This window comes from Mycobacterium cajalii (assembly GCF_045809005.2).
In the GTDB taxonomy this organism is placed as follows: Bacteria; Actinomycetota; Actinomycetes; order Mycobacteriales; family Mycobacteriaceae; genus Mycobacterium.
On record NZ_CM141436.1, the window covers coordinates 4514081 to 4627442 of the forward strand.

Annotated in this window: 107 protein-coding genes, 1 tRNA gene and 2 pseudogenes (2 of these 110 cut by a window edge); 51 read left to right on the forward strand and 59 right to left on the reverse strand. The window is 69.1% G+C overall.

Features of this window, described 5'->3' with window-relative positions; all coding sequences use genetic code 11:
- From ACJ512_RS21345 to ACJ512_RS21355, 3 genes are all read right to left on the reverse strand, one after another.
- Positions 1-23 carry the beginning of a nuclear transport factor 2 family protein gene (locus ACJ512_RS21345; protein WP_407686099.1) on the reverse strand. 403 nt of this gene lie to the left of the window's left edge, so 23 of the gene's 426 nt are visible here — the first part of the coding sequence; it begins with the start codon at positions 21-23; its stop codon lies off the left edge, out of view.
- Positions 24-86: 63 nt separating this feature from the next.
- Positions 87-1652, reverse strand: coding sequence for an AMP-binding protein (locus tag ACJ512_RS21350; protein WP_407686098.1), 1566 nt, complete (start codon positions 1650-1652; stop codon positions 87-89).
- Positions 1652-2767, reverse strand: a complete 1116-nt coding sequence (locus tag ACJ512_RS21355; protein ID WP_407686097.1) for an aromatic ring-hydroxylating oxygenase subunit alpha — start codon at positions 2765-2767, stop codon at positions 1652-1654. The genes ACJ512_RS21350 and ACJ512_RS21355 overlap by 1 nt, the downstream gene beginning before the upstream one ends.
- Before the next feature lie 115 nt (positions 2768-2882).
- Between ACJ512_RS21355 and ACJ512_RS21360 the strand changes: the two genes are divergently transcribed.
- Positions 2883-4133 carry a cytochrome P450 gene (locus ACJ512_RS21360; RefSeq protein WP_407686096.1) on the forward strand — a complete coding sequence of 417 codons (1251 nt, stop codon included), beginning with the start codon at positions 2883-2885 and terminating at the stop codon, positions 4131-4133.
- 1 nt (position 4134) lies between these two features.
- Here ACJ512_RS21360 and ACJ512_RS21365 read toward each other — a convergent pair whose 3' ends face one another.
- Positions 4135-4326, reverse strand: coding sequence for a ferredoxin (locus tag ACJ512_RS21365; RefSeq protein ID WP_369737791.1), 192 nt, complete (start codon positions 4324-4326; stop codon positions 4135-4137).
- A 15-nt stretch (positions 4327-4341) separates the two neighbouring features.
- Complete coding sequence (locus ACJ512_RS21370; RefSeq protein WP_407686095.1) at positions 4342-6726, reverse strand: CaiB/BaiF CoA-transferase family protein; 2385 nt, start codon at positions 6724-6726, stop codon at positions 4342-4344.
- Positions 6727-6793: 67 nt separating this feature from the next.
- On the opposite strand from ACJ512_RS21370, the gene ACJ512_RS21375 reads away from it, so the two are divergent.
- From ACJ512_RS21375 to ACJ512_RS21415, 9 genes are all read left to right on the forward strand, one after another.
- Positions 6794-7627 carry a FadR/GntR family transcriptional regulator gene (locus ACJ512_RS21375; RefSeq protein WP_407686094.1) on the forward strand — a complete coding sequence of 278 codons (834 nt, stop codon included), beginning with the start codon at positions 6794-6796 and terminating at the stop codon, positions 7625-7627.
- 10 nt (positions 7628-7637) lie between these two features.
- Positions 7638-8366, forward strand: a complete 729-nt coding sequence (locus tag ACJ512_RS21380; RefSeq protein ID WP_407686093.1) for an SDR family oxidoreductase — start codon at positions 7638-7640, stop codon at positions 8364-8366.
- A gap of 29 nt (positions 8367-8395) precedes the next feature.
- Entirely contained in the window at positions 8396-9451 is a 1056-nt protein-coding gene (locus ACJ512_RS21385; RefSeq protein ID WP_407686092.1) for an acyl-CoA dehydrogenase family protein, read from the forward strand.
- On the forward strand, positions 9448-10542 hold the full coding sequence (locus ACJ512_RS21390) for an acyl-CoA dehydrogenase family protein (protein ID WP_407686091.1): 1095 nt from the start codon (positions 9448-9450) through the stop codon (positions 10540-10542). The genes ACJ512_RS21385 and ACJ512_RS21390 overlap by 4 nt, the downstream gene beginning before the upstream one ends.
- Before the next feature lie 5 nt (positions 10543-10547).
- Positions 10548-11696, forward strand: coding sequence for an acyl-CoA dehydrogenase family protein (locus tag ACJ512_RS21395; RefSeq protein WP_407686090.1), 1149 nt, complete (start codon positions 10548-10550; stop codon positions 11694-11696).
- On the forward strand, positions 11693-12628 hold the full coding sequence (locus ACJ512_RS21400) for an acyl-CoA dehydrogenase family protein (protein ID WP_407686089.1): 936 nt from the start codon (positions 11693-11695) through the stop codon (positions 12626-12628). Before ACJ512_RS21395 ends, ACJ512_RS21400 begins: the two co-directional genes overlap by 4 nt.
- Positions 12625-14130: a class I adenylate-forming enzyme family protein gene (locus ACJ512_RS21405; RefSeq protein WP_407686088.1), complete on the forward strand. Its 1506-nt coding sequence runs from the start codon at positions 12625-12627 to the stop codon at positions 14128-14130. The genes ACJ512_RS21400 and ACJ512_RS21405 overlap by 4 nt, the downstream gene beginning before the upstream one ends.
- A 132-nt stretch (positions 14131-14262) precedes the next feature.
- Positions 14263-15300, forward strand: coding sequence for a hotdog fold thioesterase (locus tag ACJ512_RS21410; protein WP_407686087.1), 1038 nt, complete (start codon positions 14263-14265; stop codon positions 15298-15300).
- 77 nt (positions 15301-15377) lie between these two features.
- Positions 15378-16586, forward strand: coding sequence for an amidohydrolase family protein (locus ACJ512_RS21415; protein ID WP_407686086.1), 1209 nt, complete (start codon positions 15378-15380; stop codon positions 16584-16586).
- Positions 16587-16597: 11 nt separating this feature from the next.
- On the opposite strand, the gene ACJ512_RS21420 is transcribed toward ACJ512_RS21415, so the two are convergent.
- The 3 genes from ACJ512_RS21420 to ACJ512_RS21430 all read right to left on the reverse strand — a co-directional run bounded on the left by ACJ512_RS21420 (position 16598) and on the right by ACJ512_RS21430 (position 18397).
- Complete coding sequence (locus tag ACJ512_RS21420; RefSeq protein ID WP_407686085.1) at positions 16598-17119, reverse strand: DUF421 domain-containing protein; 522 nt, start codon at positions 17117-17119, stop codon at positions 16598-16600.
- Between the two features lie 88 nt (positions 17120-17207).
- The gene (locus tag ACJ512_RS21425; RefSeq protein ID WP_407686123.1) at positions 17208-18041 is read right to left on the reverse strand and encodes a phosphatidylserine decarboxylase; all 834 of its coding nucleotides are present in this window, start codon (positions 18039-18041) and stop codon (positions 17208-17210) included.
- Entirely contained in the window at positions 18038-18397 is a 360-nt protein-coding gene (locus ACJ512_RS21430; protein ID WP_461479833.1) for a hypothetical protein, read from the reverse strand. The genes ACJ512_RS21425 and ACJ512_RS21430 overlap by 4 nt, the downstream gene beginning before the upstream one ends.
- A gap of 317 nt (positions 18398-18714) precedes the next feature.
- On the opposite strand from ACJ512_RS21430, the gene ACJ512_RS21435 reads away from it, so the two are divergent.
- The 5 genes from ACJ512_RS21435 (at position 18715) to ACJ512_RS21455 (ending at position 23908) form a co-directional block, all read left to right on the forward strand.
- Positions 18715-19941: an IS110 family RNA-guided transposase gene (locus tag ACJ512_RS21435; protein ID WP_461480091.1), complete on the forward strand. Its 1227-nt coding sequence runs from the start codon at positions 18715-18717 to the stop codon at positions 19939-19941.
- 234 nt (positions 19942-20175) lie between these two features.
- Entirely contained in the window at positions 20176-21120 is a 945-nt protein-coding gene (locus ACJ512_RS21440; RefSeq protein ID WP_407686363.1) for a nitrilase-related carbon-nitrogen hydrolase, read from the forward strand.
- Between the two features lie 154 nt (positions 21121-21274).
- Positions 21275-21406, forward strand: a complete 132-nt coding sequence (locus tag ACJ512_RS21445; protein WP_461479834.1) for a four-helix bundle copper-binding protein — start codon at positions 21275-21277, stop codon at positions 21404-21406.
- 87 nt (positions 21407-21493) lie between these two features.
- Entirely contained in the window at positions 21494-21823 is a 330-nt protein-coding gene (locus ACJ512_RS21450) for a four-helix bundle copper-binding protein (protein WP_461480148.1), read from the forward strand.
- 84 nt (positions 21824-21907) lie between these two features.
- Positions 21908-23908: a SpoIIE family protein phosphatase gene (locus ACJ512_RS21455; RefSeq protein WP_407686364.1), complete on the forward strand. Its 2001-nt coding sequence runs from the start codon at positions 21908-21910 to the stop codon at positions 23906-23908.
- Here ACJ512_RS21455 and ACJ512_RS21460 read toward each other — a convergent pair.
- Together ACJ512_RS21460 and ACJ512_RS21465 are read right to left on the reverse strand one after the other, a co-directional pair.
- Entirely contained in the window at positions 23905-25143 is a 1239-nt protein-coding gene (locus tag ACJ512_RS21460; RefSeq protein WP_407686365.1) for an acyl-CoA dehydrogenase family protein, read from the reverse strand. The two genes, ACJ512_RS21455 and ACJ512_RS21460, sit on opposite strands and share 4 nt — an antisense overlap.
- Positions 25140-26303 (reverse strand): acyl-CoA dehydrogenase family protein, encoded by a 1164-nt coding sequence (locus ACJ512_RS21465; RefSeq protein WP_407686366.1) that lies wholly within the window; start codon positions 26301-26303, stop codon positions 25140-25142. The genes ACJ512_RS21460 and ACJ512_RS21465 overlap by 4 nt, the downstream gene beginning before the upstream one ends.
- Positions 26304-26542: 239 nt before the next feature.
- On the opposite strand from ACJ512_RS21465, the gene ACJ512_RS21470 reads away from it, so the two are divergent.
- Positions 26543-27385 carry a hypothetical protein gene (locus ACJ512_RS21470; protein WP_407686402.1) on the forward strand — a complete coding sequence of 281 codons (843 nt, stop codon included), beginning with the start codon at positions 26543-26545 and terminating at the stop codon, positions 27383-27385.
- A 35-nt stretch (positions 27386-27420) separates the two neighbouring features.
- Positions 27421-28026: a hypothetical protein gene (locus ACJ512_RS21475; protein ID WP_407686403.1), complete on the forward strand. Its 606-nt coding sequence runs from the start codon at positions 27421-27423 to the stop codon at positions 28024-28026.
- 11 nt (positions 28027-28037) lie between these two features.
- On the opposite strand, the gene ACJ512_RS21480 is transcribed toward ACJ512_RS21475, so the two are convergent.
- Both ACJ512_RS21480 and ACJ512_RS21485 read right to left on the reverse strand, forming a co-directional pair.
- A complete protein-coding gene (locus ACJ512_RS21480) occupies positions 28038-28997 on the reverse strand; it encodes an alpha/beta hydrolase (RefSeq protein WP_407686367.1) in 960 nt (319 codons plus the stop codon).
- A gap of 23 nt (positions 28998-29020) precedes the next feature.
- Positions 29021-29260: an amidohydrolase family protein gene (locus tag ACJ512_RS21485; RefSeq protein WP_461479835.1), complete on the reverse strand. Its 240-nt coding sequence runs from the start codon at positions 29258-29260 to the stop codon at positions 29021-29023.
- A gap of 129 nt (positions 29261-29389) precedes the next feature.
- Here ACJ512_RS21485 and ACJ512_RS21490 point away from each other — a divergent pair, with 129 nt between their 5' ends.
- Both ACJ512_RS21490 and ACJ512_RS21495 read left to right on the forward strand, forming a co-directional pair.
- Positions 29390-30604 carry a cytochrome P450 gene (locus tag ACJ512_RS21490; protein ID WP_407686369.1) on the forward strand — a complete coding sequence of 405 codons (1215 nt, stop codon included), beginning with the start codon at positions 29390-29392 and terminating at the stop codon, positions 30602-30604.
- Positions 30605-30611: 7 nt separating this feature from the next.
- Positions 30612-31769 carry a Zn-dependent alcohol dehydrogenase gene (locus tag ACJ512_RS21495; protein WP_407686370.1) on the forward strand — a complete coding sequence of 386 codons (1158 nt, stop codon included), beginning with the start codon at positions 30612-30614 and terminating at the stop codon, positions 31767-31769.
- On the opposite strand, the gene ACJ512_RS21500 is transcribed toward ACJ512_RS21495, so the two are convergent.
- The 5 genes and pseudogenes from ACJ512_RS21500 to ACJ512_RS21520 all read right to left on the reverse strand — a co-directional run bounded on the left by ACJ512_RS21500 (position 31766) and on the right by ACJ512_RS21520 (position 35879).
- Entirely contained in the window at positions 31766-32440 is a 675-nt protein-coding gene (locus tag ACJ512_RS21500) for an SDR family NAD(P)-dependent oxidoreductase (RefSeq protein ID WP_407686371.1), read from the reverse strand. The genes ACJ512_RS21495 and ACJ512_RS21500 overlap by 4 nt on opposite strands.
- Positions 32441-32637: 197 nt before the next feature.
- Complete coding sequence (locus ACJ512_RS21505) at positions 32638-32886, reverse strand: dsRBD fold-containing protein (RefSeq protein WP_407686372.1); 249 nt, start codon at positions 32884-32886, stop codon at positions 32638-32640.
- Positions 32887-32996: 110 nt separating this feature from the next.
- Positions 32997-33628: pseudogene (locus ACJ512_RS21510) on the reverse strand (SDR family NAD(P)-dependent oxidoreductase).
- The gene (locus ACJ512_RS21515) at positions 33628-34848 is read right to left on the reverse strand and encodes a cytochrome P450 (RefSeq protein ID WP_407686404.1); all 1221 of its coding nucleotides are present in this window, start codon (positions 34846-34848) and stop codon (positions 33628-33630) included. The pseudogene ACJ512_RS21510 and the gene ACJ512_RS21515 overlap by 1 nt, the downstream one beginning before the upstream one ends.
- Positions 34849-34856: 8 nt before the next feature.
- Positions 34857-35879: an LLM class F420-dependent oxidoreductase gene (locus ACJ512_RS21520; RefSeq protein WP_407686373.1), complete on the reverse strand. Its 1023-nt coding sequence runs from the start codon at positions 35877-35879 to the stop codon at positions 34857-34859.
- Between the two features lie 100 nt (positions 35880-35979).
- Here ACJ512_RS21520 and ACJ512_RS21525 point away from each other — a divergent pair, with 100 nt between their 5' ends.
- Entirely contained in the window at positions 35980-37476 is a 1497-nt protein-coding gene (locus ACJ512_RS21525; RefSeq protein WP_407686374.1) for an acyl-CoA carboxylase subunit beta, read from the forward strand.
- 97 nt (positions 37477-37573) lie between these two features.
- Here ACJ512_RS21525 and ACJ512_RS21530 read toward each other — a convergent pair whose 3' ends face one another.
- The 4 genes from ACJ512_RS21530 to ACJ512_RS21545 are packed head-to-tail and all read right to left on the reverse strand — an operon-like array spanning position 37574 to position 41757.
- Positions 37574-38620, reverse strand: a complete 1047-nt coding sequence (locus ACJ512_RS21530) for a TIGR03857 family LLM class F420-dependent oxidoreductase (RefSeq protein WP_407686375.1) — start codon at positions 38618-38620, stop codon at positions 37574-37576.
- On the reverse strand, positions 38617-38991 hold the full coding sequence (locus tag ACJ512_RS21535; RefSeq protein WP_407686376.1) for a nuclear transport factor 2 family protein: 375 nt from the start codon (positions 38989-38991) through the stop codon (positions 38617-38619). Before ACJ512_RS21535 ends, ACJ512_RS21530 begins: the two co-directional genes overlap by 4 nt.
- Complete coding sequence (locus tag ACJ512_RS21540; protein ID WP_407686377.1) at positions 38991-40112, reverse strand: alpha/beta hydrolase; 1122 nt, start codon at positions 40110-40112, stop codon at positions 38991-38993. The genes ACJ512_RS21535 and ACJ512_RS21540 overlap by 1 nt, the downstream gene beginning before the upstream one ends.
- 10 nt (positions 40113-40122) lie before the next feature.
- Positions 40123-41757 (reverse strand): flavin-containing monooxygenase, encoded by a 1635-nt coding sequence (locus tag ACJ512_RS21545; RefSeq protein ID WP_407686378.1) that lies wholly within the window; start codon positions 41755-41757, stop codon positions 40123-40125.
- 84 nt (positions 41758-41841) lie between these two features.
- On the opposite strand from ACJ512_RS21545, the gene ACJ512_RS21550 reads away from it, so the two are divergent.
- The 7 genes from ACJ512_RS21550 to ACJ512_RS21580 all read left to right on the forward strand — a co-directional run bounded on the left by ACJ512_RS21550 (position 41842) and on the right by ACJ512_RS21580 (position 49706).
- Positions 41842-42834 (forward strand): Rieske 2Fe-2S domain-containing protein, encoded by a 993-nt coding sequence (locus ACJ512_RS21550; RefSeq protein ID WP_407686379.1) that lies wholly within the window; start codon positions 41842-41844, stop codon positions 42832-42834.
- Entirely contained in the window at positions 42831-43460 is a 630-nt protein-coding gene (locus ACJ512_RS21555; protein WP_407686380.1) for a cysteine hydrolase family protein, read from the forward strand. Before ACJ512_RS21550 ends, ACJ512_RS21555 begins: the two co-directional genes overlap by 4 nt.
- Positions 43457-44077: a PaaI family thioesterase gene (locus ACJ512_RS21560; protein WP_407686381.1), complete on the forward strand. Its 621-nt coding sequence runs from the start codon at positions 43457-43459 to the stop codon at positions 44075-44077. The genes ACJ512_RS21555 and ACJ512_RS21560 overlap by 4 nt, the downstream gene beginning before the upstream one ends.
- A gap of 116 nt (positions 44078-44193) precedes the next feature.
- Positions 44194-45819, forward strand: a complete 1626-nt coding sequence (locus tag ACJ512_RS21565) for an acyl-CoA synthetase (protein ID WP_407686382.1) — start codon at positions 44194-44196, stop codon at positions 45817-45819.
- Positions 45820-46099: 280 nt separating this feature from the next.
- A complete protein-coding gene (locus ACJ512_RS21570) occupies positions 46100-47308 on the forward strand; it encodes a cytochrome P450 (protein ID WP_407686383.1) in 1209 nt (402 codons plus the stop codon).
- A 22-nt stretch (positions 47309-47330) separates the two neighbouring features.
- Positions 47331-48542, forward strand: coding sequence for a CaiB/BaiF CoA transferase family protein (locus ACJ512_RS21575; RefSeq protein ID WP_407686405.1), 1212 nt, complete (start codon positions 47331-47333; stop codon positions 48540-48542).
- A gap of 18 nt (positions 48543-48560) precedes the next feature.
- Positions 48561-49706 (forward strand): thiolase family protein, encoded by a 1146-nt coding sequence (locus tag ACJ512_RS21580; protein ID WP_407686384.1) that lies wholly within the window; start codon positions 48561-48563, stop codon positions 49704-49706.
- A 66-nt stretch (positions 49707-49772) separates the two neighbouring features.
- On the opposite strand, the gene ACJ512_RS21585 is transcribed toward ACJ512_RS21580, so the two are convergent.
- Genes ACJ512_RS21585 through ACJ512_RS21610 form a run of 6 tightly spaced genes read right to left on the reverse strand, consistent with a single transcriptional unit; the run spans position 49773 to position 56562 of the window.
- Complete coding sequence (locus ACJ512_RS21585; protein WP_407686385.1) at positions 49773-50960, reverse strand: acyl-CoA dehydrogenase family protein; 1188 nt, start codon at positions 50958-50960, stop codon at positions 49773-49775.
- A gap of 1 nt (position 50961) precedes the next feature.
- Complete coding sequence (locus ACJ512_RS21590; RefSeq protein ID WP_407686386.1) at positions 50962-52008, reverse strand: acyl-CoA dehydrogenase family protein; 1047 nt, start codon at positions 52006-52008, stop codon at positions 50962-50964.
- A 2-nt stretch (positions 52009-52010) separates the two neighbouring features.
- On the reverse strand, positions 52011-52841 hold the full coding sequence (locus ACJ512_RS21595; protein WP_407686387.1) for an amidohydrolase family protein: 831 nt from the start codon (positions 52839-52841) through the stop codon (positions 52011-52013).
- A complete protein-coding gene (locus ACJ512_RS21600) occupies positions 52838-54475 on the reverse strand; it encodes an acyl-CoA synthetase (RefSeq protein WP_407686388.1) in 1638 nt (545 codons plus the stop codon). The genes ACJ512_RS21595 and ACJ512_RS21600 overlap by 4 nt, the downstream gene beginning before the upstream one ends.
- Before the next feature lie 12 nt (positions 54476-54487).
- Positions 54488-55690, reverse strand: a complete 1203-nt coding sequence (locus ACJ512_RS21605) for an amidohydrolase family protein (RefSeq protein WP_407686389.1) — start codon at positions 55688-55690, stop codon at positions 54488-54490.
- 2 nt (positions 55691-55692) lie between these two features.
- Positions 55693-56562: an enoyl-CoA hydratase gene (locus tag ACJ512_RS21610; RefSeq protein ID WP_407686390.1), complete on the reverse strand. Its 870-nt coding sequence runs from the start codon at positions 56560-56562 to the stop codon at positions 55693-55695.
- A 308-nt stretch (positions 56563-56870) separates the two neighbouring features.
- Between ACJ512_RS21610 and ACJ512_RS21615 the strand changes: the two genes are divergently transcribed.
- Together ACJ512_RS21615 and mbp1 are read left to right on the forward strand one after the other, a co-directional pair.
- Positions 56871-57134, forward strand: coding sequence for a hypothetical protein (locus ACJ512_RS21615; RefSeq protein ID WP_407686391.1), 264 nt, complete (start codon positions 56871-56873; stop codon positions 57132-57134).
- Between the two features lie 143 nt (positions 57135-57277).
- Positions 57278-57526, forward strand: a complete 249-nt coding sequence (gene mbp1, locus ACJ512_RS21620) for a microaggregate-binding protein 1 (protein WP_369737728.1) — start codon at positions 57278-57280, stop codon at positions 57524-57526.
- A gap of 50 nt (positions 57527-57576) precedes the next feature.
- Here mbp1 and ACJ512_RS21625 read toward each other — a convergent pair whose 3' ends face one another.
- Together ACJ512_RS21625 and ACJ512_RS21630 are read right to left on the reverse strand one after the other, a co-directional pair.
- A complete protein-coding gene (locus ACJ512_RS21625) occupies positions 57577-58584 on the reverse strand; it encodes a dihydrodipicolinate synthase family protein (protein WP_407686392.1) in 1008 nt (335 codons plus the stop codon).
- 34 nt (positions 58585-58618) lie between these two features.
- On the reverse strand, positions 58619-59416 hold the full coding sequence (locus ACJ512_RS21630) for an SDR family NAD(P)-dependent oxidoreductase (RefSeq protein WP_407686393.1): 798 nt from the start codon (positions 59414-59416) through the stop codon (positions 58619-58621).
- A 232-nt stretch (positions 59417-59648) separates the two neighbouring features.
- Between ACJ512_RS21630 and ACJ512_RS21635 the strand changes: the two genes are divergently transcribed.
- Positions 59649-60440 carry a TetR/AcrR family transcriptional regulator gene (locus tag ACJ512_RS21635; protein ID WP_407686394.1) on the forward strand — a complete coding sequence of 264 codons (792 nt, stop codon included), beginning with the start codon at positions 59649-59651 and terminating at the stop codon, positions 60438-60440.
- Positions 60441-60465: 25 nt separating this feature from the next.
- Here ACJ512_RS21635 and ACJ512_RS21640 read toward each other — a convergent pair whose 3' ends face one another.
- On the reverse strand, positions 60466-61341 hold the full coding sequence (locus ACJ512_RS21640; RefSeq protein ID WP_407686395.1) for an enoyl-CoA hydratase/isomerase family protein: 876 nt from the start codon (positions 61339-61341) through the stop codon (positions 60466-60468).
- Positions 61338-61997 carry a hotdog family protein gene (locus ACJ512_RS21645; protein ID WP_407686396.1) on the reverse strand — a complete coding sequence of 220 codons (660 nt, stop codon included), beginning with the start codon at positions 61995-61997 and terminating at the stop codon, positions 61338-61340. The genes ACJ512_RS21640 and ACJ512_RS21645 overlap by 4 nt, the downstream gene beginning before the upstream one ends.
- Positions 61998-62138: 141 nt before the next feature.
- Between ACJ512_RS21645 and ACJ512_RS21650 the strand changes: the two genes are divergently transcribed.
- From ACJ512_RS21650 to ACJ512_RS21675, 6 genes are read left to right on the forward strand one after another with little or no spacing between them, the layout of a single operon-like run.
- Positions 62139-62954 carry an enoyl-CoA hydratase/isomerase family protein gene (locus tag ACJ512_RS21650; RefSeq protein WP_407686406.1) on the forward strand — a complete coding sequence of 272 codons (816 nt, stop codon included), beginning with the start codon at positions 62139-62141 and terminating at the stop codon, positions 62952-62954.
- A gap of 21 nt (positions 62955-62975) precedes the next feature.
- Complete coding sequence (locus ACJ512_RS21655) at positions 62976-63788, forward strand: enoyl-CoA hydratase/isomerase family protein (protein ID WP_407686397.1); 813 nt, start codon at positions 62976-62978, stop codon at positions 63786-63788.
- Positions 63779-64582: an enoyl-CoA hydratase/isomerase family protein gene (locus tag ACJ512_RS21660; RefSeq protein ID WP_407686407.1), complete on the forward strand. Its 804-nt coding sequence runs from the start codon at positions 63779-63781 to the stop codon at positions 64580-64582. The genes ACJ512_RS21655 and ACJ512_RS21660 overlap by 10 nt, the downstream gene beginning before the upstream one ends.
- Complete coding sequence (locus ACJ512_RS21665; protein ID WP_407686398.1) at positions 64582-66057, forward strand: AMP-binding protein; 1476 nt, start codon at positions 64582-64584, stop codon at positions 66055-66057. The genes ACJ512_RS21660 and ACJ512_RS21665 overlap by 1 nt, the downstream gene beginning before the upstream one ends.
- Positions 66047-67654, forward strand: a complete 1608-nt coding sequence (locus tag ACJ512_RS21670) for a class I adenylate-forming enzyme family protein (RefSeq protein ID WP_407686399.1) — start codon at positions 66047-66049, stop codon at positions 67652-67654. The genes ACJ512_RS21665 and ACJ512_RS21670 overlap by 11 nt, the downstream gene beginning before the upstream one ends.
- The gene (locus ACJ512_RS21675) at positions 67647-69188 is read left to right on the forward strand and encodes a class I adenylate-forming enzyme family protein (RefSeq protein ID WP_407686400.1); all 1542 of its coding nucleotides are present in this window, start codon (positions 67647-67649) and stop codon (positions 69186-69188) included. Before ACJ512_RS21670 ends, ACJ512_RS21675 begins: the two co-directional genes overlap by 8 nt.
- Positions 69189-69297: 109 nt before the next feature.
- On the opposite strand, the gene ACJ512_RS21680 is transcribed toward ACJ512_RS21675, so the two are convergent.
- The gene (locus tag ACJ512_RS21680) at positions 69298-69951 is read right to left on the reverse strand and encodes a TetR/AcrR family transcriptional regulator (RefSeq protein WP_461479836.1); all 654 of its coding nucleotides are present in this window, start codon (positions 69949-69951) and stop codon (positions 69298-69300) included.
- Positions 69952-70080: 129 nt separating this feature from the next.
- Positions 70081-71856 carry an IS1634 family transposase gene (locus ACJ512_RS21685; protein ID WP_461479765.1) on the reverse strand — a complete coding sequence of 592 codons (1776 nt, stop codon included), beginning with the start codon at positions 71854-71856 and terminating at the stop codon, positions 70081-70083.
- A 182-nt stretch (positions 71857-72038) separates the two neighbouring features.
- On the opposite strand from ACJ512_RS21685, the gene ACJ512_RS21690 reads away from it, so the two are divergent.
- The 3 genes from ACJ512_RS21690 to ACJ512_RS21700 are packed head-to-tail and all read left to right on the forward strand — an operon-like array spanning position 72039 to position 73243.
- A complete protein-coding gene (locus tag ACJ512_RS21690; RefSeq protein ID WP_407688954.1) occupies positions 72039-72524 on the forward strand; it encodes a peroxiredoxin family protein in 486 nt (161 codons plus the stop codon).
- Between the two features lie 51 nt (positions 72525-72575).
- Positions 72576-73064, forward strand: coding sequence for a hypothetical protein (locus tag ACJ512_RS21695; protein ID WP_407688953.1), 489 nt, complete (start codon positions 72576-72578; stop codon positions 73062-73064).
- Complete coding sequence (locus ACJ512_RS21700) at positions 73061-73243, forward strand: hypothetical protein (RefSeq protein WP_407688952.1); 183 nt, start codon at positions 73061-73063, stop codon at positions 73241-73243. The genes ACJ512_RS21695 and ACJ512_RS21700 overlap by 4 nt, the downstream gene beginning before the upstream one ends.
- Before the next feature lie 110 nt (positions 73244-73353).
- On the opposite strand, the gene ACJ512_RS21705 is transcribed toward ACJ512_RS21700, so the two are convergent.
- The 6 genes from ACJ512_RS21705 to fabG all read right to left on the reverse strand — a co-directional run bounded on the left by ACJ512_RS21705 (position 73354) and on the right by fabG (position 78940).
- Positions 73354-73716, reverse strand: coding sequence for a hypothetical protein (locus ACJ512_RS21705; protein ID WP_407688951.1), 363 nt, complete (start codon positions 73714-73716; stop codon positions 73354-73356).
- A 75-nt stretch (positions 73717-73791) separates the two neighbouring features.
- The gene (locus ACJ512_RS21710; protein WP_407688950.1) at positions 73792-74484 is read right to left on the reverse strand and encodes a GntR family transcriptional regulator; all 693 of its coding nucleotides are present in this window, start codon (positions 74482-74484) and stop codon (positions 73792-73794) included.
- Between the two features lie 4 nt (positions 74485-74488).
- Entirely contained in the window at positions 74489-75682 is a 1194-nt protein-coding gene (locus tag ACJ512_RS21715; RefSeq protein WP_407688949.1) for an acyl-CoA dehydrogenase family protein, read from the reverse strand.
- A gap of 22 nt (positions 75683-75704) precedes the next feature.
- The gene (locus tag ACJ512_RS21720; RefSeq protein WP_407688948.1) at positions 75705-76901 is read right to left on the reverse strand and encodes a CoA transferase; all 1197 of its coding nucleotides are present in this window, start codon (positions 76899-76901) and stop codon (positions 75705-75707) included.
- Positions 76898-78115, reverse strand: coding sequence for an acetyl-CoA C-acetyltransferase (locus ACJ512_RS21725; protein ID WP_407688947.1), 1218 nt, complete (start codon positions 78113-78115; stop codon positions 76898-76900). The genes ACJ512_RS21720 and ACJ512_RS21725 overlap by 4 nt, the downstream gene beginning before the upstream one ends.
- A gap of 84 nt (positions 78116-78199) precedes the next feature.
- Positions 78200-78940, reverse strand: a complete 741-nt coding sequence (fabG, locus tag ACJ512_RS21730) for a 3-oxoacyl-ACP reductase FabG (RefSeq protein ID WP_407688946.1) — start codon at positions 78938-78940, stop codon at positions 78200-78202.
- 122 nt (positions 78941-79062) lie between these two features.
- On the opposite strand from fabG, the gene ACJ512_RS21735 reads away from it, so the two are divergent.
- Genes ACJ512_RS21735 through ACJ512_RS21745 form a run of 3 tightly spaced genes read left to right on the forward strand, consistent with a single transcriptional unit; the run spans position 79063 to position 81530 of the window.
- A complete protein-coding gene (locus ACJ512_RS21735) occupies positions 79063-80235 on the forward strand; it encodes an acyl-CoA dehydrogenase family protein (RefSeq protein ID WP_407688945.1) in 1173 nt (390 codons plus the stop codon).
- Positions 80232-81053, forward strand: a complete 822-nt coding sequence (locus ACJ512_RS21740; protein WP_407688944.1) for a mycofactocin-coupled SDR family oxidoreductase — start codon at positions 80232-80234, stop codon at positions 81051-81053. The genes ACJ512_RS21735 and ACJ512_RS21740 overlap by 4 nt, the downstream gene beginning before the upstream one ends.
- A 48-nt stretch (positions 81054-81101) precedes the next feature.
- Positions 81102-81530: a pyridoxamine 5'-phosphate oxidase family protein gene (locus ACJ512_RS21745; protein ID WP_407688943.1), complete on the forward strand. Its 429-nt coding sequence runs from the start codon at positions 81102-81104 to the stop codon at positions 81528-81530.
- Positions 81531-81534: 4 nt separating this feature from the next.
- Here ACJ512_RS21745 and ACJ512_RS21750 read toward each other — a convergent pair whose 3' ends face one another.
- The 6 genes and pseudogenes from ACJ512_RS21750 to ACJ512_RS21775 all read right to left on the reverse strand — a co-directional run bounded on the left by ACJ512_RS21750 (position 81535) and on the right by ACJ512_RS21775 (position 88799).
- On the reverse strand, positions 81535-82611 hold the full coding sequence (locus ACJ512_RS21750) for a phosphotransferase family protein (protein WP_407688942.1): 1077 nt from the start codon (positions 82609-82611) through the stop codon (positions 81535-81537).
- A gap of 87 nt (positions 82612-82698) precedes the next feature.
- Positions 82699-83562 (reverse strand): annotated as a pseudogene (locus ACJ512_RS21755) (siderophore-interacting protein); the annotation flags it as partial.
- A gap of 119 nt (positions 83563-83681) precedes the next feature.
- Positions 83682-84908, reverse strand: coding sequence for a fatty acid desaturase family protein (locus ACJ512_RS21760; RefSeq protein ID WP_407688941.1), 1227 nt, complete (start codon positions 84906-84908; stop codon positions 83682-83684).
- Between the two features lie 28 nt (positions 84909-84936).
- Complete coding sequence (locus tag ACJ512_RS21765; RefSeq protein WP_407688940.1) at positions 84937-86064, reverse strand: ferredoxin reductase; 1128 nt, start codon at positions 86062-86064, stop codon at positions 84937-84939.
- A 263-nt stretch (positions 86065-86327) separates the two neighbouring features.
- On the reverse strand, positions 86328-86675 hold the full coding sequence (locus ACJ512_RS21770; RefSeq protein WP_407688939.1) for a hypothetical protein: 348 nt from the start codon (positions 86673-86675) through the stop codon (positions 86328-86330).
- Positions 86676-87326: 651 nt separating this feature from the next.
- Positions 87327-88799, reverse strand: a complete 1473-nt coding sequence (locus ACJ512_RS21775) for an IS110 family RNA-guided transposase (protein WP_461479837.1) — start codon at positions 88797-88799, stop codon at positions 87327-87329.
- A 252-nt stretch (positions 88800-89051) separates the two neighbouring features.
- Between ACJ512_RS21775 and ACJ512_RS21780 the strand changes: the two genes are divergently transcribed.
- Positions 89052-90968 (forward strand): PE family protein, encoded by a 1917-nt coding sequence (locus tag ACJ512_RS21780; RefSeq protein WP_461479838.1) that lies wholly within the window; start codon positions 89052-89054, stop codon positions 90966-90968.
- A 36-nt stretch (positions 90969-91004) separates the two neighbouring features.
- Here the strand turns inward: ACJ512_RS21780 and ACJ512_RS21785 are convergent.
- Positions 91005-91088: transfer RNA gene (locus tag ACJ512_RS21785), tRNA-Leu, on the reverse strand.
- A gap of 142 nt (positions 91089-91230) precedes the next feature.
- On the opposite strand from ACJ512_RS21785, the gene ACJ512_RS21790 reads away from it, so the two are divergent.
- Positions 91231-91623 carry a hypothetical protein gene (locus ACJ512_RS21790; protein WP_407686078.1) on the forward strand — a complete coding sequence of 131 codons (393 nt, stop codon included), beginning with the start codon at positions 91231-91233 and terminating at the stop codon, positions 91621-91623.
- Positions 91620-91970 (forward strand): DUF3817 domain-containing protein, encoded by a 351-nt coding sequence (locus tag ACJ512_RS21795; protein WP_407686077.1) that lies wholly within the window; start codon positions 91620-91622, stop codon positions 91968-91970. The genes ACJ512_RS21790 and ACJ512_RS21795 overlap by 4 nt, the downstream gene beginning before the upstream one ends.
- Before the next feature lie 44 nt (positions 91971-92014).
- Here the strand turns inward: ACJ512_RS21795 and ACJ512_RS21800 are convergent, their stop codons facing one another.
- On the reverse strand, positions 92015-92638 hold the full coding sequence (locus ACJ512_RS21800) for a non-canonical purine NTP pyrophosphatase (RefSeq protein ID WP_407686076.1): 624 nt from the start codon (positions 92636-92638) through the stop codon (positions 92015-92017).
- 207 nt (positions 92639-92845) lie between these two features.
- Between ACJ512_RS21800 and ACJ512_RS21805 the strand changes: the two genes are divergently transcribed.
- Positions 92846-93946 carry a ferritin-like domain-containing protein gene (locus ACJ512_RS21805; protein WP_407686075.1) on the forward strand — a complete coding sequence of 367 codons (1101 nt, stop codon included), beginning with the start codon at positions 92846-92848 and terminating at the stop codon, positions 93944-93946.
- Positions 93947-93959: 13 nt separating this feature from the next.
- Here the strand turns inward: ACJ512_RS21805 and ACJ512_RS21810 are convergent, their stop codons facing one another.
- The 8 genes from ACJ512_RS21810 to clpS form a co-directional block, all read right to left on the reverse strand.
- Positions 93960-94559, reverse strand: a complete 600-nt coding sequence (locus ACJ512_RS21810; protein ID WP_407686074.1) for a DUF4395 family protein — start codon at positions 94557-94559, stop codon at positions 93960-93962.
- 74 nt (positions 94560-94633) lie between these two features.
- Positions 94634-95413: a ribonuclease PH gene (rph, locus tag ACJ512_RS21815; protein WP_407686073.1), complete on the reverse strand. Its 780-nt coding sequence runs from the start codon at positions 95411-95413 to the stop codon at positions 94634-94636.
- Positions 95414-95446: 33 nt separating this feature from the next.
- Complete coding sequence (locus ACJ512_RS21820; protein WP_407686072.1) at positions 95447-96229, reverse strand: cyclic nucleotide-degrading phosphodiesterase; 783 nt, start codon at positions 96227-96229, stop codon at positions 95447-95449.
- A 71-nt stretch (positions 96230-96300) separates the two neighbouring features.
- Positions 96301-97128 (reverse strand): glutamate racemase, encoded by an 828-nt coding sequence (gene murI / locus ACJ512_RS21825; protein WP_407686071.1) that lies wholly within the window; start codon positions 97126-97128, stop codon positions 96301-96303.
- Entirely contained in the window at positions 97125-97802 is a 678-nt protein-coding gene (locus ACJ512_RS21830; RefSeq protein WP_407686070.1) for a rhomboid family intramembrane serine protease, read from the reverse strand. Before ACJ512_RS21830 ends, murI begins: the two co-directional genes overlap by 4 nt.
- A gap of 4 nt (positions 97803-97806) precedes the next feature.
- A complete protein-coding gene (locus tag ACJ512_RS21835) occupies positions 97807-98841 on the reverse strand; it encodes a P1 family peptidase (RefSeq protein WP_407686084.1) in 1035 nt (344 codons plus the stop codon).
- An 11-nt stretch (positions 98842-98852) separates the two neighbouring features.
- A complete protein-coding gene (gene aosR / locus ACJ512_RS21840) occupies positions 98853-99440 on the reverse strand; it encodes an oxidative stress transcriptional regulator AosR (protein ID WP_407686069.1) in 588 nt (195 codons plus the stop codon).
- 16 nt (positions 99441-99456) lie between these two features.
- Complete coding sequence (gene clpS, locus ACJ512_RS21845; RefSeq protein WP_407686068.1) at positions 99457-99762, reverse strand: ATP-dependent Clp protease adapter ClpS; 306 nt, start codon at positions 99760-99762, stop codon at positions 99457-99459.
- Positions 99763-99829: 67 nt separating this feature from the next.
- Here clpS and ACJ512_RS21850 point away from each other — a divergent pair, with 67 nt between their 5' ends.
- Together ACJ512_RS21850 and ACJ512_RS21855 are read left to right on the forward strand one after the other, a co-directional pair.
- Complete coding sequence (locus tag ACJ512_RS21850) at positions 99830-101137, forward strand: nicotinate phosphoribosyltransferase (protein WP_407686067.1); 1308 nt, start codon at positions 99830-99832, stop codon at positions 101135-101137.
- A gap of 9 nt (positions 101138-101146) precedes the next feature.
- Complete coding sequence (locus tag ACJ512_RS21855) at positions 101147-103174, forward strand: ATP-dependent DNA helicase (RefSeq protein WP_407686066.1); 2028 nt, start codon at positions 101147-101149, stop codon at positions 103172-103174.
- Between the two features lie 10 nt (positions 103175-103184).
- Here ACJ512_RS21855 and glgP read toward each other — a convergent pair whose 3' ends face one another.
- Positions 103185-105767: an alpha-glucan family phosphorylase gene (gene glgP, locus ACJ512_RS21860; RefSeq protein ID WP_407686065.1), complete on the reverse strand. Its 2583-nt coding sequence runs from the start codon at positions 105765-105767 to the stop codon at positions 103185-103187.
- A 344-nt stretch (positions 105768-106111) separates the two neighbouring features.
- Here glgP and ACJ512_RS21865 point away from each other — a divergent pair, with 344 nt between their 5' ends.
- Both ACJ512_RS21865 and glgB read left to right on the forward strand, forming a co-directional pair.
- Positions 106112-108208: an alpha-1,4-glucan--maltose-1-phosphate maltosyltransferase gene (locus ACJ512_RS21865; RefSeq protein ID WP_407686083.1), complete on the forward strand. Its 2097-nt coding sequence runs from the start codon at positions 106112-106114 to the stop codon at positions 108206-108208.
- Positions 108209-108230: 22 nt separating this feature from the next.
- Positions 108231-110426 carry a 1,4-alpha-glucan branching protein GlgB gene (glgB, locus tag ACJ512_RS21870; RefSeq protein WP_407686064.1) on the forward strand — a complete coding sequence of 732 codons (2196 nt, stop codon included), beginning with the start codon at positions 108231-108233 and terminating at the stop codon, positions 110424-110426.
- Positions 110427-110505: 79 nt separating this feature from the next.
- Here the strand turns inward: glgB and ACJ512_RS21875 are convergent, their stop codons facing one another.
- The gene (locus tag ACJ512_RS21875; RefSeq protein ID WP_407686063.1) at positions 110506-111417 is read right to left on the reverse strand and encodes a tetratricopeptide repeat protein; all 912 of its coding nucleotides are present in this window, start codon (positions 111415-111417) and stop codon (positions 110506-110508) included.
- A 171-nt stretch (positions 111418-111588) separates the two neighbouring features.
- Entirely contained in the window at positions 111589-112770 is a 1182-nt protein-coding gene (locus tag ACJ512_RS21880) for an acetyl-CoA C-acetyltransferase (protein ID WP_407686062.1), read from the reverse strand.
- 78 nt (positions 112771-112848) lie between these two features.
- Here ACJ512_RS21880 and mce point away from each other — a divergent pair, with 78 nt between their 5' ends.
- Positions 112849-113316, forward strand: a complete 468-nt coding sequence (gene mce / locus ACJ512_RS21885; RefSeq protein WP_407686082.1) for a methylmalonyl-CoA epimerase — start codon at positions 112849-112851, stop codon at positions 113314-113316.
- A 9-nt stretch (positions 113317-113325) separates the two neighbouring features.
- Here the strand turns inward: mce and ACJ512_RS21890 are convergent, their stop codons facing one another.
- Positions 113326-113362, reverse strand: partial view of a hypothetical protein gene (locus ACJ512_RS21890; protein ID WP_407686061.1) — the end only. The gene runs 260 nt beyond the window's last position; the window shows 37 of its 297 coding nt (coding positions 261-297); its start codon lies beyond the right edge, outside the window; it ends in the stop codon at positions 113326-113328.

Genomic DNA, 113362 nt, shown 5'->3' on the forward strand with positions numbered 1-113362 from the left:
TGTTCCTGGTAGCTCATGGTCATCTTCGCTCTCCAGCCTCCTTGGGAACTACGGCCGATCCGCTGCTGACGCAACGGTAACGCAACTCAACGCCGGACGGTATAACCGTGCCTCTGGCGGTCCCACGCCCGCGCGGTCAACCCCCGCGCGCGCAACACGTCTTTGCGGATGCGGCCGATGCCGTTCTTCGGGAGTTCGGCCACCGTCTCGACGTATCGGGGCACGCAGAAATAGGGCATCCAGGCCGCGCAGAAGTCGAGCAGGTCGGCGCAATCCAGTGCGGCGCCGGGGCGCAACGTCACGACCACCAGGACGTCGTCCTCGCCGAGTTCGCTGGGCACCGCGACCGCCGCGGCTTCGGCCACCGCGGGATGGCGCGTGACGACGCCCTCCACCTCGACCGAGGACACGTTCTCGCCGCGTCTGCGCAGCGAATCCTTGACGCGGTCGACATAAGTCAGGTTCTCGTCGGGGCCGAGCCTGCCGAGGTCGCCGGTGCGGAACCATTCCGGGTGCGGCGCCAGCCGCGCATCCTCGCCCACGTAGCCCTCGCTCATCACGTGGGGGCGCCTGGGCCTGCAGGCGATCTCGCCGACGCTCCCGGTGGGCAGCGGATGGCCGGACGCGTCGACGATGCGGACCTCGAAGTCGGGGTTGGGCCGGCCCGACGTTCCCGGCACCCCGGCTTCGGCCAGCGCCTTGACCGCGATGGGGAAAGCCTCGGTCATCCCGTACATCGTGACAATGCGGCAGCCGTAACGCTTTTCGATGGCGCGGTAGGACTGCGCCTCGATCGGTGCGGCCGAGATGAACCGCAGCGGCAGTTGCGAGTCACGCGGACCCGGGGGCAGGTTCTGCAGCATGGTCACCATCGCGCCGGCACCGGCGAAGCCCACGGCGCCGTGGGCGCGCACCTCGTCCCATACCCGGGCCGGGTGAAAAGCGTCCGCCAGCACCGTCGTTGCGCCCACCAGCATGGGGGCCAGCACGCTGGGCGCCGCGCTCAGGTGGAACAGCGGCATCGCCGTCCACACCACCTCGCCGGGTACCAGTTCCCACGCCGACGCCACGGTGGCGGCCACGGAGAACAGGTAATGCCAGGTCGTGGCAACCGCTTTCGAGGGACCGGTGGTGCCCGAGGTGTAGAACAGACAGCCGATGTCCCCGATCGCGGCCGCGCCGTCCGCCGGCGGGCTCCCGGCACTCCGCTCCAGGTCGCCGGTCAGCGAATCGACTTGCAGCACAATGTCAATTCCGGTTCCCAACGCACCGGCGACCTCGTCGACGCGGGGGCGCCGCTCGGTGTCGGTGAGGATCACCCTGGCGCCCGACAACCGCAACGCGTGCAGCAGGAAGTCGCCCTTGTTGGCGGCGTTCACCGCGGCGCTGACCGCACCGATGCGCGCCGCACCCAGCCAGAAGTACACCCATTCCGGACAGGTGGCGGTGAACAGCGCCACGCAGTCCCCGCGCCCCACACCGAGGTCGGCCAGCATGTCGGCCGCCGCGCAGGATCGCCGCCGCATCTGGGCGAACGTCACGTCGGTGCCGGCGATGGTCATCATCACCCGCTCGGGGTACTGCTCGGCGCGCCGGTCCAGCACGGCGGGAACGCTGAAACGCCCGACCCCGAAGTCGGAGGGCCCTGGCATCAGGCTTTCGCGCCGGCCGGGTCGGGTTCCCCTTCGGCGGTGTAACCGAAGTCGGCGGGCGAGGGCTGCGGGCCCGGGTAGAAGCGGTGCGCCCAGCGGCGCAACGCGGCGTAGTCGTGCGCCTCCTCGGGGGCCAGGTTCGGCTTCTCGAGGTATTTCATGTTCTCCCAGGTGAAGAAGTCCTGTTTGATGACCTCTTGCTGCAGCGCCAGGAAGCGGGCCGCACGGCCCGTGGGCGCGTCGCCGGTGTCGCCGGGCTCGCGCACCGAGGCCTGGGTGTAGAAGTAGTCGGTGTAGTCCTCGTCGACCGGCGTCTGCCCGGTGACCTGCACGGTGGCCACCAGCTCGCTGGGGAACCGGACCACTCCCAGGCCCAGCGAGTAGTTGTCGTAGATGATCTTGGCGTCGACGGGTCCGTTCGGGGTCAGCCAGGTCTGCGCGCGCCCGCCGCCGAAATGGGCGTTGACGGTGGCGTGCAGGTGGTACCCGGATACCTCGAACGACGCGGTGGTGGCGGGGTTGGCGGCCTTGTGCACGTACTGCACGTGGTAGGGGTCGGCGGCGTTTTCGATGATCATCTGCGGGTGCACCTTGACCCGGTTGAGCATCTGGGTGTGCGGGTGCAGCGGGTAGTACTCGCCGGTTTCCAGTTCGGGCAGCACCGGCGGGGTCCAGTACGGTGCCCGCCCGTGCCGCTCGTGCCAGGCCAGCACGAAGCCGTACCACTCCATGCTCGGGTAGGTGCGGATGCGCACGTTGTTCTTGCAGCCGATCTTGCTGTAGGGGATGAGCGCGTTGGACCCGTCGCCGCGCCACTGCCAGCCGTGCCAGGGGCAGACGACGTGCTCGCCTTCCACGGTGCCGCCGACGCCCAGGTTGGCGCCGAGGTGCTGGCAGTAGGCGTCCAGCACGTGGACCCGGCCCGACTCGGTGCGGAACAGCACCAACTCCTCGCCGAAGTAGTGCGCGCGCTTGACCTGGCCGACGGCGAGATCGGAGGCGAAGGCGACGATGAACCACCCCGTGGGAAACCGGTAGGACGACAGCGCTATGCCGGCCTCGCCGAACTCGCGCTCCGACGGGTCCGGGGCCGATTCCGGGATCGTATGCGTCACGAGCACTCCGCTCGTCTGGGGCTGGGGCGGTTCGACGACTAGGGCTGTTTTTACTATTTTAAGCATTGAACGTCAACGAGCGGGCGGGAACGCTCCGGCCGGAACGAGGTTTCCCATGGCGGCTGTCGCAGTGGATCTCTCCGATTTCGCTTTGTGGCGCAATGGGTTTCCCGATGAAATTTTCACCGAACTGCGCCGCACCCAACCGCTTTTCCGGCACGAGCCGACCCCGGGCGTCGCTCGTGTGTTTTCCGGGACGGTCCAGCGCGGGTTCTGGGTGGCCACCAAACACCGGCACGCGGTGCGCCTGCACCGCGACGTCGACGCGTTCACCGCGACCGACGGCCCGTTGATCCAGCCGGTCGGGATGTTCGCGGCGTACCCCACGATCATCAACATGGACCCCCCGGAACTGAACAAGCGCCGCAAACTCATCTCGAACGCGTTCAACCCCCGCGCGATCGCCAAACTCGAGGACGGCATCCGGGCGCGTGCCGCGCGGATGATCGACGGCCTGCTCGCCGGCGGCGGCGGCGACTGGATCGCGGACGTCGCCGACGCCCTGCCGATGACGGTCATCGGCGACATCATCGGCATACCGGACGAGGACCGGCCACGGATCTTCGACTGCCTGGACCGCATCCTGCAGGCCAACTCGCCCGCGCAGCGGCCGAGCCGGCAGGACTACAGCGATCTGTACGCAACGATTTTCGGCTACGCGATGGAGCTCACCGCGGAAAAGCGCCGCAATCCGGCCGATGACATCTGGAGCACGCTGGCGACCGCGGTGATCACCGGCGAGGACGGCGAGCGATTCAGCCTCCCGCCCAACGAACTCGAGTTCTTCTTCTTCGTGCTGACGTTCGCGGGCAGCGACACCACGAAGAACGCGCTGGCGGGCGGGCTGCAGGCGTTCGTGGCGAATCCCGGGCAGATGGAGCGCTACCGCGCCGAGGAGGCGGTGCGCTCGACCGCCGTCGAGGAGGTGCTGCGCTGGACCTCACCGGTGGCGTACTGGACCCGCACCACCAAGGTCGACGTCGAAATGGACGGCCGGCACATACCCGCGGGCGAGCGGGTGGTGTCGATGCTGCGCTCGGCGAACCGCGACGAGGAGGTCTTCCCCGACCCGTTCACCTTCGACATCGGCCGCCGGCCCAACCCGCAGGTGGCCTTCGGCGGTGGCGGGCCGCATCACTGCCTGGGCGCCATGCTGGCGCGGGCGGAACTTCGCGCGGTCTGGGACGAGCTGCTGCTGCGCTGCGACGACATCGCCCTGGGTCCGGCCAAGGTGGCCTACCCGAATTTGACCACCAACATGTCGATCTACGACGAGATGCCGATCTCGCTGACCGAGCGCCGGTAGCTCAGTCGATCAGCCGCAGCGCCGCCTTGGGGCACTGGTCCACGGCGGCGCGCACGTCGATCTCCAGCCGCGGCGGCACCGGGCCGTCGGCGATCTGCACCACGTCGGCGTCACCGAGTTCGAACACCTCCGGGGCGAGCGACTCGCAGAAGCCGTTGGCCTCACACAGGGTCCCGTCGACGGTCACGCGCATCGGATGCCTCCTTCCTCACAGCCCCTTGGGTCGGGTCCCGATCACCCCGTTGCCTGCCAGGGTCTCCAGTTGTTCGTCGGTCAGCCCGCACCGCTCGCGCAGCACCTCCCCATTGTGCTCACCCAGCCGCGGCGGCGGACGCCGCAGCCACCTGTCCTGGCCGGCGAGCAAGGCGAACGGCGGGCAGGGATACAGGGCCGCACCGATGCTCGCATGCTCGAGCGGCTGGAAGAATCCCCGCGCCAGCAGTTGCGGGTTCTCGACCACCAACGACGGCGACACCACGGGCGCGGCGGGAATGCCCGCACCGGCCAGTCGCTCCACCGTTGCATCGCGCGGCTGCCCGGCGAACCACGCGCCCAGCCGGCGATCGATGTCGTCGGCGCTCTGCTGCCGGCCCGCGGCCGTGGACGTCGTTTCGTCGCACCAGTCCGGATGCCCCATCAGGTCGACCAGCGCACGCCACTGCCCGTCGTCGCGCACGGTGAGCGCGATCCATTCGTCGTCGTCCCCGGCGCAGCGGTAGATGTTCTGGATCGACTCGCCATGGCCGCGGTTGCCCCGCCGGCCCAGCGTGACGCCGAAGACCTCGTGTTCGATCGCCTGGATCGCGGTGGCGTTGAGCACCGTTTCGAGCATCGGCAGCTCGACCAGCTGGCCGGTGCCCGTCCGTTCGGCGAAGCCCAGCGCGGCCAGCACGGCGAAGGCGGCGTGCACGCCGGCCAGCGGGTCGCAGGCGCCGCGCGGCGTCACCGGGGGCGTCTCGGGCAGTCCGGTCACCCAGGCCAGTCCGGCGATCTGCTCCATGGTCGGGGCGAATCCGACCCGGTCGCGCCACGGGCCGTCCAGCCCGAACGCGGGCATCCGGGCGACGACGAGCTCGGGGTTGGCCTGCAGCAGCACGTCGGCGGTGAGGCCGAAGTGGTCCATCACCCGGGGCGAGAAGTTCTCGATCACGACGTCGGCTCCGGCGGCCATCGCACGGAACGCGGCACGTCCCTCGTCGGAGCCCAAATCCAGTGTGACCGAACGCTTGTTGGTGTTCATCGCGTGGAACACCCACCCGTACTCCCACCAGTCATCCACGTCGGTGCGCATCCCGCCCGAATACCGGATGCCGTCGGGACGCTGGATCGACTCCACCTTGACGACGTCGGCGCCGAACGCCGCCAGCAGATGGGTGGCGGCGGGACCGGCCCAGAACGCGGTCAGATCGATGATGCGCACGCCCTCCAGGGGCAACTCGTGCGACGCCGCGCCGGTGGTGGTTTCCCTTGGCGGCCAAGGCGCCTCGCCGTTGTCGGCGCCGGGAGCGGCGGTGGCACGCGGCGGCGCGGGCGCGCACACCGACATCAGCCACGGCGGACGGGGCTGGTGAAAGCCCGCCGGGTTGGACACGAACGCCCCGCGTTCCCGCACGTATTCGGTGTCGCGAATCGTCGAGCCGTTGCCCAGCGCCGCGATCGGCAGCCGGAACAGCTGCCCCAGCTCGACGACCTCCGCCACGGTCCGCTCGGCCAGCCACGGGCCGATCCGTTCGCGGATGAAGTCGCGGTATTCCCACCGGCCGATCTGAAAGCGCAGCTGCTCGATCTCCTCGAGCTCCGGACACCCGACCATCGCGACGAAGTCGAGCCACTGCTGGCCGGTGACCATGGTGATGCCGACGTAGCCGTCCTTGGCCGGTTCGATCGAGGGCACCTCCAGGGTGCGCCGGATCGGCGGCCGCCGCAGCAGCTGCGAGTGCAACCATTCGCTGCTCTGCATCGCCGTCATCGCCTCGAGCACGGACAGGTCGAGGTGCTCGCCGGGGCCGCCGCGCGCGACGCGGCGGCCCACGGCCAGCGCGCCGAACGCGGCGTACACGCCGCCCATGTACTCGCCCAGGTCGCCGCCGATCGAGATGGGCGGCCCGGCGGGGTCACCGCGGAACCCGGGCGAGCCCGCCCATGCCTGCAGCGTCAGCTCGCTGGCGGCGCGCCCGGCGTACGGCCCGTTCCAGCCGAAGTCCGAGATGGTGACGACGATCGCGTGCGGGGAGTCGGCCAGCAGCCGCCGCGGATCGATCCCCAGCGCCGCGGCCCGCGCCCGGTCGGCGGTGACGACCACGACGTCGGCGGCGGCCAGTTCGGCACGACAGCGTTCCGAATCCGGGGCGAAGGTCATGCTCTGCTTGCCCGCGTTGAGGTAACTGAACAACGGTGCATCACCCGCGCCGACCGGTGCGCAGCCGGCGGAGTAGCGTCGCAGCCAGTCCCCTTGTGGTGGCTCGATTTTGCGCACCTGCGCACCGGCGTCGGCCAGCAGCTTCCCGCAGTAGCCGCCGGCGATCCGGTCGCTGATCTCGACGACACGCAACTCGGGCAGCGGTGCCGGGCGGCAGTTGGACCCGCAGCTCACCCGGCTATTTATACCATTACTGCTAAAATAGCTAAGCCTGTGGAGTGGACTTGGCTGCGAGGATCGGATGACCGCCTTGGGAATTGCACCTGACTCCCGCCGCCGGCTGTCGGCGCCGCGGATCGCCGAGATCGTGGCCGACGAGTTGCGTCGCCAGATCGTCGACGGCGAGCTCGCCGACGGCGATCTGCTGCCGCGTCAAGAGGTGCTCGTCGAACAGTTCAACGTCAGCCTGGTGTCGCTGCGGGAAGCGCTGCGGATCCTGGAAACCGAGGGGCTGGTCTCCGTGCGCCGGGGCAACAGGGGCGGCGCCGTCGTGCACGCCCCGGCGAAAACCAGCGCGGCCTACATGCTGGGCCTGTTGCTGCAGAGCGAGTCCGTCGAGGTCGCCGACCTGGGCATGGCGCTGCAGGAACTCGAACCGGCCTGCGCCGCACTGGCGGCCCAGCGGCCGGACCGGGCCGACACCTTGGTCCCCGACCTCAAGCGCGTCAACGATGCCATGGCCGAGCACCTCGATGACGGCCGGCGGTTCACCGAAATCGGCCGCCAGTTCCACGATCTCATCGTCCGCGGCTGCGGGAACCACACCATCATCGCGGTCGTCGGCAGCCTGGAGACGCTGTGGACCGGCCACGAACGGCAGTGGGCCGACGAGAGTGCGGCGCGCGGCACCTACCCCTCGTTGGCCAAGCGCCGCGCGGTGCTGAACACCCACGTCAAACTGGCCGAGACGATCGCCGAGGGCGACGTCGACCGGGCCCGCCGCATCGCGGGCCGCCACCTCGCCGACACCCAGACCTACGTGCTGTCCGGGGCATCCGGTCAGCGGATCAATGCGCTTTCCCCGCAAGCGTTCTCCCGCTTGGAGTCCCGCCCGCGGGACTTGCGGCGCTCCTGAAGGCGGGCCCGTGAGAACCGCGCTGGTGACCGGCGGCAGCGGCGGGATCGGGAAGGAATGCGGGCGCAGGCTCCGCGAGCTCGGGTACGACGTCGTGCTGGTGGCCCGGCGCGAAGCCCCGCTGCGCGCGGCCGCCGCGGAGATCGGTGCGCGACACATCGCGGCGGACGCCTCGGATACCGATGGATTCGCCTCCGCGATCGCCGTTGTGAACCCGATCGACCTCGTGGTCCACGCGGCGGGCACCCTGGGCGGGACCTACGCGCGCAAGCAGACGTTCGCGCAGTGGCGCGACATCATGTCGGCGAACCTGGACTCGTGCTTCGTGGTGACCGCCGCGGTGCTGCCCCGGATGCGGGCCGGTTCGCGGCTGGTGTTCGTCTCGTCGTCGGCCGCGCACGAGCCGATGCCGGGCCGCACCGCCTACTCGGCATCCAAGGCCGGGATGAACGCGTTCGCCCGGGCCCTGGCGCTCGAGGTCGATCGGGACGGCATCGGCGTCCACCTCGTCACGCCGGGTCCGGTGGAAACCGAGATGCTCCAGGACGTTCCGTTCGAGATGCACGCGATCCAGGCGTCCGACGTCGCGGCGGCGGTCGCCTGGCTCGACACCGTCGACCCGTCGGTCGACCTGCCGGAGATCCGGCTCGGCGCGGTGCGGCGGGGCCCGTTCGCGCGGCCGCCGGTCGTCCCGACCGAGGCCCGGCGGCGCGCGGCCGCCGCAGACCCGTCCCCTTAGCTTGCTATCTTTAGTATGTTAGAGGTCTTATGGACGTCGGCCTGAACTCGGACCAGCTGTCGCTGCGCGATGCCGTGCGCGACGTCCTGCGCACCGAGTGCCCGACCGACGCCGCCCGCCAGGCCCTGACCGACCCGGATCGCTGGCGCAGCCTGTGGAAGACGGTCGTCGGGCTGGGCTGGACGGAGCTGGCGGCCGGCGACTACGGCCCCGTCGAGTTGGCGGTGGTCCTCGAGGAATGCGGCGCCGCGATCGCGCCGATCCCGTTGCTGAGCAGCGTCGGCCTGGCCGCGGGCGCGCTGCGCGGCACCGGCCTCGACTCCGTGCTCGCCGAGATCGCCGGCGGTGCCGTCGCGACCCTGGCGGTCCACTCCCCCGGCGCCCGGCTGCCCGGGGCCCCGATGGTGCTGCACGACGGACGCCTGCGCGGACGCGCGGTCGCGGTCCCCAACCTGCCGCGCGCCGAGTTGCTCGTCACGCTGGCCGCTGCCGGCGACGGGTTCGTGGCGGCCGTGGCGCGCTGCGGCGACGGGGTGACCGTAACGGCCGGCGATTCCACCGACCCCGCACAGCCCCTCGCCGACGTCGACGTCGACGCCGAGCCGCTGGCCACCGCGCCCGTCCACATCGAATCGGCCCTGGCCACACCGCTGGTGGCCGCGGCCGCCGACCTGGTCGGGGTGGCCGGCGCCGCGTTGCACCGCGCCGTCGAGCATGCCAAGACGCGCCGCCAGTTCGGCACGCCGATCGGCGCGTTCCAGGGGATCAAGCACGCGCTGGCCGACAACTACGTCGCCGTGGAACGGGCCCGCAGCCTCACCTACGCGGCGGCGGCCCGGCTCGGCGATCCAGACACCGGTCCCGCGGCTGCCTGGACCGCCGCGGCGCTGGCCAAGGCGGCGGCCGACGACGCGGCGGTCACCTGCGCGCGCACCGCGGTCCAGGTGCACGGCGCCCTGGGACAGACCTGGGAACACGACATCCACCTCTACGTCCGGCACGCCTGGCAGTGCGCGGCGATGCTCGGCGACAGTCGCGCCCTGTACCACGAGGTGGGCCGCCGTTTCGCGGGAGGCACGGAATGAGTGCGGTGGTCGAGGAATTCGGCGCCTGGCTGACGCGGTTTCTGCCCGGCGACTACTACGACAACTACCGCACCTACCGCTGGGACCTGGCGCTGCGACGTGACTACCAGCGCGCCGCCTTCGAGGCCGGATGGATACAGCCGACCTGGCCGCGCGAGCACGGCGGGCGCTCGCTGGGTCTGCGCGACGCGATGGAAGTCCGGCTGGAGGCGGCCCTGCGCTCGGCGCCCAAGCTGCCCAACATCGCCGGACCCAACGTCGCCGCACCCGGCATCCGCCAGTTCGGCACCGCCGAGCAGATCGACCGCCTGCTGGTTCCCCTGCTGCGCGGCGACGAATGGTGGGCGCTGGGCATGTCCGAGCCGGAGGCCGGATCCGATTTCGCCGGCCTGCGCACACGGGCCGAGCGGGACCGAGACCTGTTCCGGGTCACCGGTCACAAGATCTGGACCACGCAGGCACACGAGTCGCGGTGGTGCACCCTGTACGCCCGCACCGATCCGGAGGCGCCCAAACACCGCGGCATTTCCTGCCTCATCCTCGACCTGCATTCCCCCGGGGTGCGGATCGAACCCATCCGGATGGCGTCGATCTCCGACGAGACGTTCTGCGAGGTCTTCCTCGACGACGTCGAGGTGCCGGCCACCAACCTGCTGGGGCCGCTCAACGGCGGTTGGAACGTCGCGTTGTCCTCGTTACACCATGAGCGCCAGATGATCTGGATCATGAACTGGGTCGAGATCAAGCGCGGGCTCGAGGCGGCGCGGGGCGGGCGCGACCCGGACATCTACGCCGAACTCGGCGCGCTGCTCGCCGACGCCGAGGCGTTGCGCGCCACCGGGTACCGCGCCCTGAACAACGAGCTGGCCGGGCGCCCCAGTCCGGAGGCCGACATTTCCAAGCTGCTCGGATCGGTTACCTTGCAGCGGGTTTGGGAGCTGGCCGCGGCCGCCCACGGGCCCGGCTCGGCCGGTGAGCCCGACCTGCTGTTCGAGCGCCAGGACGCGCTGGCCGCCACCATCTACGGCGGAACCTCGGAGGTCCAGCGCAACATCATCGCCGAGCGGCTGCTCGGGCTGCCGAAGGGATAAAGAACATGGACTACGATCTGGGCGACGACGCCGAGCAGCTGCGACACCGGTTGCGCGGGTTGATATCCGAGCACATCCCGGCGGACTTTCTGGGCGCCTGCACCGACGACCCCCAGGATCTGGCCACCACGGAAGCGTTCTGCAAGCTGCTGGCCGCCGAAGGGCTGCTGGCCCTGGCCTGGCCCAAAGAGCATGGCGGCGGGGGCGGTTCGGTCTGGCAGCAGACGGTGTTGCGCGAAGAGATGTGGGCCCGACACGAACCGCGTGGTCCGCAGTACATGGGGATCAACTGGGTGGGCCCGGCCCTGATGCGGTACGGCACCGCCGAGCAGAAGGCCAAACACCTGTCGGCCATCGCGTCCGGCGACGTGATCTGGTGTCAGGGATTCTCCGAGCCGGAGGCCGGCTCGGACCTCGCGTCGCTGCGCACCCGCGCCGTGCCCGACGGGGACGGCTGGCGAATCACCGGCCAGAAGGTGTGGACGTCGTACGCGCAGATGGCGTCCTGGTGCGTGCTGGCCGCCTGCACCCACCCCGACGCCCCGAAGTCCAAGCGGCTCAGCCTGTTTCTGATCCCGATGGACCGGCCGGGTTTCACCGTCCGGCCCATCCCGTCGATGCTGGGGCCGCACCATCTCAACGAGATGTTCCTCGACGACGTCGCGGCGTCCCCCGAGGACGTCCTAGGCGAGCCCGGCGACGGCTGGCGGGTGATGCGCGAAGCGCTGGCGTTCGAGCGGGTCGGCATCGCGCGGTACGCGCGCTGCGAGTCGCTGCTGGACCGGCTGCGCACCCAGCTCGGCGACGAGTGGGACACGCTGCCCGAGACGATCCGCGCCCGCTGGGTGCGGGCGCTGGTCGACCTGCGGGTGGCCAGGCTGCTGGCGTATCGGGCCGTCTCGCTGCAGGACGACCCGGCGGCGGGCGCGGCGGCCAGCGCCGCGCGCATCGCCACCACCACCTGCGACCAGCAGGTCGCGGAATTGCTCTTCGACGCGCTCGGCCCGGCGGCCCTGGACAGCGGATCGTCTGCCCCGCTACACGGGGCGATCGAAGACCATTGGCGCTACGCGCAGGCGGCCACCGTCGCGTCGGGAACCATCGAAGTCCAGCGAATGCTGGTCGCGCGGGAAGTGTTGGGAGAACGCCGGTGAAAACCGCTCTGCCAGAAGATATCAGCGACTTCGCCGCGGTCGCGGCCAAGCGCCTGGGCCGGCTGGGCGGCCCACAGGCGGCGCTGCGCGCCGAGAGCGATCGGGGCGTTCGGGACGAGGCGCGGGTGGCCCTGAGCGAGGTCGGCGCCTTCGACCTCGACGTGCGATCGTCCTCCGACGACCTGCTGGCCGCCGCCGTGCTGTGCCGCGCCGCCGGCGCGACGGCCCTGCCCTACCCCGTCGTCGAAGAACTGCTCGCGATCGACGGCGCCCGGCTGGCCCTGGTCAATCCCGACGCGCCCCGCATCGACCACGGCGACCTGGCCGGCGGCTGGATCGCCGCCGACCTGGACGGCAACCGCTACCAGACCCACCCGTCGGCGCGCACGAGCGCCAAGCTGGGGCCGTTCCTGGTGCCGGCCTTACTGGACGCATCCGATGGCGCGGTGCCGGCGGCCGACGTCAACCTTCACCTCGTGCTGGGGTCATGGCGGATTCTGGGAGCGCTGCAGCAGGCGCTGCACATCGTGACCGAACACGTCCGCGCCCGCGTCCAGTTCGGCAAGCCGTTGGCGGACTTCCAGGCGGTCAGGTTCGCCGTGGCGGACGCCTCGGTCGCGGTACGCGGGCTCGAGGAGCTCGCGAAATACACGGCGTCCCGCGCCGAGATTCCCCGTGCACCAGCGCGTTCGGCCGACGCGCTGGTGCTGCGGCTCAAGGCCGCCGACACCGCACGGCAGGTGCTGCGCACCTCGCACCAGTTGCTCGGCGCACTGGGCTTCTGCGACGAGTCCGACATCAGCGTGCTCGACCGGCACACCCAGCCGCTGATCCGGTTGCCGCTGGGTGCCGACGCACTGGCGCTGCGCCTGATCGCCGACGTTCGCGACGGCCACCTCGAGACCCTGTTCACCGGGCCGGTATCGGCGTGAGTGACTCGGCCTTGCCGACCGCACCCGCGGCGGCCGCCAATCCCCTGGCAGACGGCATCCCGTTCGGGACCAAACTGCAGCAGCTGGCCGACCGGAAGCGCGACGAGAAGGCGGTGACGGTCGTCGGTCTCGACGGCACCGCGGAGTCGCTGACGTTCGGTGAGCTCGACGCCCTCGCCAACCAGTGGGGGCGGGCCCTGGCCGCCAGCGGCGCCGAGCCGGCTTCGCTCGTCGCGCTTGGGATCCCGAATTCGCTGCACCTGGTCCTCGCCGCGCTGGGGTGCTGGAAGATCGGCGCGGTTCCGGTCCCCATGCATTGGGACCTCCCCGAATGGGAGCGCGACCGGGTGCGGGAGGTGATCGCGCCCGCCGTGGTAGTCGACGAAAAAAGCCGGTGGGAATTGGACGCACGCGCTGCCGGGGAATCCGCAAACCCCTTGCCCCCGGCCGTCTCCCCCAACGTCAACGGAATCTGCAGCAGCGGGTCGACGGGCGTGCCGAAGGTGATCCTCAGCCTGGCACCGTCGCTGTGGACGCCCCAGCACGGCGAACCGTTCCTGTCGAACTGGACCTCGGTGGCCCAGCCGCAGACGATCATGGTGCCCGCGCCGATGTATCACACCAACGGCTTCGCCACCTTCTTCTTCCTGCTGGCCGGCGACCATCTGGTGGTCCTCGAGAAGTTCCACGCGGCACTGGCATTGGACGTGATCGAGCGCTTTCGCATCACCAATTTCACGGCTACCCCGACGATGCTGGCGCGCATCGCGGCCCGGCCCGACGTGAGGCAGCGCGACCTGTCCAGCATCGTGTTCATCCTGCAGGGCGCCGCGGTGATGCCGCCGTCGCTGATGCACACCTGGTTCGAGCTCCTGAGCCCCGAGCAGATCGTGTCGGCGTACGGCATGACCGAGAACCTGGGGCTCACCGCGTTGCGTGGCGACGAGTGGCTCGCCCATCCGGGCAGTGTCGGCCGCGGCTTCCGCGAGACGGAAATCCGCATCCTCGACGCCGGCCGGACGCCGCTGGGCCCCGGCGAACACGGCGAGATCTACCTGCGCGCCCCGATGAGCGCGGGATCGCGCTACCTCGGCGGGGCAGCGCCGCTGCCGTCGACCGACGACGGCTTCCGCTCCGCCGGCGACATCGGATACCTCGACGAGGACGGCTACCTGTACATCGTCGACCGCCGCGTCGACATGATCATCACCGGCGGCGCCAATGTCTTTCCCGCAGAGGTCGAGTCGGCGCTCGCGGGCCACCCCGGCATCGTCGACGTCGTGGTCATCGGGCTCGCCGACCCGCAGTGGGGCCGCCGCGTGCACGCGGTGATCCAGCCGGCCGACGGGGCGCCGCTGACCGAAGCGGAGGTGATCGAGTACGCCAAGAGCAGGCTCGCCCACTACAAGGCGCCCAAGACCGTCGAGTTCGTCGACGCGATCCCGCGCACCGCGGCGACCAAGGTCAACCGCTCGGCGATGATCGAGGCCCGGGGCGGGTAGGTCCGTTCAACTACCGGGATAGCAACACCGACGACGACGGCCCGTCGCCGTTTCGAGCAGATCCCTCCCCGCGCGCGGTAACCTCATTCTCATAGCGCAGGAACCGCTCGACGGAAGGGGACCGAGCAACTCATGACCGCCCCCGGCGAGGAAGCCGAAGTGACCCGCGGCGACCGCTTCATCAAGACGGCCGTTGCCATCCTGGGCGAAACGGGACGCACCGACTTCACCGTGCAGGAGGTCGTCACGCGCTCGCGGACCTCACTGCGGGCCTTCTACCAGCATTTCAGCAGTAAGGACGAACTGCTGCTCGCGCTGTTCGAGCGGACCATCGCGCAATCGGCGCAGACGTGGCGTGCCGAAACCGCCACGATGGACAGCACGGCGGCGCTGAAACTCGTCCTCGACCGCATCAGCCAGAAACCGGAGTCGACCACCCAGGACAGCCTCAACCGGGCGCTGACCCTCTACAACCAGCATCTGGCCGAGACCCGCCCGCGCGAGTACGCCCGGGTGCTTTCTCCCCTGCATCAACTGATCCGCGACATCGTGGGGCAGGGCATCACCGAGGGGGAGTTCAACCCGGGACTCGACGTCGGGGCGGCTGCCGCGATCGTGATGCAGACCGTGATGGGTGCGCAACGATTGCATTGGCTGGGCGCCGAACTGAACGGAACGCCGATCGACGCGGGCCAGCTGTACGACTTCTGCAGCCGCGCCCTGGGCATCCGGCACCACGAGGACGAGCCCGCCGCGCCGTCGCTGCGAGAACTGTTCGCGCAGGTCGGCATGCGGCCCGGCACCCGCGACGGCGAGTTCGCGATGACGATGCCGGTCAGCCCCCAGGTGGTCAACACCTCCGGGGCCCTACAGGGCGGCCTGATCGCCACCCTGGTGGACGTGGCGGGCGGTCAGTTCGGGTTGGACTTCCTGCAGCCGGGCACCACGATGACCACGGCCGACCTGTTCGTGCGCTACCTGCGGCCGATCCGCAGCGGCTCCGCGGTGGCGGTGCCGCGCATGTTGCGGACCGGCCGGCGGGCGATGGTCATGCAGGTCGACATCTACGGCGAGGGCCCGGACGACGGCGACGAACTCGCCGCGACCGCGACGGTGAACTTCGCAATCATCAACGGGGCAACACCGGCAGCGGGCCTGGGGGCCGAGTAGCAGCCGGTACACGCGATGGCGCAAAAGTGGTAACGTCATTACCGCACGATGAGAATCCTGACTTCAAGGAGATCGCCATGCCGTCTCGCGAGCTTCCCTTCCCCGTGTTCGACGCGGACAACCACATGTACGAGCCGCAGGAGGCGCTGACCAAGTTCCTGCCGGAGAAGCGCAAGAACGTCATCGACTACGTGCAGGTTCGCGGTCGCACCAAGATCGTCGTGCGCGGCCACATCAGCGACTACATCCCCAACCCGACGTTCGACGTGGTGGCGCGCCCCGGCGCGCAGGAGGAGTACTTCCGCAACGGCAGCGGCGGCAAAAGCTACCGCGAGATCCTGGGCGAGCCGATGAAGGCCATCCCCGCCTTCCGCGAGCCGGGCGCCCGGCTGGAGGTGATGGACGAACTCGGCATCGACTACGCCCTGATGTTCCCGACACTGGCCAGCCTGGTCGAGGAGCGCATGAAGGACGACCCGGAGATGACCCACGACGTCATCCACGCGCTCAACCAGTGGATGCACGAGCAGTGGTCGTTCAACTACAGGGACCGCATCTTCGCCACCCCGGTCATCACATTGCCGATCGTCGATCGCGCGCTCGAGGAACTCGAGTGGTGCCTCGAGCGCGGCGCCCGCACCGTGCTGGTCCGCCCGGCGCCGGTTCCGGGCTACCGCGGCAGCCGCTCCTTCGGCCTCGAGGAGTTCGACCCGTTCTGGCAGGCCTGCGTCCGCGCCGAGATCCCGGTCTCGATGCACGCCTCGGACAGCGGCTACTCCGAGCTGCTCAACATCTGGGAGCCCGGCGACGAGTTCCTGCCGTTCAAGCCGACCGCCTTCCGCAGCCTGGCCATGGGGCATCGGCCGGTCGAGGACGCGTTCGGCGCGCTGATCTGCCACGGCGCGCTGTCCCGCAACCCCGACCTGCGGATCCTGTCGATCGAGAACGGCGCCGACTGGGTCCCGCACCTGTTCAGGGGGCTCAAGAGCGTCTACAAGAAGATGCCGCAGGCATTCAGCGAGGACCCGATCGAGACCTTCAAGCGCTGCGTGTACGTCAGCCCGTTCTGGGAGGACCGCTTCACCGAGATCGTCAACATGGTGGGCACCGAGCGCGTGGTCTTCGGATCCGACTGGCCGCACCCCGAAGGGCTCAAGGACCCGATCTCCTTCGTCGACGAACTCAAGGACTTCAGCCCGGAGGACGTCGAGAGGATCATGGGCGGCAACCTGATGAAGCTGATGAAGGTTTCGGCGCCCGCCTCCAAGAAACCGGTGTCCGCCTGACCCGAAGCCTCTCAGGGGGCAGTTGCGCCCCGCTCGGTCGAGACGGCCGCTTCGGTGGCGGCACGGACAGAGACCACTCCCCGTGACTCCCACACCGCCAGGCTGACGTCCTCGGGGCTTTGGTGACCGTGTTCGCGCAGGATGGCGTCGAGGTCGGAACGGGTGATCCTGCAGCGTCGTAGATTCGCTTGCTGCAGTTGGCCATCGCGAATCAGGACGCGCACGGGCGGGTCGACGAGACGGCGTATCCAGGGGGTGAAACGCAGGCGCGCGACGACGTCATGGGCGGCGATCAAGGTCACCAGCGCGGCGGCCCCGGTGATCCATGAGGTACCGGCGGCCGTGGCGGTGCGACCGATGATGGCGCCGACCGCGACGCCCGTGACCCAGTCGAAGGGCGTCAACTCGGACATGGTCCGGCGTAGCGTGAACCGGAAAGCCGCTGCGGCAGTGGCGAACAACGCGGCCGCCTTCACGGCGGCATAAAGCGCGGGGCGCCACCCGTCGTACAGCTCGAGCAGTAGGCCGCTCATCGCAGCGCCGGATCAGGCGACCGCACCGCACATTTCGCCATACTGGCCTCCTTGCCTCGACGCCCCGACGGGATTGCGCCCGGGCCGGTCAGGACCCGAGGGGTCGGCAGCGGGCTATCGGAGTGCCGTAAAGGCGGTAGTGCTCGCCGGTGTCGATCTCCGGAGCGGCCCCCTCCTGGAAGAGGACGATGATGTCCGAGCCGCCGAACTGGAAGTAGCCGAACTCCTCGCCCTTGGCCATCCGGGTGTCCTCGGCGGCGGTGATCACCACCGAGGACACGTGCGCCATCCCGACCGGGATGACCGCGACGATACCGATGTCGCCCCCGTCGGAGTCGGCGGTGTCGACGGTGACCACACCCCGGTTCTGGACGAACTCGAAGCCTGTCGTCGCACTGTCGCTGGCGACGAACTCCTGGTTCTTCAGCCCGACGTGCATGCAGACCGTTCCGGCGTTCCGGAAGGACTCCTTGATCCGCCCCGACACGGGCAGATGGAAGCGGTGGTACGACGACGGCTTCAGCATGTAATGAACGAAGGTCCCACGCGCGAAGCTCTCGGCATAGCGACTGCCCTCGATCAGCTGCGTGATGTTGCCGTACTTGTGGGTGTTCTTGATGGTGATGGCCGGGACGTTGGAGTCGCCGTCGATGTCGTAGGCGTGCTGGAAGACGCAGTCGGCCGGCGACGTGACGATCGTGTTGCTGCCGGGCTCGGCGATCGGACGGAGCCCGCCGTTGAGCCGGCGACCGAAGAACTGGTTGAACGTCAGCCAGCCGCTCGGCTCGTTCGGCTTTCCCTCGACCAGCGACTCGTAGACCCGGTATTCGAGCGCATTGTCGATGAACGATTGCACGATCTCCGGACTGAACGATTCCGGGGTGTCCAGGAAACTGCCCCACTGCCGGGCGAATTCGGTCATCCAGTCCCGGAAGGCGCCGGAATCCTGGGGCGCGCCGCGCCCACCGTCCTGATCGACCAGGAAAAAGAAGTGCGAGATCCGGTCGCTGACCTCCTTGGCGTGCCGCTGGTCGGGGTCCATTCCCCCCACGCCTTCGCGTCGGACTGGCGCGGCAACCACCTGAGGAAGCCCTTCAGGTATTCCTCGTACTGACCGATGTCCTCGGGCCAGTCCAGCGCCTCGAAAAGGTCGGCGTTCAACTCGGCTTCGGCCGACTTCCGGGCGTTGACCAGCGACTGCTCGAGCAGCTCGGCCAGGCCCTCCTCTTTTCCGAGGACGTCTCGCAAACCGGTGATGATCGCATCCTGCTGGCTCACTGGACTACCTTCCTGAGGTCATCGCTTCTGGATGAAGCGTTGATGCACCCGAGGTGCCACCAGGTCACTGCCCTGCTCGCTTGACGCGGTTGATGTCCAGTATGAGATCTGCAGGCCCTGGTGGTTGCCCGGGGCGTGTCGACCGTCGATAGGGCTGAGCGCCAACGCCGCGTCTGGCTGCGAGCGCCGATCAGTGAGCGGACCGGCAACCACGTCCCGGCACCAGCGGCACCAGAAAAGATGGGTGCCTCCCCACTGGGACTAGCAGCGAGGAGGCTGACGTGAAGTCTGCCAGCAATACCCCGACCGATACCACCCTGCCGCAGGAGCCGCCGGGGGGTGTGACCGCCGGTCTGGACTGGGCCCGCGACGACCACGCGGTCAGCGTCGTCGATGACCGGGGCCGCGAACTCGACCGAGCCACGGTGCCCCATAGCGCGCCCGGACTGCGGGAACTCATCGCTTTCCTGCGCCGCCATGGAGTGGGTGAGGTCGCCATCGAACGTCCCGACGGGCCAGTCGTCGACGCCCTGCTGCTCGCCGGTCTGGCCGTGGTGGTGATCTCGCCGAATCAGGTCAAGAACCTGCGCGGCCGCTACGGCTCGGCCGGCAACAAGGACGACCGGTTCGACGCCTACGTGCTCGCCGACACCCTGCGCACCGACCGCGCCCGGCTGCGGGCGCTGATCCCCGATACCGACGCCACCGTCGCCCTGCGGCGCGCCTGCCGCGCCCGCAAGGACTTGGTCAATCACCGTGTGGCCGTTGCCAATCAGCTGCGCGCACACCTGCGCAACGTGCTGCCTGCCGCCGTCGGATTGTTCAAAGACATCGACTCCGCGATCAGCCTGGCGTTCCTGACCCGATTCGACACCCAGGACAAGATCGACTGGCTGACCCCCAAACGGCTCGGCGACTGGCTCGCCAAGCAGGGCTACTCCGGCAAGGTCGACCCCGCCGTGCTGCACCACCGCATCCTTGACGCTGCCCCCGGCGCAACCGGTTCTCACGGCAGCACCCAGGCCCACATCACCGCCAGCTACGTCGCACTGCTGGGCACCCTGGTCGCACAGATCAAAGCGCTCTCGACCCAGATCGAGGCACAACTGGACACCCACGCCGACGCCCACATCTTCACGTCCCTGCCCCGCGCCGGACGGGTCCGCGCCGCGCGCCTGCTTGCCGAAATCGGGGACTGCCGTGCTCGATTCCCCACCCCGGAGTCGCTGACCTGTCTGGCCGGCGCCGCGCCCTCTACGCGCCAGTCCGGCAAATCCCGCATTGTCGGATTCCGCTGGGCTTGCGACAAACAACTCCGTGACGCCGTCACCGACTTCGCCGCCGACACCCGACTGGTCAACCCCTGGGCCGCCGACCTCTACGACAGGGCCCGAACCCGCGGGCACGACCACCCCCACGCCGTACGCATCCTCGCCCGCGCCTGGCTGCACATCATCTGGCACTGCTGGCAAGACAACCTCGCCTACGCCCCCGACAAACACCGCGCACTCCAACGAATCCTCACCCAAGACGAGGCGGCTTGACATAGGGCTTCTCATATGGCCACTCCTCGTGGGTGCTCCGCGCTGACAGACGTTCAGTACGGCGGTTACCCGCAAAAGGCGAGGTGTTAACCGGGCCGGCCGACGGCGCGTCGAGGACCGGGCGATCGGGCAACTTCTGCGGTTGCGGCACCGGTGGGCGGGTACACGTTCAGGGATGACTATTCACGACGTATCGATTCGCCTGTCCCCGATCGACCCCACGGAGGTGCGCCAATGATCACCCTCACCGCCGACGCCCCCGAGTCGCTGACGCGTACGACGCCGTCGCAACGCCCGCCCCTGCGGGTCGGACTGGTCCAGCATCGCTGGCGCGCCGACCACGCCGAGCTCACCAGCGTCCTGGGCGACGGCATCGCGCGGGCCGCCGCCGCCGGCGCGCGCGTGGTATTCCTGCCCGAGTTGACCCTGATCCGGTACCCGGGCGACCTCGCCCCGCCGTCGCCTCCGGTCAGCGCCGCCGAAGACCTGCTCGCGGGACCGACGTTCGCGTTCGCCGCCGAATGCGCGCAGGCGAACGACGTGTTCGTGCAGGCTTCGCTGTACGAGAAGGCGGCGAACGAAGACGGCAAGGAAGACGGACTGGGTTACAACACAGCCATTTTGGTGTCCCCTGCCGGCGAACTCGTCGCCCGGGTGCGCAAGATGCACATCCCCGACTCCGAGTGTTACCGCGAGGCCGCATACTTTCGCCCCGGCCCTGCCGACGGGGACCCGTATCCGGTGCTGACGCCCGAGGGGCTCGACGCAAGGATCGGCCTGCCGACCTGCTGGGACGAATGGTTCCCGGAAGTGGCCCGGAGCTACTCGCTGCACGGCGCCGAAATGGTGGTCTATCCCAGCGCCATCGGGTCGGAGCCGGCCTTCCCCGACTTCAACAGCGAACCGTTGTGGCAGCATGTCATCGTCGGCAACGGCATCTCCAACGGCTTGTTCATGATCGTGGCTAACCGCACCGGCGACGAGGGCAAGCTCAAGTTCTACGGTTCGTCGTTCATCTCCGACCCGTACGGCCGGGTGCTGACTCAGGCGCCCCGCGACGAAGAGGCGATACTGATCGCCGACCTCGACCTCGACCAACGTCGCGACTGGCTGGACGCCTTCCCGTTTCTGCGCACCCGGCGTCCCGACAGCTACGGTGCGCTCGTCGGCCGGCATTAGCATTAGCCACCAGCCGGCCTCCCCAGTGCGAATTCGGTTGCCCGCCAGCGCCTGAGCGAGCCACGCAGTTTGGCCGTACCCGCGGCGGGTAGGCGGATTCGTAGCCCCGACTCGGGGGTTCGACCGAGGACAGCCGCACGAGGGGAGGAACGACATGAGCACTACGGGCAGCATGCTGAAGACACATCCGCGCGACCTGAACGGGATCGACCACGAGGTCGTGACGAAATGTATCGAGGCCTGCGTCGAGTGCGCACAGGCGTGCACGTCCTGCGACGACGCGTGATTGGGCCAGGAGTCGGTCCAGGACTTGGCCGAATGTATCCGCAGCAACGCCGACTGCGCCGACATCTGCGCGGCGACCGCCCGCATGATGACGCGCCACACCGGCCACGACGCCAGCCTGAAGCGCTCCGTGCTGGAGGCGTGCGCGGCCGCCTGCAAGGCCTGCGAAGACGTGTGCGAGGGACATGGCAGCCGCTACGAGCACTGCCGCGTCTGCGCCGAGGTGTGCCGGCGCTGCGAGAAGGCGTGCCGGGAGATGACGAAGTCGCTCGGCCGAGGCCGCGCACCGGGGATGGGCCCGCCGACGGTGTCGGCGGGCCCATCGCGTCGACGGCGGTCTGGCAGCCCTCACGCCGCCGTTATCGATCCGTGCCTCGGGCGTCGGGCACCGATTGATAGTGTGGTTGTCACTAATTGACGAATACGTCGACGCATTGGGCCTGGCGACTTCGCGTCTATCCGCAACCAGGCCGGTGGTAGGTTCCGCAGGAGGGACGGCCATATGGTGGCCGAAAACGACCGGGACAGACCCGTTGATGCGGCCGAGAACGTGCGCCGCGTCTTCGAAAACGTCCCCGTGATGCTGGTCGGGCTCGAGGGGCCCGATCACCGATTCGTGGCGGTCAACGCGGCATTCCGCGCATTCCATCCGGCTTTCGATCCCATCGGCCTGCCCGCGCGCGAGGTTTTTCCCGAGCTGGAAAGTCAGCGGATCTACCAGATGTTCGACCGGGTGTACACGACCGGTGAATCGCAATCGGGGAGGGAATGGCGGCTGCAGGCCGACTTCGACGGTTCGGGAGTCCACGAACGCTTCTTCGACTTTCTCGTCACGGCACGGCACGGCGACGACGGATCGATCGAGGGCGTACAACTGCTGTTCGACGACGTCACGAACCGGGTGCGGGCCCGCTCGGCCGCCGAGGCGCGGATGGAGGAGCTGTCCGAGCGCTACCGCAACGCACGTGACTCCGCGATCGTCATGCAGCAGGCTCTGCTGGCCCCGTCGGTACCCGTGGTCCCCGGCGCCGACATCGCCGCCCAGTACCTCGTCGCCGCGGAGGACACCGCGGCCGGCGGCGACTGGTTCGAGGCGATAGCCCTGGACGACCGGCTCGTCCTTGCCGTCGGCGACGTGGTGGGCCACGGCGTCGAGGCCGCGGCGGCGATGGCCCAGCTGCGCACCGCGCTGCGGATGCAGATCTTGGCGGGGCAGCCGATCCCCGAAGCGCTCGAGGCCGTCGACCGCTTCCATCGGTACGTGCCCGGCTCGAAGTCGGCCACGGTGTGCATCGGCTCCCTCGACTACAGCACCGGGGAGTTCCGGTACTGCACCGCCGGGCACCCGCCACCGCTGCTGGTGACCACCGACGCGAAGTCCCGGTATCTGGTGCCCTCGGGCGCGGGCCCGCTCGGCAGCGGCACCGGTTTTCCGGTGCGCACCGAAATCCTCGACGTGGGCGATGTGATCCTGCTCTTCACCGACGGTCTGATCGAGCGGCCGGGCCGGCCGTTGGGCGCCAGCACCGCCGAGTTCGCCGAGTTGGCGGCCGGTGTCGCCGCCGGCCACAGCGGCTTCGTCCTCGACAGCCCCGCACGGCCGATCGATCGGATCTGCTCGGAGTCACTGGAGTTGCTGCTGCGGTCGACCGGCTACAACGACGACGTCACGCTGCTGGCCGCGCAGCGGCGCACGCCGCCGCCGCCCCTGCGACTGACGCTGGACGCCACCCTGCACACCGCGCGCACGGTCCGCGCCCGCCTGCGCGCATGGTTGTCGGAGATCGGCGCCGACCCCGGCGAGGCATCCGACGTCGTGCACGCGATCTCGGAATTCGTGGAGAACGCCGTCGAGCACGGCTACGGCGCCACGGCTTCCGGGGAACCGGGAGAACGCAAGGAAATCGTCGTCGAGGCCGCGCTGGCCGGTGACGGCAACCTGCACGCCTCGGTGTCCGACCGTGGCAGGTGGAAGGACTACCGCGCGGGCGAGAAGGGCCGCGGGCGGGGGCTTGCCATGGCCGAGGCGTTGGTGTCGCAGGCGCAGATCAGCCACGGCGCCGGCGGGACGACCGCCAGTATCGTGCAGCGCATGTCCCGGCCTGCGGACTTTCTCGCCGACACGCTGATCAGCCGGGTTCCGCACCAGCGGGCAAACGAATCCGAGTTCGCCTCAGCGATCGGCGACGACGGCCGCATCGTCGTCAGCGGTGACGTCGACTCGGATACGGCGTCCATCCTTGACCGCCAGATTGCCGTCGAAAGCCGTTCGGGCATAGCACCTTTGACGATCGACCTGAGCGGGGTCACCCATCTGAGCTCGGCGGGCGTCAGCGCGCTGGCCGATGCCCGGGAGAGGGCCCGCAGACAGGGCGGCGAATGCGTGCTGGTGGCCGCGCCCGGCAGCCCGGCCCACCATGTGTTGTCGCTCGTCCAGATTCCCACGGTCAGCAGCTGTGCAGCCGACGTCTTCGCCGAGGAGTCCGAGTCGGACCGGGGCTAGCTTTCGCGCGGGCCGTGGCGGACTTCGTTGAACGGCACCCCGCGGTCGGCGGCGTATTCCCGCGGGAAGCCCAGCACCCGCTCACCGATGACGTTGCGGGCCATCTCCGTGGTGCCGCCGCCGATGGCGACGGTCTGCCGGGACAGGTAGCGCAGCCCCGTCTCCAGCCCGTCGCCGCGCTCCCCCACGACCCCGGCGGCCCCCGCGATCGCCAGCGCGGTGTCCACATCCAGGCTCACGGTTTCGGAATGGAACAGCCTGATCAGCGTTCCGGCCGCCGGCGGCAACGCGCCGTCCCTGACGCTGCGGTACACGTGCGCGATCAACTGCTCGGCGACGGCGCGGTGGACCAGGGCCCGGCCGGCCATTTCCTGCACGCGCTCGTCGCCGGCCCGGCCGGTCCTTTCCGTCAGGTCGAGGAAGTCGACGGGATTGGCGTTGCCCCCTTCGCTGCCGCTGCCGCTGGCGAACTCCGACCCCTGACCCACCGCCCGGCGCTCGTGATACAGCTGCCGCGACGCGACCGCCCAGCCGCCGTCGACCTCACCGACGACGGCGTCGCCACCGACGTCCACCCCGTCCAGGAACTCCTCGCAGAACTCGGTGGAACCGCTCAGCATGGTGATGCGGCGCAACGTGACACCCGGGTGGGCGATGGGCACCAGGAACATGGTCAGGCCTTCGTGTTTGGGCACGTCCCAGTTGGTGCGGGCCAGGCACAGGCCGTAGTCGGCGGCGAAGGCGCTGGTGCTCCACGTCTTGGCGCCGTTGATCACCCAGCGGTCGCCGTGACGTTCGGCGCGGGTGATGACACCGGCCAGATCGGATCCGCCGCTGGGTTCGCTCAGCAGCTGCACCAACACCTCGTCGCCGCGCAAAGCGGCGGCGATGTGCTGCTTCTTCTGCTCCTCGGTGCCGGTGTCGAGCAGCGTGGCGCAGCAGATGGTGAACGTCGGGGTGTTGAGGATCAACGGCATCTCGTAGCCGAGCGATTCCGCGTCGAAGGCCTTCTGGTACTCGTAGCCCAGCCCCAGGCCGCCGCATTCGCGGGGAAAGCAGATGCCGGCGAATCCGCCTTGGTAGAGCCGCCCCTGCAGCTCGCGCGCCCTGGCCCAGGCCCGCTCGTCGTCACGCGGGGCGGGCGGCGGGCAGTCCGGGTCGATCGTGGGCATGTGCTGCGCCAGCCACGCCCTGGCGCGCGCGGCGAACTCCGCGACGGATTCGGTCGGCGTCATTGCGCGGCGCGGGCCGTCTTGGCGTCCGCGTGCCACGCATACACCAGCTGATTGTGTTCCTCGGGAGTCCCGAACATGGCGCGGTACAACGTGACTCGCCGCAGGTACAGGTGCAGGTCGTGTTCCCAGGTGACGCCGATGCCGCCGTGCATCTGCACGCACGCCTGAACGATCTGGCCGGCCATCTCGCCGACGTAGGACTTGGCGATGCTGGCCGACAGCCCCGCCGTCGGCGCCTGGGCGGCGACGGCGGCAACCGCCGCGGAGGTGGTGGCCCGGCATGCTTCCAACCACAGCTTCATGTCGGCGAATTTGTGTTTGAGCGCCTGGTAGGACGCCAGGGGGCGGCCGAACGTGTGCCGGTCCAGCGCCCACTGGACGGTGAAGTCGAAGACCGTCTGCAGGGCGCCGACCACCTCCGCGCACTGCAGGACCTGGGCGATCTGGCTCTGCCGGCCGATCAGCGCGGTGCTCTCGTCCGCGGCGCCAACGGCCGCGGACCCCGCCACCAGGACACCGTCGAAATGCACCCGCGCGTACTGCTTGACCAGGTCCACCGACTGTTGGGGTTCGATGCGGACCCCCGGCGCGTCCGTCGGGACCAGGAACTGACGGATCCCCTCACCGCACCGCGCCACCACCAGCAGCAGAGCGCTCTGGGCGCCGGCCTCGACGCGGTCCTTGGTGCCGTCGATGCGGTAGCAAGAGCCGGTGTCGGAATAAGTTTCAGCGGCCGTCACCGACGGATCCAGTGGGGCCCATCCCCGGCCCGGCTCGGCAACCGCCCACGACGCGACCAACTCGCCCGACATCAGCGCGTCGATCGTGGCGGCATGCGCGTGGCGCTCGGCGCCCCCGGCAAGCCCGGCCAGCACGACACTGACCGGATACAACGGCCCGGGCGCCACCGTTTTGCCGAGTTGCTCGGCGACCATGGCCAGGTCCGCGAGGCCGCTGTCGGAGACGCTGCCACCGCCCAGGTCCTCGGGAACGAGCAGGCTCGTCCACCCGAGTTCGGCGGCGCGCCGCCACCAGGACGCGTCGAACGACACACCCGCGGCGTGCAGTTCACGGACGCGACTCAGCGGCGCTTCTTTTTGCAGAAAGGCTTGGGTCGTGGAGGTGAAGAGTATCTTTTCGGGAGAGTCGACAGCGGTCATGATGCCGGCAGGACCTTCCTTGGCAATTGATCGTCGCCGCAAAACATGCAGAGGAGAGACGCTGGGTGGGGGTGGTCATCCGCCTATTCGGTCCTCGTCGCAGTTCGCCGGCGACTCGATGTTAGCAACGGACAATACAGTAAGAGATACCGGAGTTCAGTCGATAATGATGGTGACGAGCGGCAGGCGCGATGACTGAGGCGGACGAACCGTTCGAGGCTTCTGCCGGGTCGGAGGCCATGTCGGAGGACATGGCGGAGGCCACGTCGAGGGCCGAGGCGATGGCCCTGGCCGAAGAGGCCGAAGCCGAGGCCGCCGAAGCCGAGGCGCTGGCCGCCGCGGCCCGCGCGCGCGCCCGCGCCGCCCGGTTGCGGCGCGAGGCGATGACGCTGGCCGAGGCCGCCGAGGACTACGGGGATGCGGCCGCCGCGGCCGCGGATGCGGACTACTACGAAGATTACGACGAGACGGACGAAGACTACGACGAGGAATACGACGAAGACTACGGCGAGGAGTACGAGGAAGCCGTCGGCGAGGACCACCCCGAGTCGGCCCCGGAACCGGCGGACCGGCCGGAGGCATGGCGACGCCGGTTGCCCTCGCCGACCGCGGCTTCCAAAGTCGCCGCGGTCCTGCTCATCATCGGCTTCGCCGCGTTCAGCACCTACGCGGTGCTCCACCATCGGGACGCCGTCCGCTACCAGCAACGCCAGGCCGCCTACGTCGACGGGGCCAAACAGGGCGTGACGAACATGATCTCGCTTGACTACACGAAGGCCCAGGAGGACGTCCAACGTGTAATCGACAGCGCCACGGGCGAATTCAAGGACGATTTCAAGAACCGGGCGAAAGATTTCATCGCGGTGGTCGAGCAGTCGAAGGCCGTCACCGAAGGAACCATCAACGGCGCCGCCGTCGAGTCGATGAAGGGGGCTTCGGCGGTGGTACTGGTGTCGGCGACCTCGCGGGTCACCAATTCCCCGCCCGGAAAGGACCAACCACCGCGAATGTGGCGGCTCAGGGTGACCATTGCCGATGTCGGCGGGCAGTACAAGATGTCGAAAGTTGAGTACGTACCGTGACCGACCATCTGCACGACGTCGCCGCCGATGCCGAGATCGACTCGCCCGAAACGGACTTCGCCGATCAGGCGGGTGAGCCGTTCGCGGGGGAAGAGGAAGCGGTCGACTCCACGCCCCAGCCGAGACGACCGCGTCTGGTCCGGACGCGCGCGGTGCTCAACTCGAAGGCCCTCTCCGTGGTCCTGATCGTGCTGCTGCTGATCTCGGGCGGCGCGGCGACCTGGCTCTACTTCAAGCAGTTCCGGCCCGACCAGCAGACCGATCCCGACGTCGGCCGCGCCGTGGCAGGCATCGCGTCCGACGGGACCGTCGCGTTGCTGTCCTACTCCTCGGACACCCTGGACCAGGACTTCGCCACCGCAAGGTCGTACCTGGGCGGGGACTTCCTGTCCTACTACAACGATTTCACCAAGCAGGTCGTGACTCCGGCGGCCAAACAGAAGTCGCTGAAAACCACGGCCCATGTGACCGGCGCCGCGGTGACCGAGCTGCAGCCCTATTCGGCCGTCGTCCTGGTCTTTGTCGATCAGACCACCAAGATCAAGGACAACCCGCAACCGTCGCTGGCACTCAGCAGCGCGCTCGTGCGCATGAGCCGGATCAACGGCAAGTGGCTGATCACCAAGTTCACCCCGGTGTAGGTCTGCGCCCGTTACATCGCGAACACGCGGCGCAGCGCCTGCGCGTGCAACGCCCGGTACTCCCGGGAGACGACCCAGTCCGGAACCACCGAGTCGAAACCGCTGAACGTCGCTGCGACGACGTGTAGTTCGGTATGGACGAAGGCATGCAGCAGCCGGTTCGCATAGTCGATGGCCTCGTCGCGGCACGGGTCGATTTCCGAGCAGCTGATGAACGTGGGCGGCAGGCCCTCCAGGTTCGCCCGATGGGCCGGAACGTGTTGACCGGTGGCGTTCGCGTGGCCGAGGTAGTGGCCCCAGGCCCGGCTCACGGCCGGCCCGTTGAGGCCCGGCGTGCGCTGGAACTCGCGCCGCGACGGCGTGGTGTCGGAGTCGAGCATGGGTTGGTGCAGGATCTGTACCCGGATCTCGGGACCCTCCTGGTCGAACATGCGCTGGGTCAGCCCGGCGACCAGCGCCGCGCCCGCATCGCGGCCCATCACCGCGATGCGGGCGGCGTCGGCGTCCAGCGCGGTGCAATTCTCGACGGCGTACCGCAAGGCCGCCTCGACGTCGTCGAGCGCCGCCGGGCACGGATTCTCCGGCGCCAGCCGGTAGTCCACCGACACCACCAGGCAGCCGGCCGCCCGGGCCAGCTCCACGCAATGGGCGTGGTCGGTGTCGAGGTTGCCGGTCACGAAGCCACCGCCGTGGGCGTACACCAGCAGGGGCGCCGGCGACCCGGTCGGTGCGCGGTACAGGCGAAGACCGAGCTTGCCGCCGCCCGGACCGGGAACGGTCTCCGACGCCACGGTGACGCCCGCGGTGTCGGCCGCTGCGGCCCGCCCGGCGGCCACCGAGTTGGCGCGTCCGCGTTCGGCGGGCAGTGTCTCGATCCGGAACTCGGCGACCCCCAGCTCGATCGCGGCATCGCGCAGCATCGGGTCGATACGGCTGAGGCCCTGCGGCCGAACCAGATTCGTTTGTGCCATACCCGCTCGGTCTCCCTCGGCCGTCATTCCCCGGGGAGCGCCTTGACGGTGGCCGGCAACCCGTAGAGGGCCGTCGCATTGCCACGCATGATCCGCTCCCGCTGGTCGGCGGGGAACCTGTTGATCGCATACGTGGGTGAGTCGTAGCTCCAGTGCGGGTAGTCGGTCGAAAACATGAGATTGTCTCCCAGGTCCATCATCTCCAGGTACTCGCGGAAGCCCGCCGTGTCGGCGTCCTCGAGCGGCTGAGTGGTGAACCGCACCTGCCGAATCACCGCCTCCCGCGACACCAGCGATTTCAATACTGGGCCCGCCCTGGCAGCCGGGACAAGCCGTTGGGCTTCGTTGCTATTTATACTATGTTAGCGATATTCCGTCAGTGAGGAGCGTTGATGACGCTGCGTACCGGCCCCGACGATCCGCCCGTCGCCCTCGATATCACCGGCGAAACAAGCCCTTATCCGTTCTTCGAGTACATGCGGCGCACGGATCCGGTCTGGCACGGCTCCCTGACCGACCAGTCCCAGCTGCCGGAGGAGCTTCGGCCCGACGACGAGTGGGTCTTGTTCGGCTACGACGGCGTGTCCCAGGCCTTCCGCGACGACCGGGTCTTCACCTCGGCCGGCTACGACAAGACGATCGGGCTGGTGATGGGCCATACCATCCTCGCGATGGGCGGCAAGGAACACCACGACCACCGCAACCTGGTGGCCAAGGCCTTCCGCGCCACCGCGCTGCAGCGCTGGGAGCCGTCGGTGATCGGCCCGGTCTGCGACCGACTGGTCGACGAGATCAAGGCGGACGGCGAGGCCGACCTGGTGCAGGCGCTCACCTTCGAGTTCCCGACCCGGATCATCGCCAGGCTGCTGGGCCTGCCGCCCGAAGACCTCGACCTTTTCCGTCGATTGTCGCTGGAGCTCATCTCGATCCCGACCGACATCGTCGCCGGGCTGAACGCGGCGGCGGAGTTGCAGGGTTACTTCCTCGAGCAGGTCGAGCAGCGGCGCCACCAACTGACCGACGACATCATCGGCGACCTCGTCGCCGCCGAGATCGACGGCGAGAAGCTGACCGACGAGGCGATCATCGCGTTCCTGCGACTGCTGCTGCCGGCCGGTCTGGAGACCACGTACCGGTCGTCGGGAAACCTGCTGTACCTGTTGCTGACCCACCCCGAGCAGCTGGCGGCGGTCTGCCGCGACCGGTCGTTGATTCCGGCGGCGATCGAAGAGGGCCTACGGTTCGAAACCCCGCTGACCATGGTCATGCGGACCACCACCGAGGCGATCGACCTCGGCGGCAAGACGATCCCCGCCGGCGCCCAGATCGACCTGTGCATGGGCTCGGCCAACCGTGACGAGAGCCGCTGGACCGACGCCGGGGTATTCGACATTCACCGGCCGCGCCAATCCCACATCGCGTTCGCCGGCGGCATCCACATGTGCCTCGGCATGCACCTGGCCCGGCTGGAGACGAGGGTCATGCTGAACAGCCTGTTCGACCGGGTGACGGACCTGGCGCTCGCGGGCGGTGACGACACCGGGATCGTCGGGCTCACCTTCCGGTCGCCGAACAAGCTTCCGGTGACGTTCGCCCCGGCCGCATGAGAAGCGCTTGAAAACCAGGGGAGCGGTCCTGCACGACGTCGGCGGCCCCTGGTCAGTCGAGGAATTCGAGCTGGACCCGCCGCGCGCCGGCGAGGTCCTCGTCGAGATGGCCGCCGCCGGGCTGTGTCACTCCGACGACCACATCCTCAAGGGCGACATGTCGGCACCCAACGAGGTGCTGCGGTCGCTGGGCCTGCCGACCATGTTCCCGACGATCGGCGGGCACGAGGGTTCCGGTGCGGTGCGCGAAATTGGGCCGGGCGTCACCGATTTCGCGGTCGGCGACCATGTGGTGATGTCCTTCGTCGCCGTATGCGGGCAGTGCCGCTGGTGTGCGAGCGGGATGGAGTACATCTGCGACGCGGGCATCGGCACCCTGACCCCGGGCATGCCCACCGACGGCACGTTCCGGCACCACACCGGTGACGGCCGCGATCTCGGGCATCTGTCCAAGATCGGTGCCTTCGCCGAACACACCGTGGTGGCGACGAATTCGCTCGTCAAGATCGCACCGCACCTGCCGCTGGCGCCGAGCGCGTTGCTGTCGTGCGCCATTCCGACCGGCTACGGTTCGGTCGCGAACCGCGCCAACATGCGCGCCGGCGACACCGTCGTGGTCGTCGGCGCGGGCGGGATCGGCACGGGCGCCATCCAGGGCGCCCGGATCGGGGGCGCCGCGCAGATCGTCGCCGTCGATCCGGTCGAGTTCAAACAGAGGTCCGCCTTGCGCTTCGGCGCCACCCACACGGCGGCCGCGGTGGGCGAGGCGCTGGACCTGGTGCGCGCCCTGACCTACGGGGTGATGGCCGACGCGGTCGTGGTCTCGCCGTCGCTGATCACCGCCGCCGACGTCCGCGACGCGTTGCAGCTCACCCGCAAGGGCGGCACATGTGTGCTCACCGGAATGACCTCGCAACTGACCCGCTCGGTCAAGATCGATCTGCAGGATTTCATCCTGATGAACAAGTCGCTGGCGGGCACCGTCTTCGGGTCGTGCAACCCGAAGGCGGACATCGCGCGGCTGGCCAGGCTGTACGAGACGGGCCGGCTGCAGCTCGACGAGATGATCACCCGGCGCTATCGCCTCGAGGACATCAACGACGCCTACGCCGACTTACTCAATGGCGAAATCATCCGCGGCGTCATCGATTTCGGGCTCAGCTAGCTTTTGCCGATCGCCTTCTGCAGCTGGCCGTACGCATCGATCGGCCTGTGCAGCGCCAGGCCGCCGTCGGCGTGCACGATCTGACCGGTCACCCAGGGCAGTTCGAGGACCCCCACGATGGCGCCCGCCACGTAGTTCGCCTCGCCCACGCCGCCCAGTGCCGTGCGTTCCGACAGCGCGTCCACCCAGCCGGGAAGCTGTTCGGGTTTCGCCAGCATCGGCGTCCTCGTGGCGCCCGGCCCGACCGCGTTGACTCGGATGCCGTGGCCGCCCCACTCCACGGCGGCGACCTTGACCAGCATGTCCACGCCCGCTTTGGACACGCAGTAGGCCCCCATGTCCCGGTCGGCGAGGGTGCCGCTGATGCTGGAGACGGCGACGATCGACCCGCCCGCCCCGGCGTCGACCATGGCCCGCGCCGCGGCGCGAATGGTCAGCCAGGTGCCGGTGAGGTTCACCGCCAGCACCCGTTGCCAGTCCGCGGGCGACTGCTCCAGCAGCAGGCCCGAGGCCCCGATTCCCGCGCAGGTCACCACCCGGGTCGGCGTTCCGCGCTCGGCCACGGTTTGTTCCATCGCCGCCGACACCGCGTCGGGATCGCTGACGTCACAGACGATATCGGCGTCGGACAGGTCCCAGAGCACGACGTCGTGCCCCGCCTCGCGCAGCACCGATCAACCCGACCAGCACGCCGTCGGGCGCGGTGACCACGGCCATCGCGACGGTCTTTCCGGCCGGAGCCGCCACGTCGATCCGGCGAACACCGTCGGTGAAACCCAATTCGGCCAGCGCGGAAAGCGTCTCGGCGGTGCAGATCGCCGAGTGGTGAACTCCTAACACGAGTTCGCAGTCTAGTACTCCGGACTGGTCAGTTCATGATCCGGCGCAGCGCGCTGACCTGATCCGCCAGATCCGAGAGCGAACGCGCGGTGGCGAGCTCCTGGCCGGCTTCGCGGGCCAAACAGTCCGACGGGTGGCGATAGGCGACCCCGAACCCGAAGATATACGAACGTCCCCAACGCAATTGAGCCTTCGCGAGGGTGCGGCCGCCGTGCTCGTCGATCGCCACGGTGACCATCGGCCGGTTGGCGGCAATCGGGCTGCTGTCGTACGGCATGGCGGCGCCTCTTTCGAATCGTGCTGCGGGACAAGCTGGCCTCAACCCTAGGCACTGCCGTGGCGCATCATAGGGTCATTGGTCCCCACGGGCGTCGCCGATGGGCACTTCTAGCCGACCGCGGCCAGCGCGCGATCCCACAATTCGCGCGCCAGGACGCGGTCGTCGGCAGCGCGGTTGGCCCTGGTCACTTTGCCCTTCGCGTAGTACTCGCCGGCGGCCCAGTCGACGCCGGGGTAGTCGACGCCAGCCAGACCAGCAGCTCGGCGCCCCGGTCCGCGGTCGCGATGGAGCGGCTCACCGGGGTGCGCTGCATCCACACCAGCAAGCGTGAACCCGACGCGTGACCGATGTCGGCGTTGACGAAGCCCGGGTGCACCACCGCAGCCGAAAGACCCTCGGCGTGGTAGCGCCGATGCAATTCCCGGGTGAACACAATGTCGGCGAGCTTCGCGAGCGCGTAGGCGGCGCCGGGCCGGCGCCGCTCGGTGGTCGCGACGTCGGCGATGGTGACGTTGCGCAGCAATCTCTGCGGCGAGCTGGACGCGTTGACGACCGTGGCACGCGAATCGAGGAGCACCTCGAGCAACCGCGTGGTCAGCAGGAACGGCGCCAGGAAATTTACCTGAAAGGTGATCTCGTGGTCGTCGGCCGTCCTGCGCAGTCCGCTGCGACGCAAACGACGGGCCGCCGCGGCGCCGATGCCGTCGCTGGCGCCGGTGATCACGATCGTCCTGCGCATCACGCCAGGGAGTAGCGGACGGGCAGGTGCTTGAGACCGCCGACGAAGGTGGTAGCCATGAGTTCCGGATCCCCGGTCAGCTCAATGCTTTCGAGCCTGGGCAGCAGCTCGGAGAAGAAGCTGCTGACCTCCATGCGGGCCAGGGCCGCACCCATGCAGAAGTGCACGCCGTAGCCGAACGCCAGGTGTTTGTTGGGGTCGCGGCCGGCGTCGAAGCGGAACGGGTCGTCGAAGACGTCCTCGTCGCGGTTACCCGACACATACGACAACAGCACGGAGTCGCCCGCGGCGACGGGCACCCCGCGCACGACGGTGTCCGCGGCGGCGGTACGCATGAATTCCTTGACCGGGGTGACCCAGCGGATCATCTCCTCGGTGGCCAGTGGCAGCAGCTCGCGGTTGTCGCGCAGCCGCTGCAGCTGCTCGGGGTTTTCGATGAGCGCCTGCATGCCACCGGAGATGGTCGCACTGGTGGTGTCGTGGCCCGCGGTGGCAACGATGAGGTAGTACGACACGGTGTCGATGTCCGACAACGATTCCCCGTCGACGCGGGCGTTGGCGATCGCCGACGCGAGGTCGTCGGTCGGATGCTCCCGGCGGGCCGCGGTGACCGCGTTGAAGTAGCCGAACATGTCCAGCAGCGCCGGAAGCTGGTCTTCGTTCGTCGTGCCCCGTTTGAACTCGGAGTCCTCGCTGCCGAACAGTTCCTGGGTGAGCTTGAGCATGCGCGGGAAGTCGTCTTCGGGCAGACCCAGTAGCGACATGATCACGTACAGCGGGTAGTTCACCGCGACTTCCTGGACGAAGTCGCACTCGGGGCCGGCGGCCACCATCTTGTCGACGTAGACCTTGGCCAGTTCCTCGACCCGAACCTTCAGCGCCCGCATGGCCTTCGGGCGGAACCAGTCCGACCCGATCGCGCGCACCACCCGGTGCTGTGGGTCGTCCATGTGGATCAGCGTGCGCACGCCGGCGGCCGCCTGCATCTCGTCGCCCTCCGCGGTGGTCAGCACGGGGCGGGGCCAGTTGGTGAACAGCGCGTTGTCGCGCTCGATGTCCATGATGTCGGCGTGTTTGGTGATCGCCCAGAACGGCCGATAGCCGGGCACCTCGACCCACGACACCGGTGCGTTGGCCCGCAGATGGGTCAGCGCCGCGTGCAGCCTCGGCTCGTCGGTGTAGGCCAACGGGTCCGCCAGGAGGCCGCCGGCCTCGTCCAGGGTGGTGCTCATTCGCGAAACTCCTTCAGTATGGCCGCAACACGGGTCGTCGAGGCGGTCGGAAAGATCGGCAGGACCCGGTCGACCGCGCCGTCGCAGCGATGCCGGAGCGCGGTTGCGACCGTGTCGGCCGCGCCGACGACGGCGAACGTCGCGAGCATCTCGTCGTCGATCAGCGCTGCCATGGCGTCCCACTCCCCGGCCAGCGACAGCCGGTGCAGCTCGGTGTGCAGATCGCCCCAGCCGTGCAACTCCAGAACCGTGCGGTAGGCCGGTGTCGACCCGTAGAACGCGATCTGCTTGCGCACGGCGGCAGCGGCGGCCGCCAGTTCGGTGTCGTCCGCACCGGTCGCCACCATCACCTCGGCGCACACCTGGAAGTCGTCGCGGGCGCGGGCGCGGCGCCGCATACCGCGTTCCAGCGCGGGCAGGGTCACCTCGTCGAGATAGCGCTTGGAGACCATCGGGTGGCCGAGGTGGCCGTCGGCGACCTCACCGCACACCTCGGTCATCGCGGTGCCGACGGCGGCGAGGAAGACCTTGGGCGCGGGGTGGGGCTGCGGCTCCGGGGTGAACATCGGGGTCATGATCTTGTGGGTGTAGAAGTCGCCCTCGAACGACAGCCTGGTGCCGTCGCGCCACGCGGCCCAGATCGCCTGCAGCGCCGAGACGAACTCGCGCATCCGGGGCGCGGGATGGCTCCACGGCATGCTGAACCGCTTCTCGATGTGCGGCCGGATCTGGGTGCCCAGGCCGAGCAGGAAACGGCCCTTCGCGTACGCCTGCAGGTCCCAGCCGATGTTCGCGACGATCATCGGGTTGCGCGCGAAGGCGACCGCGATGTTGGTGCCCAGTTCGATCCGCGACGTGTGCTCGGCGGCCAGCAGCAGCGGCAGGAAGGGGTCGTGGCTGGTTTCGGCGGTCCAGCCGCCGTCATAGCCCTGGCGCTCGAGGTCACCGGCCGCCGCGGCGGCCCGATCGAGGCGATTGGGAATGCCCCCGTCGATCTTGAGACGGGGGCTGCTGGCCATGCCGGTGACTTTACAGTAAGCAATCCAGTATGTGACCCTGCTCATCTGGCTGCGCGAAGATTCTCCCGTGAGGTAGGACTACAAGCATGGTGAAGACAGCATGACAAAACCCCAGGGTTGGGAGGAGACGCTCGAGGACCTCGACCGTCGCCGCCGGCACGCGTGGGCCATGGGCGGGCCGGAGCGGCTCGACAAGCACCGCGGCAAGGGCAAGCTCGACGCGCGCGCCCGGATCGAGCGGCTGCTCGATCCCGGGACCTTCCGCGAGTTCGGCACTCTGGTCGGCGGCGAGATCGCCGCCGACGGGATCGTGGTCGGCTCGGGATCGATCAACGGCTCGCCGGTGATGCTGGGCGCCGAGGACTTCACCACCATGGCGGGCACCATCGGACCGGGCGGCAACTCCAAGCGTTACCGCATCGCCGAGCTGGCGCTGCGCGACAAGGTCCCGCTGGTGATGCTGCTCGAGGGCGCCGGCTTTCGTCCCACCGGCGGGCACTACGGGCGCACCCCGACCGATCTGCTCGCCCAGGCGCAGTGCTCGGGGCGCGTCCCGACCGTTGCCGCGGTGCTCGGCCCCTCGGCCGGCCACGGCGCCCTGGTGGCCCCGGTGTGCGACTTCCGGATCATGAGCCGGCAGGGCGCGATCTTCACCGCCGGGCCACCCGTCGTCAAAGAGTCCACCGGCGAAGACATTTCGAAAGAGGACCTCGGCGGGCCGGACGTCGCCCTGCCGAGCGGGGTGATCCACAACGTCGCCGAGGCCGACGAAGACGTGCTCGACGACATCCGCCGCTACCTTTCGTACTTCCCGCCGAGCGCATGGTCCTACCCGGCGGCGCTGCCCCCGTCCGAGACCGGCGGCCCGCGGCAAACCCCGGAGTTGCTCGACATCGTCTCCCGCGACAACCGCCGCGTCTACGACATGCGCGCGGTCCTAGACGTGGTGTTCGACCGGCCGGACTGGTTCGAGGTGCAGCCCCAGTTCGGCAGGGCGGTCATCTGCGCGCTGGCCCACCTCGGCGGCCACCCGGTCGCGGTGGTGGCCAACCAGCCGCAGGTGCTGGCCGGGTCCATCGACGCCGACGCCGCGGACAAGGCGGCGCACTTCATCATGGTCGCCGATTCGTTCCACCTGCCGATCGTGTTCCTCGCCGACAACCCGGGCATGCTGCCCGGCAGCCGGTCGGAGCGCAGCGGCGTGCTGCGCTCCGGCGGGCGGATGTTCGCCGCCCAGACCGCGGCCACCACGGTCAAGCTGCACCTGACGCTGCGCAAGGCCTACGGCTTCGGCTCCATGGTGATGTCGCTGCTGGGCTTCGACCACCAGTCGGCGACCTTCGCCTACCCCGGCGCGACCATGGGCGCGATGAGCGCGGCAGCGCTGAGCAGGGCCTCGCACGCCGGTGAGGACCTCACGGCGCAGCTGCGCGACGCCGAACTGCAGGCGTCCTACCGGTCGGCCGAGCACATGGGATTCGACGAGCTCATCGACCCCCGCGAGACCCGCGACGCCCTGCTCGCCGCCCTGCAGCGCGGCATCTCCAGCCGGCAGGCCGCCGCCGAACCGGTGTCGCGCACCGCCATCCTGCCCTGAGCACACCGACCGCGAGCGTGCGTGTCTGTACGACGACACGCCGCTGCAGGCTGGGAGCACCTCCCGCTTGCGGGGGAACAACTATGCACGCTCACGGCTAAGCCTCGCCGCGATACTCCTCGACCACCGGCTCGAGCTCGTCGGGGGTGGCGCCGTGCATGATCACCGCGTCGGCGCCGTAGTCGAATTCGGCGCGGATGCGCTCCGCGCATTGCCGGGGCGACCCGGTCGCCGACGGTTCCAGCCATTCGTCGGGGATCAGTGTCGCGATGTGCTCGATCTGCTCGGCGGTCGCCTTGTGGTCGATCCCGCCGGCGATCGACGTCACCACCGAGTCCTCCCGGAACCTTTGCAGCACAGCGGGATCCCAGTCGTTGGTCCGCACCAGCAGATCACCGTAGCCCTGCAGGTAGGTGGCCAGCCGCGCGACGGTCTTCTTCAGCCGCAACTGTTCGGGCAGGTGGTCGCCGACCGTGGCGAAGCACGACCAGACCCGCACGGCGTCGGGGTCGCGGCCCGCCCGCTCCGCGGCGGTCTTGACGGTCTTGACGCACCGCTGCAACGTCTCCGGGGTGAAGTAGGTGTGCAGGATGACGTCGTCGAACGCGCGGCCACCCAGCGCGAGCGTGTTGGGCCCGAAGGCGACCAGCGCCAGGCGGATGTCCTCGTTGAAGTCCGGGTCGAGGAACAGGATCGGGTATTTGCCCAGCGGGCCGTCGTGGTTGACGATCAGCTCGCCGTGCCACAGCCGGCGCATGACGTGGGCGAAGTCCTCCATCTGCGCGGTCGTGACCGCCGGGATGCCGAACGCCCCATAGATCGCCGCGATGCCCCGGCCGATGCCCAGGGTGAACCGGCCCCCGGAAAGCCGGTGCATCGTGGTCGCCCACGACCCGATGATCAGCGGATGGCGGGTGTTGTGGTTGGTTGCCGCGGTGGCGATCTGCATGCGGCTGGTCACCGCGCACGCGGCGCCGACGAGCGAAGACGCCTCCTTGACGTTCCAGCGCTCGGAGATGAACGCGGTCCCGAGGCCCAGCTCCTCGCCGCGGCGCGCCTCGTCCATCAGGGTAGCCGGCCCCTCACCACCGGCCCCGGCCAGCAGGTAGTAGCCCAACTCGTCGAGCGTGCGATCGGTGCTCATGTCCAAACCCCTTGCTGGTAGCCGCAGTTCCAGACCTCGGTGATCCTGCCGTCGACGACGCGGAAGACCTCGATGCTCGCGATGTTGGTCTCCGCGCCGTCTTTGGTGGTGATGGCCGTGTCGTACAGGATCGCGACGTGCCGGCCGTCGTCGACGACGAGGTTCAGGTCGAAGCGCAACGAATCGACCGATGCCCACATGTCCGCGACGCGCTGGACCGCCTGGGCGCGGGTCAGCGTGTGCGTCCGGCCGACCTCGTGACGAACGACGTTCTCACCCAACAGCTCCCCGGCCAATTCGAGGTCGCGTTCGTTCCAGACCACGAGGTTGTAGAGTTCGACCACTTCGCGGGCCGTGCGCGGGGACGTCATCACCCCGACACCGATTCGCCGGCCACCTCGCGCAGGAATCCCTCGGTGACCCGCTGCACCCGCCGCGAGAAGACGTGGCCGACGTGGCTGCCGTCGTACCAGTGCAACTGCCCGCCCCAGCGCTGCTGCAGTGCGGTGGCGGGCTCGCGCATCGCCATCCGGTCGTGCCACGCCCCGACGATGAGCCGGCGGTGCGGCGGGGGTGCCGGCTCGGTCCTGAGCGGGTCGATCACCGAGGTCAGCTGCGCCACCTCGGCCGAACCCAGCAGTTCGCGGAACCCGCCACGAGAGGCCCCCCAGCGCCCCAGATGACGGGCGATCATCGCATTCAGGCCGAGGATCGGGGTGTACAGCGCGACGGCGTCGACCTGCCGCTCGAGGTGGGATACCAGCGCCGCCACCGGGCTGCCCATCGAAATCCCCGCCACCACAACGGCGGTGGCCTGCGGCTGCGCCCATCGCACGACGGCGCGCACCTCCGACACGGCCCGCATCATGCCCGCGACATTGCCCAGCGGATCCATGTCCGGGTACGCCGGCCACTCGCGGCGCCGGCACCCGTGGCCGGGCTGCACCGGCAGGGCGACGTTGAAACCGAGCTCGCGATGGATGCGGCCGGCGCGGGTCAGCAACAGGTCTTCGGTGCCGCCCTGACCGGCGCCGTGCACCCAGACGAGCCACGGCCTCGGGCCGTCGCGGTGCCGGCACACGTGCACGACCGCCCCGGCCGGGCCGCCCAAGCCGTCGGCCTCCAGCGCCGCCGGCAGCGCCGGATCGTGCTCGAACGTGATCCGCTCGAACGCCAGGCCCGCGACCCTGCGCCGCTGTGCCGAGTTCGGCCGCAAGGGTTTCGGGTCGGCATGCGCGCCGTCGATGCCGAGCGCGGACAGTTCCCCGGCCGCGGCGGTGCACGCGGTCAGCGGCCGCATGGCCGCCGGGGCGCCGCCCAGCAGTGAAAAGGCGCTCAGCGCAAACTCGTCCAGCATGACCTCGCCGAACTGGCGCACACCGCGCGGCGACACCGGGTTCCACCCGGTCGATTCGTGCAGGCCCGTCACCGTCCGCGGCAGCACCATCGCTAGCTCACGCGCGACGTCGGGAACCCTGCTCACCCAGGACATGACGCTCACCCTAAACCAGCTGAGCCAGCTCGAACCCGGTGTACCCGGCCGCGGCGACCTCGTCGCAGCGCCGCCGGTATTCGGGGATTCCGCCGGTGTAGCCCATGTACATCCGCCTCTTGCCGGGCACGTTGCCGCCGTTGTACCAGGAGTTGCAGCTCGGGTGGACCAGCACGGTCGGGGCCACCAGCGCGGTGGCGTGCTCGATCCATTCCCGCTGGGCGGGCGCCAGCGCCTCGATGGTGCGGATCCCGTTGGCGCGCAGGTACGCGATGCAGTCACCGATCCACTCCACGTGCTGCTCCATCGCGGCGACGAAGTTCGTGGTCGCACTCGGACTGCCCGGGCCCTGCACCATGAACAGGTTGGGAAAGCCGGCTACCGCCAACCCGAGGTAGGACAACGGTCCCTCCCCGGCCCAGAAGGCGGCGAGCGACATCCCGTCGCGGCCCCGCACGTCGATGCGGCTGAGCGCGCCCGTCATCGCGTCGAAGCCGGTGGCGTAGACGATGAAGTCCAGCACGTACTCGTCGCGCTCGGTGCGGATGCCGGTCGCCGTCACCTCGCGGATCGGCTCTCTGCGCAGGTCGACCAGGGTGACGTTGTCGCGGTTGAAGGTCTCGTAGTAGCCGTAGTCGATGATCGGGCGCTTGCAGGCGAACGGGTGGTCGGGCACCAGCGCGGCGGCGGTGTCGGGGTCCTCGACGATCCGGGCCACCGCCTCGCCGTACAGCTTGGCGGCCATCCGGTTGGCGTCGATGTCGAAGAACACGTCCCCCCAGTTCAGCGCCCCCATGACGCCGCCCTCCTCGACGGCGCGCAGCTGCTCGTCGCGCGGGGCCGATTTCAGCGGCGGCCTGCCGAGCATGTCGAACAGCACCGAGAACGCGCTCAGCCGCGCCGCGCCGATCGGGTGCGCGCGCTGGGCCGCCCGGATCTCGTCGTAGCGGGCCTTCAGCTCGTCCAGCTCGCCGGGCTCGAATCGGCGCACCCGCCACGGCAGGGTGTAGGCCGGCGAGCGCTGGAAGACGAAGAGCCGTGCGGCTTCCTGCGCGACCACGGGGATGAGCTGCACGCCGGTCGATCCGGTCCCGATGACACCGACCCGCTTGCCGGCCAGATCGCAGCCCTCCCGGGGCCAGCGGCTGGTGAACAGGGAGGTCCCGGCGAATGCGGCCATTCCCGGGATGTCCGGTTCCAGCGGCACCGACAGGATGCCCGTGGCGGCGATGACGTACGGGGCCCGGAAGGTCTCGCCGGCCGCGGTCCGCACCGTCCAGGCGCCCGCGTCCTCGTCGAACGCCATCGCGACGACCTCGGTGCGGAACTGGATGTCGCGGCGCAGATCGAGCCGGTCGGCGACGAAGTTCAGGTAGGCCTCGATCTCGGGCTGGGCCGGCATCGACTCCGTCCAGACCCAGTCCTGCTGAATCTCTTCGGAGAAGCTGTAGGAATACTCGATGCTCTCGATGTCGCACCGCGCCCCGGGGTACCGGTTGAACAGCCAGGTGCCACCGACGTTTTCGGCCCTCTCCAGCACCCGCGTGCGGACACCGAGCTCCCGCAGCCGATGCAGCATGTACAGCCCGGAAAACCCCGCACCGATCACGAGGGCCTCGAAGTGCCGATCAGCCGCTTGCGACATTTCGCTCCTTGCCGTGCACGGGGCCGGACTGCTGAAATCTATACTGTAATGAATTTAGTAGCAACGACCGCAGGAGGCCCCGGCGTGGAAGTTCCCTTCACCTGGAAGGTCACCGGGTGGTTCATGGTGGGGTGGTCCCCCGAGTTCCCCGTCGGCGAGGTCCGGCCGCTGCACTACTTCGGCGAGGACCTGGTCGCCTACCGCGACCAGACCGGCGAGTTACACGTCCTGGAAGCGCACTGCAAACATCTGGGCGCGCACCTCGGGCACGGCGGCACGGTGGTCGGCGACTGCGTTCAGTGCCCCTTCCACGGCTGGCGCTGGGGCCCGGACGGCACCAACCGCCACATCCCCCACCAGCCGGACCGGCCCAACCGCGCGCTGCGGCTGCGGGTGTACCCCGTGCGGGAGCAGTACGACTGCGTCTTCGTCTGGCACCAGCCCGACGGCAAGGAGCCGCAGTGGGAGATGCCCGACATCTTCCGGAAGTTCCCGCAGTTCGAGACCGATCCGGCGGCCTATTACCGGGCCTATCCGGAGTTCTCGCGGCGCACCGAGCGGGAACCGGTACATCCGCAGATCGTGGCGGAGAACGCCCCCGACAGTGCCCATTTCGAATACGTGCACCACGCCACGGTGACGCCGCGGGTGCTGGACTGGAAGATCGTCGACCACGAATGGCAGTTCGTCGCCGGGTGGCCGGACGCGCGCAGCGACGACCCCGACGACCTCGCGCTGCGGTTCCACAGCCACCTGTTCGGGCTCGGCGGGGCGATCAGCGTGTTCGAGGGCGCGCAGAACCATCGGCTGATCTTCACCTGCACGCCGGTCGACGACGGGTGTTCGGACTTGTTCTACTCGATCTGGTGGCCGCGGATCCCCGGGGACACCGCCGACGTGCCGGAGGGCAGGCTACGCGAACTGATCGAAAAGCAGTTCCTGTCCACCGTCTTCGACGATCTGCAGATCTGGCGCTACCAGAGGTATGTGGAAAATCCGCCACTGTCCAAGGTGGACGCGAAAGGCTATATGGCGCTGCGTAAGTGGGCCACCCAGTTCTACGAAGTGCCCGCATGACCGCGCTGCGAGAACTGGCGGCGCCGCAGCACACCGCGATCGTGACCCAGGAATGCCAGGGCGCGGTCGTCGGCCCGGACGCCGGCCTGGCGCTGCTCGCCGAGGAGGCGCGCCGGGTTGCCCTGCCCAACATCGTGCGGCTGCTGCCGGCCGCGCGAGCGGCCGGGGTGCACGTCGTGCACTGCCTGGTGCGGCGGCGACCCGACGGGCTCGGGTCCAACCACAACGCCAAGATCTTCGCGATCGGTCGCGGCGCCGGTCACGAGGGGGTCGACATCACTCCCGGCTCCCCCGGGGCGGCCCTGCTGCCCGAATTGGGGCCCGAGCCAACGGATCTGGTGTTGAGCCGCTGGCACGGCGTGGGGCCGATGGGTGGCACCGACCTGGACGCGGTGCTGCGCAACCTCGGGGTGTCGACGATCGTCGTGGTCGGCGTCTCGCTCAACATCGCGATCCCCAACGTCGTGATGGACGCCGTCAACGCGGCCTATCGCGTCGTAGTGCCGCGGGACGCCGTGGCCGGGATACCCGCCGAGTACGGCGAGGCGGTGATCGCCAACACGCTGTCGCTGCTGGCGACCATCACCACCGCCGACGACCTGCTGCGGGCGTGGACACAGCCATGACCGACACGGCTTCTCACGCCCGGGACGGGTTCCCGGAGATCACGCCCGCCGACGACGCGCCGCCCGATCTGGGCCGGTTCGTCGCCGCGATGCGCCGCCTGCAGGACCTCACGGTCTGCACCGACCCGGACTCCGCGACGTGGACCGCCCTGGCCGAGCATGTCGAGCGGGCCTGCGCGCTGCTGGACGGCCACCAGGTGCCGGAAGGCCGGGCACCGGCCGGGCGGGTCGTCGAACTGCCCGGGTTGGGCCATCCCCTGCTGCCGCCGTGGACCGTCGGGGACTCCGGACCCGACGGTGTCACGATGACCGGGCATTTCACCCGGGCCCACGTGGGCGGGAACAACGCCGTGCACGGCGGCATGATCCCCCTGTTCTACGACTGGCTGTTCGGGATGGTGGTCTCCACCGCGGAGATTCCCCCCACCCGCACCGGATATCTGCACGTGGACTACCGCAGCGTCACCCCGATCGACGAGCCGTTGACGGCGCACGGCCGCATCACCGGCGTCGACGGCAGGAAGGTTTTCATTGACGCTACTATGATAGCTGCCGACGGGACGCTGCTCACCGAAGCCAACGGCTTGATGGTCCGACTGCTCCCCCACCAGCCGTGAGAGGCACGATGACCGCCGTGCGAGCAGACGCAGAATCGCACTGTGGAGGGCTTTGAGGTGCGATTCTGCGTCTGCTCGACAGAAAGGAAATAGTGTCCACCGCAAAACAATTCACGATGCCCGCCGTCGTAGCGGCCGTCGCGGCGGCAATTCCGGATCGCGACCTGTTGATTCAGGGCGACCGGCGCTACAGCTACGCACAGGTGGTCGAGCGGTCGAACCGGCTCGCCGCCTACCTGCACTCGCGCGGGTTGGGCTGCCACACCGAGCGTTCCGCGCTGGCCGGGCACGAGGCCGGCCAGGACCTACTCGGCATCTACGCCTACAACGGCAACGAGTACGTCGAGGCGCTGCTCGCCACGTTCGCCGCCCGGGTCGCCCCGTTCAACGTCAACTTCCGCTACGTCAAGAACGAGCTGCAGCACCTGCTCGCGGATGCGGGGGCGAGCGCGCTGGTCTACCACGCGGCGTTCGCGCCGCGGGTGGCCGAGATACTGCCCGACCTTCCGCGGCTGCGCGTGCTGATCCAGATCGCCGACGACTCCGGCAACGACCTGCTCTACGGCGCGGTGGACTACGAGGCCGCGCTGGCCTCCGTTTCGCCGGAGCCGCCTGCGGTGCGGCACTCGCCCGACGACCTGTACGTCCTGTACACCGGCGGCACGACCGGCATGCCCAAGGGCGTGCTGTGGCGCCAGCACGACATCTTCATGACGTCCTTCGGCGGGCGCAACCTCATCACGGGCGAACCCGCACAGTCGGTCGAGGAGGTCGTCGCGCGGACCACCGCGGGGCCGGGCACCAAGTTGATGATCCTGCCGCCGCTGATGCACGGCGCCGCCCAGTGGAGCGTGATGACGGCGATCAGCACCGGCCAGTCCGTCGTATTCCCTTCGGTGGTGGACCATTTGGACGCCGAAGATGTCGTCCGCACCATCGAGCGCGAGAAGGTGGCGGTCGTGACGGTGGTGGGCGACGCGATGGCGCGCCCGCTGGTGAACGCCATCGAGAAAGGTGTCGCCGACGTGTCGTCGCTGGGAGTGGTCGCCAACGGCGGCGCCTTGCTGACCCCCTTCGTCAAGGAGCGGCTGATCGAAGCGCTGCCCCATGCCGTCGTCGTCGACGGGGTCGGATCCTCCGAGACCGGGGCGCAGATGCACCACATGTCGATGCCGGGAGCGATCTCGACGGGCACGTTCAACGCCGGACCGGACACCTCCGTGGCGGCCGAGGATCTGTCCGCCATCCTGCCGCCCGGCCACGAGGGCATCGGCTGGCTGGCGCAACGCGGTTATGTTCCGCTCGGCTACAAGGGCGATGCGGCCAAGACCGCCAAGACCTTCCCGGTGATCGACGGCGTCCGCTACGCGGTCCCGGGCGACCGCGCCCGCCACCGCGCCGACGGGAGCATCGAGCTGCTGGGCCGCGACTCCGTGACGATCAACTCCGGCGGCGAGAAGATCTTCGCCGAGGAGGTGGAGACGGCGATCGCGTCGCACCCCGCGGTGGCCGACGTGGTGGTCGCCGGCCGGCCGAGCGAACGCTGGGGCCAGGAGGTGGTTGCCGTCGTGGCGCTGGCCGACGGCGCACGCGCCGACGCCGAGGAACTGGTGGCGCACGCCGCGACGTCGCTGGCCCGCTACAAGCTCCCCAAGGCGGTCGTCTTCCGGGCGGCCGTCGAGCGCAGCCCCTCGGGCAAGGCGGACTACCGGTGGGCGCGCGAGCAGGCGGTGGACAGCTGATCGGCCCGTCCGCTCGGTACACGCTAGCCGCGGCGGCCGACTCCGCCCCCGACGCGCGCCGAACGTGGGTGTAACGCACGATCCGCCCGAGCTTTTCGTGCATATCCCCCACGGTCGGCGGATGGATTCCGCCCCGCCGGCCCCCGAGTCCTGTTCTTCGGTGCGCTCGTGAGGCACTTCGGGAGACGGCCGGCACAGCGACCATCTTGTCTACTGTAATAATTACAGTACGATCTTACGCAAGGACTTCCCCTTCCCGCCGAAGATGCTGGAGATCTAGGTGACGACCAATGTTCACGCCGCCGCCGGCACGGGCGACCAGACCGTCAGCCTGCGTGACCCGTATCCCTTCTTCGCCCGGAAGCGCCGGGAGGCCGGCGTCTTCCGCGGGACGGTCATGGACTACTCCAAGACACCCGAGTCCCTCCTGCCCGAGAGCGAGTACTCCGCGGTGTCGTTCGACGCGGTCAACACGGTGTTCCGGGACGGCCAGGTGTTCAGCTCCAAGCCGTACGACAAGACGATCGGGCTGTTCATGGGACCGACCATCCTGGCGATGGAGGGCAAGAAGCATCGCGACCACCGCAACCTGGTGTCGGCGGCATTCAAGTCCAAGGCGCTGGCCCGGTGGGAGCCCGCCATCGTGCGGCCGATCTGCAACGCTCTGATCGACGAGTTCGTCGATGCGGGCACGGCCGACCTGGTCCGGAACTACACCTTCGAGTTCCCGACGCGCGTCATCGCGAAGCTGCTGGGACTGCCGGCCGAAGACCTGCCGATGTTCCGCAAGCGCGCCGTGCAGTTGATCAGCTACCACGTCGACTACGAACGCGCCTTCGAGGCCTCGGCGGCACTCAAGGACTACTTCCTCGAACAGATCGAACACCGCAGGTCCGAACCCACCGAGGACATCATCGGCGACCTGGTCGCCGCCGAGATCGACGGTGAAAAGCTCGGCGACGAAGCCATTTACTCCTTCCTTCGCCTGCTGCTGCCCGCGGGGCTGGAAACCACCTACCGGTCGTCGGGAAACCTGCTGTATCTGCTGCTCACCCACCCGGACCAGTTCGCCGCGGTGCAGGCCGACCACGAACTGATCCCCCAGGCGATCGAGGAGGGGCTGCGCTTCGAGACCCCGCTGACCACCGTGCAGCGCTTCACCACCGAGGACACCGAGGTGGGCGGGGTCGAGATTCCGGCACGCTCGGTCATCGGCGTGTGCATGGGTTCGGCCAATCGCGACGAGCGGCGCTGGGAACGTTCCGACGAGTTCGACATCTTCCGCGACCACGTGCCCCACATCTCGTTCGCCGCCGGCGAGCACACGTGCCTGGGTCTGCACCTCTCGCGCATGGAAACCCGCGTCGCGATGGAATGCCTGCTGAGCCGGCTGACGAATTTTCGACTGCAGACCGACGACGACCCGCACATCCACGGCCAGCCTTTCCGCTCCCCCACCGCACTTCCGGTGACGTTCGACGCGAAGTAGGGTCCCCGAAATGGTGAAAGTCATGTCCGGCTTCCGGATCTTGGAGCTTGCGCAGTTCACGTTCGTCCCGGCCGCGGGAGCCATCCTGGCCGACTGGGGCGCCGACGTTCTCAAGATCGAGCACCCGGCCCGCGGCGACACCCAACGCGGCTTCGTCAACATGGGCGGCATCCAGGTCGATCCGGCGCGGCATCCGCTGATGGAGCACCCCAACCGGGGCAAGCGCAGCGTCGGGGTCGACGTGTCGACGCCCGGCGGCCGGGAGGTGATCTACGAGCTGGCCAAGACGTCGGACGTGTTCCTCACCAACTACCTGCCGGCGCAGCGGCAGAAGCACAAGTTCGACGTGGAGCACATCCGCGCGGTGAACCCGAACATCGTGTACGCCCGTGGCTCGGCGTACGGCGACAAGGGCGACGAACGCGACGTCGGCGGGTATGACGGGACGGCGTTCTGGACGCGCAGCGGCATCGGCTACGCGCTGACGCCCGCAGAACTCGGCGGTGCACTGGGGCAAGGCATTCCGGCTTTCGGCGATTCGATCGGCGGCATGTTCATCGCCGGCGGCATCTCGGCCGCGCTGCTGCATCGCGAGCGCACCGGCGAAGCCCTCGAACTCGACGTGTCGTTGCTGAGCACCGCCTGGTGGGCGGCGGGCGCGAGCATGACGCAGGGCATGGAGACCGGCGAAGTCATGCGCACGCCCATGCCGGGTTCCGGCGCGTCGGTGAATCCCTTCATGGGCAACTACACCACCTCCGACGGCGGCACCATCAACCTGTGCATCATCAGCCCGACCGGGCTGATCCGCGACACCTTCGAGCACCTCGGCATCCCCGAGGCGGCCGACGATCCCCGCTTCGCCGACGTGCTCCCGCTGATCCAGAACGCCGACGCGGCCGCCGAACTGATCGCGCAGGCCTTCGCGGGCAAGCCCTTTGAATACTGGCGGCACCACCTGAAGACCATGAAGGGTCAATGGGCCCCGTTCCAGAGCCTGCTCGACCTGGTCGACGACGAGCAGGCCATCGCCAACGACATGATCAGTGAGGTCGAACTTGCCGACGGCGGAAAGCCTTTCCGCGTCGTGCGCGGTCCCGTGCAGTTCAACCACGAGCCTCTGTCCACCACGCGGGCGCCGCAGGCCTCCGAACACACCGAGTTGGTCCTGATGGAACTCGGCATGGACTGGGATCGCATCGAGGAACTGAAGCAGTCGGGAGCCATCGCGTGAAAGACGGCGTGCACGAACATGAATGACGTGGCCATCATCGGGGTGGGGCTGCACCCGTTCGGTCGCTTCGAGGGCAAGTCGGCGATGGAGATGGCCGTCGACGCCATCCAAGCCGCCGTCGCCGACGCCGGCGTCGCGTGGCAGGACGTCCAGGCCGCCACGGGAGGCAGTTGGACGGTGGCCAATCCCGACGCGATCGTCGCCATGGTCGGCCTGACCGGCATCCCGTTCACCAACGTGTTCAACGCGTGCGCGACCGCGGCCAGCGCCGCCAAGGCGTGCGCCGACGGGATCCGGCTGGGCGACTACGACATCGGCATCGCCATCGGCCTGGACAAGCACCCCCGCGGAGCGTTCACCGAAGACCCTGCGCTGGTGGGCATGCCGCGCTGGTACGCCGAGAACGGGCAGTACCTGACGACCCAGTTCTTCGGGATGAAGGCCAACCGCTACCTGCACGACCACGGCATCTCGCGGCAGACGCTGGCCAGGGTGGCGGCCAAGAACTTCCGCAACGGTGCGTTGAACCCGAATGCGTTCCGCCGCAAGCCCATTTCCGAAGAGGACATTCTCGGCTCGCCGATCCTGAATTATCCGCTGACCCAGTACATGTTCTGCGCGCCCGACGAGGGTGCCGCCGCGGTGGTGATGTGCCGCGCGGACATCGCTCACCGCTACACCGCCAAGCCCGTCTATCTGCGTGCGGTGGAGGTGCGCACCCGCCGCTACGGCGCCTACGAGGTCAACACCACCTTCGCGCCGGTCGAAGAGGATCTCGCACCGACCGTGTACGCCGCGCGGGCCGCGTTCGAAAAGGCCGGAGTGGCCCCCACCGACGTCGACGTCATCCAGTTGCAGGACACCGACGCGGGCGCGGAGATCATCCACATGGCCGAATGCGGTTTTTGCGCACACGGTGATCAGGAGAAGCTGCTGGCCGACGGCGCAACCGAGATCGGCGGCCCGATGCCCGTCAACACCGACGGCGGGCTGATCGCCAACGGTGAGCCGATCGGGGCGTCGGGCCTGCGCCAGATCCACGAGATTGTTCGTCAACTTCGCGGCGAGGCGGGCGACCGTCAGGTCCCGGGCGAGCCGCGCGTCGGATTCACCCAGTTGTACGGCGCCCCCGGCACCGCCGCGGCCACGATCCTGACCACTTGAGTTTCGCGAGCAGACGCAGAATCGCACTTCGCGAAGCGAATTCGTGCGATTCTGCGTCTGCTCGCGCTACTTTGTCGGGGCGTAGGCCGGCTTGCCCAGCCCCAGCACGTACTGCGCGATCATGTTGCGGAACACCTCCAGGGTGCCGCCGTAGATCCCGACCAGCGGTGCGAACCGGAACGTGTACTCCGCGGCGCCGTCGTCGGCGGCGCCGTCGGTGCCCAGCGGCAGCGCCGAGGCCGTGCCGAGGATGTCCATCAGGTCCGGTGAGATGTCGCGCATCGTCTGCGCGAGGGCGACGCGGCCGAAGATGCTGGGCGCGCTCAGGGCCGCTTCCATCCGGGCGGCGCTGCGGCCCAACCGGTATGCCACCGATGCGTCGTCGATGAGCCGGCGCCCGCCCGGATCCCGCTGCGTCGCTTTGCCTGCCGCCTTGTCCAGGGCGTCGGCCATGAAACCGGCCTGGTGCATCATGATCGAGACGTCCTGCAGCCCGTCGGGGGCGGCCGCGACCGCCCCGTGCTCGACGTTGAGCGGCTCGCGCAGCACCGTCCAGCCGCCGTGCACGTCGCCCAGCCGATACTTGTCGTCGACGCGCACGTCGCTGTAGTAGACGATGTTGGTGCGGTCGCCGTCGACGGTGCGGATGCCCTGGATCTCGATGCCCGGGGAGTTCAGCGGAACCAGGAACATCGTCAGGCTCTTGTGCTTGGCGGCGTCGGGGTCGGTGTTGGTGATGAGGAAGACGTACTGGCAGTTGTGCGCTCCGGTGGTGAACATCTTGGAGCCATTGATGACCCAGCTCGATCCGTCCGCCTCCCGCTCCGCGCGGGTCTTGCAGGTGGCGATGTCGGATCCGCCCTCGAGTTCGGTGTAACCCAGGCACAGCCGGACGTGACCGCTGAAGACGCCGGGCAACACCTCGTCCTGCAGTTCCTGCGAGCCGAACCGCGCCACCGAGCGGGCCACCATCGCGGTGGTGCCCCAGGTCACCCATGGCACGTGCGCGCGCCGCTTCTCCAGCTCCCAGATCCGGCGACGCACCCGGCTGAAGCCGCCCTCGTCCTGCGGCTTCCACTCGCGCTCCAGATAGCCCGCGGCGCCGAGTGCCAGGTGCACCCCCTCGTCGAAGTTGTCTCCGGTCTCGCGGTCGCGGCGCCTGACCTCCTCGGTCACGTGCGTGCGCAGGAAATCGCGGGCCTGCTGCAGGAAGTCCTGGTCGTCGGCCGACAGGGTGACTCGTGAGAAATCCACCTCAGGCGCCCTTTCCGCTTTCCCGGGCGGCAACCAGCTCGCCGACGTACTTGGCGCTGGCGCCGGGGTCGCCACCGGCCAGCGCCCAGCCGCGGGCACGCACCAGGTACGCCGTCGCGGCCGCCTCGGACGAAACACCAAGCCCGCCTTGCACATGCACCGCCATGGTCGCGGCCTTGGCCGCCTCCTCGGCCATGAACACGAACGCCGAGGCGGCGAGCTCCGGGCGCTCGTCGGGTTCGTTGTCCAGGAACCAGGCCGCGCGCCGCGCCAGGTTGCGCCCACCCTGCACGGTGATCGCGATGTTGGCCAGCGGATGCGAGATGCCCTGCAGCGTGGAGATCGGCACGCCCAGCGTGTAGCGCGTCTTGGCGAACTCCGCCGCGATCGTCAGGGCCTCCTCGACCAGCCCGACGAGCGCCGCCGCGGTCAGCAACCGCCACTCGTCCAGTGCCCGTTGGTATTCCGCGAGCGCGTCGGGCCCGCCGGCCAGCACGGTGCGGTGGTCGGCGGCGGCCGGGTCGACCCACGCCATCGGCAGCCGGCCGATGTTGTCCACCTTCGCCGGGCGGGTGTCGAAGGCCAGCCGCACCACCTCGGCGCCGTCGCGGACGATGACCTGATCGGCGATCGACCCGGCGGGAATGAGCCGGGTCCCAATGACGCTGTCGTGCTGCGGGTCGAGCGCGGTGAGCCTGGTGCCCTGGACGACGTCGGATTCCGCGGCGCCGAGCCGGGCCAGCAGCCGGGCCGCGCAGACGTGGTCGATCCACGGCACCGGCGCCAGTGAGCGGCCGATCTCCTCGGCAACCAACGTCAGGTCGACCAGCGTCGCCCCGTCCCCGCCCGCGGATTCCGGCAGCGCCATCGTCGTCGCGCCCATGGCGCACAGACGCTCCCACAGGTTCTTGTCGAAACCGGTCTCCTCCGCGGCGCGCACGGTTTCGATCGGGCAGTGCGTCTTGAAGAAGTCGCGGTAGGCGGCCTGCAACGCTTCGTGATCCGGCGTCAGGCTGTAGTCGAGCCTGCGTAGTTCGTAACGGTCCATGCTCAGCGTTCCTCCTGGCCACCGAAGAAAAAATCTTGCGCGTTGTTGTAAAGATAGTTTTCGAGCACGTCGGCCGGCAGGTCGAGCCCGGCAGCTTCCGGGACGACGCGGCGCATCTTGAGCACCGGCCAGTCGGAGGCGAAGATCACCTTGCCGGGCCCACGCGTGCGCATGTAGTGCAGCAGGCTGTCCGGCAAACGCTTCGGCGACCACGCCGAGGTCATCAGGCGCAGGTTGGCATACTTGATCAGCAGCCGGATCGCGATGTCCCACCAGGGATCCGCGCCATGAATCATGCACAGCTTCAGCTCGGGGAACCGCACGCAGACCCGGTCGAGGTGGATCGGGTTCTGCACCTCCCCGGGGATCGGCGGCCCGGGGATGCCGGTGTTGACGCACAACGGCAGCCCGAGTTCGGCGCACTTGGTGTACAGCGGGTAGTAGACCGCGTCGCTGGGCGGATACTGGCCATCACCCCAGAAGCTCGGTCCCACGGCGGCATACGCGACGGGCAGGTCGTTGACGACGGCGCCGAGTTCGCGCAGCGACGGCATCGGCCGCAGCAGGTCCACACCACCCATCGCCAACGCGAAGCGCTCCGGCTTCTCCTCAACGAACTTGCGTGCGGTCACCGATGGTCTGGCGAGGTTGTCCATCAGGATGGCCTTGCGAACGCCCTGAGAGTCCATCTCGTCGAGCAGCTCCGGCAACTGGACCGGCGCGAACATCGACTCGGGTCCCTTGAAGTAGTCGTCGCGCACCTTCAGCATCCACGTCGGTTGCTTCTCGGTCTCGCCGAAGTGCACGTTGACCAGGCAGTCGATCGCTTTCATGTGGACATCGGCGCCTTCGCTTCAGCGTGCTGCAGAGCCAGCCTCCTGGCCCACCGGTAATCGGCCTTCCCGTTGCCCAGCCGCTGGACGCGCTCGACGAACAGGAACTCCTTGGGCGCCTTGAACCGGGCCAGTTGCGACGTGCACTGCGCGTACAGGTCCTCGGCGGTCGTTTCCGCTTCGGCCCGGGTTTCGACGAGCGCGACGAGCTCTTGCCCCCACCGCTCGCTCGGGCGGCCGACCACCAAGGCGTCGGCGATCGCCGGATGGGCGCGCAGCACCTCCTCGACCTCCTCGACGAACACCTTCTCGCCGCCGGTGTTGACCACCAGCGAATCGCGGCCGAACAGCCGCAGCGTTCCGTCCGGCTCGAGGCTGGCGCGGTCGCCCGAGATCACCACCCGCTTGCCGCCGATCTCGGGGAAGGTCTTGCGGGTGGCGTCGGGATCGTCGAAGTATCCCAGCGGGATCCGCCCCTCCCTGGCCACCCAGCCCACCTCTGGCTCGCCGGGGGACAGAAAGCGGCTGCAGTCCTCGGACAGCACCAGTCCACCCTCGCGCAGCGTGAACGTGTCGTTGCGCGTGGACCCGCGACTGTGGCCGAATCCCATGTTCCCGGTCTCCGAGGAGCCGTAGCCGTTGATGAGGGTGGCCTGCGGCAGCGCTTCCAGCAGGGCGCGTTGGTATTTCGAGTTCGTCGCGGCGCCGCCGGTGCCGATCGCATACAGCGCGGACAGGTCGTAGGAGCCGCGCCGCAACTCGGCCACCAACGGGGCGGCGTAGGCGTCGCCGACCATCGTCATCAAGCCGACCTTCTCGCGCTGCGCCGTCTCCCAAACAGACTGCGGCTGCAGCCCTTCGGCGGTGTCGTAGAGCACGACGGTGGTGCCCGCCATGATCGCCGAGAACGCCGTCCACATGCCGGCGGCGTGCATCAACGGCGACACGGCGAACCACGGCGCCCCGGCATCGCCGCGCACCTTCTCGTGGATCTCCCGGGCGCAGGCGTGGTCGGCGCCCACCATCGACGACACGTAGATGTCGGACTGCCGCCACAACACCCCCTTGGGCCGGGCGGTGGTGCCGCCGGTGCAGATCATCAGCAGGTCATCCGGCGACGCCTTGGCGACGCAGTCGGAATCCCCCTGCGCCAGCACGTCTTCCAACGACACCGCACCGGCCAATTCTGTGGCCGCACTGCCGTCGTCGACCGACAGCAGCAGGTCGACACCGTCGCGCGCGAGCACGTCGGCGAACTTGGCGCCCAGCGCGCGGTGGTAGATGACCGCGCGGGGCTTGAGGTAGTCGAGGAGCTCGCCCACCTCGCGGGGCGTGTAGTGGTAGTTGACGTTCACCGGGACGGTTCGCGCCTTGAGGCAGCCGATGACCATGTCGGGGTACAGGTCGTTGTGCATCAACAGCGCCACCCGGTCCTGACCGCATTCCCAGTTCTGCAGGTCGGCGCGTTCGCGGTGCGCCCCCAACCCCTTGCCGGCCAGGAAGTTGGCGAGCCGGCGCGTGCGGTCGGCCGATTCGGCGAAGGTGCTGCGGCGACTGCCGCACACGGTCATCGTCCTGTCTCCGATGACGTCGGCGATGGCGTCGAAAGCCGCGCCTATGGTCCATTCGCTCATGGCGTCCAGCCGCTAGACGGCCGAGCCGACTGGCACACCGAGTAGGCCAAGAGCGTTGTCTCGCATGATTTTCCGGACCTCGGTGTCGCTGAAACCCACCAGCTCCCCGGTGAACGACACCGGCGACTCGAGGCCCTCGCCGTGCGGCCAGTCCGAACCGAACAGGATCTTGTCGACGCCGATGACCTCGGCCAGCTGCGGCAGGTCGTCCTCGTAGTAGGGCGCGATCCACACGTTGTTGCGCAGCTGTTCCACCGGGTCCTCGGGGAAATGCCGCGGGTAGTTGTTGGCCGCCTTCTTCAGCCGCTTGACCAGCCGGTGCACGAAGTACGAACCGTTTTCGATGCTGACCGCCCGCAGCGTGGGGTGGCGGGTGAACACACCGTGCACGATCATCGAGGCCATCGTGTCGTGGATGGCGCGGTCGTCGAGCAGCACGGTGTCCAGGGGGTCCTTGTCGCCGAAGCCCTCGAAGGTCGCCTTGCCGCCCCACTGCGCGGCGATGTGCAGGTAGCCGCTGTCGGACAGATGGAAGCCCACCGGCACCCCGGCCTCGGCCAGTCGCGCCCACACCGGGTCGTGGCTCCGGTCGCCCAGCGACCTCGGCTTGACCACGCCGGGCACGGGCGCCGGCCGCACCAGGACCAGCTTGGCGCCGCGCGCCAAGACGAACTCGACCTCCTCGAGCGCCTTGGCCGGATCGGCCAGCGAGACGATCGGCGCGGCGATGATGCGGTGGTCGGGCCGGTCGAAACCCCAGTCCTCGTCGAGCCACAGGTTGAAGGCGTGCACCGACGCCATCGTCGCCTCGATGTCTCCCTTGAGTGCCTCCTCGACGCCGCAGCCGAAGGTCGGCAGCATGAAAACCGTCTCGATGTCCTGGGTGTCCATCACCGCGACCCGCGCGTCGCGGTTCTGGTACTCGGGGTGCTCGGCCAGGCGTTCGACCTTCATCAGCGACGCCGGGTCGACGCCTTCGGGAATCTGGCCACGGAACAGCAGATCGAGACAGCCCGGCACGATGATCGGGTCGAAGGTGGGGTTGGGGATGAAGTGGTTGACCCGATCCCCGATCACGGCCCAGGTGCGCTTGCCGTCGCTGAGCATCTGCACGCCGCGGCGCTTGAACTTCTTGTCCAGGTGCCGGGTGAAGGCGTCCAGCGGTTCGTAGTAGTGGTTGTCGACGTCAATCGCCTGGTAGCCCAGTTTGCCCATGATCATCCTTTCCGTGGCACCGGCGACCGCTGAACATCGGTCGGGTCGAGCGCAGGAAATCGGGGCGGCCGCTTCTCGAGGAAGCTCGTGATCCCCTCGATGACGTCGGGCCGCGGCATCGCCTCGTGCAACAGGACTTCCGCGCGCGCGGTGGCGTCGACGACATCGCGCGCGGCGTCGCCGTAGACCTGCCTTTTGATGACGGCCATCGACGCCGGCGAGCAGTTTCGCGCGATGTCCTCGGCGTAGTCCAGGGCGCGCCTCATCAGATCGTCGGGAGCGACGACCTCCTTGACGAGGCCCAGTTCGACGGCCTCCTCGGCGAGGAAGGTGCGGCCGCTCAACAACAGGTCGAGGGCGGCCCCCCAACCCGTCAGGCGGGGCAGGATCCAGGAGATCCCGAACTCGGCGATCAGGCCGCGGCGGGAGAACACCGCGCCGAACTTGGCCCCGGCGGCGGCGAACCGAACATCGCACATCAGCGCCTGGGTCAGTCCGATGCCGACGCAGGCACCGTTGACGGCGGCGATGACGGGCTTGCGCAGCGTGGTCAGGAAGTGCGGCGGGCGTTCGCCGACCAGCTCGGACAGGTTCGTCTGACCCGCCTTCTCCAGCGTCGCGCCATACGTGGGCGCCGCACTCGGCGCGCCCAGGTAGGCGCCGGCGCAGAAACCCCGGCCGCGGCCGGTCAGGACGATCGCCCGCGCCACCGGGTCCTGTTCGGCGCGGTCGATGGCCGCATAGAAGCCCGCGGCGATGTCGGGCCCCCAGGCGTTGAGGCGCTCCGGGCGGTTGAACGTGAGGACCGCGACGCCGGCGTCCGTCGTCTCGTAGAGCACCGCGTCCTCGGAGGCACCGTCGCTGCCGGACATCTCCCGCGGCACCTCCTCACCCTGCCGGACCCAGGCTGCTTTGTACGCATACTGTATACCTATCGGTAGCGCATTCCACAACCGCGGCCCGGCCGGTACAAAACCCGGGCGAACAGCCAATTCCCGCTCACCGAGGCGCGACTCGGGCCGTCACGACGGCCGGCTGCACGGACGCGCGACGGGCGGCCGGCGGCGCGCCCGGCGCACCGGGCGATCCCGCTTGCCACCGCGCGTTTTAGGACGCGCCGCACCGGGGTACCGCATGCAAACCCCGACCCGCAATTCGTCCGAACCGAAGGAGACGACCCATGACCGCGACAGCGGAAGCGCCGGTACACCGCCTGCGCCAGATTCGGAAGACGGCGCTGCGTGCCGAACTGGCCGTGACCGCCGCCCAGGTTCTGTTCTGGACGGCGCTGATCGCCGTGCCGGCGGGCGCGTTGTTGCTGGCACGACGCCGCACCCGCAGCGAGCCGGCACCCTGGAGCCCGCCGCCGGCCCCCGCGCACCACGCGCCGCACCAGCCGACCTCCCCCGAGGACGGCAGGGCTCATCCCAATTCTCAAGGCTGAGAACGTGTTTGGCCGGCACGCCGCAGACCTGCCGGGGAGCCGGCTACCCCCGTGTGGCGAGCGACACAATGCGGAGACGTTTGCCCCGCCGACCCGATCGGGAACCCGCACTCAAGGTGTCCATGAGCAGGAGGGAAGTGCAAATGGCTGACAGCAAGAGCGGCCCGATGGAGGCCATCCAGGGCATTGTGGAAGGCATCTTCGGCAGGGCCAAGGTCATCCTCGGTGCGGTATTGGGCCGCAACGACATGATCAAGGAGGGCCACGCCCAGCTGGACAAGGCTGAGGCGCAGCGCGACGCGGCCAAGAAAGAGGCCAAAGCCGAGAAGGCCCGCGGCGAGGCCAAGATGTACGAGGAGCGCGAGAAGGCCGAACAGCGCGCCAAGCAGTAACCGTTGAACGGCGAAGGCCCGGTCACCAGGTGGCCGGGCCTTTCGCCACCCTAGGCCGCGACCAGCCCCAGACGTCGATAGGCGCTTTCGATCTGGGCCTTGGCTTGCGCCGGCAGCCACGCCTGCGGCGGCCGGGAGTGGGGAAAGTCGCCGATCGGCAGGCCCAGCAGCGACGCCGCGTACTTGAACGCGCCACCCCAGTGCGTGAAGTAATCGGCGCGTCCCGGGTAGCAGGTCCACCAGGACCCGATGTCGAGATCGAACTGATCGAGACCCGACTCGCGCCCGTAGTCCATCGCCTCGAGCAGCTTGTCGTTCTGCACCAGATCCCAGTACTCGGAGAACAATCGCCGCTGCGGCGTCTCGAACAGGTAACCCGCCGTTCCCAGTTGCGCCGGGCAGACGATCCCGTCCCGCAGCCAACCGGCCCGGTACACCGTCTTGTCGCATTCCCACAGCACGAGTCCCGGCGCCAATTGGTGCAGCAACCTGCTGCCGCCCGGCCGGAAGGCGCCCTCCTTGGTCGCGCACACGGCCGGCACCTCCTCATAGATGCGCGCGCTCTCGGCCGGCGTCAGGACATAGCCCGACGACGGGGAATTGAACATGCCCAGGGCGATGTCGGTGCGTGCGGCGACGTAGGCGAAGAACCGCAGCACGCCGTCCCCGCCGTGCGCCTCCATCATCGGCGTTTGGATGTAGGCGATGTCGGCGCCCGCCTGCTGGGCGTGCAGCGTCAGATCCACGCAGTCCTTCGCGCTGGTGGCCGCCGTACAGGCCTGGACGACGACGTCGGGGTTGATGCCACGCGCCTCCTCGATCGCCACCTCCAGCAGGCGCTTGCGCTCGTCGAGGGTCAACGACCAGAACTCGGCGATGCCGCTGGTGCACCACAACATCGGGTGCCCCAGGTCGCCGACGCAGTAGCGCACCAGCGTTCGGTAGGCCTCCCAGTCGATGTCGTCGCCGTCCGGGCCGCAGAACGGCGTGTACAGCGAGTCGCCGATACCCCGCAACGCGCCGCGCGCCCACACTCGCGCCTCACTCGCTGTCGCCATGATCCATTCCTGTTGTCGTACAAGCAAATTCGCGTCAGGTGAAGTCCGAGCCGCCGTCGACGTTGATGTTGGCCCCGGTCATGTAGGAGTTGCGCCGCGACGCGAGGAAGGCGACGACCGGACCGATCTCCTCCGGCAGGCCGGCCCGGGGCATGTGCGCCGGATGCCCGAAGTGCTCGGTGATCGCGTCCATCAGCCGGTAGGGGTCGTCGCCGTCGACGCCGACCGACTTCGCCCACCCGACCAGAGACTCCGAGGCGATGCTGCCCGGCGAGACGACGTTGACCAGGATCTCCTCTTTGGCCAGCAGCAGCGACAGATTCTTGGAGACGCTCGTCAGCATCGACTTGGCGGCCGTGTAGGCGGGCAGCATGACGCTTTGGCGCTGCGTCGAGTGCGCGGAGAAGTTGACGATCCGCGCCCATTGCGCCGCGCGCAGCAACGGCAGCGCCGCCCGGACGCAGCGCACCATCCCCATCACCCCGTCTTCGACGGATTGGCGCCACTGTTCGTCGGTCAGGTCTTCGAAAGTGCCCGCCGCGCCCGGCCCGACGGTGTTGACGAGCACGTTGAGTTCGCCATTCCACAGCCGACCGAGTTCGGCGAACGCCGCGTCCACCGCTGCCGCGTCACCGATGTCGACCACCAGTCCGAGGGCCCCGGGGCTGCCGCGCCCGGTGAGATCGGTCACCGCGCTGTCGACGGCCGCGCGGGTGCGGCCGATCACCGCCACGCGCGCGCCTTCGTCGGCCAGACATCGAGCCGTCGCCAGACCCATGCCGCGACTGCCGCCGACCACCACCGCCGCGGCACCGGACAACCCTAGGTCCATGGGACAATCCGTGAATCGCCCGGTGGCGTGCGCCCGGTCATCTTCGTCCGCCCAGCCGTGATCACCAAAAGCCTTTTACCAAAAAGCCTACGATAGGTATTACAGTAGCAGATGAAAAACCGCAGGAAAGGCTGTCGCCACGGTGCGCAGACCGCCCACCGGTAAGGTTGACGGTCGGAACCGAACGGCGAGACGCCAATGCACAAGCGAGATCTGATGGAGGTGCCCCGTAGTGGCAAAGCAGGCCACCGCCGATAAGCGTCGACGACGTGAGCGCGGGTCCATCAACCCCGACGACATCATCAGCGGCGCATTCGAACTCGCGGAACAGGTTTCGATAGACAACTTGAGCATGCCGCTGCTCGGCAAGCACCTCGGCGTCGGCGTCACGAGCATCTACTGGTACTTCCGCAAGAAAGACGATCTGCTCAACGCGATGACCGACCGCGCCCTGAGCAAGTACGTGTTCGCCACCCCGTACGTCGAAGCCAGCGACTGGCGCGAGACCCTGCGCAACCACGCGCGCCTGATGCGTAAGACGTTCATGGGCAACCCAATCCTGTGCGACCTGATTCTGATCCGGGCCGCGTTGAGCCCGAAAGCCGCCCGCCTGGGCGCCCAGGAGGTGGAGCGGGCGATCGCCAACCTGGTGGAGGCAGGCCTCACGCCCCAGGATGCGTTCGACACCTACTCCGCGGTCTCGGTCCACGTCCGCGGATCGGTGGTGCTGCACCGGCTCTACGAGAAGAACCAGTCGGCGGACAACGGCGCCCGTGCGATCGAGGATGCCGTGGCCATAGACCCGACGACGACACCCCTGATCGCCCAGGTGAGCGGCCAGGGTCACCGCATCGGGGCCCCCGACGAGGCGAATTTCGAGTACGGCCTCAACTGCATCCTCGACCATGCCGGCCGGCTGATCGAGGAGGGCGCCGGGTCCGCGAAGTCGGCCGCGTCCCGGCAACGCCGAGCCACCAAGTCACCGGCCCAGCGGGGACGGACCAAGGCATCCCCGCCGCGCTAGCGACGCGCGTTTCCGGGTTACGTTGTCACGCTTCCGGTTCGGGCACGTGGAAGTGTTCGTCACGCAACCGGAACGCCTCCTTGGTACCGTGCTCGGCTCGGGTCTTGACGAAGTTGAACTCCCCCGGCCCGAACTGCAGGTTGGTGCCGAAGGCGTGGAACAGATAGCTCGCGACCTCCTCGCCCTGGTAGGCCTGGGTCTGCTCGACGAGGCGGAACGCCTCCTTGGCGATGACGACCCCGTCGGCGGGCATCCTGGCCGCCTTCTCGGCCCAATAGCGCGCCCGCGCCGTGACGGCGCCGGGATCGCATGTGTCGGTGAAGATTCCGAGGTGTTCGAACTCGCCGGCCGTGACGATGTCGCCGGTCAGCAACAGGCGCCGGGCCAGCACCGGCCCCAGCCGGTGGAAGAACATGTGCAGGCTGCCGAGCGCCGGCCCGAGGAAGCGCGTCGCCGGCATGCCGATCCGGGTGTCGCGGGCGATGACGGAGATGTCGGTCATCAGCGCCATCTCGAATCCGCCACCGAGGGCGTAGCCCGCGATCTCCCCCACCGTCACTTTCGGGAAGCCCAGAAGATTGTGGTAGAAGCCGAATGTCTTGCGGTCCACGGTGAGCCGGCGACGTTGGCTGGGTCGTCGCCTGGGCGAGTCACCGCCGTACCAGCCGTACGCGTTGTTCATGTCGGCTCCCGCGGAGAAGACCCCGCCGGCACCGCGCAGCAGCACCACGGTGAGGTCGTCGTCCTCGGCCACGCGGTCCAGGCAGCGTTCCACGGCGTCCCGCATCGCCGCGTCGTAGGAGTTGCGGCGCCCGGGATCGTTCAGGGTGATCGTGGCGATGTGCCGGTCGGGCTCCACGTCGAAAAGCACCCGCTCGTCCGAAGTCCCCGCGGAGGTCATGTGGCCGGCTCCTTCCGCCTTCTGGCGAACCCGGAGGCGGCCAGCTTCTCCGGTGGCGACGCGAGCGTGCTCACCTCACCCGTGCAGAGCACCTCGTCGCCGGCCAGCAGCCGCGCCGTCGAGACGATGCCCCCCTCTGCCGCCGACCGGGAGATCTCGAAGCGCAACTCGGCCAGCACCGGCGTCGGCCGCCGAAACCTCACGCCCAGCGACCGGGTCTTCCCGGACAGGCCCGTCGCACAGTTGTGGTGCTGGATGACGCAGTCGAAGAACACCGCCAGGAAGCCACCGTGCACCAGGCCCGGCGGGCCTTCGTAGACCAGCGGGAAGGACACCCGGCCATCGGCCCGCGCGGCGTCGAGGCGGTCGAAGCGATACTCGGGGAAGCAGGGGTTGTAGGCGCCGATGTCACCGGCGTGGTTGAGATAGACCCGCCCGCGATCGTCGTCGCCGGCCATCCTGGGGGCCGGGTCCGCCGGCGCCGCGGCGGCCAACACGCCCTCCCAGCCGGCGAACTTCTCCAGCATGTCGTCCACCGCCGGGTGCGAATGCTCGAGACTGAGCAGCAGCGCGGTGAGGCGGCGCATCGCACCGGCGGCGGCCACGGTCTGGGCGAGCGGCGCCTCGCCGAACCTGCCGTCACCGAGCGCCGCCATGGTTTCCTCTTTCAGCTTCTTTCGCAGGGTTCCGCCCCGCTGGTTCCGTCGGCAGTGTTTCCTTGCTAACTTATACAGCGTAGCAATCGTATTGCCTACTGTATGGGTAACCGTATCGCCGAGAAAGGCCGGGTTCCGACGGTGAGTCACGAGGCCGACGCGGCCGGCGCCGAGGGCTCGGTGACAGCCTCCCGCGACGACGCGGTGTTGCGCATCTTCCTCGATCGCCCGGATCGGCGTAACTCGTTGACCCCCAAGATGATCGAGGCGTTGGTCGACACTCTGACCGCTGCCGCCGCCGACGACTCGCTCCGAGCGGTTCTGATCACGGCGGCCGGAAGCGACTTCTGCGCCGGCGCCGATTGGGTGGCCGCCAACGACCGCGAGCGTCCCCGCACCGGCGATCTGGTGCGCCGCATCCCCCATGGCGCCCACCGCGTGATCGAACTCGTCGCCGGCATCCACCTGCCGGTCGTCTGCGCCGTGCGCGGATGGGCCGTCGGGTTCGGCTGCAACCTGGCGCTGGCCGCCGACTTCACCGTGGCCGCCGCCGACGCCGTCTTCTGGGAGCCGTTCGTGGAACGCGGTTTCAGCCCGGACTCCGGTTCCACCTGGCTGCTGCCCCGCCTCGCCGGCGTGGCGCGGGCCAGGCGGATGCTGCTGCTCGGGGAGAAGGTGGGCGCGACCGATGCCGCCGAGTGGGGCATGATTCACCAGGCCGTCGAACCGCCGGGACTCGACGACGCATGTGAAAAGCTGCTGGAGCGGCTGGCCGGCGGGCCGACGGTGGCGATCGGGCTGGCCAAGCAGGCCCTGGCGTTCGGCCAGGGCGCCGGCCTGGCCGAATCCCTCACGCAGGAGCTTTTCAGCCTGGAACTGGCTTGCCGGACAGGCGATTTCAAAGAAGGCCTGGAAGCCTTCCGGCAACGGCGCGCACCGCGGTTCCGCGGCCGATGACCTCCATGAAGGGAAACACGGATGCCCTCTGACTCCTTCGACACCATCGGCTACGCCGTCGACGGGCACACCGCCACGATCACGCTGAACCGCCCGGAGGCCCTCAACGCGCTCAGCCCGCACATGATCACCGAACTGCGCGCCGCCTACCACGAGGCTGAGAACGACGACAACGTGTGGCTGACCATAGTCACGGGCACGGGTCGCGCGTTCTGCACGGGGGCCGACGTCACGGCCATCCCCGAGGACGGCAAGGTGATCTACGAGCGGCCCTACCTGTCGACCTACGACCAGTGGGAGGCGCCGCAGGAGGGCACGCCCCCGTTTCGCACGGCGGCCAAACCGGTGCTGGCGGCGGTCAACGGGTTGTGCTGTGGCGCCGGCATGGACTGGGTCACCACCTCCGACATCGTGATCGCCTCGGAGCAGGCGACGTTCTTCGACCCGCATGTGAGCATCGGCCTGGTGGCCGGGCGCGAGATGGTACGGGTCTCGCGGGTGCTGCCCCGCTCCATCGCGCTGCGCATGGCGTTGATGGGCAAACACGAGCGGATGAGCGCACAGCGCGCCTACGAACTCGGGTTGATCAGCGAGGTCGTCGAGCACGGCAGCCTCCTCGAACGGGCCCACGAGATCGCCGGCATCGTCAACTCCAATGCGCCGCTGGCGGTTCGGGGCACCCGGCTGGCCATCCTGAAGGGATTCAACGTGCCGCTGCACGAAGCCGAGATCATGGCCGAGACGTTCCGCGAGCGGGTGCTGCGCACCGAGGACGCGGCCGAGGGCCCCAGGGCCTTCGTCGAGAAGCGCAAGCCCGATTGGCAATGCCGATGAGCTTCGAGACCATCCTGGTCGACGTCGACGCCGCCGACCACGTCGCCACCATCACGTTGAACCGGCCCGAGCGGCTCAACGCCTTCGATCGCACCATGTGCGAGGAGATGGCCGAGGCGTGGCGCATCCTCAAGCTCGACGACGCCGTGCACGCGGTGGTGCTGCGGGCGGCCGGAACCCGGGCGTTCAGCGCCGGCCTGGACGTCAAGACGCCGTACGGCCAACCCGAAAACGTCTGGACCCACGAGGATCCCGGCGAATTCCTCAGCCCCAAGTGGCAGAAGGTGTGGAAGCCGGTGGTCTGCGCGGTGCAGGGCATGTGCACCGCGGGGGCCTTCTACTTCGTCAACGAATCCGACGTCGTGATCTGCTCGGACGACGCCACGTTCTTCGACTCGCACGTCTCGGCCGGCCTGGTCTGTGCGCTCGAGCCCATCGGGCTGATGCGACGCGTCGGCCTGGGCGAGACCTTGCGCATGGCGTTGATGGGCAACGACGAACGCGTCGGCGCCGACACGGCGCTGCGGATCGGGCTGGTGTCGGAGGTCGTCCCGGCCGAGCGGCTCTGGGCCCGCGCCCACGAGATCGCCGCGGTGATCGCCGCCAAGCCGCCGTCGGCCACCCAGGGCACGGTGAAGGCGATCTGGGAATCGTTGGACAAGCCCTACCGCGCCGCCCTGGAACAGGGCCTCCTCTACACCCGGCTGGGCAACCCGTTGGGGACGGCCGAACTGGCCGCGCAACGGGCGGCCGCCGGTGCGAAGCCGGGCCGCGGAGAACCGAGAATCCGCTGATGCCGCCCCACCCGCTCAGCCGGCGCGTCGCCGACGTCCTGGCGCTGCAACCGGGCTCGCGGGCCATCGAGTATGAGGGGCAATGGCTTTCGTGGGGGCGGCTGGGAGCGATGGCGGGGCGCGTCGGTGCTGTGGCCACCGGGAGCGGGGGCGAGGTCGGGGTGTTGCTGCGCAACCGTCCCGGCCACGTGGCGGCGCTGCTGGGCGTGCTGCTGGGCGGCGGGACCGTCGTCGTCATCAACCCGTCCCGCGGCGACGACCGCACCAAGGCCGACATCGCCGCGCTCGGGCTGGCGCTGGTCATCGGCGAGACCGCGGATCTCGGCGCGCTGGTCCCCCCGGGCACCCCGGCACTGCCGATCCCGGCGCTCGCGAACGGCCCCGACGGGTCGCCGCCGGGCGGCGCCGGGCCCGCCCCGCGGAACGGGGTGGCGGTGCGGATGCTGACCAGCGGCACGACCGGCCCCCCCAAACGGATCGACCTGAGCTACGACATGCTGGCGCGCAGCGTGCTGGGTCCCGCTCCCGACCGCGCGCCGGCCCCCACCGGGGTGCGGCGCGGCGTCGCGATCGTCAATTCGCCGCTGGTGCACATCGGCGGCGTGTTCCGGGTATTGCAGTGCGTGGCCGAGGCGAGACCCTTCGTGCTGCTCGAACGGTTCGAGCTCAACGCATGGGCCGCCGCGGTGCGCGCCCACCGGCCCCGCGCGGTGTCGCTGGTCCCGGCCGCGCTGCGCACGGTGCTGCATTCCGGCCTACCGCGGGCCGACCTGGCAAGCATCCGGGCCGTCACCTGCGGCACCGCCCCGCTGTCGGCCGACGACGCCGACGCCTTCACCGAGAAATACGGGATTCCGGTGCTGACCTCTTATGCGGCAACGGAATTCGGTGGTGGGGTGGCCGGCTGGACGCTCGCTGACCACGAAAAGCACTGGCGCGACAAGCGCGGCAGCGTCGGGCGGGCCAACCCGGGCGCGCAGCTGCGGGTGGTCGCCGAGGACGGCACGCCGGTGGCGCCCGGCGCCGTCGGCCTGCTGGAAGTCAAGCCCGCGCAGCTGGGGCCGTCCGCCCGCTGGATGCGGACCACGGACCTGGCGCGCATCGACGCCGACGGCTTCCTGTGGATCCTCGGGCGCGCCGACCAGGCGATCATCCGGGGCGGGTTCAAGGTGATGCCCGACGACGTGCGAACCGCACTGGAGGGCCACCCCGCGGTGGCCGGTGCCGCCGTGGTCGGGCGAGCCGACGCCCGCCTCGGGGAGACGCCGGTCGCCATGGTCGAGCTGCGCGCACCCGCGGTCACCGATGCCGGGGCGCTGGCGGAATACCTGCGGAACCGCTTGGCGCCATACGAGATTCCGACGGAGATCGCCATCGTCGACACGATGCCGCGAACGCCGTCGGGCAAAGCCGACCTCACCGCCATCCGGCGCTTCTTCAGCGTCGGGGCCGCCCAGAGTGACCATGCCCGGTGACTCCGTCACGGTCGCCGAGGTTTTGCGACACCAGGCCCGCTCGCGCGAACACCACCCGCTTCTCGTCTGCGACGGTGACCGCATCAGCTACGGTGAGGCCGATCGCCGCTCGGCGGAACTCGCCCGCGGGCTGATCGCCCTCGGGGCCGGCAAGGGCACTCACGTGGGCCTGCTCTACCCCAACGGCCCCGAGTTCGTGGTCGGGATGCTGGCGGCGGCGCGGATCGGCGCCGTGGTGATCCCGATCTCCACGTTCGTCACCGCGCGGGAGATGCGCGAGCAGCTGATCGACGCCGACATCCAAACACTGCTGACGGCGGCATCCTTCTGCTCCCACGATTACGTGCGGCGGCTGGCCGACGCGGTCTCGGATCCGGGCTTTGACACCGGTGCGCCGCTTTTCGCCACCGCCGTGCCGCAGTTGCGCCACGTCGGCATCAGCCACCAACCGGATGCGGTGCAGCGCCACCGTGACATCGAAGGCATCTACCGGCTGGCCGATACGGTCGAGACCGCGCTGCTGCAGGCGATGCAAGACGACGTCGACGGCTGCGATCCACTGGCCATCGTGTACACCTCTGGCTCCACCAGCGCGCCCAAGGGCGTCGTGCACACCCACTCCGCCCTGCTCCGGCACCAGCGCAACCTGAACGCGATCCGCGGCCTGACGGCCGGGGACAGGCTGTTCTGCAACTCCCCGTTCTTCTGGATCGGCGGGTTCGCGTTCGCCCTGCTGGCCACGCTGGTCGCCGGCTCCACGCTGGTGTGCTCCAACGCCACCGACGCAGGCCGGACACTCGACCTGCTCGAGTCCGAAAAGCCAACCATGACAAACGGTTTCACCGCCGGGATCGCGCACCTGGCCGACCACCCGAGCTTCGCCGGCCGTGACCTGTCGTCGCTGCGGCGCGGCAACCTCTACCCGATCATGGCGCCCGAGGCGCGACCGGCCGACCCGGAACTGCGGCACAACATGCTGGGCATGACCGAAGCCGGCAGCATCGTGTTGATCGGCGATGACGAATCCGACCAACCCGAAAGCCGCCGCGGATCGTTCGGCAGACCCGCACCCGGATTCGAGGCGAGGGCCGTCGACCCCGACACCGGCACACCGGTCGGCGTCGGCGAATCCGGCGAGCTGTGCATCCGCGGGCCCTACCTGATGCAGCGCTACTACAAGCGCAGTCGCGAGGAGAGTTTCGGCCCCGACGGCTGGTTCCACACCGGCGATCTGGTGCGCACCGACGCCGACGGGTTCTTCTACTTCGTCGGCCGGCTCGGCGCGATGATCAAGACGGCGGGCGCCAACGTCTCGGCGACCGAGGTCGAGGCGGCGATCGCCAGGGTCACCGGCGGGCTGGGGGCATACGTGCTGGGTCTTCCCGACACCGACCGCGGGCAGCTGGTGGCGGCGGTCATCGTCGGAGGCGACGGCCCGGCCCCCGTCGACGAGGCGGCGGTACGCGAGCGGCTCAAGTCAGAATTGTCGGCCTACAAAATCCCGAGGCGGTTCGTCACGATAGCCCGCGCGGAGGTGCCGCTGTTGTCCACCGGCAAGGTCGACACGCAGCGCCTGAAGAGGCTTTTCGATGCCTGACACCATTGACCACCTGGTGCGACTGCAGGCCGCCCGGCACGGCGACGAGCCCGCAGTGGTCGACCCGGCCATCCGGCTCAGCTACCGCCAACTCGACTCAACCACAACCGATCTCGCCGCATCCCTCGTCGAAGCCGGTGTCGGCAAGGGCACCCGAGTCGGGCTGATCATGCCCAACGGCGTGCGTTGGGTACAGGTGGCCATCGCGTTGACCCGCATCGGCGCGGTGCTGGTGCCGTTGAGCACACTGCTGGCGCCGGCCGAACTGGTGGCGCAGCTGCGCGCCGCATCGGTGCAGTTCCTGGTCAGCGTCGAGGAATTCCGCGGACACCGTTACCTGGACGAACTCGGACCGGTGCCGCGACCCGAACTCCCCGCGCTACGCGGCGTCTGGCCGGCCGCCCGGCTGGACGACGCCGCCACCGAGCGTGCCCGCCGGATCGTCGGCGCGATGCCGGAGACGGTCGTCCCGGCCGATCCGCTGGTCATCATGTTCACCTCGGGCAGCAGCGGAGCACCCAAGGGGGTCATGCATTCGCACGGCAGCGCATTGGGCGCCGTCCGGGCGGGGCTGACGGCCCGCTGCATCACGGCCGACACCCGCCTGTATCTGCCGATGCCGTTCTTCTGGGTGGGCGGCTTCGGCAGCGGAATACTGTCGGCGCTGCTGGCCGGCGCCACCCTGGTGACCGAGGAGATACCGCGGCCCGAGACCACGCTGCGGCTACTGGAAAGCGAGCGGGTCACGCTGTTCCGCGGGTGGCCCGACCAGGCCGAAACGCTGGCACGCCACGCCGATGCGGTCGGCGCTGACCTGTCCGCGCTGCGCGCCGGCAGCCTGCCGGCGTTGTTGCCGCCCGAGCGGCGGGCCCGGCCGGGTGCGCGGGCCACGCTGTTCGGCATGACCGAGGCGTTCGGCCCGTACTGCGGCTATCCCGCCGACACCGACATGCCCGCGTCGGCGTGGGGCAGCTGCGGAAAGCCGTTCCCCGGCGTGGAGGTACGCGTCGTCGATCCCGACACCGGCGCACCCCTCCCGGCGGGAGCCGTGGGCATCATCCAGATTCGGGGACCGCACACGCTGCGCGGCATCTGCCGGCGCAGCCGCGAAGAGCTGTTCACCGCCGACGGCTTCTACCCCACCGGCGACCTCGGCCACCTGGATGCCGACGGGTTCTTGTTCTACCGCGGCCGATCCGACGACATGTTCAAGGTCAGCGGCGCCACCGTCTACCCCGGCGAGGTCGAACGGGCGCTGCGAACCATCCCCGGGGTCGAGGGCGCCTACGTCACCAACGTGCCCGGTACGGCGGGCGAACGGGTGGGGGCGGTGGTGGTGGTGTGCGGCGCCGCGCTCACCGCCGAACAGCTGCGCGGCCACGCGCGCGAGCTGCTGAGCGCCTTCAAGGTGCCCACGGTGTGGCTGATGCTGGAATCCGACGGCGACGTCCCGCGCGGATCCACCGGCAAGGTCAACGCCCGTCGACTCAGGGAACTGCTCATACAAGCCAGGCCCACCGAGACAGGAAGTTAGTCGGGCCGCTCCGCTTCGGCTGCGCGGCCTCGTGAACGCGTATTCCTCTGTCACGCAACGGCGTTAGCGAGGTGGCAATCACTTGAATGCTCGGCGACGACGTGGTAGCTCACGGATCGTGCCGTCCTGCTCGCTTCGGGCTGCGCCGATAGGTGGAAACGTGCCCGAGCGCCATGTTCACGGCGAGTTCGACAGGTCGGGCGCTGCGCAAGGTCTGCGCCATCAGCAGTCCGCCTTGCAACGCGCTCAGCACGGTCAATGCGAGCTCGGCGGGATCGGCAGCTGCGGCGAGTTCGCCATTGTCGCGCATGGTCGCCAAGCCCGTGGCCAGATACGACTGCCACTCGGCGAAGGCCTGCGCAAGCTCGTGGCGCGCCGAATCGGACTGCTCGGCAAGCTCGCCTACGAGCGAGCCCAGCGGACAACCGCCGACACCCTGCGTCGCACGGGTCATGGCCACGACGTGATCACACCAGCGCTGCAACCCCTCCCACGACGAGACCTCGCCCAGATCGGGCTGCTGGGCCGCGATGACCTGGCCGAGTTGGGTCTTCACGACCTCGCGAACGAGCGCGTCCTTGTTGGCGAAGTAGTGATACAGCTGCGACTTGCTCGTGCCGGTCGCAGCCATCACGTCGTCCAGGCTCGTCCCGGCGACCCCCTGCCTGCGAACGAGGGACGCCGCCGCAGCGACGATGCGATCCCTGGTGGCCGCGCCGCGAGCGGTCAGCCGTGCAGCGCTGAAGCGCTCCGTTGAGGACATCCGCGCAGCGTATTCGGATTGGACTTGATAGTCCACTTTTAATCCGAAGTTACTGCTGCTTTGGTAGGGGTTTTCCTGGTTTGAGCTGGGGTTTTGGCGGGTTTGGTGGTGTGGTGTTTGTCTACCTGGCTATGCGGCGATGGTGAGGGGGATGGTGGCTTCGATGAGGTCGAATGCGCGGCGTTGTTCGGGGGTGGGGTCGGCGAGTTTGTCGATCTCGATGTCGGTGTTGTGGTAGCGGATCCTGTTGCGGGTCAAAGTCTTGAGGTGTTGGAGTAAGCCAGCGAAACTCCGTAAGGGGTGGCCGTGGGCGTCTTGTTTGGTGGCGGCTTTAGCCGCGGCGTCGGTGCTGCGCTGTGCGGGGGCTACGGGATTGTCCCGGACCGGCGGGTTTTCGTCGGTGAATGTTAGTGGCGCCCAGGCTTTACGCAGGTGCCAGAGCAGGTAGCGGGCCAGCATGCAGATCAGCAGATGGGCTTTGACGCGGTCTTGCAGCCGGTGGCGGATGGGGCGCACTTGCAGGTCGTCGGTTTTGATGCTGCGGAAGTCACGTTCGATGTTGGCCAGGTTTTTGTAGGATTCCACCACCTGGGCTGGGGTCAGTTCCGTGGCGTCGACGCTGGTGCGGATCACGTAGATGCCATCGAGGGCGGCTTCAGCATCGATGTTGTGTTGGTTGCGGTGGTAGGTGAAACCGCTGTCGGTGATGGTGGTGTGGAAATGCTTGGCCATCTTGTATTTTCCCAACACCTTGCCCACCGCCTTGCCGATGTCAGCGGCCCCGGCGAGCCGGCCGGCTGCCACCCGCTTGGTGAGGGGTTCTAGCAGTTTCTCGGTCGCGGCCAACAGCTGGGTACGTTTGCGGGCACGCTGGTCAGCCAATGCCGGGTTGCGGCAGGCGATCAGGCGTTCACCGGGATAGTCGGGGTGAGCGATCTCGACCAGGTCCTGCTGATCGAACAGGCTCATCTGCAAGGGTCCTTGGTCGGCGGCCAGCGCGGCGATCGCCGGGTTGCGCAAAGCGGTGATCCACCCGAAACTCGCACCCGCTTCGTTGAGTTCACGCAGGGCGTTGATGCGGGCGGTGGTGATCATGCCCCGATCACCGACCATCACCAGATCATCGAGTTTGAACGTGTCTTGCAGATCGGCCACGATCTTGGTGAACGCTGTGGGGTCAGCGGTGTTGCCGGGGAACACCCGCACCGCCACCGGACGGCCCTCCCGGTCACCGAGCACCCCGAAGTTGATCTGCGGCAACCCTTTTTTGCCGTCCCGGGAATACCCGCGTGCCGCCAGCTCGCAGTGGCTGCCGGTCATCCACGTGCTCGACAGGTCGAACAACGCCATCTTCGAGGGGTTGACGCGCGGGTCAAGGTGTTTGGCGGCCAATTTCTTTTCGATCCCGTCTTGGCGCCCGACCAGCCAGTCCATCGCGGCGTAGATCTCGTCGGTGGACGCGCCAGCGATACCCAGATCAGCACCCAAGGTGGTGTCAGCCCACCACGACACAGTGTCCAGCTTGGACGCCGGCCGAACCACCCGGGAGATGATCAACCCCAACACCAGATCCCGTGACCGGCATGCCGGACCCAGCAGGGCGGACATACCCACCTTGGCCGCCATCGCCGCCACCGCCGCCACATCCCCATGCGGCAAGCTACGGACGGTGTCGAACTCCGAGCCCGCCGCCACCAGTGTTTGGCCTTTCAAGGTGGCCTCGATCGCGGCGATCGTCTCCGCGGGCAACATCGACAGGTTGGCCACCGTCTCGTTGCGGACCTTAGCGCCGTCACGGAACGTGCGGCGTAGATACACCGATTCGTAATCACGCTGCTGGCCTTGCTTATTCACATGAGACCGCCGAACTTTGACTACGTGAACTTTCCCACTACCGCGCGACATAATCAGCAATATAGCTGATCACGGTCCACTTACCAGGTGCGACACACCAGTATTTTGACTACATTCAAATGTCAAACAGCCCAATACCGCACGTCAAGCCACCAAACCACCTCAAAACCCGCAGTAACTTCGGTTTAATTCAGCACACTTCCACCTACCGGCCAACCCTCGGAGAGGATGACATGTCCCGCTTGCACTACGGTCAGCAGTTCCCGGCGCTCGAAATTCCCGCCGTCGGTGGCGGCACGATCTCGCTGCCGGGCGACCTCGCCGGCTCCTACGGCGTCGTGTTGATCTACCGCGGCTCTTGGTGCCCGTACTGCAACGCCCAGCTGGCCGCGTTCTCCCGCGCTTCCGAAGCGCTGACCGGGCTCGGCGTCAAGGTCGTCGCCCTGTCCGTCGACGACGAACAGACCTCGACCGAGCTGGCCTCCAAGCGCAAGTTGCGCTTCCCGGTCGGCCACAGCGCGGACGCCGACAAGATCGCCGCGGCGACGGGCGCCTATGTCAACGAGGATCCGCGCTATCTGCAATCGACCGGCTTCATCCTGGCACCGGACGGGACGCTTCGCCTCGCCGTGTATTCGAGCGGCGCCATCGGCCGGCTGGTCGCCGACGATGTGATCGGCTTCATCCGGTATCTGACCGAACACCCGGACGCGCGGTGAGCGACACCGCACCCGACCCCGGCCACGCCGAACCCGAAAGAGAGAGAAATCATGACGCCGACCGCAGGCAATAAGATCGTGACGTACAACTCGACGTTTCTGGGCGTGACGATGTTCTTGTTCGGCTTCCTGAAATTCTTCAACCCGTTTCGCACCTGGTTCGATGTTCAGATCACCAAAAGTGGCCTGCCGCGATCGAGCATTCCGATGGCGATGGCCGGTGAAATGTCCATTGGCCTGAGCCTGCTTTCGGCGTCCTTCTTGGGCCGGAAGCGCTCGAACCTTTTCGGCCCGATCGTGTCCGCCGCCTCGGTGGGGCTCATCGCCAACATGGGCGGTGCCACCTATGTGCACTTGCATCCGGAGGTGCCCGCAGATGTGCTTCCCCTGAAAATCAAGCCCCCCATCATCCCCGGATTCGTTATGTTGTTGGCCGGAGTGAATCTCTTCGAACTTCGTCGAGACCGTCAACGGAAATGTTCACCGCGACGACCATCGGTGGCGTCGACCTCGCCAACCGGGTCGCCCTGGCACCGATGACGCGAGTCAGCGCGACGGCCGACGGCCTGCCCACCGCGCGGATGGCTTCCTACTACCGCGTGTTCGCCGAGGGCGGTTTCGCGTTGTTGATCACCGAAGGGCTCTACATCGACGACCAGACCAGTCAGGGACAGCTCTTCCAACCCGGCATCGCGAACGCCGCCCACGCGGCGGCCTAGCGGCGAGTCGTCGACGGCGTCCATGACTGTGGGGCCAAAGGAAGGAGTGCGCTGCGCAAGATGACGTCGCTCCGGGAGCCACCGGCCGCGCGCATGCTGGTGGCCGCCGATCAGGAGACGCGTTGCCAGGGTTGACAATTCCGCGACTCGAAGGCCTTGACCGTGGTGTTGATGTTCGCATACATCGGACCGATCGAGGTGTTCGTCTGGAGCACATGGTCCTTGGCCGCATCGGGCGTGCTGTAGGTGAACCACGAGCACATCGACTCCTGGGTCGGCACATTGTTGATCCAAACCCCGAAGGCCGACGCCGACCCGGCCGTGTGATACAGGCCCGGTGCGATGTCGGGCCCCACCAGAAAGACGCCGTCGCCCGGGATCTCGTCGCCAGGTTCGCCGGCCGCCGGCGCGGCGAAGGCGATCACCGCCACCAAAGCGGCGCCCACTGCCGGGGCGCGAAGCGTTGGGGCCATTGTTCTCTCCCTATGCTCGGCACGACACTGGCAGCGTAAGCCCACGCGCGCACGGGCACCAACGGCCGGTTCGGCTCAGCGAGACCCGGGCGGGTCCGCATCGACGACCACCCCCCGCGCCACGAGGTGGTCGATCAGCGGTCCGGCACCGACGGCAAGGTGTTCCGACATCGCCGCGCGCGCCCTCTCGCCGTCGTGCGACTCGAGCGCGGACAGGATCCGCCGATGGTCCTTCATCGACCGTTCCGGCCAGCCCTCGATCGTCGGGAACACCGACTCCGGTGCGTAGCGGGTGACCAGCGACATCAGCTGGGCGAGTTTCGGCGAATCCGCGGCGACGTTGATGGCCCGGTGAAACTCGTGATTGAGCCGGACGGCCGCCTCGTGGTCGTCGCGGGCGTAGGCGTCCTCCAGCTGGGCCTGGATCTGCTTCAGCTCGCCCAGTTGGTCCGCGGTGATGTCGGTGGCGGCCCTGGCGGCCAGTTCCCCGCCGACGTGCGCCTGGACGTTCGCGACGTCGGTGACATCCCGCCCGGTGACCGGCAACACCACGAACCCCCGGCGGGGCTGTTGGTCGATCAGGCCTTCGGCGCGCAGGGCGAACAGCGCTTCGCGCACCGGGGTGACACTGATCCCCAATTCCGCGGCCAACTGGTCCAGACGGATATAGGTGCCCGCTGCGTAGGTGCCGTCGAAGATCCGGCCGCGGACCAGGCGCGCGACGTCGTCGGAAAGTTGCGGCCGCGCGGCGAAATCGGGGACGGTCACCGTCTCACACCCGATAGTCGGCGAGCAGTCGCTTGCTGATGATCGACTTCTGGATCTCGCTGGTTCCCTCGCCGATGAGCAGGAAGGGTGCGTCGCGCATCAGCCGCTCGATCTCGTACTCCTTGGAGTAGCCGTAGCCGCCGTGGATGCGGAAGCTCTGCTGGGTGACCTCGGTGCAGTATTCGCTGGCAAGGTATTTGGCCATGCCGGCGGCGACGTCGTTGCGCTCCCCGGAGTCCTTGAGCCGCGCGGCGTTGACCATCATCAGGTGGGCCGCTTCGACTTTGGTGGCCATCTCGGCGAGCTGGAAGGCGATGGCCTGGTGCTCGGCGATCGGCTTGCCGAAGGTCTGCCGCTGCTGGGCATAGCGCACGGCGAGCTCGAAGGCGCGGATGCCGACACCGCAGGCGCGCGCCGACACGTTGACCCGGCCGACCTCGATGCCGTCCATCATCTGGAAGAACCCCTGGCCCGGTGTGCCGCCCAGGATGTCGTCGGCACTCGCCCGGTAGCCGTCGAAGATCAGTTCGGTGGTGTCGATGCCCTTGTAGCCCAGTTTGTCGATCTTGCCCGGAATCACCAGTCCCGGTACGGTCTCGCCGAACCCGGTGGGCTTCTCGACGAGAAACGCGGTCAGGTTGCGGTGCGGCTTGTCCGCCCCCTCGTCGGTGCGCACGAGCACGGCGATCAGCGTCGAGCTGGCCCCGTTGGTGAGCCACATCTTCTGGCCGTTGATGGTGTAGTCGCCGTCCGGGTTGCGCCCAGCGCGAGTGCGTATCGCGGCGACGTCGGAACCGAGCTCCGGCTCGGACATCGAGAACGAACCGCGCGACTCGCCGGTCGCCATGCGCGGCAGGTGGTTCCGCTTCTGGGCGTCGGTGCCGTGCTGGCGCAACATGTACGCCACGATGAAGTGGGTGTTGAGAACCCCGGACACGCTCATCCAGCCGCGGGCCAACTCCTCGACGCACAGCGCGTAGGTCAGCAGCGACTCGCCCAGCCCGCCGTACTCCTGCGGGATCATCAGGCCGAACAGGCCCATCTCGCGCATCTGGTCGACGATGTCCTGGGGATAGGTGTCGCCGCGGTCGAGTTCGGCGGCGTGGGGAATGACTTCCTTCTCGACGAATTGCCGCACCGTGGCGATGATCTCGGTCTGGAATTCGGTCAGGCCGAGAGTCTGGGCGAGTTTGGTCATGCGCTTCTCTCTTTCGGCGGGCTCAGCGGGCGATCGTGTTGGCGTCGACCAGGCGGTCGATGTCGGCGGCGCTCAGGCCCAGACGCTCGGCGAGGACCGCGGCGGTGTCCTGCCCCAGCGCGGGGGCCGGCGCCCCGGCCGGGTGGGTCCCGTCGAAGGCGGCCGGCAGGCCGGGGGCGAGATACTGCCCGACGCCCGGTTGATCCAGCCGCGAGAACAGCGGGTTGGCGGTCACTTTCGGGCTGGCCGCGGCCTGCGCGAAGGTGCGGTACCGCTCGACGAGCACGGTGGTGTCCGCCAACGCGGCGGTGATCTCGTCGGCGGTGTGCTCGGCGAACCAGACGGCGAACAGGCCCGAGAGCACGTCGCGGTAGCGGTAGCGGTCCCCCTCATCGGCGAAGTCCACCCCCAGCGCCCCGGCCAGCGCCGCCACCGCGTCCCCGGTGCCCGTCACCGCGACCAGGTCGCGAAAGTGCCTGCCCGTCAACGTCACCACCATGAAGGTGGCGCCGTCGCGGCTGGTGAAGTCCTGGCCGTACTGGCCGTAGATGGCGTTGCCGAGCCGCTCGCGCTGCGTCCCGGTGACCTGCGGCTCGGTCAACAGCCCGAGGTTGCCCGCGGTGGCCAGCGCGACGTCCTCGAGCGCGAGGGTGATCCGCGCACCCGCACCGCACTGGTCGCGGCGGCGGACCGCGGTGACCACGGCCAGCGCGGCGTACAGGCCGCAGCACACGTCCCAGGCCGGCAGCACGTGGTTGATCGGGCCGGCGTGCTCGGCCGGGCCGGTGACGAGCGGGTATCCGATGCCCGCGTTGACGGTGTAATCCACCGCGGTGGAGCCGTCCCCGCGGCCGAGCAACTGGACGTGGATGACGTCGGGGCGCTTGGCGGCCAGCACGTCGTGGCCGAGCCACGCCAGCCCGGCGGCGTTGGTGACGACGACGCCGTCGCCCTCCACGATCAGCCGCTGGACCAGCTCCTGGCCCTCGGCGGAGCGCAGGTCGATGGTCGCCGACCGCTTGCCCTTGTTCAGCCCGGTCCAGTAGATCGACGTGCCGCCGGCCGCCAGCGGCCAGCGCTGGACGTCCGACGCGCCGCCGATGGGGTCGACCCGGATCACCTGCGCGCCAAGCTGTCCCAGCGTCATGCCGCACAGCGGCGCGGCCACGAAGCTGGACACCTCCACCACGGTGAGCCCGTCCAGTGGCAGCCCTGTCATGCCGGGCCGACCCGTTCGAAGACCGCGGCCAGCCCCTGCCCGCCGCCGATGCACATGGTCTCCAGCCCGTAGCGTCCTTGGCGGCGGTGGAGTTCGCGCGCCAGGGTGGCCAGCATCCTGGCGCCGGTCGCGCCGACGGGATGGCCCAACGAGATTCCCGAGCCGTGCACGTTGGTCCGGTCGTGGTCGGCGGCGCCGAACTCCCATTCCCGCATGACCGCAAGCGCCTGGGCGGCGAAGGCTTCGTTGAGCTCGATGAGGTCGATGTCGGCGAGCGTCAGGCCGGCCCTGGCGAGCGCGACCTCGGTCGCGGGCACCGGCCCGATCCCCATGACGTCGGGCGGCACGCCGGCCGACCCCCAGGAGACCAGGCGCACCAGCGGCCTCAGGCCGTGTTCGTCGGCCTTCTCCGGGGTGGTCACCACGCACATCGATGCCGCGTCGTTCTGGCCGCTGGCGTTGCCGGCGGTGACGGTGGCTTCCGGATCCTGGCCCAGCAGAACGGGCTTGAGCTTGCCCAGCGACTCCACCGAGGTGTCGGCGCGCGGATGTTCGTCGGTGTCGACCAACTCCTCGCCCTGCCGGGTGCGCACCGCGACGGGAACGATCTCCTCGGCGAAGATTCCGTTCTTCTGCGCGGCCACCGCCCGCTGGTGCGAGCGCACCGCGAGCTCGTCCTGCTCCCGGCGCGAGATGCCGTACTGGCGGCGCAGGTTCTCGGCCGTCTCGAGCATCCCCCCGGGAACCGGATAGTTGCGGCCACCGGCCGTGGTGCGGCCGCGCGCCAGCCCGTCGTGCACCTGGACGCCACCGCGGGCACCGCCCCAGCGCATGTCGGTGGAGTAGAAGGCGACGTTGCTCATGCTCTCGCAGCCGCCGGCGATCACCAGGTCGTGGTCGCCGCTGCCCACCTGCAGGCACGCCTGGATCACCGCCTGCAGGCCCGACCCGCAGCGCCGGTCCACCTGCATGCCGGGGACCGTCACCGGCAGGCCCGAGTCCAGCGCCACCACGCGCCCGATGGCCGGGGCGTCGCTGGTGGGATAGCAGTGCCCGAGGATCACGTCCTGGACCGCGTCGGGCGCCAGCCCGGTCCGCCCCAGGAGGCCCTTGAGTGCCGCGACACCGAGGTCGACGGCGCTCTGGGACTTGAAGATTCCCCCGTAGCGGCCGGTCGGCGTCCGCACGGGTTCGCAGATCACTGTCTCACGCATGCCCACTCCTTTGCCGAGCAGACGCGAAATCGCCCCAATTCGGCGCGAATTGGGCGATTTTGCGTCTGCTCGCGCTGAGAAAACTCATATGTGGCGGCCGCCGGTCACTTCCATCACGGTGCCGGTCATGTACGACGACAGGTCGGAGGCCAAAAACAGCGCGACGCCGGCGACCTCGCTGGGCTCCCCGGCCCGGCCCAGCGGGACCTCGGCCTCCTTCTGGTCCCAGATGTGTTGCGGCATGGCCTCCGTCATGGCCGAACGGATCAGGCCCGGGGCGATGACATTCACCCGCACACCCAGGTAGGCGAGCTCTTTGGCCGCGGCCTTGGTCATGCCGACGATGCCCGCCTTGGCCGCCGAGTAGTTGGTCTGCCCGATCATGCCGACCTTGCCCGAGACCGACGACATGTTGATGATCGAGCCCCGCTTGTTTTCCCGCATGATCGCGGCCGCGGCCCGGATCCCGTTCCAGGTGCCCTTCAGGTGCACGGCGATGACCTGGTCGAACTGCTCCTCGGTCATCTTGCGCATGGTCGCGTCGCGGGTGATGCCGGCGTTGTTGACCATGATGTCCAGGCCGCCGAAACGCTCGACCGCGGTCTGGACGAGAGCCTCGACGTCGGCCGCCTTGGTCACGTCGCACCGGACCGCCAGCGCCACGTCGTCGCCGCCCAGCTGTTTCGCCGCGGCCTCGGTGGTCTCGAGGTTCACGTCGCCGAGCACCACGCGCGCGCCCTCGGCGACGAAGCGTTCGGCGATGGCGAAGCCCAAACCCTGCGCACCACCTGTGATCACCGCAGTTTGACCGCTCAGCAACGACACCCGATCACGCGTCCTTTCCTGTCTGTGCTCCCCGTCCGGGGGCACACCGTTTCGAATATCGTATTTCATATAGGATTTTTCCGGCCACGGGGTTGCCCGAGCGAGTGAGGAGCGTCTGCCGAATGACAACCGCCGAAGTTCCCGAAGTCTCCGACGAGGACTTCCAGGAGATCCAAGCCCAGACCCGTCAGTTCGTCCGCACCGCGGTGCTACCGCGCGAACAGGAGATCTTGGCCGACGACCGGGTGCCCGACGACCTCCGCGAGCAGGCCGCCAAGATGGGGTTGTTCGGTTACGCGATTCCCCAGCGGTGGGGCGGGCTGGGGCTGAACCTGGCCCAAGACGTCGAACTGGCAATGGAATTGGGCTACACCTCGCTGGCGCTGCGGTCCATGTTCGGCACCAACAACGGCATCGCCGGGCAGGTGCTCGTCGGCTTCGGCACCGACGGGCAGAAGGAGCGCTGGCTCGAGCCGATGGCGTCCGGCGACGTCGTCGCGTCCTTCGCCCTGACCGAGCCCGGCGCCGGATCCAACCCCGCCGGACTGAAAACCAAAGCCGTTCGCGACGAAGATAACTGGGTCATCTCGGGGCAGAAGCGCTTCATCACCAACGCGCCCGTCGCCGACCTGTTCGTGGTGTTCGCGCGCACCCGGCCGGCCGACGACCAGGGCCCCGGGATCGCGGTGTTCCTGGTCCCCGCGGACGCCGCGGGCGTCGAGGTGGGCGCCAAGGACGCCAAGATGGGCCAGGAGGGCGCGTGGACCGCCGACGTCGGCTTCACCGACGTGCGGGTCGGGCCCGACGCGCTGATCGGCGGCAGCGAGGACATCGGCTATCGCGCGGCGATGACCTCTTTGGCGCGCGGCCGGGTCCACATCGCCGCACTGGCCATGGGCGCGGCCCAGCGCGCGCTCGACGAGTCGGTGTCCTACGCCGCCACCGCGACCCAGGGCGGGGCGCCGATCGGCAGCTTCCAGTTGGTGCAGGCGATGCTCGCCGACCAGCAGGCCGGGGTACTGGCCGGGCGCGCCCTGGCCCGCGAGGCCGCGCGGCTGTGGGTCACCGGCGAGGACCGCCGGATCGCGCCGTCGGCGGCCAAACTCTTCTGCACCGAGACGGCCGGCAAGGTCGCGGATCTGGCGGTGCAGATTCACGGCGGCAGCGGCTACATGCGCGGGGTGCCCGTGGAGCGCATCTACCGCGACGTGCGGCTGCTGCGACTGTACGAGGGCACCAGCGAGATCCAGCGGCTGATCATCGGCTCCAACCTGGTCAGGGCGGCGCAGCGGTGAGCGGGCGGCTCGCGGGGAAGGTCGCCTTCGTCACCGGCGCCGCGCGCGGCCAGGGCCGGGCGCACGCGGTCCGCATGGCCGCCGAGGGCGCCGACGTCATCGCCGTCGACATCGCCGGCAAGCTCCCGTCGTGCGTTCCCTACGACCCCGCCACGCCCGAGGACCTCGCCGAAACGGTTCGCCTCGTCGAGGAGACGAACCGCAGGATCGTTGCCGCCGTCGTCGACACCCGTGACTTCGCGGGGCTGCGCAAGGCCGTCGACGATGGTGTCGCCGCGCTCGGGCGCCTCGACGTCATCGTGGCCAACGCCGGGGTCTCGGCCCCGCAGGCCTGGGACGAGATCACCCCTGAAACCTTCCGCGACGTCATGGAGATCAACGTCACCGGCACCTGGAACACCGTGATGGCCGGCGCGGACAAGATCATCGCGGGAGGGCGCGGCGGCTCGATCATCCTGATCAGCTCCGCGGCCGGCATGAAGCTGCAGCCGTTCATGGTGCACTACACCACCAGCAAGCACGCCGTCACCGGGATGGCCCGCGCCTTCGCCGCCGAGTTGGGCAAGCACTCGATCCGGGTCAACAGCGTGCACCCGGGTCCGGTGAACACGCCCATGGGGTCCGGGGACATGGTCGCGGCCATCGGCAAGGCCATGGAGACCAACCCGCAGTTGTCCAGCATGCTGACGCCGTTCCTGCCGACGTGGGTCGCCGAGCCCGAGGACATCGCCGACACGGTGTGCTGGTTGGCCAGTGACGAATCGCGCAACGTCACCGCAGCCCGGATCCCGGTGGACCAGGGTTCGACCCAATACTGAACTTCGCGGGACGGGAATAGCCGGCCCGGATCGGTGCTTGCAGTCGGCATGAAAAGCTTCAGCGACACCGAACGCCAGGACTTCCTTGCCGCAACGCACGTCGCCGTGCTCTCCGTCGATGCCGGCGACGGCCGCCCGCCGGCCAGCGTCCCGATCTGGTACGACTACAGCCCCGGCGGCGACGTGCGGATCATGACCGGCGCGTCCAGCCGCAAGGCCCGGCTCATCGAGCGCGCGGGTGCGGTGACGCTGGTGGTTCAGCGCGAGGAGTTGCCCTACCAATACGTGGTGGTGGAGGGCACCGTCGTGGACACCACCAAGCCGGCCCCGGGCGACCTTCAGGAAGCCATCGCCATCCGCTACCTCGGCGAGGAGGGCGGCCGCGCCTTCGTGCGCAGCATGGAGGGCGTCGAGGAGGTCTTGTTCACCATCCGGCCCGGCCGCTGGCTCAGCGCCGACTTCTCCGACGAGTTCTGAGTTCTCAGCCGATCAGGTCCAGCGTTCCCAGGTCGCGCACGGCCTGGCAGCCCCGGGCGAGCATCGTCAGCACCATGTCGTCGCCGCGGTCGGTGGCGGCCGCGAACGCGAATCCCAGCGCCGAGATCAGCAGGGCCTGCGGCACGCCGAGCCGGTAGTCGCGCCAGCACGTTTCGCGCTCGTAGCCGCTGACACCGTGTTCCAGGAGCGCGCGGTGGTAGTCGTCGACGAGGTCGTTCTCGATCGCCGAGCGCAGTTGCGGATCCAGGCTGGTGGCGGTGAAGTAGGCGAGGTCCCGGGCGGGAAGTCCCACCCCCAGCGTCTGCCAGTCCACCACGCTCACCCGGCTGCGATCGGGATCGAACAGCATGTTGTCCAGTCGGTAGTCACCGTGCAGCAAGGCGAACCGGTCGTACTCGGCGAGCAGCCAGGGCGTCACCAGTCCCATTGTCGCGGTGAAGGTCTCGCGGTCCGCGGCGCTCATCCGGTCACCGAGTTTCGCCAGGGTGATGTCGAGGCTCATCTTCGCCACCTCGCCGAGCCCCTTCGCGCCGGCTTCGTCGGGACGCGCGAACGCGATGCCCGGAAAATCCAGCCACACCGGGTCGCACCAGCTGGGGCCGTGTAAGCCGGCCAGCGCCGCCACCGCCAGCCGCGCCTCCTGCTCGCCGCAGCCGGCGAGCTGATCGCCCTGCACCGCGGGCGCCTGATCGGCAAGCAGCAGCGCGTAATCCATTGCATCGTCGGTGATCTCGCAGTAGAAACACTGCGGCGTCGGAACCCGGACCCGGTCGGCCACCCCGGCATAGAACGCGCACTCGCTGCGATAGCCGACGGTGACCCGGTCGCGCACGGTGTCGTCCTGGGCCGGCAATTTGATGACGAACGTATCGGGCAGTCCGCCGGGATCCGTCGCGTACCGGGCCTTGACCCGGTACGTGGCGCCGGTCTGTCCGGTGCCGATGGCCACCACCTCCACGCCGGCGATCTCGACGGCGGTGCCGCGCCGGCTGAGCGCGGCGGACAGCCATTCGGGTGTCACGTCGCCGGGATACCGCGGGATCGACACCACCGCACTCATGCACATGCCTCCGTGAAACCGGCTCGATCGGACTGACAAACTGTAAGGCATACGGCAAGAGTTGCGGTGCGCCGGGCTTCACCGCCGCCGCAGCGGCGCACGCAACCGGTCGGCGACCTGGGCGCGCCACTTGTCCGGGGACACCGGCGCCGGTGCCGGGCCCGACGGCGGTACCACCGATTCCTCTGGTGCGACCGCGCTTTCACCGCGCCGGGTGCCCATCGCGCGACCGGCACTCCAGTAGGCCTGGGCGTGGATCCCGGACTTGTGAAAGCCGAACTCGTCCCGCAGCCGGTTGCGCACGTGTTTGAGCGTCGTGGCCTCCGGCGTCGCCCAGGCATACCAGCCCGACCAGTCCCGCGTCTCGATCGCCTCGGCCAGCGACTTCGCATCGCGGCGGGCGACCCAATGCACCCGTGAGCGCGGATGCCGCGCCAGCGGGATCAGGGTGTCGTCATCGTCGTGCTGCTCGAGGTAGGTCTCGATCGGGACGTCGTCGGGCACCGTCCCGATGATCCCGTTGATGCCGGGAATCGACGCCGAGTCACCGATCAGCAGATAACCGGCCGGTCGCTCCGGGGGCGCCTCGAAACGCGACGACCCCATCAGCGACATGACCGCGATCGTCGCGCCCGGCTCGACCGTGCGCGCCCACGACGAAGCCGGCCCGGCCGGGTCGTGCAACACGACATCGACCGCGAAGCGACCGCCGGCCACGTCCGCCTCCGAAATCGTGTATGCGCGCTGGAACTCGGTGGTGGACCCGTCCGGGTCGGGAAACCAGAAGCGCAGCCACGCGGCGGGTTCGGGCACGGCGTCGTCGAACAGCGTCGGCGACACCATGCGTACCCGGACGCAGTGCGGGGCGATGCGCACGGTCTCGGTCACCGTTGCCGTGTGGTCGCGTGCGCCGAAGACCCGCAACACCACACCCTGGAACCCGCGCGCCATCAGCGATGCTCCCCCGCCGCGCCGACCTCTGCCAAGACACCACGCTCCGATTCGGTAAGTTACCCCAAACTAAGGGTTGCCTTACCAAAGGTCAAGCCGGGTCGGCGGGCCCGGTTCGGTCAGGCCGCGCGCCCCTGCAGTTCGCGCAGCGCGCTGCGCAGGCCGCGCCGCTTGCCGGTGGCGGGATCGACGAAGCTGTCCCGCAGCCCTTCGCGGACACGGAATTTCAGTTCCGAGCGGGTTTCCGGGGCGTCGTCGGGACTGGCCTTGAGCAGCTTGTCGGGCAGGGCCAGCTTGAAGATCGTCCAGAACGATTGCCAGTATTGGCGGCCCAGCGATCCCGTGGTGTAGGGCAGGTCGTACTTGTCGCACAGCTCGCGCACCCGAACGCCGATCTCCGCATACCGGTTGCTGGGCAGGTCGGGGAAGAGATGGTGCTCGATCTGATAGCACAGGTTGCCGCTCATGAACGCCATCAGCGGACCGGCGTTGAAGTTCGCCGACCCCAACATCTGGCGCAGGTACCACTCCCCCTGCGTCTCGTTCTCGAACTCCTCGACGGTGAATTTCTCGGCGCCGTCGGGGAAGTGGCCGCAGAAGATCACCCCGTAGGCCCAGACGTTGCGGATCAGGTTGGCGACCATGTTGGCCTTCATGGTGCGCTTCCAGTTCGGCCCGGTCAGCGCGGGGAAGATCAGGTAGTCCTTGCCCTCCTGCTTGAGCACCTTCTTGCCGATGACGCGCAGGTCTTTGCGCGCCTCGGCCCAGGTCTTCTCCTTCTTGCGGATCTTGGCCGTCTCGATGTGGTGCAGGGCGACGCCGTACTGGAAAAGCAGGCCCAGCAGGATGTTGTTGATCGGGTTGCCCAGCATCCAGGGCTCCCACGGCTCGTCGCGGGTGACGCGCATGATCCCGTAGCCGACGTCGCCGTCGAGGCCGACGACGTTGGTGAACTTGTGGTGGATGTAGTTGTGTGAGTGCTTCCATTGCACGCTCGGGCAGGTGGTGTCCCACTCCCACTCCGTGGAATGGATTTCCGGGTCGTTCATCCAGTCCCACTGGCCGTGGATGATGTTGTGCCCGAGTTCCATGTTCTCGATGATCTTGGCGGACGCCAGCATCGCGGTCCCGGTGACCCACGCCAGCTTGTTGTGGCTGGCGAACAAGACAATTCGCGCGCCGGCGGCCAGCGCCCGCTGCAACTGGATGGCTCGGCGGATATAGCGGGAGTCGCGATCGCCGCGGGACTCTTCGATGTCGGCGCGGATCGCGTCGAGCTCCCGTGCGAGCTGCTCGACGTCCTCGGTCGTCAGGTGGGCGTATTCCTTGATGTCGGTGATTGCCATCGGTTATCCCTCGACTCTCTGTGGTGCGTCAGATCTTGATGGTGCAGCTGCCCGAAGCGGTGGAGATGCATGTCTGGATGCGGTCGCCTTCGCGGTGCTCGGTCCCCGACCTCACGTCGCGCACGTGACCGGCCTCCAGCGGGAGGACGCAGGTCTGGCAGATGCCCATCCGGCACCCGAAGGGCATCTGGATGCCGACCCTTTCTCCCGCTTCCAAAAGCGACGTGGCGCCGTCGATTTCGATGCTCTTGTCGGAAATCGAGAAGGTGACCGTGCCGCCCTCGCCGCCCTTGTCGGTGGCGGCGATGGTGAAGCGCTCCATGTGGATCTGGTCGCCGAGGCCTGCGCTCTTCCACACTTCTTCGGCGGTGTCCAGCAGGGCGGACGGGCCGCACACCCACGCCGGTCGCTCCCGCCAGTCCGGAACCATGTCGGCGAGCTTGCCGAAGTCGAAATGGCCTTGAGTGTCGGTGAGCTGCAGGTGAAGTCGGTAATCGGTCTGGCTGCTTTCGAGCTCGCGCAACTCGTCGTGAAAGATCACCGCCTCGGCACCCGGAGCCGAGTGGATGTGCACGATGTCAGCCTGCTGCCGGCGGGACTTCAGCGTGCGCAACATCGCCATGACGGGGGTGATGCCGCTGCCGGCGGTGACGAACAGGATCTTGGCCGGCGGCGGGTCGGGAAGCCTGAAGTCCCCCGTCGGCGCCGCGAGCCGCACGATGGTGCCGGGTTTGACGCCGTTGACCAGGTGACTCGACAGGAAGCCCTCCGGCGTGGCCTTGACGGTGATGGTGATGTTCTTGTTGTCGCGCCGCGGGATCGACGTCAACGAGTAGGAGCGCCAGTGCCACCGGCCGTCGATCCGCAACCCGATGCCCACATACTGGCCCGCCGTGTACCGCCCGGAGAAGCCCCAGCCCGGTTTGATCGTCACGGTCGCCGAGTCGGCGGTCTCCGGGCGCACGTCGACGATGAGGCCGCGCAACTCGCGCGCCGACCAAAGCGGGTTGAGCATCTTGAGGTAGTCGTCGGGCAGCAGCGGAGTGGTCGCCCGGGCCGCCAATCCACGGGGCACGTTGACCCAGGATCTGGCGGCCTGCACGCCTTTGGCGGGCGCCGTGCTCCATCGTGCGAGGGTGCGAAGCGGAGAACCCATTTTTTGTTCCTGCGGTCTGATCGAGGTTGCCGCGAGTCGGTTGAACCACGGTTCCTGACCGGCTTCCCGGCCGCCGCTTTCACTAAACACTTGTTCGCTGAGAACTGGCGGGGATTGGGCGGCGCCCTCGAGGATGCGTTCACGCGCTGGGAATTCGGCGCCGGATCAGCGCGCCCGGCACCCCCGCGCATCGACGCTCATCGGTGCTCACCGAGTTGAGGGCCCCGTAGGTCGGGCCGGCCGGGACCGCCTTCGCTGTGCCCCTACTCCCGGAGAGGTTCCGGGCGGGAGGGCTCGGGCGGGGCGGCCAGGTCGGCTTCGGACTCCTCCCGCTTGCGTGCGCTCAGCTCGCGATCTTCGGCCGCCGCGGCGCGATGACGGATCGCCGACTCCCGGTGCACGTCCGAGTGAGGTGCGCCCTGATCGACGGTGCCGTCCTGGACCCGCGCCAGCCGTTCGTGCGCGCGTGCGGATTCCTCGAAGCTGCGGGCGGCCGACAGGCCCGCATGTGCCGCGCGTTCGCGGGCCTCGCCGGCTCGGCGTTCGGCGAGTTCCACGGCATCGGCGATCACGGATTCGTCCGGTGCCGGTAGTTCGGGTGCGGTGGCCATGGCGTCTCTCCCCTGTTTGTGCGGCCTGCCCGGGTCACCACGGCGCTTGCCCGCAAAGCCGGGCGGCGAAACGTCGGGTTTCGAACCCGTTTCGCGGGGCCTGCCCACGGAGGTACGGGTGCAGCGACCCGGAAGGCTCCACAGCCGACTGGCCGGCGACGGGAAATCAACTTCGGCTGCAGAAGGACATGACTGCGGTTGAATGCATTTACCCGTTTTTTATGTCCCTGCGAATTTATACGCCACAGTCACGTTTTAAAGGCCCCGTGTGATCGCGGCGCCGTTACCGGCGCGCTGCCTTCTTGGCCGCGAACGCAGCACCGACTCGGGATCATTCAAGCGCGTTAGGGGCTGATCGTCAGCCGGGTGTCACGATGGTGCGTCGGTAGCGGGTCTGGCCGTCGACAAGCAAACTTCTCGCGGTCGCGCAAGCCGGCCCGGGGAGGTTGGCACTTTCGCCGCCGCCACCCCGCGCCTTATTCTCTCGGCACCTGTCACATTCATCCGATTCACCCAGACGTGCAGACAACCTCACTAATGTGGTGACGACAACGACCTGACCGGTAAATGATCCAAGGTGACCAGACGCGCGACAGCTTCCGGCGGAGCTTGCGGAGCCGGATTACGTTTGGGTGGTGCGTGGTTAGGGGTTCAGGCGGCGGGTTCGAGGGTGACCCGATAGCCGAGGGCGGTGAGTTGGGCGATGTGGTTACGCATGCGGCGTTCGACGTTGATGCGCAGTGTGTGGTAGTCGGGCCCGAGGTCATGAAAACGCGCGAGCGGGTCGGCCAGCAGATGCCAGACGATGACCAGGATGGAGCGGGCGACCGCGACCAGGGCTTTGAGCTTGCCGCGGCGTTTGACGATGCGGCGGTAGCGCTGGCCGAGGAAGGTGTCGGTGCGGGCGGCCGCGGCAGCGGCTTGCCCGAGCGCGCCCTTGAGGTACGGGTTGCCCTTGCCGGTGCGGCCGCCCCGGGTGACGGGCCCGGATTGGATGGTGCGCGGGCACAGCTTCGCCCACGCCACGAGATGGCCCGGGGTGGGAAAACGGGTCATGTCCAGCCCGATCTCGGCGATGATCACTTGCGCGTTGTGTTCACCGACGCCGGTGATCTCGTCGAGACGCTCGAGGACACTCAGGCGCTCGCACTCGGCCTCAACGGCGGGATCCACCCGAGTCGGCGTGCCGCCGGTGAATCCGGCTGCACCTCGATCTGGCAGCGGCCCGGTATCGGATCGGTCACCTGGGTTGGGTGCGGTGGTGTCGTCGCCGCCACCGTGATCGACCGGGGCGGTCTCGGGCAACTCGGCGATCAGGTCCTCGATCCGGCCGGTGAGGGTGTTGATCTGGGTGCTGAGCGCATCGATCTGGGCCAACAGCATCCGGGCCAGCTCGGCGTGATGGTCATCAAAGCGCCCGTCGAGTGCGGTCATCAGTTCCGAGCGCTTGGCCCTCATCCGCCCGCGAGCCAGCTCGGCCAACCGCCGCGCATCGCGTTCCCCGGCGATGAGCGCCTCGATCATGTCCCGCGTCGACATCGTGTCAAGCCGCGACGCCACGACCGACACCTTGATCAACGCATCCTCGAGCAACTTTTCCAGCCGCTGCCAGTAACGGCTGCGTTCGCGGGTCAGATCCTCGCGCAGCCGGGTGTAGTCGCGCAACCGCCGGATCTTGGCCGGGGGCACAAACGACGGCCGCAGCAGGCCCTTCTCGGTCAACTTGGCCAACCAGACAGCGTCGAGTTTGTCCGTCTTCGGCCGGCCCGGCACATTCTTCACATCCCGGGCATTGACCAGCTGCACCGACAGGCCCGCAGCCTCCGGCAGGTAATACCAGATCCGCCAATAATCCGAGGTCGACTCCACGGTGATCTTCTCCACCCCGAGGTCAACCAACTGCTCACCCAGCTCGGTAATGGCCCCGGTACGCGCGGGAACGTCCCACACCCGGCTAAACCGGCGCCCAGACTTGCCGGGCAATCGCACGCACACCTTCCCGGTCGCCTTGGCCACATCGACCGCGGCGACCCGCTCGATAACCAACTCATACTCGGCGTCAGGAATTACCTCCGGCGCCGCCCTATCGACCGGCGCCGGCCTACGTTTCCGTCCACTGACCATTTCGCTTGCCCTCCATCCGAATCCGTACCAATCCATCGGGTGGGCCGCCTGGGGGCCTCGGTCAAGGGAACCGAAATTCTGACCGGCGTGCTCGAAGCAACAGTGCGTGACCCTTCCAGGTCGGGCCCCGGCACCAGGCTGACTAACGGGCTCCACAGCCCAAGGAAGCGTCGGCGTCGACAGGCGACCCGAACCCATTTTCACGCCTACGAGGCGTCACCGACAGGGACAGGGGGCTGACTAGAGGTGGCGATGTCGTATCTGGCGGTGGCCCCAGAGTTCCTGACTTCGGCGGCAACGGAATTGTCCAAAATCGGCTCGGCGGTGACCGCTGCGCATACGGCGGCGGCGATCCCCACAACCGGGGTGGTGGCCGCGGCCGAGGACGAGGTGTCGGCGGCGGTAGCGTCGCTGTTTTCCGGCCACGGCCAGCACTTCCAGACGCTCAGCGCGCAGGCGGCGGCGTTTCACGCCCAGTTCGTGCGGGCGCTGAGCGGCGCGGGCGGTGCGTATGCGACCGCCGAGGCGGCCAGCGCCAATCCCCTGCAGGCCCTGACGAGTGCCGCCCAGACGGCCGGACAGTTCCAGATCTTCGGGCGGCCGCTGTTCGGGGACGGCACCAACGGGGCGACGGGGACCGGGCAGGCCGGTGGGCCGGGTGGCTGGCTCTTCGGCAACGGCGGAAACGGCGGGTCGGGTGCGGCCGGGCAGCCCGGTGGTGCCGGCGGATCGGCCTTCTTGTTCGGCAACGGCGGCGACGGCGGTAAGGGCGGTGCCGGCATCACCGGCGGCATCGGCCAGGCCGGCGGGAACGGCGGATCGGGCGGGGCGGGCGGGGCCGGCGGGCTGCTGTTCGGCGCCGGCGGGGGCGGCGGGGCCGGCGGAATCGGCGGGGACGGCGGCGCGGCCGCCGCCGGCTCGGGCGCCGTCGGCGGCAACGGCGGCGACGGTGGTACGGGCGGGGCCGGCGGAACCGGCGGGCTGTTGGGCGCCGGCGGGGCCGGCGGCGAGGGCGGCGGCGGAGGTAATGGCGGTACCGGCGGGACCGGCACCGCCGGCAACGGCGGCACCGGTGGTGTCGGTGGTAACGGCGGGGCCGGCGGCGCCGGCGCCGGCTCGTTGGGCGGCAGCGCGGGTACCAACGCCACGGGCGGCAACGGCGGCACCGGCGGCACCGGCGGCAGCACCAGCTTTTCCGGCGCCGTCAGCGGCAACGGCGGCACCGGCGGGCATGGCGGCGCGGGTTCCACCGGCGGCAGCGGCGGCGACGGCGGTGACGGCGGCGCCGCCAGCATCGCCGGGGCCGTCAACGGCAACGGCGGCGTCGGGGGCACCGGCGGCAGCGGCGGCGCCCTCGGCACCGGCGGCAACGGCGGCAGCGGCGGCGACGGCGGTGCCGCCGGCTTCGCCGGCGCCATCGGCGGCAACGGCGGCACCGGCGGCGTCGGCGGCACCGGCTTCACCGGCGGTACCGGTGGCACCGGTGGCAACGGCGGTGGAGGCACCCTCACCACCACCACCAGCGGCGCCATCGCCGGCGGGGGTGGCGGCGGCGGCGGCGACGGCGGCGGCGGCGCCCACGGCGGAAGCGGCGGTGCCGGCGGCAAGGGCGGCGGCGCCGAAATACTCAATTCCGGCGGCGGCGTCGAGGTCACCAGCGCCGGCGGCGGCGGTGGTCAAGGCGGTGGCCACAACTCGCTGGTTCTGGGCGGTGACGGCGGCGGCGGTGGCGGCGGCGGCGCCGTCAACGTCGGTGTCGCCTCGATCACCGGGGGCACGGGCGGCAGCGGCGGAAGCGGGCTCGGTAGTCCCAACTTCGGGGGCACCGGAGGCACTGGCGGCGCGGTCACCGGGAACGCGAGCAACGCCGTCGACGCCGCCGGCGGCGGTGGTGGCGGTGGCGGCACCGGGCTCGCCGACTTCGGCGGCGCCGGCGGCATCGGGGGCGCTGCCAACGCGATCGCCGGCGGCTCCGGCGGTGCGGGCGGCACCAGTTTTCTCGGCGGCACTCCCGGTAACCCCGGCACCGGAAGCGGCACCGGCGCCACCGGTGGCCAGGGCGGCGGCATCGAACCGGTCATCAGCGCGGGCGGCGGTGGCGGCGGCGGCAGCGCCGAGGTCTCCGGCGACGGCACCGCCACCGGCGGCAACGGCGGCACGGGGTACTGAGTGTCCTACTTGCACTGACGGCGACTACTGCATCGGTGCGGGCGGAGGGACTCGAACCCTCACGCTCTCTCGAGCGCCGGCACCTAAAGCCGGTGCGTATGCCAATTTCGCCACGCCCGCAGCCTGCCGATCGTACCGCCCGCCGCACGGACGACGCCGCCGCGCTCGACCCTGACTTGGCTCCGGGGTCGCGGCTCGGCGCGGGCCAACTCAGAACTGATCCATCAGCGCTGCGCACACCGCCGCGCGGTACCGTCGAGGGGTGTCCAGTGAGCCCCCGCGGAGGCGTCGCCACAGGCCCGCGCTGATCGCGTTAGTGATCGTCGCGGCGTGCGGCTGCCTGGCCTTGGGCTGGTGGCAGTGGTCCAGGTTCCAATCCGTTTCGGGTACCTTCCAGAACCTGGGATACGCGTTGCAGTGGCCGATGTTCGCGTGGTTCTGCGTCTACGCCTACCGCAAGTTCGTGCGGTACGAGGAAACGCCGCCGGAGCCGCGCGACAACCAGGGCGCGACCGAGATACCTGCGGGGCTGCTGCCGGAGCGGCCCCATCCGACGCAGCGGCCGCCCGACGACCCCGCGCTCGAGGAGTACAACGCCTACCTCGCCGAGCTCGCCAGGAAAGACACCCAGCAGCAGAACAGGACGACCGCATGACGACACCCGAGACCCCCGGGGCGCCGGCGCCCACGGTGCCCGCCGACAAACTGCGCCCCGCGCTGCTCAGCTACCGGATCATGGCGTGGACGACGGGCCTGTGGTTGATCGCACTGTGCTACGAGATCGTGTCGCATCTGGTCTTCCACCACCAGATCCGGTGGATCGAAGTGGTGCACGGCTGGGTCTACTTCGTCTACGTGCTGACCGCCTTCAACCTTGCCATCAAGGTCAGGTGGCCGATCGGCAAAACCATCGGGGTGCTGCTCTCCGGGACCATCCCACTGTTGGGCATCATCGTCGAGCATTTCCAGACCCGGGACATCAAAGCGCGCTTCGGGCTGTAGAACCCGGGTGTGACGCCGGCGTCACAGCCGGGCGAGCGTGATGCTCACGCCCGGCCGCGAGCCGCCAGCTCCCGCAGCGACGGCACCAACAGCGCCAGCGCGCGACCCCGATGCGACACCGCATCCTTCTGCGCCGGGGTGAGCTGCGCCGCGGTGCGGTCATCGCCACCAGGACCGTCGGGAACGAACACCGGGTCGTAGCCGAACCCGCCGTCGCCCCTGGGTTCTCGCGCGATCCTGCCCGTCCACTCGCCGCGGACGACCACCTCGCCGGACGCCCAGACCAGCGCGCACGCGGACACGAACGCCGCGCCGCGCCGTTCGTCGGGAACGTCGCGCAACTGGGCCAGCAACAGCGCGGTGTTGGCGGTGTCCGCGCCGTGGTTGCCCGACCAGCGCGCCGACAGCACACCGGGCATCCCGTTCAGGGCGGCCACCTCCAGACCGGAGTCGTCGGCCACGCACGCCAGCCCGGTGGCGGCGAACCCGTCCCGCGCCTTGGCCAGGGCGTTCTCCTCGAACGTCGCACCGGTTTCCGGCGCTTCGGCGAACGGCGGAACGTCGTCCAGCGACAGCAGCGTCAGGCCCGACAGCCCGGCACCGTCGAGCACCCGGCGCAGCTCGGCCAACTTCTTGCGGTTGCGGCTGGCGACCAGAAGCCGGGTCACCTCTCGATCCGAGACATGGCGGTCACCCTCCGTACGAAGCCTCTGTGCACACGACAAAGTTAGCCGCAACGGCCACCCCGGCCTGCGCGCCTGGTAGGCCTACAGGGACATACCGAATTCATAGGCGTTGACGGCACCGGGGAACGAGGTGCAATGTGATACTGGTCATATGACCACTGGTCACATTCGGCAGAGAGGCGGAAACTCATGACCACGAGGGACAAGTACACGGACGTGCCCACGCCGTACTCGTGGGAGGTTCCCAGCGCCGGCGACGCGCGTTTCACCTGGGAGTACGACGAGGGACGCGCGCGACTCCTCTCCCTGTACCAGAAGGGGAAGGACAAGCAGTGGGACGCCCAGTCGCGCATCGACTGGGCGCAGGACGTCGACCCCGAGAACCCGGTGGGCCTGCCCGACGAGTTCCATCCGCTGTTCGGCAGCCCGATGTGGGACGCCGCGGACGACGCGCGTCGCGCCGAGATGCGCCAGCACTTCCAGGCCTGGCAGTTCTCGCAGTTCCTGCACGGCGAGCAGGGGGCGATGGTGTGCGCGGCCAAGATCGTCGAGGTCGTCCCGGACCTGGACGCGAAGTTCTACGCGGCCACCCAGACCATGGACGAGGCGCGGCACGTCGAGGCGTTCTCGCGGTTCCTGCAGGACAAGGTCGACCTGGTCTACCCGATCAACAAGCACCTGACCGCGCTGCTGGACGACACCTTGCGCGACTCACGCTGGGACATGCCCTATCTCGGCATGCAGGTCCTCATCGAAGGGCTCGCGCTCGCCGCGTTCGGGGTGCTGCGTGACATGGCGGCGCCCGACTCGCTGGCCAAACAGCTGCTGGCCTACGTCATGCAGGACGAGGCCCGCCACGTCGCCTTCGGCCGAATCTCGTTGAAGGACTACTACTCCGCGCTCACGGAAGCCGAGCGCGGCGAACGCGAAGAGTTCGTCGTGGACGCCTGCTACCTGATGCGCGACCGGTTCCGCGGCGAAGAGGTCTTCGAGACACTCGGCATGGACGTCAAAGCGTGCGCCGAGTGGGTGGACAACTCGCCGTTGATGATCCAGTTCCGCTCGCACCTGTTCAGCCGCATCGTGCCGATCGTCAAGGACATCGGGTTGTGGGGCGACAAGGTGCAGCAGGCGTTCCGGGACATGGGCGTCCTCGACATGGCCGGCTTCGACATCGAGGCGCTGATGAAGGCCGACGAGGATCAGGCCGACGCGCTGGACAAGGCGCACGCCGAAATGGCCGACCGGGCCCTCGAGGTGGACCAGGTGATCGCAGCGGGCGCGAGCTGAGCCGCTCGAGAACCTACGCGCGAGTTTTCTGGTTCAGCGGGGCAATGTCCTGGCTCAGCACCGGCTGTGCCGCCATTTTCCTGTCGTAGGGAACTTCGCAGTCTTCACAACCCCAGATCAATTTGTGCATGTAGCAGCCCACGCAAAACCCCAGCGTGGCCTCCGACCAGGTCAGGACGAAACAGACCGCGACGACGGCCGCCATCGCCACGGGCGAGGCGCCCAACAGGCGCATGGCAAGACACGTCGCGGCCAAAGCGGCACCGAGCAACCATGCGAACCGTTTCGGCCGCGTCGGCTTCCACACCGGGCGAATGTTCATCGTCAACGCCGTGCCCAGAATGCCGGTGGGGCTGAATGGGGTCAATCCGGTAACCGCCGCGGCCAACATGTCGAAAAGCACGAGCGGACCGACAATGATCACCGGATCGGTTTCCGGGCGCATAAGCAATAACGCGATCGTGATTGCCGAGATGATGTTCAGCAAACCCGCCCTCGCGCGGGTCGCAACCTCGTTGACCCGCGGTTCCGCATGCTCGTGCGTCACTTGCCCCATTGCCCACCACGGCCGATTGAGAAAAGCATGCTCGAGTGGGACGTGCCGATTAACCATGAATCGATCCTAAGGAAGCGGTGGGGTATTGGCCACGGCCCCGGTCACGCTCACCGCGAACACGAAGCGACCGGTCAGCTGCCGAACGCCTTCGACGGCGGCGGGCCCTCGGGCAGCACGCCCGGGTAGGGCAGCGCCAGGGCCTCGCGCTGGGCGGCGAACAACGTGTCGCAGGCGCCCAATGCCGCGTCGAGCAGCTTGTCCAGCGTCGAACGCGGGAACGTCGCACCCTCACCGGTGCCCTGAACCTCGACCAACGTCCCGGTATCGGTGGCCACGACGTTCATGTCGACCTCGGCGCGCGAATCCTCCTCGTAGGGCAGGTCCACCCGGATGCGGCCGTCGACCACCCCGACGCTGCAGGCCGCGATGGCACACGACAACGGCCGCGGATCCGACAGCTTGCCCGCCGCCGAGAGGTAGGTCACAGCGTCGGCCAGCGCGACGTAGGCGCCCGTGATGGCCGCGGTGCGCGTGCCGCCGTCGGCCTGCAGGACGTCGCAGTCGACGGCGATGGTGTTCTCCCCCAACGCGGCGAGGTCGATGCAGGCCCGCAGCGACCGGCCGATCAGCCGGCTGATCTCCTGGGTGCGCCCGGACAGCCGGCCCTTCACCGATTCACGGTCGGAGCGGGTGTGGGTCGCCGAGGGCAGCATCGCGTATTCCGCGGTGAGCCATCCCAGGCCGGACCCCTTGCGCCAGCGCGGGACGCCGTCGGTGACGCTGGCGGTGCACATGACCTTGGTGTGGCCGAATTCGATCAGGACCGAACCCGCCGGATGGTCGGTGAACCCCCGGGTGATGACCACGGGGCGAAGCTCGTCATCGAGGCGACCGTCTTCTCGTTTGGACACTCACCAACCCTAGCCAAGCCTGCGGCCGGGCGCTCAGACCCGTTCGGAGCGGCGGATGTCGAACGTCTCGCCGCACACGACGGCGTGCACCGGGCCGTCGAACTCGGCCTTGGCTTCGCTGATCACGTCCTCCCGCGAGGTCCACGGTGGGATGTGCGTCAACAGCAGCTCCCGCACGCCGGCCTGCGCCGCGGCCCTGCCGGCCTCGGTGCCCGACAGGTGCAGGGCGGGCGGGCGGTCCGGGGAGTGCGTCCACGAGGCCTCGCACAGGAAGACGTCGGCATCGCGCGCGAGTTCGACGAGCTGGTCGCAGAAGCCCGTGTCGCCGCTGTAGACGAAAGACGCGCCGGTGGGGTCGGTGACCCGCAACCCGTACGACTCGCACGGGTGAGCCACCACCCGCGGCACCACCGTCAGCGCGCCGAACGTCACGGGTTCGCCGTCGACCCAGTGGCGGACGTCGAAAATGTCGGAGCAGTCGTCGATCTCGCCGCCGAAAGGCGAGGACGCCGCCCCCAACCGCGACCAGGTGTCGCTGGGGCCGTACAACGTCGCCTTGCCTTCGGGGCGGATCGGGTGATACCGACGCCAGACGAACAGCCCCGGCATGTCCAGGCAGTGGTCGGCGTGCAGGTGCGACAGCATCACGTGTACCGAACTGGGATCGGCGTAGCGCTGCAACGCCCCCAGCACGCCGCCACCGAAGTCGAGCACCAGCGGCGGGGTGTCCGGCGCGCGGAGCAGGTAGCCCGACGCAGGCGAATCCGGGCCCACCACGCTGCCTGAGCAGCCGAGCACGGTAATTCGCACGGACACTACTGTGCCATGCCCGATACCGGCATGACGAAAACATGGCCGCATTTATGTGACCAGAATCTCCCTCGCCACTAGCGCTCGGACGGGTGGCGAAGCGGCCGCACCCCCGTCACCGACGGACCCAGGAACCGCGCCGCGAGTTTGGTGAACGCCTCGGGGTCGCCGGTGGCCTCGAACACCCGGCTCGCCGGCGGGGCGCCGGGACGCTCGGGGTGTGGGCGCAGCAGGTCTCGTTCGGTGAGCACCCGAAGCACCTCCTTGGCGGTTTCCTCCGCGCTCGACACGAGCGTCACAGTGTCGCCCATCGCCAGCTGGATCAGCCCGGACAGCAGGGGATAGTGCGTGCAACCCAGCACCAGCGTGTCGACCCCGGCGCGCTGCAACGGCTCCAGGTAGCCCTCGGCCAGCCCGAGCACCTGACGTCCGCTGGTGACGCCGCGCTCCACGAAGTCCACGAAGCGCGGGCAGGCCACCGCGGTGATCTCGGTGTCGCGGGCGGCGGCGAAGGCGTCCTGGTAAGCGTGCGAGGCGATGGTCGCCTGCGTCCCGATCACCCCGATGCGGCCGTTGCGGGTGGTGGCGACCGCGCGCCGCACCGCCGGCAGGATCACCTCGACGACGGGCACGGCATAGCGTTCGCGCGCATCCCGCAGGCACGCCGCCGAGGCCGTGTTGCAGGCGATCACCAGCGCCTTGACGCCGCGGTCGACCAGGTCGTCGCCGATCGCGAGCGCGTGCGCGCGGATCTCGGGAATCGGGAGGGGCCCGTAGGGGCCGTGCGCGGTGTCGCCGACGTAGATGATGTCCTCGTCGGGCAGCTGGTCGATGATGGCCCGGGCCACCGTCAGCCCGCCGACACCGGAATCGAAGATCCCGATGGGAGCCGGGGGCGAGGTCACGCGCTGCGCCGCTGGGTCGAGGCCTTCTTGACGGCGCGGGCCTTGCGCTCCGGGGCGGACAGCGCGTAGGCGGCCACCACGCCGGCGACCGCTCCGCACAGGTGGCCCTGCCACGACACGCCGCCGCACCTGCCCAGCACCGGCATGGCGCCGAGCAGGATGCCGCCGTAGACCAACAAGACCGCCAGGCCGATGATGATGTCCCACACCCGGCGCACGAATATCCCGAACACGAGCAGAAAGGCCAGCCAGCCGAAGATCAGGCCGGAGGCCCCGATGTGGTCGGTGGGCCCGCAGCTGCTGCCCAGGTCGCCGATCAGCCAGGTACCGAACCCGCCCAGGATCCACACGATCGTGGTGGCCCACACGAAGCGCGACAGCCCGAACAGCGTCATGAGAAATCCCAGCACCAGCAGCGGCACGGTATTGGCCATCAGGTGCTCCCAGCTGGCGTGCAGGACCGGAGCGAAGACGATGCCCCACAGACCGTCGGCCTGCAGCGGCCTGATGCCGTTGGCGTCCAGCGAGTGCCGCGTCAGCTGGTCGATCAGTTCGACGAGGTAGAGCAGCGCCACGAAGGTGAGGATCGTGGCCGCGCCGAGCATCCACGCGGGCCGCGAGGCCTCCCGGGGCGCCGGCGTGTCCGACCGTCCCTTTCGTCTGGTCATCCGCATCCCCTCATCGGCCGAACGCTCCGGGCAACATGCCGCGGTAGGTCGGTATTCCGGCCACCGACTCGGCACCGAGCACACCGGCCAGCACCGCCCGCGCCACACAGTCGGCGGCCGCGGCGCCCAGTTCGCTGACCAATCCCGCCTCCGGGGAGAAGGCGGCGGGCGTATCGGCCGCGGGCGGTACCTCGAGGGCGCCGGTGGCCAGCGCGAACACCGTGTCGCCGTCCAACGGGGTGTGCGCCGGGCGCACCGCGCGGGCCAGGCCGTCCTGGGCGGCGGTGGCGAGGCGCCGGCAGGCCGCCGGGCTGAGCGCGGCGTCGGTCGCCACGACGCCGATCGTCGTGTTGAGGGGGTTGTCCAGCGGGCTCAGCCTGGGCGGCAGCCGCGCGAACGCCTCGATCTGTTCGGGCGGCGGCGGCCGCAGCGCGAACTCTCGGATCAGGTCCGCCATCCAGGGCAGGCCGGTGGCCCGGTCGGCGACGTCGCCCGCAGAGTTCACCACGACGATCGCGCCGACGGTCACGCCGGACGGCAGCGTCGTCGACGCCGTGCCCACGCCGCCTTTGAGCACCCCGGCCCGCGCCCCGACCCCCGCGCCGACCGTGCCGACCGCCTCACCACCCCGGGCGGCCTCACACGCCGCGTAGCCGAAGTCGGCCGTCGGCCGGCGGTCCCAGCCGCCCACCGCAAGATCGAAGATCACCGCACCGGGCACGATGGGCACCACACCGCCCTCCATCGCGACACCGCGTCCGCGCTCCTCCAGCCACCGCATGACGCCGTCGGCGGCGGCCAGGCCATAGGCGCTGCCACCGGCGAGCAGCACCGCGTCGACGAAGCGCACGGTGTTGGCGGGATCGAGCAGATCGGTTTCCCGGGTGCCCGGCGCGCCGCCGCGGCAGTCGACCGCGCCGACGGTCCCCGGCGGGGTGAGAACCACGGTGACACCGCTGGCCCATCCGGCGCCCGGCGACGCGTCGGGATCCAATCGGTGGTGGTGGCCGACGCGGACGCCTCCGACGTCGGCGATGGAGCCCAGCGGCGGCGCCGTCAAGTTGACCGGGGACCGATCAGCACCAGGACCAGGTATTCCTGCAGGACCGTCAGCCACTGGTAGACGTCGAAGTGGGAGGCCAGCGGGTGGTCGGGCGGCAGGCGGTCGGGGCCCTCCGGCCCGATTTCGAGCATGACGCCCAGCGTCAGTCGGATGTCGTTGACCGCCGAGACCCAGGCGTTCGCCTCGTCCTCGGTCAGCTCGAACTTGCCGGCCCTGGCCGGGATCGTCTGCAACAACTGTTGCGCCGCAACGCGTTTGGCCTCGATGATCTCCGGCTCATGCAGGCTGCGCAGCGCGGCGTTCAGGTCTTCGGGAACCTCGGGCGAGGGCTCGTCGTCGGCGTCGGGCCGGTAGAAGTCGGGCAGCAGGCGGCGCAGGGTCGGATCGCGCGGCGGCTCGGAGTTCCCGGTCTTCATGCCGGTGATCTCTTCGAGTTCGTCTGCCGGAGCGGAGGATTCGCGCTCGTCGAGCAGGCCGATCATCGCGCTGACGAGGTTTCGGAGCAACTCGGCCTCGTGGGTGGCCAGGGAGGACCGAAAGCGAGGACCCTCGGGGGTCTCGACGCGCTTCCATTTGCGCACAGGGAATCGGGTGCCCTCACCGGTCCTGCTGCAGGGTCGCCCACAACCCCGCGGCGTGCAGTTTGGACACGGCGGCTTCCATGGACTCGCGGCTGCCCGCCGACACCACCGCCTTGCCCTCGTTGTGCACCTGAAGCATCAGCTTGGTGGCATGTGGCTCGCTGTAACCGAACAACTTCTGCAACACATACGTGACATAGGTCATCAGGTTGACCGGGTCGTCCCACACGATCGTGACCCATGGACCGGCCGTCACGTCGACGGGGGCAGCCTCGCGTTGTCCGGTAGTGCCCGGTTTGGTGGGCGCTGACGCAACAACCATGGCTCCCAGGATAGCGAGCCCCACATCTGAATACCGAACCCCGCACGGGGGCGGATACCGTAACGGAATGATCGACCCGGTCCCCGCTGGGCTGTTGACCGACAAGTACGAGTTGACCATGCTGGCGGCGGCGCTGCGCGACGGCACCGCCGCGCGACGGACCACCTTCGAGCTGTTCGCGCGCAAGCTCCCCCCGGGGCGCCGCTACGGCGTGGTCGCCGGAACCGGACGCCTGCTGGAAGCGTTGCCGCACTTCAGCTTCGACGACGACGAGTGCCGGCTCCTCGCCGAATTCCTCGATCCCGACACGGTCGGCTACCTGCGGGACTTCCGGTTCGGCGGCGACATCGACGGCTATGCGGAAGGGGAGCTGTACTTTCCCGGGTCGCCCGTGCTCTCGGTCACGGGCAGCTTCGCCGAATGCGTGGTGCTCGAAACGCTGGCGTTGTCGATCTTCAACCACGACACCGCGGTCGCGTCGGCGGCCGCGCGGATGGTCAGCGCCGCCGGCGGGCGTCCGCTGATCGAGATGGGATCGCGCCGGACCCACGAGCACGCCGCGATCGCCGCGGCCCGTGCCGCCTACATCGCCGGCTTCGCCGCCACCTCCAACCTGGAGGCCCAGCGGCGATACGCAATCCCCACCGAGGGCACCGCCGCGCACGCCTTCACCATGCTGCACACCACGCAGGACGGACCTGACGAGCCGGCCGCGTTCCGCGCCCAGGTCCGGGCACTGGGCGTCGACACCACGCTGCTGGTGGACACCTACGACGTGACGGCCGGCGTGGCCAACGCCGTGGCGGCCGCCGGCACGTCGCTGGGCGCGGTCCGGATCGACTCCGGAGAGCTGGGCGTGCTCGCCCGCCAGGCGCGCCGGCAACTCGACGAGCTGGGCGCCGCCCGGACGCGGATCGTGGTGTCCGGCGACCTCGACGAGTTCTCCATCGCCGCGTTGCGCGCCGAGCCCGTCGACAGCTACGGCGTCGGCACCTCGCTGGTGACCGGCGCGGGCGCCCCGACCGCGCACATGGTGTACAAACTCGTCGAAGTGGACGGCATGCCGGTGCAGAAGCGCAGCACCCACAAGGAATCGCACGGCGGCCGCAAAGAGGCGCTGCGCCTGTCGCGTCCGACCGGCATCGTCACCGAGGAGGTGGTGCACCCGGCGGGACGCCCGCCCGCGGTGGGCGAACCGTCCCGGCCCCTGACCACTCCCCTGGTCCGCGGCGGCGAGGCCGTCGCGGAGACGGGCGCCCGCGCCCTGGCCTCCGCGCGCAAGCTGGCCGCCGCCGGCCTGCGCAGCCTGCCGTGGGAGGGGCTGGCATTGGCGCCCGGCGATCCGGCGATCCCCACCAGCCAGATCCCGGCCTGAGCGCGAACAGTGACCACCTCCGACGCCTCCGCGAGCGTGCCCGAGCTGCTGGCCGCGGCGGTGGCCGCGCTCGGCGGCAGTCAACGCCAAGGCCAACTCGAGATGGCCGTCGCGGTGGCGCGCGCCTTCGACACCGGCGAGCACCTGGCCGTGCAGGCCGGCACCGGCACCGGTAAGTCGCTGGCGTACCTGGTCCCCGCGATCGTCCGCGCCGTCAGCGACGATTCGCCCGTCGTCGTGTCCACGGCCACGATCGCCCTGCAACGTCAGCTCGTCGACCGCGACCTGCCGCGGCTGGCCGAGTCGCTGGCCGAGACGCTGCCCCGCGCGCCGCGGTTCGCGCTGCTGAAGGGCCGGCGAAATTATCTGTGCCTGAACAAGATCCACAACGGAGGCACCACCGACGGCGAGCCCGAGGACAGACCGCAGGAGGAGCTCTTCGATCCGGTGGCCGCGACCGCGCTGGGTCGCGACGTGCAGCGGCTCACCGCCTGGGCGTCGACGACCGAGTCCGGCGACCGCGACGACCTGCGGCCCGGCGTTCCCGACCGGTCCTGGTCGCAGGTCAGCGTCTCCGCGCGCGAATGCATCGGGGTGGCTCGCTGCCCCTTCGGCGGCGAATGCTTCTCCGAACGGGCACGTGGCCGCGCCGGCGGCGTCGACATCGTGGTCACCAACCACGCGCTGCTGGCCATCGACGCCGTCGCCGAATCGGCGGTGCTGCCGGAGCACGCGCTGCTGGTGGTCGACGAGGCGCACGAGTTGGTCGACCGGGTGACGTCGGTGGCCACCGCGGAGCTGACCCCGGCCACCCTCGGGGCGGCCACGCGCCGGGTCGCCCGGCTGGTCGGTCCGGAACTGACCCAGCGCTTGGAGGCGGCCACGGCCAACCTCGCCGCCGCGATCCACGACGCGCGGCCCGGCCGCATCGACCGGCTCGACGACGAGCTCGCGGCCTACCTGACGGCGCTGCGCGACGCGGCGAGCGCGGCACGCTCGGCGATCGACGCCACCGGCCCGGTGCGGGCCGACCCCAGAGCGGCGTCGGCCCGCGCCGAGGCGGTCGCCACGCTCGGCGAGATATCCGACACCGCGTCGCGCATCCTCGTCTCGTTCGCTCCGGCCATCCCGGATCGGACCGACGTGGTCTGGCTGGAGCACGAGGACAACCGGGGTTCGCCGCGGCCCGTGCTGCGGGTGGCGCCGCTGTCGGTCTCCGGCCTGCTGCGCGACCGGGTTTTCTCGCGGTCGACGACCGTGTTGACGTCGGCGACGCTGACGGTCGGCGGGTCCTTCGATGCGATGGCGGCGGCCTGGGGCCTGACCGGATCGGAGCCCGGCGGCGATCCGACGTGGCGTGCTCTCGACGTCGGGTCGCCGTTCGAGCACGCCAAGGCGGGAATCCTCTACGTCGCCGCCCACCTGCCGCCGCCCGGCCGCGACGGCACCGGGTCGGCCGAGCAGCTCACCGAGATCGCCGAGCTCATCACCGCCGCCGGCGGGCGCACCCTCGGGCTGTTCTCGTCGATGCGGGCCGCCCGGGCCGCCGCCGAGGCCATGCGCGAACGGTTGTCGACACCGGTGTTGTGTCAGGGCGACGACAGCACCTCGGCGCTGGTCGAACGTTTCAGCGCCGACCCGGAGACCTCGCTGTTCGGCACGCTGTCGCTGTGGCAGGGCGTCGACGTGCCGGGCCCGTCGCTGTCGCTGGTGCTGATCGACCGCATCCCCTTTCCCCGGCCGGACGATCCCCTGCTGGGCGCGCGGCAGCGGGCCGTGGCCGCCCGCGGCGGCAACGGTTTCATGGCGGTGGCCGCCAGCCACGCGGCGTTGCTGCTGGCGCAGGGGTCCGGCCGGCTGCTGCGTCGGGTGACCGACCGCGGCGTCGTCGCCGTACTCGACTCGCGGATGGTCACGGCCGGCTACGGCGCCTACCTGCGGGCCTCGCTGCCGCCGTTCTGGCCGACCACCGATGCCGCCCAGGTGCGGGGGGCGCTGGAGCGGCTGCGCGCCGCGCCCGACGGCGTGCCGGCCTGACCGCAGGCGGTCATCCGGCGAGAGCCACCAGACCGAGCTCGGCGCTGCCGGCGAGCATCGGATGGCGGGGCAGCACCCGCACCGTGTATCCGACCGCACCGGCCAGCGGCAGCGGCGTCGTCGTCGAGAACACCGCTTTCCCGCCGTCGGCGCTGCCGGTGTGCGGCATGTCGACCGTGATCGGGTCCTGCAGCACGTCGCCGGAGTCCACCCGGCCGAGCACCGCCTGCACGGCCACCTCGTCGGGCCGCAGGCCGCCCAGCCGCACGGTCGCGGTCAGGGTCAGCTTCGACCCGAGCAGCGGGGTGTCCGGCAGGCCGGTGCTGTCGACGTCGGTGACCCTGATCTTGGGCCACGCCTCTTCGACGCGCCGACGGTAGGCGGCCAGCTCCCGCGCGGCGCCGAAGGGCTCGTCGCCGCCGATGGTCTTGCGCAGCGACTGCGCCGCGGGCATGTAGTACCCCTCGACGTAGTCCCGCACCATCCGGGAGGCCAGCACTTTGGGCCCCAGCGTCTGCAGGGTGTGGCGCACCATCTCGACCCACCGCGGCGGCACCCCGTGTTGGTCGCGCTCGTAGAACTTCGGTGCCACCGCCTCTTCGAGCAGCGTGTAGAGCGCGTTGGCCTCCAGGTCGTCGCGGCGCACCTCGTCGGCCAGCCCGGTGGCCGACGGTATCTCCCAGCCGTTTTCGCCGTCGTACCACTCGTCCCACCAGCCGTCGCGGATGGACAGGTTCAGTCCGCCGTTCAGCGCGCTCTTCATCCCGGAGGTACCGCAGGCCTCCAGGGGACGCAGCGGGTTGTTGAGCCAGACGTCGCAGCCCCAATACAGCAGCCGGGCCATCGACATGTCGTAGTCGGGCAGGAAAGCGATGCGGTGGCGCACCTGCGGGCGGTCGGCAAAGCGCACGACCTGCTGGATCAGCGCCTTGCCGCCGTCGTCGGCGGGGTGGGACTTCCCGGCCACGATCAGCTGGATCGGCCGCTCCTCGTCGAGCAGCAGTCGTTCCAGCCGGTCGGGATCGCGCAGCATCAGGGTCAGCCGCTTGTAGGTCGGCACCCGCCGGGCGAACCCGATGGTCAGCACGTCCGGGTCGAAGGCCGTCCCGATCCAGGCCAGCTCGGCGTCGGCCGCGCCGCGCTCCAGCCACGACCGGCGCAGCCGCGCCCGCACGTCCTCGACCAGCAGCGAACGCAACTGGGAGCGGATCCACCACAGGTGGCCGGGGTCGACCTGCTGCAGCCGCTGCCAGACCGTGGGTTCGCTCAGCGAGTCCGAGCCGGCCAGCTCGCGACCCAGCTCCAGCCACTGCGGCGCGGCCCAGGTGGGTGCGTGCACGCCGTTGGTGATCGAGCCGATCGGCACCTCGCCGCGGTCGAACCCGGGCCACAGCTCGCTGAACATGGCGCGGCTCACCCGCCCGTGCAGCAGGGAGACGCCGTTGGCGCGCTGGGCCAGCCGCAGGCCCATGTGGGCCATGTTGAACTTGGCCGGGTCGGCCTCGGCGCCCAGTTCGAGGATCCGGGCGGTCGGCAGGCCCGGCAGCAACGTCGCCTCGCGTTGGTCGTCGAAGTAGCGCTGCACCATCTCCAGCGGGAACCGGTCGATTCCGGCGGGCACCGGGGTGTGGGTGGTGAACACCGTGCTGGAGCGCACGACGGTCAGCGCGGTGTCGAAGTCCAGTCCCGAGTCGGTGACCAGCTCACGGATGCGCTCCGCACCGAGGAAGCCCGCGTGCCCCTCGTTCATGTGGAACACCTCGGGCGCGGGCAGGCCCGCGTTGGCCGTGAACGCGCGGATCGCCCGCACCCCGCCGACGCCGGCCAGGATCTCCTGCTTGATGCGGTGTTCCTGGTCGCCGCCGTAGAGGCGGTCGGTGACGCCGCGCAGCTCGTGTTCGTTTTCGGGCACGTCAGAATCCAGCAGCAGCAGCGGAACGCGACCGACCTGCGCGACCCACACCCGGGCCCGCAGCTGCGCCGAGTCGGGCAGGTCCAGCTCCACCAGCACCGGATCGCCGGTGGTGGTGTCGGTGAGCAGCCGCAGCGGCAACCCCTGCGGATCCAGCGACGGGTACGTCTCCATCTGCCAGCCGTCGGCGGTCAGCGACTGCCGGAAGTAGCCGGAGCGGTAGTAGAGGCCCACGGCCACCAACGGCACCCCCAGATCGGAGGCGGACTTCAGGTGGTCGCCGGCCAGGATCCCGAGCCCGCCCGAGTAGTTGGGCAGCACCTCGGCGACGCCGAACTCCATCGAGAAGTAGGCGATCGACGTCGGCATCGCCACCCCGGTGTCCTGCTGCTGGTACCAGAGCGGACGGCTCAGGTAGTCGCGCAGGTCGGCGGCCAGGCCGTCGAGCAGGCCGAGAAATTCCTCGTCGACGGCCAGTTCGTCAAGCCGGGCGGGGCTCACCGCCCCCAGCAGCGCAACCGGATCTGAGCCGCACTGGGCCCACAGCGTCGGGTCGATGGTGGCGAACAGGTCCTGTGTCGGCTTGTCCCACGACCACCTCAGGTTGGTGGAGAGTTGTTCCAGCGCGACCAGGCGCTCGGGCAGATGAGCACGGACAGTAAAGCGGCGGAGGGCTTTCACACGTCATTACCTTACTGAGGCTGCCAACCGGTGCAGCGCCACTAACCCAGCGTTTACCTTCACCTGGTGTGGCCGGACACTAGGGTGGGTATCGGGAAGTAATGGGGCCGCGGCGAGACTTTCCAGGCGTGGTCCCCCACGAGACGAGCTTTCCCCCACGAGAGGCATTCCGCGACGCGGGACCCCGCGGTCTTGCCGCACAACCGGAACGGCCCCGGCCACGACCGCGGCCCGAACAGCGGGCCGCCGACGAGCCGGGCGGATCGAATACCCGGGCGACGATTCGGCCCGAGCAGCGGGCGGAGGAGGAGCCGGGCAGATTGAGCAGATTGAATGGAGTGGTGGTGCCCGGTCGCGTCGAGATCGACAACGTCCAGCCCGTCGTTTCCTGCGGCACCTACCCCGCCAAGGCGGTGGTCGGCGAGGTCGTCCCGGTCAGCGCAGCGGTGTGGCGGGAGGGCCACGACGCCGTCGCGGCGACCTTGGTGGTGCGATACCTGGGGCAGCGCTACCCGCAGGCGACCGAGGTCCGCCAGATCAAGGCGGTCGAGGCTCCCGAGCGGCCGGCCGGGGCGCACGAGGCGGGCGCGCCCGACCAGCAGCGGGTCAAGCCGCAGCTGTCCCCCATGACGATGAGCGAAGAGCCCTACGTGTTCCACGGCCAGTTCACCCCCGACCGCGTCGGCCTGTGGATGTTCCGCGTGGACGGGTGGGGGGACCCGATCGCCACGTGGAAGCACGGGCTGGTCGCCAAGCTGGACGCCGGCCAGGGCGAGACCGAACTGTCCAACGACCTGCTGGTCGGTGCCGGGCTGTTCGAGCGCGCCGCGGCCGGGGTGCCCCGCGCGCTCCGTGACCCGCTGCTGGCCGCGGCGGCGGCGTTGCGGGCCCCCGGCGACCCGGTCACCCGCACCGCGCCGGCCCTGGCGCCCGAGATCGACGAACTGGTGGCCGAGCACCCGTTGCGTGACCTGGTGACCCGCGGCGAACAGTTCGCAGTCTGGGTGGACCGGCCGCTGGCCCGCTTCGGCTCCTGGTACGAACTGTTTCCGCGCTCAACCGGCGGATGGGACGCCGACGGCAACCCGGTGCACGGCACCTTCGCCACGACGACCGCGCAGCTGCCCCGCATCGCCGACATGGGGTTCGACGTCGTGTACCTTCCGCCGATCCATCCGATCGGCAAGGTGCACCGCAAGGGCCGCAACAACTCCCCCACCGCGGCACCCGGAGACGTGGGCTCGCCGTGGGCGATCGGCAGCGACGAGGGCGGCCACGACGCCATCCACCCCAGCCTGGGCACCATCGATGACTTCGACGACTTCGTCTCCGCGACAAGGGCTTTGGGCATGGAAGTGGCGCTCGATCTGGCACTGCAATGCGCGCCGGACCACCCGTGGGCCCGCGAACACCGGGAGTGGTTCACCGAGCTGCCGGACGGCACCATCGCCTACGCCGAGAACCCGCCGAAGAAGTACCAGGACATCTATCCGCTCAACTTCGACAACGACCCCGCCGGCCTGTACGACGAGGTTCTGCGCGTGTGCCGGCACTGGATCGATCACGGCGTCAAGATATTTCGGGTCGACAATCCGCACACCAAGCCACCGAACTTCTGGGCCTGGCTGATCGCCCAGATCAAAGACCACGACCCCGACGTGCTGTTCCTCTCCGAGGCGTTCACGCCGCCGGCCCGCCAGTACGGGCTGGCCAAGCTCGGTTTCACCCAGTCCTACAGCTACTTCACCTGGCGCACGGCCAAGTGGGAGCTCACCGAGTTCGGCAACGACATCGCCGCGCTCGCCGACTTCCGCCGGCCGAACCTGTTCGTCAACACCCCCGACATCCTGCACGCGATCCTGCAGCACAACGGTCCCGGCATGTTCGCCATCCGCGCCGTGCTGGCCGCCACGATGGGCCCGGCCTGGGGCGTGTACTCCGGCTACGAACTCTTCGAGCACCGGGCGGTGCGGGAGGGCAGCGAGGAGTACCTGGACTCGGAGAAGTACGAACTGCGTCCCCGCGACTACGCGGGCGCACTCGCCGAAGGTCGTTCGCTCGAGCCGTTCATCTCCCAGCTCAACGAGATCCGCCGACTTCATCCCGCGCTGCAGCAACTGCGCACCATCCATTTCCACAATGTGGACAACGACGCCCTGCTGGCCTACAGCAAGTTCGACCCCGCCACCGGCGACTGCGTGCTGGTGGTGGTGAGCCTCAACGCGTTCGGGGCCGAGGAAGCCACCCTGTGGTTGGACATGGCCGCACTGGGTATGGAGCCCTACGAAAGATTCTGGGTGCGCGACGAGATAACGGGCCACGAATTCCAATGGGGCCAGGCCAATTACGTTCGCCTAGACCCGGCGCAAGCAGTCGCGCACGTCATCAACATGCCCCTCATACCGCACGAATCCCGAATCACGCTGCTACGCAGGCGTTGAACGCACCGGAGGTGAAAGGGATATGAGCAAAGCCGATCAACTCGCCGAAACGCACCTGGCGCCCGACCACGACGACCTGTCGCGCCTGGTGGGCGGCACCCATTACAACCCGCACAGCATTCTGGGCGCCCACGAGTATGCCGACCACACCGTCATCCGGGCATACCGGCCACACGCCACCGAGGTCGTCGCGCTCGTCGGTGACGACCGGTATCCGATGCGTCACATCGAATCGGGCCTGTTCGCCGTGGCGCTCCCCTTCACGGACCTGATCGACTACCGGCTGCAGATCAGCTATGAGGGCTCCGACCCGTACACGGTCGCCGACGCCTACCGCTTCCTGCCCACCCTGGGCGAGATGGACCTGCACCTGTTCGGCGAAGGACGTCACGAGCGGCTCTGGGAAGTCCTCGGCGCCCATCCCCGCTCCTTCACCACGGCCGACGGTGCGGTCGACGGTGTCTCCTTCGCCGTCTGGGCGCCCAACGCCAAAGGCGTCAGCCTGATCGGGGAGTTCAACGGCTGGACGGGCACCGACGCGCCCATGCGGGAACTGGGCTCCTCGGGCGTGTGGGAGTTGTTCTGGCCCGGGTTCTCCGTCGGCGGCCTCTACAAGTTCCGCGTGCACGGCGCCGACGGCGTGGTGACCGAACGGGCCGACCCGATGGCGTTTGCCACCGAGGTGCCCCCGCACACCGCGTCACGCGTGGCGGTCAGCAGCTACAGCTGGAGCGACGAGGACTGGATGACCCGACGCGCCGAGCGCAATCCGGTGTTCGAGCCGATGAGCACCTACGAGGTCCACCTGGGTTCGTGGCGCCCGGGGCTCAGCTACCGCCAGCTCGCCCGCGAGCTCACCGACTACGTGGTGGAACACGGCTTCACCCACGTCGAACTGCTGCCGGTGGCCGAGCACCCGTTCGCCGGCTCGTGGGGATACCAGGTCACCTCGTACTACGCGCCCACGTCGCGGTTCGGCACACCCGACGAATTCCGCGAACTCGTCGACGCGCTGCACCGGGCCGGCATCGGGGTCATCGTGGACTGGGTGCCCGCACACTTCCCCAAGGACGCGTGGGCGCTGGGCCGCTTCGACGGCACCGCGCTCTACGAGCACTCCGATCCCCGACGCGGCGAGCAACTCGACTGGGGTACTTACGTGTTCGACTTCGGCCGCCGCGAGGTGCGCAACTTCCTGGTGGCCAACGCGCTGTACTGGATCGAGGAGTTCCATGTCGACGGCCTTCGCGTGGACGCCGTCGCCTCGATGCTCTACCTGGACTACTCGCGCCCGGCCGGCGGCTGGACGCCCAACGTCTACGGCGGGCGCGAGAACCTCGAGGCGGTCCAGTTCCTGCAGGAGATGAACGCCACGGTGCACAAGACGGCGCCGGGGATCGTCACCATCGCCGAGGAGTCGACGTCGTGGCCCGGCGTGACACGTCCGACGAGCCTTGGCGGCCTGGGCTTTTCGATGAAGTGGAACATGGGCTGGATGCACGACACCCTGGACTACATCAGTCGCGACCCGGTCTATCGCAGCTACCACCACCACGAGATGACGTTCTCGATGCTCTATGCGTTCAGCGAGAACTACGTCCTGCCGATCAGCCACGACGAGGTGGTGCACGGCAAGGGCACGCTGTGGGGGCGGATGCCGGGCAACAACCACGTCAAGGCCGCCGGCCTGCGCAGCCTGCTCGCCTACCAGTGGGCGCACCCGGGCAAGCAGTTGTTGTTCATGGGCCAGGAATTCGGCCAGCGCAACGAGTGGTCCGAGGAGCGCGGCCTGGATTGGTGGCAACTCGACGAGCAGGGCTTCTCCAACGGCATCCTGCGGATGGTGCGCGACATCAACGCCATCTACCGCAGTCATCCGGCGCTGTGGAGCCAGGACACCGTTCCCGACGGCTACTCCTGGATCGACGCCAACGACTCCGCCAACAACGTGCTGAGCTTCCTGCGTTACGGCAGCGACGGTTCGGTCATGGCCTGCGTCTTCAACTTCGCGGGTGCCGAGCACAGCGGCTACCGGCTCGGACTGCCGTGCGCCGGCCGGTGGCGCGAGGTGCTCAACACCGACGCCACGGACTACAACGGTTCCGGCGTCGGCAACATGGGTGGCGTCGACGCGACCGAGGACCCGTGGCACGGGCGGCCGGCATCGGCGTGCCTGGTGTTGCCGCCCACGTCGGCGCTGTGGCTGGCGCCCGAGTAGCGCTCGGCATTCAGCGCGAGCAGACGCAAAATCGCCCTAAACCGGAGGTTTCAGGGCGATTTTGCGTCTGCTCGCCGCGTCAGTACAGCGCGTTGGCGAGGTTGCGCCGGCCGGCGACGACCTCCGGATCGGCCGGATCGAACAGTTCGAACAACTCGACCAGGCGGGTGCGCACCCTGGCACGCTCGTCCCCGGATGTCTTGCGCACCAACGCGATCAGCCGCTCGAAGGCGGCGCCGACGTCCTGGTTGAGGATCTGCACGTCCGCGGCCGCGAACGCGGCGTCGATGTCGCCCGGCGCCGCGTCGGCCACCGCGACCGCGTCGGGGACTTGAGCCGTTGCGCGCGAGAGGAAGTCGATCTGCCTGATCGCGGCCTTCGCCTCAACGCTGCCGGGGTTGGCGTCCAGGATCGCCTGGTACGACTCCTTGGCGGCCTCGAAGTCGCCGGCCTCGAGTTGCTGGCGGGCCTGCAACAGCTCCGGATCGGTCTCCGGCGACTCCCCGGCCTCCCCCGGGCCCCTGAGCTTGCCGTCCGTCGCCGCGAGCAGCGAGTCCACCCACCGGCGCAGCTGGTCGGCCGGTTGCACGCCCTCGAAGCTGGACAACGGCTGCCCGGCGGCCAACGCCACCACGGTCGGAACCGCCTCCACGCCGAACGCCTGGGCGACCCGGGGCGCCACCTCGACGTCCACCGTGGCCAGCGACCATCTGCCGTTGTCCTCGGCGGCCAGTGCGGACAGCGTTTCGGCCAGTTGGGCACACGCGTCGTTGCGCGGCAACCACAACAGCACCACGACCGGCACTTCGCCGGACCGGATCAGCACCTCGTCTTCGAAATTGGCCTCGGAGACCTCGGTCACCCCCGGCGACGGCGCCGCCCGGCTGCCGGCCCCACCTGCCGATGCTTTCTGCTGAGCGCGCTGCTGGAGGCCGGACAGGTCGACCGCACCAGCCAGCGCAGGCCCTATGGAGGATCGCGGACGCGTCACGCCGTCAAGTCTGTCATGCACATCGGCACCCGATCCACCCGGTGGCGCGGACCCTCGCGCAAAGCGAAAATCCGGCCGCGGCCCCGGCCGGAAGGCTACTGAGCGGCCGATATGACGAACATCACACGTGTGCGCGCGAACCCCGCGCCAGCAACGCCGGCGCGGGGGCCGTCACCCGGCCCGCAGGATCAGCGCGTCGCCCTGCCCACCCGCCCCGCACAGGGCGGCGACACCGTAGCCGGAGCCGCGACGCGCCAACTCCAAGGCGGCGTGCAGCGCGATGCGGGCTCCCGACATGCCGAGCGGATGCCCGACGGCGATCGCCCCGCCGTTGGCGTTGACGATCTCCGGATCCAGTCCCAGCTCGCGGGTCGAGGCCAGCGCGACCGCCGCGAACGCCTCGTTGATCTCCACCACGTCGAGTTGGTCGACCGAGATGCCTTCGCGCCCGAGCGCCTTCCTGATCGCGTTGGCCGGCTGCGATTGCAGCGTCGAGTCCGGTCCGGCCACGACGCCGTGCGCACCGATCTCGGCCAGCCCCGTCAGGCCCAGCGCCTGGGCTTTTTCCTTGTTCATCACCACGACCGCGGCCGCGCCGTCGGAGATCTGCGACGCGGAGCCCGCGGTGATGGTGCCGTCCCGGCGGAATGCCGGCTTGAGGCCGGCCAGCGATTCGGCGGTGGTGTTGGCGCGGATGCCCTCGTCCTCGGCGAACTGCAGCGGGTCGCCCTTGCGCTGCGGAATGCTGACCGGGACCACCTCGTCGGCGAACACGCCGTCCTTCCACGCCGCGGCCGCCCGCTGGTGCGACCGGGCGGCGTAGGAGTCCTGCTCCTCGCGGGTGAATTTGTCGACGTCGTTGCGCTGCTCGGTGAGCGCACCCATCGGCTGGTCGGTGAACACGTCGTACAGACCGTCGTAGGCCGTATGGTCGAGCACGGTGACGTCGCCGTACTTGTAGCCCGCGCGGCTGTCCATCAGGAGGTGGGGCGCCCTGGTCATGGACTCCTGCCCGCCGGCCACCACCACGTCGAACTCTCCGGCGCGAATCAGCTGGTCGGCCAGCGCGATTGCGTCGATACCGGACAGGCACATCTTGTTGATGGTCAGCGCCGGGACGTCCCAGCCGATGCCGGCCGCCACCGCCGCCTGGCGGGCGGGCATCTGGCCGGCTCCGGCCGTCAGCACCTGGCCCATGATCACGTACTCGACCGCGCCGGCCGACAGGCCGGACTTCTCCAGCGCGCCGGCAATCGCGACGGCGCCCAGATCGCTGGCCGAGAAATCCTTCAGCGAACCCATCAACTTGCCGATCGGCGTGCGGGCTCCAGCAACGATCACCGACGTCGTCATGACTACCTCCTAGGCGTGCGCGGACGGCCAATTCCGATCCCTGGCGAAGCGGAATCTTTGCCCTCAGGTTACCGTTGTGTGATGACGACCGATCAAGTTGACGCCCGTCAGGTCCTCGGTAGCGCGCTCGTGACCGCGGTCGACCATGTCGGCATCGCTGTACCCGACCTGGACGCGGCGATCGCCTGGTACCACGACCACCTCGGCATGATCCTGGTTCACGAGGAAGTCAACGACGATCAGGGTATCCGCGAGGCCATGCTGGCTGCACGCGGCGGGCCCATCGGCACCGCACAGATCCAGTTGATGGCCCCAATCGACGATTCGTCGGCCATCGCGAAGTTCCTCGACAAGCGCGGGCCGGGCATCCAGCAGCTGGCGGTTCGGGTCAGCAATCTCGACACCTTCTGCGAGCAACTCCGCTCACAAGGCGTCCGGCTGACCTACGAGGCGCCGAGACGCGGCACCGCGAACTCTCGAGTCAACTTCATCCATCCCAAGGATGCCGGCGGAGTTCTGATCGAGTTGGTCGAGCCGGCTCTGTAGGGCCGGTAGTCACGACCACCTCCGGGTCGGACCGCGAGTCGCGCGG

Bases quoted from the DNA above. Each gene is read 5' to 3' on its own strand.
- ACJ512_RS21610 (WP_407686390.1), bottom strand. From the start codon at position 56,562: ATGTCCGGCAGCGACGGTGCCTCCGAGGACGCGGTGCTCTACGAGACG.
- ACJ512_RS21645 (WP_407686396.1), bottom strand. From the start codon at position 61,997: ATGGCGGCGCTCGGTGACGGCAGGTTCGGCGAGGCGCCGCTCGCCCAG.
- ACJ512_RS21420 (WP_407686085.1), bottom strand. From the start codon at position 17,119: ATGAGCGGCCTACTGCTCGAGCTGTACGACGGGTGGCGCCCCGCGCTT.
- ACJ512_RS21350 (WP_407686098.1), bottom strand. From the start codon at position 1,652: ATGCCAGGGCCCTCCGACTTCGGGGTCGGGCGTTTCAGCGTTCCCGCC.
- ACJ512_RS21525 (WP_407686374.1), top strand. From the start codon at position 35,980: ATGACAAAACCCCAGGGTTGGGAGGAGACGCTCGAGGACCTCGACCGT.
- ACJ512_RS21780 (WP_461479838.1), top strand. From the start codon at position 89,052: ATGTCGTATCTGGCGGTGGCCCCAGAGTTCCTGACTTCGGCGGCAACG.
- clpS (WP_407686068.1), bottom strand. From the start codon at position 99,762: ATGGTTGTTGCGTCAGCGCCCACCAAACCGGGCACTACCGGACAACGC.
- ACJ512_RS21655 (WP_407686397.1), top strand. From the start codon at position 62,976: ATGCCCTCTGACTCCTTCGACACCATCGGCTACGCCGTCGACGGGCAC.
- ACJ512_RS21605 (WP_407686389.1), bottom strand. From the start codon at position 55,690: ATGGGCAAACTGGGCTACCAGGCGATTGACGTCGACAACCACTACTAC.
- ACJ512_RS21600 (WP_407686388.1), bottom strand. From the start codon at position 54,475: ATGAGCGAATGGACCATAGGCGCGGCTTTCGACGCCATCGCCGACGTC.
- ACJ512_RS21535 (WP_407686376.1), bottom strand. From the start codon at position 38,991: ATGACGTCCCCGCGCACGGCCCGCGAAGTGGTCGAACTCTACAACCTC.
- ACJ512_RS21505 (WP_407686372.1), bottom strand. From the start codon at position 32,886: ATGCCGTACGACAGCAGCCCGATTGCCGCCAACCGGCCGATGGTCACC.
- ACJ512_RS21705 (WP_407688951.1), bottom strand. From the start codon at position 73,716: ATGGCCCCAACGCTTCGCGCCCCGGCAGTGGGCGCCGCTTTGGTGGCG.
- ACJ512_RS21700 (WP_407688952.1), top strand. From the start codon at position 73,061: ATGACGCGAGTCAGCGCGACGGCCGACGGCCTGCCCACCGCGCGGATG.
- ACJ512_RS21745 (WP_407688943.1), top strand. From the start codon at position 81,102: ATGAAAAGCTTCAGCGACACCGAACGCCAGGACTTCCTTGCCGCAACG.
- ACJ512_RS21750 (WP_407688942.1), bottom strand. From the start codon at position 82,611: ATGAGTGCGGTGGTGTCGATCCCGCGGTATCCCGGCGACGTGACACCC.
- mbp1 (WP_369737728.1), top strand. From the start codon at position 57,278: ATGGCTGACAGCAAGAGCGGCCCGATGGAGGCCATCCAGGGCATTGTG.
- glgB (WP_407686064.1), top strand. From the start codon at position 108,231: ATGAGCAAAGCCGATCAACTCGCCGAAACGCACCTGGCGCCCGACCAC.
- ACJ512_RS21360 (WP_407686096.1), top strand. From the start codon at position 2,883: ATGGCGGCTGTCGCAGTGGATCTCTCCGATTTCGCTTTGTGGCGCAAT.
- ACJ512_RS21680 (WP_461479836.1), bottom strand. From the start codon at position 69,951: ATGTCCTCAACGGAGCGCTTCAGCGCTGCACGGCTGACCGCTCGCGGC.
- ACJ512_RS21640 (WP_407686395.1), bottom strand. From the start codon at position 61,341: ATGACCTCCGCGGGGACTTCGGACGAGCGGGTGCTTTTCGACGTGGAG.
- ACJ512_RS21540 (WP_407686377.1), bottom strand. From the start codon at position 40,112: ATGTCCTGGGTGAGCAGGGTTCCCGACGTCGCGCGTGAGCTAGCGATG.
- ACJ512_RS21480 (WP_407686367.1), bottom strand. From the start codon at position 28,997: ATGGCACAAACGAATCTGGTTCGGCCGCAGGGCCTCAGCCGTATCGAC.
- ACJ512_RS21530 (WP_407686375.1), bottom strand. From the start codon at position 38,620: ATGAGCACCGATCGCACGCTCGACGAGTTGGGCTACTACCTGCTGGCC.
- ACJ512_RS21735 (WP_407688945.1), top strand. From the start codon at position 79,063: ATGACAACCGCCGAAGTTCCCGAAGTCTCCGACGAGGACTTCCAGGAG.
- ACJ512_RS21595 (WP_407686387.1), bottom strand. From the start codon at position 52,841: ATGAAAGCGATCGACTGCCTGGTCAACGTGCACTTCGGCGAGACCGAG.
- ACJ512_RS21455 (WP_407686364.1), top strand. From the start codon at position 21,908: ATGGTGGCCGAAAACGACCGGGACAGACCCGTTGATGCGGCCGAGAAC.
- ACJ512_RS21795 (WP_407686077.1), top strand. From the start codon at position 91,620: ATGACGACACCCGAGACCCCCGGGGCGCCGGCGCCCACGGTGCCCGCC.
- ACJ512_RS21545 (WP_407686378.1), bottom strand. From the start codon at position 41,757: ATGTCGCAAGCGGCTGATCGGCACTTCGAGGCCCTCGTGATCGGTGCG.
- ACJ512_RS21630 (WP_407686393.1), bottom strand. From the start codon at position 59,416: ATGGACCTAGGGTTGTCCGGTGCCGCGGCGGTGGTGGTCGGCGGCAGT.
- ACJ512_RS21715 (WP_407688949.1), bottom strand. From the start codon at position 75,682: ATGACCAAACTCGCCCAGACTCTCGGCCTGACCGAATTCCAGACCGAG.
- ACJ512_RS21450 (WP_461480148.1), top strand. From the start codon at position 21,494: ATGACGCGCCACACCGGCCACGACGCCAGCCTGAAGCGCTCCGTGCTG.
- ACJ512_RS21425 (WP_407686123.1), bottom strand. From the start codon at position 18,041: ATGACCGAATTCGCCCGGCAGTGGGGCAGTTTCCTGGACACCCCGGAA.
- ACJ512_RS21465 (WP_407686366.1), bottom strand. From the start codon at position 26,303: ATGACCGCTGTCGACTCTCCCGAAAAGATACTCTTCACCTCCACGACC.
- ACJ512_RS21675 (WP_407686400.1), top strand. From the start codon at position 67,647: ATGCCTGACACCATTGACCACCTGGTGCGACTGCAGGCCGCCCGGCAC.
- ACJ512_RS21385 (WP_407686092.1), top strand. From the start codon at position 8,396: ATGGACGTCGGCCTGAACTCGGACCAGCTGTCGCTGCGCGATGCCGTG.
- ACJ512_RS21690 (WP_407688954.1), top strand. From the start codon at position 72,039: ATGTCCCGCTTGCACTACGGTCAGCAGTTCCCGGCGCTCGAAATTCCC.
- ACJ512_RS21470 (WP_407686402.1), top strand. From the start codon at position 26,543: ATGTCGGAGGACATGGCGGAGGCCACGTCGAGGGCCGAGGCGATGGCC.
- ACJ512_RS21490 (WP_407686369.1), top strand. From the start codon at position 29,390: ATGACGCTGCGTACCGGCCCCGACGATCCGCCCGTCGCCCTCGATATC.
- ACJ512_RS21575 (WP_407686405.1), top strand. From the start codon at position 47,331: ATGTCCGGCTTCCGGATCTTGGAGCTTGCGCAGTTCACGTTCGTCCCG.
- ACJ512_RS21395 (WP_407686090.1), top strand. From the start codon at position 10,548: ATGGACTACGATCTGGGCGACGACGCCGAGCAGCTGCGACACCGGTTG.
- ACJ512_RS21695 (WP_407688953.1), top strand. From the start codon at position 72,576: ATGACGCCGACCGCAGGCAATAAGATCGTGACGTACAACTCGACGTTT.
- ACJ512_RS21460 (WP_407686365.1), bottom strand. From the start codon at position 25,143: ATGACGCCGACCGAATCCGTCGCGGAGTTCGCCGCGCGCGCCAGGGCG.
- ACJ512_RS21660 (WP_407686407.1), top strand. From the start codon at position 63,779: ATGCCGATGAGCTTCGAGACCATCCTGGTCGACGTCGACGCCGCCGAC.
- ACJ512_RS21765 (WP_407688940.1), bottom strand. From the start codon at position 86,064: ATGGGTTCTCCGCTTCGCACCCTCGCACGATGGAGCACGGCGCCCGCC.
- ACJ512_RS21520 (WP_407686373.1), bottom strand. From the start codon at position 35,879: ATGGCCAGCAGCCCCCGTCTCAAGATCGACGGGGGCATTCCCAATCGC.
- ACJ512_RS21390 (WP_407686091.1), top strand. From the start codon at position 9,448: ATGAGTGCGGTGGTCGAGGAATTCGGCGCCTGGCTGACGCGGTTTCTG.
- ACJ512_RS21375 (WP_407686094.1), top strand. From the start codon at position 6,794: ATGACCGCCTTGGGAATTGCACCTGACTCCCGCCGCCGGCTGTCGGCG.
- ACJ512_RS21410 (WP_407686087.1), top strand. From the start codon at position 14,263: ATGACCGCCCCCGGCGAGGAAGCCGAAGTGACCCGCGGCGACCGCTTC.
- ACJ512_RS21720 (WP_407688948.1), bottom strand. From the start codon at position 76,901: ATGACAGGGCTGCCACTGGACGGGCTCACCGTGGTGGAGGTGTCCAGC.
- ACJ512_RS21775 (WP_461479837.1), bottom strand. From the start codon at position 88,799: ATGGTCAGTGGACGGAAACGTAGGCCGGCGCCGGTCGATAGGGCGGCG.
- ACJ512_RS21760 (WP_407688941.1), bottom strand. From the start codon at position 84,908: ATGGCAATCACCGACATCAAGGAATACGCCCACCTGACGACCGAGGAC.
- ACJ512_RS21580 (WP_407686384.1), top strand. From the start codon at position 48,561: ATGAATGACGTGGCCATCATCGGGGTGGGGCTGCACCCGTTCGGTCGC.
- ACJ512_RS21725 (WP_407688947.1), bottom strand. From the start codon at position 78,115: ATGCGTGAGACAGTGATCTGCGAACCCGTGCGGACGCCGACCGGCCGC.
- ACJ512_RS21850 (WP_407686067.1), top strand. From the start codon at position 99,830: ATGATCGACCCGGTCCCCGCTGGGCTGTTGACCGACAAGTACGAGTTG.
- ACJ512_RS21365 (WP_369737791.1), bottom strand. From the start codon at position 4,326: ATGCGCGTGACCGTCGACGGGACCCTGTGTGAGGCCAACGGCTTCTGC.
- ACJ512_RS21805 (WP_407686075.1), top strand. From the start codon at position 92,846: ATGACCACGAGGGACAAGTACACGGACGTGCCCACGCCGTACTCGTGG.
- ACJ512_RS21565 (WP_407686382.1), top strand. From the start codon at position 44,194: ATGCCCGCCGTCGTAGCGGCCGTCGCGGCGGCAATTCCGGATCGCGAC.
- ACJ512_RS21560 (WP_407686381.1), top strand. From the start codon at position 43,457: ATGACCGACACGGCTTCTCACGCCCGGGACGGGTTCCCGGAGATCACG.
- ACJ512_RS21615 (WP_407686391.1), top strand. From the start codon at position 56,871: ATGACCGCGACAGCGGAAGCGCCGGTACACCGCCTGCGCCAGATTCGG.
- ACJ512_RS21625 (WP_407686392.1), bottom strand. From the start codon at position 58,584: ATGGCGACAGCGAGTGAGGCGCGAGTGTGGGCGCGCGGCGCGTTGCGG.
- ACJ512_RS21665 (WP_407686398.1), top strand. From the start codon at position 64,582: ATGCCGCCCCACCCGCTCAGCCGGCGCGTCGCCGACGTCCTGGCGCTG.
- ACJ512_RS21590 (WP_407686386.1), bottom strand. From the start codon at position 52,008: ATGGACCGTTACGAACTACGCAGGCTCGACTACAGCCTGACGCCGGAT.
- ACJ512_RS21830 (WP_407686070.1), bottom strand. From the start codon at position 97,802: ATGCGGATGACCAGACGAAAGGGACGGTCGGACACGCCGGCGCCCCGG.
- ACJ512_RS21770 (WP_407688939.1), bottom strand. From the start codon at position 86,675: ATGGCCACCGCACCCGAACTACCGGCACCGGACGAATCCGTGATCGCC.
- ACJ512_RS21445 (WP_461479834.1), top strand. From the start codon at position 21,275: ATGAGCACTACGGGCAGCATGCTGAAGACACATCCGCGCGACCTGAAC.
- ACJ512_RS21670 (WP_407686399.1), top strand. From the start codon at position 66,047: ATGCCCGGTGACTCCGTCACGGTCGCCGAGGTTTTGCGACACCAGGCC.
- ACJ512_RS21415 (WP_407686086.1), top strand. From the start codon at position 15,378: ATGCCGTCTCGCGAGCTTCCCTTCCCCGTGTTCGACGCGGACAACCAC.
- ACJ512_RS21685 (WP_461479765.1), bottom strand. From the start codon at position 71,856: ATGTCGCGCGGTAGTGGGAAAGTTCACGTAGTCAAAGTTCGGCGGTCT.
- ACJ512_RS21880 (WP_407686062.1), bottom strand. From the start codon at position 112,770: ATGACGACGTCGGTGATCGTTGCTGGAGCCCGCACGCCGATCGGCAAG.
- ACJ512_RS21810 (WP_407686074.1), bottom strand. From the start codon at position 94,559: ATGGTTAATCGGCACGTCCCACTCGAGCATGCTTTTCTCAATCGGCCG.
- ACJ512_RS21440 (WP_407686363.1), top strand. From the start codon at position 20,176: ATGATCACCCTCACCGCCGACGCCCCCGAGTCGCTGACGCGTACGACG.
- ACJ512_RS21555 (WP_407686380.1), top strand. From the start codon at position 42,831: ATGACCGCGCTGCGAGAACTGGCGGCGCCGCAGCACACCGCGATCGTG.